The 115,343-nt window shown below is 42.9% G+C and carries 89 protein-coding genes (1 of these 89 running past the window's edge); 50 read left to right on the top strand and 39 right to left on the bottom strand.

Translation table 11 applies throughout. From position 1 onward, the window contains the following. Both DK188_RS03815 and DK188_RS03810 read right to left on the bottom strand, forming a co-directional pair. On the bottom strand, window positions 1–715 hold the 5' portion of the coding sequence (locus DK188_RS03815; protein ID WP_111669478.1) for an acylase. The gene continues 1,436 nt to the left of window position 1, outside the view; 715 of the gene's 2,151 nt are visible here — the first part of the coding sequence; the start codon lies at window positions 713–715; the stop codon falls past the left edge of the window. A gap of 63 nt (window positions 716–778) precedes the next feature. Beyond that, complete coding sequence (locus DK188_RS03810; RefSeq protein ID WP_111669477.1) at window positions 779–1,666, bottom strand: aldo/keto reductase; 888 nt, start codon at window positions 1,664–1,666, stop codon at window positions 779–781. Between the two features lie 151 nt (window positions 1,667–1,817). Between DK188_RS03810 and pfkA the strand changes: the two genes are divergently transcribed. Next, on the top strand, window positions 1,818–2,792 hold the full coding sequence (pfkA, locus tag DK188_RS03805; RefSeq protein ID WP_111669476.1) for a 6-phosphofructokinase: 975 nt from the start codon (window positions 1,818–1,820) through the stop codon (window positions 2,790–2,792). Between the two features lies 1 nt (window position 2,793). Next, on the top strand, window positions 2,794–3,129 hold the full coding sequence (locus tag DK188_RS03800) for a hypothetical protein (RefSeq protein WP_111669475.1): 336 nt from the start codon (window positions 2,794–2,796) through the stop codon (window positions 3,127–3,129). Here the strand turns inward: DK188_RS03800 and miaA are convergent. Continuing rightward, the gene (miaA, locus tag DK188_RS03795; protein ID WP_111669474.1) at window positions 3,117–4,025 is read right to left on the bottom strand and encodes a tRNA (adenosine(37)-N6)-dimethylallyltransferase MiaA; all 909 of its coding nucleotides are present in this window, start codon (window positions 4,023–4,025) and stop codon (window positions 3,117–3,119) included. The genes DK188_RS03800 and miaA overlap by 13 nt on opposite strands. A 132-nt stretch (window positions 4,026–4,157) precedes the next feature. On the opposite strand from miaA, the gene DK188_RS03790 reads away from it, so the two are divergent. From DK188_RS03790 to DK188_RS03770, 5 genes are read left to right on the top strand one after another with little or no spacing between them, the layout of a single operon-like run. Continuing rightward, on the top strand, window positions 4,158–4,907 hold the full coding sequence (locus DK188_RS03790; protein ID WP_111669473.1) for a response regulator: 750 nt from the start codon (window positions 4,158–4,160) through the stop codon (window positions 4,905–4,907). After that, a complete protein-coding gene (locus DK188_RS03785) occupies window positions 4,904–5,281 on the top strand; it encodes a response regulator (protein WP_111669472.1) in 378 nt (125 codons plus the stop codon). The genes DK188_RS03790 and DK188_RS03785 overlap by 4 nt, the downstream gene beginning before the upstream one ends. After that, window positions 5,281–5,559: a hypothetical protein gene (locus DK188_RS03780; RefSeq protein WP_111669471.1), complete on the top strand. Its 279-nt coding sequence runs from the start codon at window positions 5,281–5,283 to the stop codon at window positions 5,557–5,559. The genes DK188_RS03785 and DK188_RS03780 overlap by 1 nt, the downstream gene beginning before the upstream one ends. After that, complete coding sequence (locus DK188_RS03775) at window positions 5,556–6,320, top strand: MBL fold metallo-hydrolase (RefSeq protein WP_111669470.1); 765 nt, start codon at window positions 5,556–5,558, stop codon at window positions 6,318–6,320. The genes DK188_RS03780 and DK188_RS03775 overlap by 4 nt, the downstream gene beginning before the upstream one ends. Continuing rightward, a complete protein-coding gene (locus tag DK188_RS03770) occupies window positions 6,320–7,897 on the top strand; it encodes an NFACT RNA binding domain-containing protein (protein ID WP_111669469.1) in 1,578 nt (525 codons plus the stop codon). Before DK188_RS03775 ends, DK188_RS03770 begins: the two co-directional genes overlap by 1 nt. Before the next feature lies 1 nt (window position 7,898). On the opposite strand, the gene DK188_RS03765 is transcribed toward DK188_RS03770, so the two are convergent. From DK188_RS03765 to DK188_RS03740, 6 genes are all read right to left on the bottom strand, one after another. Next, window positions 7,899–8,261: a hypothetical protein gene (locus DK188_RS03765; protein ID WP_198672962.1), complete on the bottom strand. Its 363-nt coding sequence runs from the start codon at window positions 8,259–8,261 to the stop codon at window positions 7,899–7,901. A gap of 3 nt (window positions 8,262–8,264) precedes the next feature. Continuing rightward, window positions 8,265–9,041, bottom strand: coding sequence for a LytR/AlgR family response regulator transcription factor (locus DK188_RS03760; RefSeq protein ID WP_111669468.1), 777 nt, complete (start codon window positions 9,039–9,041; stop codon window positions 8,265–8,267). Continuing rightward, the gene (locus DK188_RS03755) at window positions 8,986–10,074 is read right to left on the bottom strand and encodes a sensor histidine kinase (RefSeq protein WP_232825657.1); all 1,089 of its coding nucleotides are present in this window, start codon (window positions 10,072–10,074) and stop codon (window positions 8,986–8,988) included. Before DK188_RS03755 ends, DK188_RS03760 begins: the two co-directional genes overlap by 56 nt. Window positions 10,075–10,138: 64 nt before the next feature. Next, window positions 10,139–12,001, bottom strand: coding sequence for a fasciclin domain-containing protein (locus DK188_RS03750; protein ID WP_111669814.1), 1,863 nt, complete (start codon window positions 11,999–12,001; stop codon window positions 10,139–10,141). 144 nt (window positions 12,002–12,145) lie between these two features. Then, window positions 12,146–13,576 (bottom strand): pyruvate kinase, encoded by a 1,431-nt coding sequence (pyk, locus tag DK188_RS03745; protein WP_111669467.1) that lies wholly within the window; start codon window positions 13,574–13,576, stop codon window positions 12,146–12,148. A gap of 7 nt (window positions 13,577–13,583) precedes the next feature. After that, window positions 13,584–14,012 (bottom strand): IPExxxVDY family protein, encoded by a 429-nt coding sequence (locus DK188_RS03740; protein ID WP_111669466.1) that lies wholly within the window; start codon window positions 14,010–14,012, stop codon window positions 13,584–13,586. Window positions 14,013–14,164: 152 nt separating this feature from the next. On the opposite strand from DK188_RS03740, the gene DK188_RS03735 reads away from it, so the two are divergent. The 5 genes from DK188_RS03735 to DK188_RS03715 are packed head-to-tail and all read left to right on the top strand — an operon-like array spanning window position 14,165 to window position 19,399. Then, window positions 14,165–14,401, top strand: a complete 237-nt coding sequence (locus DK188_RS03735) for an acyl carrier protein (protein WP_026950184.1) — start codon at window positions 14,165–14,167, stop codon at window positions 14,399–14,401. Between the two features lie 19 nt (window positions 14,402–14,420). Beyond that, window positions 14,421–15,671 (top strand): beta-ketoacyl-ACP synthase II, encoded by a 1,251-nt coding sequence (fabF, locus tag DK188_RS03730; protein ID WP_111669465.1) that lies wholly within the window; start codon window positions 14,421–14,423, stop codon window positions 15,669–15,671. A 5-nt stretch (window positions 15,672–15,676) separates the two neighbouring features. Then, window positions 15,677–16,417 (top strand): ribonuclease III, encoded by a 741-nt coding sequence (gene rnc / locus DK188_RS03725; protein WP_232825656.1) that lies wholly within the window; start codon window positions 15,677–15,679, stop codon window positions 16,415–16,417. Window positions 16,418–16,447: 30 nt separating this feature from the next. Next, complete coding sequence (gene nadE / locus DK188_RS03720) at window positions 16,448–18,286, top strand: NAD(+) synthase (protein WP_111669463.1); 1,839 nt, start codon at window positions 16,448–16,450, stop codon at window positions 18,284–18,286. A gap of 9 nt (window positions 18,287–18,295) precedes the next feature. After that, window positions 18,296–19,399 carry a prolipoprotein diacylglyceryl transferase gene (locus DK188_RS03715; protein WP_111669462.1) on the top strand — a complete coding sequence of 368 codons (1,104 nt, stop codon included), beginning with the start codon at window positions 18,296–18,298 and terminating at the stop codon, window positions 19,397–19,399. Here DK188_RS03715 and yidD read toward each other — a convergent pair. Further along, window positions 19,396–19,620: a membrane protein insertion efficiency factor YidD gene (gene yidD, locus DK188_RS03710; protein ID WP_111669461.1), complete on the bottom strand. Its 225-nt coding sequence runs from the start codon at window positions 19,618–19,620 to the stop codon at window positions 19,396–19,398. The two genes, DK188_RS03715 and yidD, sit on opposite strands and share 4 nt — an antisense overlap. A gap of 49 nt (window positions 19,621–19,669) precedes the next feature. Between yidD and DK188_RS03705 the strand changes: the two genes are divergently transcribed. The 8 genes from DK188_RS03705 (at window position 19,670) to DK188_RS03670 (ending at window position 32,284) form a co-directional block, all read left to right on the top strand. Continuing rightward, entirely contained in the window at window positions 19,670–21,115 is a 1,446-nt protein-coding gene (locus tag DK188_RS03705) for a hypothetical protein (RefSeq protein ID WP_232825655.1), read from the top strand. 68 nt (window positions 21,116–21,183) lie between these two features. Beyond that, complete coding sequence (locus tag DK188_RS03700) at window positions 21,184–22,002, top strand: PorV/PorQ family protein (protein ID WP_111669460.1); 819 nt, start codon at window positions 21,184–21,186, stop codon at window positions 22,000–22,002. Further along, window positions 22,002–24,095 (top strand): ComEA family DNA-binding protein, encoded by a 2,094-nt coding sequence (locus DK188_RS03695; RefSeq protein WP_111669459.1) that lies wholly within the window; start codon window positions 22,002–22,004, stop codon window positions 24,093–24,095. Before DK188_RS03700 ends, DK188_RS03695 begins: the two co-directional genes overlap by 1 nt. 63 nt (window positions 24,096–24,158) lie before the next feature. Beyond that, a complete protein-coding gene (locus tag DK188_RS03690) occupies window positions 24,159–26,573 on the top strand; it encodes a zinc-dependent metalloprotease (RefSeq protein ID WP_111669458.1) in 2,415 nt (804 codons plus the stop codon). Between the two features lie 216 nt (window positions 26,574–26,789). After that, complete coding sequence (locus tag DK188_RS03685; RefSeq protein ID WP_111669457.1) at window positions 26,790–28,163, top strand: tetratricopeptide repeat-containing protein; 1,374 nt, start codon at window positions 26,790–26,792, stop codon at window positions 28,161–28,163. 24 nt (window positions 28,164–28,187) lie between these two features. Continuing rightward, window positions 28,188–30,218, top strand: coding sequence for a M3 family metallopeptidase (locus tag DK188_RS03680; RefSeq protein ID WP_111669456.1), 2,031 nt, complete (start codon window positions 28,188–28,190; stop codon window positions 30,216–30,218). A gap of 55 nt (window positions 30,219–30,273) precedes the next feature. Continuing rightward, window positions 30,274–31,368 carry an AI-2E family transporter gene (locus tag DK188_RS03675; protein ID WP_111669455.1) on the top strand — a complete coding sequence of 365 codons (1,095 nt, stop codon included), beginning with the start codon at window positions 30,274–30,276 and terminating at the stop codon, window positions 31,366–31,368. Then, complete coding sequence (locus DK188_RS03670; protein ID WP_111669812.1) at window positions 31,352–32,284, top strand: tetratricopeptide repeat protein; 933 nt, start codon at window positions 31,352–31,354, stop codon at window positions 32,282–32,284. Before DK188_RS03675 ends, DK188_RS03670 begins: the two co-directional genes overlap by 17 nt. On the opposite strand, the gene DK188_RS03665 is transcribed toward DK188_RS03670, so the two are convergent. The 5 genes from DK188_RS03665 to DK188_RS03645 form a co-directional block, all read right to left on the bottom strand. Continuing rightward, entirely contained in the window at window positions 32,272–35,205 is a 2,934-nt protein-coding gene (locus DK188_RS03665) for a PAS domain-containing hybrid sensor histidine kinase/response regulator (protein WP_111669454.1), read from the bottom strand. The two genes, DK188_RS03670 and DK188_RS03665, sit on opposite strands and share 13 nt — an antisense overlap. 121 nt (window positions 35,206–35,326) lie before the next feature. Further along, window positions 35,327–36,007: a DUF2490 domain-containing protein gene (locus DK188_RS03660; protein ID WP_111669453.1), complete on the bottom strand. Its 681-nt coding sequence runs from the start codon at window positions 36,005–36,007 to the stop codon at window positions 35,327–35,329. Next, a complete protein-coding gene (locus tag DK188_RS03655; RefSeq protein ID WP_111669452.1) occupies window positions 36,007–36,594 on the bottom strand; it encodes a PepSY-like domain-containing protein in 588 nt (195 codons plus the stop codon). The genes DK188_RS03660 and DK188_RS03655 overlap by 1 nt, the downstream gene beginning before the upstream one ends. Window positions 36,595–36,640: 46 nt before the next feature. Next, window positions 36,641–38,908: an aconitate hydratase gene (locus tag DK188_RS03650; protein ID WP_111669451.1), complete on the bottom strand. Its 2,268-nt coding sequence runs from the start codon at window positions 38,906–38,908 to the stop codon at window positions 36,641–36,643. Between the two features lie 136 nt (window positions 38,909–39,044). After that, window positions 39,045–40,364, bottom strand: coding sequence for a TIGR00366 family protein (locus DK188_RS03645; protein ID WP_111669450.1), 1,320 nt, complete (start codon window positions 40,362–40,364; stop codon window positions 39,045–39,047). A 65-nt stretch (window positions 40,365–40,429) separates the two neighbouring features. Between DK188_RS03645 and DK188_RS03640 the strand changes: the two genes are divergently transcribed. After that, window positions 40,430–42,202 (top strand): sensor histidine kinase, encoded by a 1,773-nt coding sequence (locus DK188_RS03640; RefSeq protein WP_111669449.1) that lies wholly within the window; start codon window positions 40,430–40,432, stop codon window positions 42,200–42,202. Here the strand turns inward: DK188_RS03640 and DK188_RS03635 are convergent. Beyond that, entirely contained in the window at window positions 42,199–43,089 is an 891-nt protein-coding gene (locus DK188_RS03635) for an acyl-CoA reductase (protein WP_317046861.1), read from the bottom strand. The genes DK188_RS03640 and DK188_RS03635 overlap by 4 nt on opposite strands. 260 nt (window positions 43,090–43,349) lie before the next feature. Between DK188_RS03635 and DK188_RS03630 the strand changes: the two genes are divergently transcribed. The 5 genes from DK188_RS03630 (at window position 43,350) to cas6 (ending at window position 47,480) form a co-directional block, all read left to right on the top strand. After that, the gene (locus tag DK188_RS03630; RefSeq protein WP_111669447.1) at window positions 43,350–43,697 is read left to right on the top strand and encodes a 4Fe-4S binding protein; all 348 of its coding nucleotides are present in this window, start codon (window positions 43,350–43,352) and stop codon (window positions 43,695–43,697) included. A gap of 180 nt (window positions 43,698–43,877) precedes the next feature. After that, the gene (locus DK188_RS03625; RefSeq protein WP_111669446.1) at window positions 43,878–44,207 is read left to right on the top strand and encodes a DUF3276 family protein; all 330 of its coding nucleotides are present in this window, start codon (window positions 43,878–43,880) and stop codon (window positions 44,205–44,207) included. A gap of 83 nt (window positions 44,208–44,290) precedes the next feature. Continuing rightward, window positions 44,291–45,385, top strand: coding sequence for an AI-2E family transporter (locus tag DK188_RS03620; protein WP_111669445.1), 1,095 nt, complete (start codon window positions 44,291–44,293; stop codon window positions 45,383–45,385). Continuing rightward, window positions 45,385–46,482, top strand: a complete 1,098-nt coding sequence (ychF, locus tag DK188_RS03615) for a redox-regulated ATPase YchF (RefSeq protein ID WP_111669444.1) — start codon at window positions 45,385–45,387, stop codon at window positions 46,480–46,482. The genes DK188_RS03620 and ychF overlap by 1 nt, the downstream gene beginning before the upstream one ends. Before the next feature lie 98 nt (window positions 46,483–46,580). Next, window positions 46,581–47,480, top strand: a complete 900-nt coding sequence (gene cas6, locus DK188_RS03610) for a CRISPR-associated endoribonuclease Cas6 (protein ID WP_111669443.1) — start codon at window positions 46,581–46,583, stop codon at window positions 47,478–47,480. A gap of 33 nt (window positions 47,481–47,513) precedes the next feature. On the opposite strand, the gene DK188_RS03605 is transcribed toward cas6, so the two are convergent. Both DK188_RS03605 and DK188_RS03600 read right to left on the bottom strand, forming a co-directional pair. After that, window positions 47,514–48,788 (bottom strand): type IX secretion system plug protein, encoded by a 1,275-nt coding sequence (locus tag DK188_RS03605; RefSeq protein WP_111669442.1) that lies wholly within the window; start codon window positions 48,786–48,788, stop codon window positions 47,514–47,516. A 39-nt stretch (window positions 48,789–48,827) separates the two neighbouring features. Beyond that, on the bottom strand, window positions 48,828–50,756 hold the full coding sequence (locus tag DK188_RS03600; protein ID WP_111669441.1) for an ABC-F family ATP-binding cassette domain-containing protein: 1,929 nt from the start codon (window positions 50,754–50,756) through the stop codon (window positions 48,828–48,830). A gap of 88 nt (window positions 50,757–50,844) precedes the next feature. Here DK188_RS03600 and DK188_RS03595 point away from each other — a divergent pair, with 88 nt between their 5' ends. Then, complete coding sequence (locus DK188_RS03595) at window positions 50,845–52,032, top strand: PQQ-dependent sugar dehydrogenase (RefSeq protein ID WP_111669440.1); 1,188 nt, start codon at window positions 50,845–50,847, stop codon at window positions 52,030–52,032. A 345-nt stretch (window positions 52,033–52,377) separates the two neighbouring features. Here the strand turns inward: DK188_RS03595 and DK188_RS03590 are convergent, their stop codons facing one another. The 4 genes from DK188_RS03590 to DK188_RS03575 all read right to left on the bottom strand — a co-directional run bounded on the left by DK188_RS03590 (window position 52,378) and on the right by DK188_RS03575 (window position 56,917). Further along, window positions 52,378–53,697 carry an ABC1 kinase family protein gene (locus DK188_RS03590; protein ID WP_111669439.1) on the bottom strand — a complete coding sequence of 440 codons (1,320 nt, stop codon included), beginning with the start codon at window positions 53,695–53,697 and terminating at the stop codon, window positions 52,378–52,380. A 2-nt stretch (window positions 53,698–53,699) separates the two neighbouring features. Next, window positions 53,700–54,365, bottom strand: a complete 666-nt coding sequence (locus DK188_RS03585) for a TetR family transcriptional regulator C-terminal domain-containing protein (protein WP_111669438.1) — start codon at window positions 54,363–54,365, stop codon at window positions 53,700–53,702. A gap of 102 nt (window positions 54,366–54,467) precedes the next feature. Next, on the bottom strand, window positions 54,468–55,010 hold the full coding sequence (hslV, locus tag DK188_RS03580; RefSeq protein ID WP_111669437.1) for an ATP-dependent protease subunit HslV: 543 nt from the start codon (window positions 55,008–55,010) through the stop codon (window positions 54,468–54,470). Between the two features lie 248 nt (window positions 55,011–55,258). Further along, window positions 55,259–56,917, bottom strand: a complete 1,659-nt coding sequence (locus DK188_RS03575; protein ID WP_111669436.1) for a pyruvate dehydrogenase complex dihydrolipoamide acetyltransferase — start codon at window positions 56,915–56,917, stop codon at window positions 55,259–55,261. A gap of 111 nt (window positions 56,918–57,028) precedes the next feature. On the opposite strand from DK188_RS03575, the gene DK188_RS03570 reads away from it, so the two are divergent. From DK188_RS03570 to DK188_RS03545, 6 genes are all read left to right on the top strand, one after another. Beyond that, on the top strand, window positions 57,029–57,988 hold the full coding sequence (locus DK188_RS03570) for a YheT family hydrolase (RefSeq protein WP_111669435.1): 960 nt from the start codon (window positions 57,029–57,031) through the stop codon (window positions 57,986–57,988). A 31-nt stretch (window positions 57,989–58,019) separates the two neighbouring features. After that, on the top strand, window positions 58,020–58,718 hold the full coding sequence (locus DK188_RS03565) for an SOS response-associated peptidase (RefSeq protein WP_111669434.1): 699 nt from the start codon (window positions 58,020–58,022) through the stop codon (window positions 58,716–58,718). Window positions 58,719–58,819: 101 nt separating this feature from the next. Continuing rightward, window positions 58,820–59,818 (top strand): 3-oxoacyl-ACP synthase III family protein, encoded by a 999-nt coding sequence (locus DK188_RS03560; protein WP_111669433.1) that lies wholly within the window; start codon window positions 58,820–58,822, stop codon window positions 59,816–59,818. A gap of 1 nt (window position 59,819) precedes the next feature. After that, a complete protein-coding gene (locus DK188_RS03555; protein ID WP_111669432.1) occupies window positions 59,820–60,377 on the top strand; it encodes a hypothetical protein in 558 nt (185 codons plus the stop codon). A 121-nt stretch (window positions 60,378–60,498) separates the two neighbouring features. After that, window positions 60,499–62,046, top strand: a complete 1,548-nt coding sequence (locus DK188_RS03550; protein ID WP_111669431.1) for a toxin-antitoxin system YwqK family antitoxin — start codon at window positions 60,499–60,501, stop codon at window positions 62,044–62,046. A 63-nt stretch (window positions 62,047–62,109) separates the two neighbouring features. Beyond that, window positions 62,110–62,271, top strand: coding sequence for a Lacal_2735 family protein (locus tag DK188_RS03545; RefSeq protein WP_111669430.1), 162 nt, complete (start codon window positions 62,110–62,112; stop codon window positions 62,269–62,271). A gap of 203 nt (window positions 62,272–62,474) precedes the next feature. Here DK188_RS03545 and DK188_RS03540 read toward each other — a convergent pair whose 3' ends face one another. Next, the gene (locus DK188_RS03540; RefSeq protein WP_111669429.1) at window positions 62,475–62,996 is read right to left on the bottom strand and encodes a cupin domain-containing protein; all 522 of its coding nucleotides are present in this window, start codon (window positions 62,994–62,996) and stop codon (window positions 62,475–62,477) included. 206 nt (window positions 62,997–63,202) lie between these two features. Between DK188_RS03540 and DK188_RS03535 the strand changes: the two genes are divergently transcribed. Genes DK188_RS03535 through DK188_RS03520 form a run of 4 tightly spaced genes read left to right on the top strand, consistent with a single transcriptional unit; the run spans window position 63,203 to window position 70,510 of the window. Next, entirely contained in the window at window positions 63,203–64,450 is a 1,248-nt protein-coding gene (locus DK188_RS03535; protein ID WP_111669428.1) for an ROK family protein, read from the top strand. A 17-nt stretch (window positions 64,451–64,467) separates the two neighbouring features. Next, window positions 64,468–67,752, top strand: coding sequence for a VCBS repeat-containing protein (locus DK188_RS03530; protein ID WP_111669427.1), 3,285 nt, complete (start codon window positions 64,468–64,470; stop codon window positions 67,750–67,752). After that, window positions 67,749–69,065: a vanadium-dependent haloperoxidase gene (locus tag DK188_RS03525; protein ID WP_111669426.1), complete on the top strand. Its 1,317-nt coding sequence runs from the start codon at window positions 67,749–67,751 to the stop codon at window positions 69,063–69,065. Before DK188_RS03530 ends, DK188_RS03525 begins: the two co-directional genes overlap by 4 nt. A 23-nt stretch (window positions 69,066–69,088) precedes the next feature. Next, window positions 69,089–70,510: a sulfatase family protein gene (locus tag DK188_RS03520; protein ID WP_111669425.1), complete on the top strand. Its 1,422-nt coding sequence runs from the start codon at window positions 69,089–69,091 to the stop codon at window positions 70,508–70,510. 73 nt (window positions 70,511–70,583) lie between these two features. On the opposite strand, the gene DK188_RS03515 is transcribed toward DK188_RS03520, so the two are convergent. The 6 genes from DK188_RS03515 to DK188_RS03490 all read right to left on the bottom strand — a co-directional run bounded on the left by DK188_RS03515 (window position 70,584) and on the right by DK188_RS03490 (window position 81,979). Further along, window positions 70,584–72,434, bottom strand: coding sequence for an FAD-dependent oxidoreductase (locus DK188_RS03515; RefSeq protein ID WP_111669424.1), 1,851 nt, complete (start codon window positions 72,432–72,434; stop codon window positions 70,584–70,586). Next, a complete protein-coding gene (locus DK188_RS03510) occupies window positions 72,434–73,303 on the bottom strand; it encodes an ROK family protein (protein ID WP_111669423.1) in 870 nt (289 codons plus the stop codon). Before DK188_RS03510 ends, DK188_RS03515 begins: the two co-directional genes overlap by 1 nt. A 3-nt stretch (window positions 73,304–73,306) precedes the next feature. Further along, entirely contained in the window at window positions 73,307–74,443 is a 1,137-nt protein-coding gene (locus tag DK188_RS03505) for a glycoside hydrolase family 18 protein (RefSeq protein ID WP_111669422.1), read from the bottom strand. 92 nt (window positions 74,444–74,535) lie between these two features. Continuing rightward, entirely contained in the window at window positions 74,536–76,107 is a 1,572-nt protein-coding gene (locus DK188_RS03500; protein WP_111669811.1) for a SusD/RagB family nutrient-binding outer membrane lipoprotein, read from the bottom strand. Between the two features lie 30 nt (window positions 76,108–76,137). Beyond that, on the bottom strand, window positions 76,138–79,263 hold the full coding sequence (locus tag DK188_RS03495; RefSeq protein WP_111669421.1) for a SusC/RagA family TonB-linked outer membrane protein: 3,126 nt from the start codon (window positions 79,261–79,263) through the stop codon (window positions 76,138–76,140). A 553-nt stretch (window positions 79,264–79,816) separates the two neighbouring features. Continuing rightward, window positions 79,817–81,979, bottom strand: a complete 2,163-nt coding sequence (locus DK188_RS03490; RefSeq protein WP_111669420.1) for a glutamine synthetase III family protein — start codon at window positions 81,977–81,979, stop codon at window positions 79,817–79,819. Window positions 81,980–82,212: 233 nt separating this feature from the next. On the opposite strand from DK188_RS03490, the gene mtaB reads away from it, so the two are divergent. From mtaB to DK188_RS03445, 8 genes are all read left to right on the top strand, one after another. Then, on the top strand, window positions 82,213–83,532 hold the full coding sequence (gene mtaB, locus DK188_RS03485; protein WP_111669419.1) for a tRNA (N(6)-L-threonylcarbamoyladenosine(37)-C(2))-methylthiotransferase MtaB: 1,320 nt from the start codon (window positions 82,213–82,215) through the stop codon (window positions 83,530–83,532). Between the two features lie 50 nt (window positions 83,533–83,582). Further along, window positions 83,583–83,813 (top strand): hypothetical protein, encoded by a 231-nt coding sequence (locus tag DK188_RS03480; RefSeq protein ID WP_111669418.1) that lies wholly within the window; start codon window positions 83,583–83,585, stop codon window positions 83,811–83,813. Between the two features lie 230 nt (window positions 83,814–84,043). Then, window positions 84,044–84,325, top strand: coding sequence for a GIY-YIG nuclease family protein (locus tag DK188_RS03475; RefSeq protein WP_111669417.1), 282 nt, complete (start codon window positions 84,044–84,046; stop codon window positions 84,323–84,325). A 446-nt stretch (window positions 84,326–84,771) separates the two neighbouring features. Continuing rightward, the gene (locus DK188_RS03470) at window positions 84,772–86,787 is read left to right on the top strand and encodes an alpha amylase C-terminal domain-containing protein (protein WP_111669416.1); all 2,016 of its coding nucleotides are present in this window, start codon (window positions 84,772–84,774) and stop codon (window positions 86,785–86,787) included. A 109-nt stretch (window positions 86,788–86,896) separates the two neighbouring features. Continuing rightward, window positions 86,897–87,652: a hypothetical protein gene (locus DK188_RS03465; protein ID WP_111669415.1), complete on the top strand. Its 756-nt coding sequence runs from the start codon at window positions 86,897–86,899 to the stop codon at window positions 87,650–87,652. Between the two features lie 172 nt (window positions 87,653–87,824). Further along, the gene (locus DK188_RS03460) at window positions 87,825–88,430 is read left to right on the top strand and encodes a hypothetical protein (protein ID WP_157963157.1); all 606 of its coding nucleotides are present in this window, start codon (window positions 87,825–87,827) and stop codon (window positions 88,428–88,430) included. 56 nt (window positions 88,431–88,486) lie between these two features. After that, window positions 88,487–89,407, top strand: a complete 921-nt coding sequence (locus tag DK188_RS03455) for a carboxypeptidase-like regulatory domain-containing protein (protein ID WP_111669413.1) — start codon at window positions 88,487–88,489, stop codon at window positions 89,405–89,407. Between the two features lie 631 nt (window positions 89,408–90,038). After that, a complete protein-coding gene (locus DK188_RS03445; protein WP_111669411.1) occupies window positions 90,039–90,557 on the top strand; it encodes a hypothetical protein in 519 nt (172 codons plus the stop codon). Window positions 90,558–90,727: 170 nt separating this feature from the next. On the opposite strand, the gene DK188_RS03440 is transcribed toward DK188_RS03445, so the two are convergent. From DK188_RS03440 to DK188_RS03430, 3 genes are all read right to left on the bottom strand, one after another. After that, complete coding sequence (locus DK188_RS03440; RefSeq protein WP_111669410.1) at window positions 90,728–91,576, bottom strand: carboxypeptidase-like regulatory domain-containing protein; 849 nt, start codon at window positions 91,574–91,576, stop codon at window positions 90,728–90,730. Between the two features lie 82 nt (window positions 91,577–91,658). Beyond that, the gene (locus DK188_RS03435; protein ID WP_111669409.1) at window positions 91,659–92,321 is read right to left on the bottom strand and encodes a hypothetical protein; all 663 of its coding nucleotides are present in this window, start codon (window positions 92,319–92,321) and stop codon (window positions 91,659–91,661) included. A gap of 134 nt (window positions 92,322–92,455) precedes the next feature. Further along, complete coding sequence (locus DK188_RS03430) at window positions 92,456–93,322, bottom strand: LytR/AlgR family response regulator transcription factor (protein WP_157963156.1); 867 nt, start codon at window positions 93,320–93,322, stop codon at window positions 92,456–92,458. A gap of 184 nt (window positions 93,323–93,506) precedes the next feature. Between DK188_RS03430 and DK188_RS03425 the strand changes: the two genes are divergently transcribed. The 4 genes from DK188_RS03425 to DK188_RS03410 all read left to right on the top strand — a co-directional run bounded on the left by DK188_RS03425 (window position 93,507) and on the right by DK188_RS03410 (window position 99,661). Further along, entirely contained in the window at window positions 93,507–94,121 is a 615-nt protein-coding gene (locus tag DK188_RS03425) for a hypothetical protein (RefSeq protein WP_111669407.1), read from the top strand. A 277-nt stretch (window positions 94,122–94,398) separates the two neighbouring features. Then, complete coding sequence (locus tag DK188_RS03420; RefSeq protein ID WP_157963155.1) at window positions 94,399–95,181, top strand: DUF6090 family protein; 783 nt, start codon at window positions 94,399–94,401, stop codon at window positions 95,179–95,181. 242 nt (window positions 95,182–95,423) lie between these two features. Continuing rightward, a complete protein-coding gene (gene eutB / locus DK188_RS03415; protein WP_232825654.1) occupies window positions 95,424–97,757 on the top strand; it encodes an ethanolamine ammonia-lyase subunit EutB in 2,334 nt (777 codons plus the stop codon). A gap of 431 nt (window positions 97,758–98,188) precedes the next feature. Further along, window positions 98,189–99,661: an alpha-amylase gene (locus tag DK188_RS03410; RefSeq protein ID WP_111669405.1), complete on the top strand. Its 1,473-nt coding sequence runs from the start codon at window positions 98,189–98,191 to the stop codon at window positions 99,659–99,661. 632 nt (window positions 99,662–100,293) lie between these two features. Here DK188_RS03410 and katG read toward each other — a convergent pair. From katG to DK188_RS03390, 4 genes are all read right to left on the bottom strand, one after another. After that, window positions 100,294–102,510 (bottom strand): catalase/peroxidase HPI, encoded by a 2,217-nt coding sequence (gene katG, locus DK188_RS03405; protein ID WP_111669404.1) that lies wholly within the window; start codon window positions 102,508–102,510, stop codon window positions 100,294–100,296. Window positions 102,511–102,736: 226 nt separating this feature from the next. Next, the gene (locus DK188_RS03400) at window positions 102,737–103,810 is read right to left on the bottom strand and encodes an acyl-CoA dehydrogenase (protein WP_232825653.1); all 1,074 of its coding nucleotides are present in this window, start codon (window positions 103,808–103,810) and stop codon (window positions 102,737–102,739) included. A gap of 596 nt (window positions 103,811–104,406) precedes the next feature. After that, window positions 104,407–105,699: a prolyl oligopeptidase family serine peptidase gene (locus DK188_RS03395; protein ID WP_111669808.1), complete on the bottom strand. Its 1,293-nt coding sequence runs from the start codon at window positions 105,697–105,699 to the stop codon at window positions 104,407–104,409. A gap of 136 nt (window positions 105,700–105,835) precedes the next feature. Beyond that, window positions 105,836–108,598, bottom strand: a complete 2,763-nt coding sequence (locus DK188_RS03390) for a carboxypeptidase-like regulatory domain-containing protein (RefSeq protein ID WP_111669403.1) — start codon at window positions 108,596–108,598, stop codon at window positions 105,836–105,838. Window positions 108,599–108,872: 274 nt separating this feature from the next. Between DK188_RS03390 and DK188_RS03385 the strand changes: the two genes are divergently transcribed. Beyond that, window positions 108,873–109,064, top strand: coding sequence for a hypothetical protein (locus DK188_RS03385; protein ID WP_111669402.1), 192 nt, complete (start codon window positions 108,873–108,875; stop codon window positions 109,062–109,064). A 51-nt stretch (window positions 109,065–109,115) separates the two neighbouring features. Here DK188_RS03385 and DK188_RS03380 read toward each other — a convergent pair whose 3' ends face one another. The 3 genes from DK188_RS03380 to DK188_RS03370 all read right to left on the bottom strand — a co-directional run bounded on the left by DK188_RS03380 (window position 109,116) and on the right by DK188_RS03370 (window position 115,090). Next, window positions 109,116–110,684 (bottom strand): S8 family peptidase, encoded by a 1,569-nt coding sequence (locus DK188_RS03380; protein ID WP_111669401.1) that lies wholly within the window; start codon window positions 110,682–110,684, stop codon window positions 109,116–109,118. Window positions 110,685–111,402: 718 nt separating this feature from the next. Continuing rightward, window positions 111,403–112,998: an NAD(P)/FAD-dependent oxidoreductase gene (locus DK188_RS03375; protein ID WP_111669400.1), complete on the bottom strand. Its 1,596-nt coding sequence runs from the start codon at window positions 112,996–112,998 to the stop codon at window positions 111,403–111,405. Window positions 112,999–113,179: 181 nt separating this feature from the next. Continuing rightward, window positions 113,180–115,090, bottom strand: a complete 1,911-nt coding sequence (locus DK188_RS03370) for a polysaccharide biosynthesis protein (RefSeq protein WP_111669399.1) — start codon at window positions 115,088–115,090, stop codon at window positions 113,180–113,182. Window positions 115,091–115,343 lie beyond the last annotated feature (253 nt).

Here is a 115,343-nt window from a genome sequence, read left to right as displayed (position 1 = left end):
CATAGACATTTAGACCTTCCTCACTGACTACATGCACTTCCGGACGGAAATAAAAGGAGGTATGCGGATTGATCAGTAGCATGGCGTTACCTGATTCGCTGAGCTCAGGTGAGATGGCTATTCCATTGGAGCCTTGGGGCTCGACTAGCAAGTCCTCTTCGACAAAGGCTACCGCTTCATTGGCCTCGTAAAAAGCTTCAATTCCTCGGGTAGAAATGCTCTCGATATCCCCACCGATGGAGCCCTCGAAGAAAAACATTGGCATCCAAGGTTCGTAATGGGTAATCACTTGAGGATTCGCCTCTGGATGGGTATGCAGGTAGTAGTTGACTCCATCAGCAAAAGCCACACAAAGCTCCTTGAGCCAATCCGGAGCGGTCTCATAAGCTGCTTTAGCCTCTGCTTCGGTCATGTAGAGATTGGCTCTCAGATCAGAGTAAATAGCCTCCTCCCCTTCCAATTCGGCCAGTCGACCGATTGCCCAGACATAGTTTCGTTCCACCCGACGGAAATCATCCTCGCACTGCGCATAGAGCAAACCGAAAACAGCATCTGCATCTGACTCGCCATAAATATGAGGCACGCCAAAATCATCACGGACAATCTCCACTCGCTCAGCCTGCGCTTCCCAGCGGCTGAGTTCGGGGTGTTGGGTTGGACTTTGACAGGAAAAAAGAGCGATCAGGCCGATCAAGCCAATAAATCTCCGAAGCATAGCATTTGGGTGAAAGTGTGATTTCGAAAGTAAGCGATTTGAGATAGCTTCGCAAAAGCTTTGTTACCGATGGTCTTGATATAGATTGGGGGTAAATTTGCTTTTCAAATCTTGGATCAAGCGCTCCGGAACGGACTTACTTTCCGCATATCCCTTGGTGATTTTTTCAATTTGCTCTGCAGTACTCGCTCCAATGATCAGGGAGGAGACAGCTTTCTCCATCAACCCAAAGCGGATCAAAACAGCCTCTGGAGCATATCCTGTGCTTTGAATTGATTTTCTAAGCTGTTCGACTTTCTCCTTCGGAAAATCCAGGAATTGCGCCGAAGGTTTGTCTATCAAGATTCCTTTGGCAAAAGCTCCTCTGACCAGCACACGGGTGGTTGAATTTTCTAGAAGAGGAAAAACTGTTTCCTCAGGTCTCCGGTCCACAGGACTGTATTGCATCATTATCGTGGCCGGTGGGTTCATTTCCATCACCTTCCGGATGACGTTGGGTCTGATCGAAGAAATCCCAAAGCTTTTGATCTTTCCCTGATCTTTCAACAGTTCAAAAGCCTCCAGCGTCTCTTCCCAAGGATCCTCGATTGTACCCCCATGAAGTTGGTAGAGATCGATGTAATCGGTTCGCAATCGGCGAAGACTTTCCTCAACTGCTTTTAAAATATAGGCCTTTGTCGGATTCCAAGACCAGGAAGTTCCCTCTGGGTTCCATTCATTTCCAACTTTGGTAGCTAAAATCAAATCAGCTCTTTTGGACTGAATTGCTCTGCCGATATGAGATTCATTTTGACCTTTTTGATATAGGTCTGCCGTATCCAGAAAAGAAATTCCGGAATCAATGGCCGCGTGAATGATTTTCTCAGCTTCGAAGTAGCTATCAGGCAGAGACATACAACCCAGACCTAATTCTGGCAAAGGAAAAATGGGCGTTTTGGCGTTTTCGGACATTTTTAAAAGGTTAAGTTTTTCGTTGTCATTACCTCAATAACTTAATGCCGATTTCCCAACCCTGCTTTTAAATTTGGGTTTGAATAATTGAGACATCTGAGGGTATTGCTGCTTAAATATCTATTTTTGCCCGGCCAAAAACCTATAAATGATGAAGAAAATAGCCGTCTTTACTTCCGGTGGAGATTCCCCTGGAATGAATGCATGCATTCGAGCAGTAGTACGAACTGGAATCTACCGTGGACTTGAAGTCTATGGAATTCAGCGAGGCTACGAAGGAATGATAGAGGGTGACATCAAGCGCATGCATTCTCACTCGGTCAGCAATATTATCCAGCGAGGGGGAACCATTCTCAAATCTGCCCGATCCATGGAGTTTAAAACTCCTGAGGGGAGAAAAAAAGCCTTTGAAAACCTCTCCAAGCTTGGAATAGAAGGACTCGTGGCCATCGGTGGAGACGGGACTTTTACCGGTGCCAAGGTTTTTTTTGAAGAATATGGAATCCCTACCGTTGGCTGTCCGGGTACGATAGACAACGATATCTATGGCACAGATTTCACCATCGGATTTGATACCGCAGTGAATACTGCTCTGGAAGCGATCGACAAAATCAGAGACACGGCTGCAGCCCATGATCGAATTTTCTTTGTGGAAGTGATGGGACGCGATGCGGGGTTCATTGCAGTAGAGTGTGGAATCGGTGGCGGAGCCGAATTTGTGATGGTGCCTGAGACTCAGACAGACTTGGATAGCGTAGTGAAATCTCTTAAAAACCTTCGAAAGTCCAAATCATCCAGCATCATCGTAGTTGCTGAAGGAGATGATCTTGGAAATGCCGAGCATATCATGAAAGTGGTCAAGGAAAAAATCAAAGATCCGAGCAAAGAGTTTAAAGTCACTACCCTAGGTCATATTCAGCGTGGTGGAAACCCAACGGCGCGTGATCGTGTTTTAGGAAGCAGATGCGGTATGGCTGCTGTTGACGGGCTGATCGCAGGTAAGACCAACTGCATGGCCGGTGTCATGGACCAAAACATCGTGTATACCTCATTTGGCGACTGTATCGGCAAACCCAAACCACTGCACCCAGATCATCTGGCATTAATCGACATTTTAAGTATTTGATATGGGCTTTATTCCTTTGTTTTTGACGGTAAGTGGAGCATGTCTGCTTTTTTTCCTGACGGTGAAAAATACCATGCAGCAAAAGCTCAATTTCCAGCGGGAATTGTTCTCTAAATTAGGCTTGGCTCATCCCGAAATCGGATTGATTTTGGGAGAAATCGCGGATCCCGAGATCGTTTTGGAAAACCTGAAAAAGCAATTACCGCAGGAAAAACTATCCAAAAAAAGCCTTGAGATCATTCGCCAGCTCAAAATAAACAAGTATCAATACAACAAGCTGATCAAAAAAGCGCCTTACAATTGGATCGCCAAGATTGCAGGGTTTCAGCCCATCTGATTGGCGATCCAGTCCAGAATCTCCTGCCCTTGATCCGGGTGAAACCAACGAATCTCTTCATCCCGACGAAACCAAGTCAATTGTCGCTTGGCATATCGTCGGGAATTTCTTTTTAGAAGCCGGATTGCTTCCTCGCGGTCATATTTTCCCTCCATAAATTCAAAAATCTCAGAATACCCCACTGTCTGTAGGGCATTGAGGTGGTGTTTTCCAAAAAGTGCATCTGCCTCATCAAATAGTCCAGCGGCAATCATCTGGTCCATCCGCATATCGATCCGCTGGTAAAGTTCTTCTCTCGGCCGATCCAAACCTATTTTGATGACTTCAAACGACCGAGACACTTTCTTTTTGATACGAAAAGAACTGAATTTCTGTCCGGTGCCCCTACAAACTTCCAGCGCACGAATTAAGCGCTGCGGATTCTGCCGATCTACTTCGCTGAAATAGTCAGGGTCGACTTTTGCCAACTCCTCCTGGAGCCATTCCAGGCCTTTTTCCTCGTAAGCTTGGATCAGCTGCTGTCGGATTTGAGGATCTACTCCAGGAATCTCATCCAGCCCGGCAGTGACCACATCTGCAAAAAGCCCCGATCCACCGGTCATGATCGCAACAGGTGTCTTTTGGAAAATCTGATGCAATACCTGCAGGGCATCTTTCTCGAATTTGCGGACATCGTACTCTTCTTCAATGGAAAGTGAGTTGATCAGATGATGTCTCACCTCGCGAAGCTCCTCAGAAGAGGGCTTGGCAGTACCGAGATTCATTTCCCTGTAAAATTGACGACTGTCACAAGAAACAATCTCTGTCTTAAATTTTTTGGCTAGCTTTAGACAAAGGTCAGTTTTGCCTACTGCTGTTGGACCAACGACCAGAATTAGAAATTTTTTATCGGACAAAACACTGAATTTTTGATTCAGACAAAAGTCTTAAGGAATGGTATGAAATCGAGCTTAATTCAAGAGTTTCTTACCGGGATAACAAACTTCTATGCGAGATTCCATGCGGCCGCTAATTAAAATTATAATCACATGAAAAGCAAAACCGTATTAATCGTAGAAGACAATGACCTGAATCGGAAACTCTTCGAAAATCTTATCGGTCAAATCTTTTCCTTCCAATCTGCAAAAAACGGACTTGAGGCAGTGTCAATGACGGCTGAAAAAGCCTACGACCTGATCTTGATGGATATTCAAATGCCGCAGATGGATGGCATCTCCGCAATGAAAAAAATTCGTCAGGGTAATTCAACCTGCCCAATTTTGGCTGTTACAGCCTTTGCAGAGGAGTCAGACAGATCGATTTTCCTCGATCATGGTTTTGACGATTTCATCACCAAGCCGATTCGTCCCAAAGAATTCATCCAACTCATCCGGCAGCACCTCAGCGGGGCAAAAAAAACTCCAGATTCTACCCAATCCTCAGCTTCCTCAGCCGAAATTTTGAATACCGAAATTATTACTCAACTCCTCAAATACAATTCAAAATCCTTGATTCGACAGATATTGGAGGATTTTTTACAGGAATGCAAGGAAACAGAACAATTGATAGCCCAGGGGTATCCAGAAGCTGAATTCGAGCATCTCTTGGAAAAAATCCATATCATCAAGGGGAATTCTGGAACATTGGGCGCGATGAGAATTTATGAAGCTGCCTTGCGTGCCGAAGATCTGGGAAGAAACAAGAAAACAGCCGAATTTCACGAGGCTATCAAAATTATACAAAATGAAATCACTCAATTCCGTGAATTTTTAAAACAAGAAACTATTTTTGAACCATGAGTATACCCAAAAAAATCCTTGTTGGTGAGGACAGTTCGATTATCATCAACCTGACCAAAAATGTCCTGGCATTTGAAAATTATCAGATGAAAGCAGCCCGAAATGGCAAACAAGTGCTTGATCTGCTGGAAAAGGAAGATTTCGATCTAGTCTTGATGGACATCAGCATGCCCGTGATGGATGGCGTAGACTGTCTGCAGCAGATCCGCAAGCTTCAGGATCCGCTAAAAAGCAAAATCCCAGTGATCGCAATCAGTGGCAACATCAGAAACTATACCCCTGAAGAATTTCGCAAATTGGGGTTTGATGATTTCATTCAAAAACCGCTGGACTACGACAAAGTGTTGGCAACAGTCAAAAAATTTCTGAGCTGATGGTCATCAAGTACACCAAGCATTTTTTGGATAAATTGGAAAACCTCTTCGCTGCCTCTGAATACATTCTCCGGTATGAAAAAGGGAACTTCAAGTCTGGCTATTGTGTACTGAAAGATACCAAAATAGTCATCATCAACAAGTACTTTCCGATTGATGGAAAAATAAATGCGCTGATTGAAATCATCAATGAATTAAATCTAGACCCCAAGGATTTCAAAGAGAAAGCAAATCAGGATTTTCTGAACGAACTCCGACAAACTACCCTAAAATTTTGAAAGTTACTTTTCTAGGCACCGGCACATCCCAGGGAGTTCCTGTCATCGGATGTGAATGCCAAGTCTGCAAATCATTGGATTTTAGAGACAAAAGATTTCGATCATCCATTCATTTGGAAGCGGATGGCGTATCCTTGGTGGTAGATACAGGACCGGATTTCAGAATGCAAATGTTGCGGGCTGGCATCAAAAAACTGGATGCCGTGATCTTCACCCATGAGCACAAAGATCACACCGCGGGTTTGGACGACATCAGGCCCTATAATTTTTCCCAGCAAATTGACATGCCGATTTTTGGCAGAAGGCAGGTTTTGGATCAGATCCAGCGCGAATATTCCTACATTTTCAGTGTAAAAAAATATCCCGGAGTCCCACAGGTGGATCCGATCGAAATCACCGAAAATCAATTTCAGGTAAATGGACTTTCGGTCACTCCCATTCCTGTGCTACACTACAAGCTGCCCGTTTTGGGTTTTAGATTTGGGGACTTTAGCTACATCACCGATGCCAATTTCATCCCAGATGAATCTTTGAAACTTCTGGAAGGTACTGAGATATTGGTGCTAAATGCACTGCAAAAAGAATCGCACATTTCGCATTTTACTCTGGATCAGGCTGTGGAGATGGCGCAGAAAATCGGAGCAAGGCAGACCTATTTCACACACATCTCGCATCGCCTTGGACTCCATGAGCGGATTGACCGAGAGCTTCCTGAGGGGATTGCTTTGGGCTATGACGGCTTGGAGTTAACTTTGGCTTGATGCATCTCAATTACCATTTTCTGAAGTACCTAGCGCCTGCTTTGCACGAAGCATTCGTAGGAAATATCATTAGATCCTGTTTTTCCCAAAGCAAAGATGAACTGATCATTGAAACAGATGGTCCCGCTGGCTATCGGTACATTAGGGCTCATTTATTACCTCCGCAAATTTACCTAAGCTTCCCTGAGCAATTTCATAGGGCCAAGCGAAACAGCATCAATCTGTTTCAAGAACTTCTGGATGATCAACTGGTGAAATGCGGGGTATTCAGTTTTGAGCGGGCTTTTTATTTTGATTTAGCCTCAGGCAAAAAGCTCGTCATCAAGCTCCATGGCAACCGAAGCAATGTACTTCTTTACCAAAATGAAGGGAGAACTCCGTCCCTACTTTTCAGAAACGAAATCAAAGAAGACAAAGACTTGGCGTGGGAAAGTCTGAATCGTCACCTCGATTTAAGACTTGATCGATTTAAAGAGCTGGACGGGAACGCCTCCCAATTCTTGCCAACTTTGGGAAATATTCCCAGGGCTTGGCTCAAAGAACGTGGCTACCCAGAGGCTGCAATCGGTCAAAAATGGATGTTGATGCAAGACCTACTGGACATTATGGACAGTCCACTTTTCACCTTGGTAGAAAAGGACGGAGTTCAGTTGAGTCTTTTGCCAGAGGAGCATCCCTTGAAAACTTTTTCAGATCCAGTGGAAGCTGTCAATGAATTGTTTCACTTGGCTTTGGTAAAAGGGAATTTCGAAAAAGAAAAAAACACCCTGCTCAAGAATTACCAAGATCAGCTCAAGCGAACTACTTCCTACATCGAAAAATCGACTTCAAAGCTGGAGGAGTTGAAGGACGCAGCTCCTCCCAGTCAGCTAGCGGATGTGATCATGGCCAATCTTCATGAATTCAAAGACGGGAAAAATGAGGGCGAATTGATGGATTTTTATTCCGGTAAAATGGTAAAAGTCAAGCTCAAACCTAACCAAAAACCCCAACAACTTGCCGAATCGCTCTATCGCAAATCCAAAAACCGACAAATCGAACTTGACCAAATCGCAAAAACAATCGACTCCAAAATCTTCCTAAAATCTGAACTGGAGCAAAAAATAGCTTCCATAGAAGAAATCACTGGTCACAAAGGCCTCAAAACCTATCAAAAAGCAAATAAGGAGGATAAAGCAATAACCAAGGAAGCCTCGGGCTTACCTTTCAAGATTTTTGAATTTGAAGGATTCACGATCTGGGTAGGCAAATCTGCCAAAGACAATGACGAGATGCTGAGAGGATACATCCACAAGGACGACCTGTGGCTTCATGCCCGACAAGTACCCGGCTCCCATGTGGTCATTCGGATGAAGGGGATGAATGCTCTACCGAATACTGTGCTGGAACGTGCAGCTGGTTTAGCGGCTTTCTATTCTAAATATAAAACCGAATCTCTTGCTCCAGTGATCTATACTGAAGCCAAATTTGTAAGAAAAGTTAAAGGATCCGCCCCGGGATCTGTGATGGTTGATCGGGAAAAAGTAATCATGGTACCTCCTGTGGGACCGGATGAGGCCACTTCTTCGAAAAAATAAACTATTGAGACCTTGGAACCGGTGGAGCCAGACTTATTTTTTTGAAGCCTTTGAACAAGACCACTGTGCCAACAATCCCCGTGGCTCCTCCTACGTACAGAAGGGTCTCACCAAGCTCAGGCTTTGTTCCTAAAAGTTGCCCTCCAATGATAGTGACAGTATAGCCGAGCGTAGCCACTAGAATTCCAGTCTGGAGCTGCTTTTGGGATTTATGGAGGTTCAGCTGGACTTGGTATAGCTCCTGATCCAGCTGGATCATTGCTTTTTTCAGCGAATCATAAGAGACCTGATCCATGGTTTGGGCTAGGAGATCAGAGGAAATTAAAGCCGAAAAAAGGATAAGAAAAAAAACGTTTTTGAGCATAGATTACTGATTGATCCAAGATTTGAACTCGTTGACCCGCTCTCGGGCCACCACGATTGTTTCATCGCTTTTCGCCTTCAAAGATAGGGCTAAGCGACCATTGTGATACGGTTTCATCTCAATCAAATTGTCCAAATTGATTATAAATGATCTATTGATTCTATAAAATTTATTTGGGTCTAGCAGGTCATTTTCCAGTTCATTCAGACTGTGATCCACGATGAACTTATTGGATGTACCAGACTCCACCAAGAAGGTAATTCCTCCATCAGCATAGAAAAAAGCAATATCCTCAACGGCTGTAAATGAAAGCTTACTTCCCGACTTGGTCAGAAATCGTTTTTTGAAAAACTTTTGAGAATAGTTCTGAAGAAAAGAGGATACAAACTCAGGGGAAAGACTTGGTTGTTTTGCTGGGTGATGCAATTTTTCAACTTTTTCAAATGCCTGAACTAGGCGGTCCTCCTGAATAGGCTTTAGCACATAGTCGATACAATTGTGATCGAATGACTGCAATGCATAGGCATCATAGGCAGTAATAAAAATGACCGGAACATGGACCTTGGCCTTCTGAAATGCTTTGAAACTCAGTCCATCTGCCAGATGGATATCACAAAGGATGAGATCAAAGGTGTGTTGGTTTTGAAGGGATTGTTCCAGCTCACTAATGCTTTGGGCAGTCTCTTCAATCACCCAATCCGGACGATATTTGCGGATAATATCTCTAATCCGTGTCAGCGCCAACGGCTCGTCTTCGACTACTAGTAAGTGTTTGATCATCGATTAGTGGCAGTTCAACCAGAAAATGATCCGTTTCATTTTCTATACGAATCTTATTGTTTAAAAACCTATATCTCTCGGATATGTTTTGAAGACCTACGCCGGATGAATATTCTACTACCTCTTTTGGCTGCTTTTTATTATAAATTCTGAGAGAGACATCATCGGAAGTGATCACAATTTCCAGTGGTTTTTTTCGAGTGAAATAGTTGTGTTTCACTACGTTTTCCACAAGTAGTTGAAGTACCGCAGGAGGGATCAATTTCGAGAGACTGATTGGAGCAATCGAAAGTGAAAAATTCAAGGATTCCTGAAATCTGATGGTCAATAAGTCCAAATATTTTTTCAAAAAATCAACCTCTTCTGCCAGAGGTATCAATTCGTTGTTTTTGTTCTTTAGAATGTAGCGATAGATTTCGCTGAGTTTTTGCAAATATTGATCGGCCGCTTGGGCATCCTGGTAGATAAGTGCTGATAGGGTGCTGAGATTGTTGAAGAAAAAGTGGGGATTCAGCTGGGAATTGACAGATTCCAATCGTGCCTCTGAGGTCAGCGTTTTAAATTTTTCAGCTTCAATGGCCTTTTCTTTAAATCGTTCACTAAAGAAATAAATGGCGTTAATGCAATTCAAAAACAAATTGATTCGGGAAACAAATGCTGCGGTAAGCAGAAAATTTTGAAATGAAAAACCAAATGGCCCTCCAAGGATTAATCCTGTAATCTGAGCAGATAAAAAGGCCAAAACCAAAACAGCGAGCGTGCTGATACCAAACTGCAAAATCAACGGATGAATAGCTGTCTGTTTTTTGGCAATGAAGCTCTCGATGAATCTATTGCCATACCAGACCAAAAATGTCAAAGAAAATATCAGGATAAACAGCGGTAAAGCCTCTACTGCAACGGCAAAAAGTCTATCACCATCAAGGAAGAAAATATTCAGAAATGAATAGACTCCAAGAAGTCCGGCAAACCAATGACTAAATCTGTGACTAAACATATCTCGCTCCCTTTCTACTGGTTTAATCTTCGACATTTTTTCTCAAAGGAAAAAGGAGGAGCAGAAAATCCACTCCTCCTTTTTTACATTTTCATCAGGATTAGAGTGTCGGCAAGAGTACCCCGTCAATTACATGAACCACACCATTTTCGATAGCCACATCAGCAGCAATCACATTGAAAGTGTTGCCGGCTTTATCAGTGACTGTGACGGTATTTCCAGTTCGGGTTACAGTGAGCATCTCACCTGCCAAGGTTGGAACCATCTGAGCTCCTTCGGCCAAATCAAATGAGAAGGCAGTAGCAGGAACTACATGGAATCCGAGAACTTTTGTAACAGCTTCAGCCCCGAGTGTATTGATCAGTTCAGTCAAAGATCCCAAGTTCAAGGCTTCCAATAGATCAGCGAAAGCTTGGTTTGTAGGAGCAAAAACAGTCATCGCTTCCTGACCAAGTAAAGTACCTCCCAAACCAGCGGCAGTTACCGCATCCAAAAGAATGGTAAGGTTAGCCGCTTGAGCAGCTTCTACCACATTGGGAAGTGTTAGTTCAGGAAGCAAAACTCTGTCTATCACATGAACTACACCGTTTTCGATAGCCACATCACCAGCGACCACATTTGCAGTGTTCCCAAGAGCATCAGTCACAGTGACTCCAGATGCACTCGCAGCTACCGTCAATTCCTGACCCGCAAGAGTGGTAAATGTATTGCTTGCATTGAGATCGGTAGAAAAAGCTACCGCTGGCACAACATGGAATCCTAGCACAGTTTGAAGATTTTCAATCCCTCCTATTCTGGCCACAAGCTGGTTCAGATTTGCTGCATCATACGCTTCTAAAGCATTGACAAAAGCAGCGTTGGTTGGTGCGAAAACGGTGATCGCATCAGCATTCAATAATGCACTGCCCAAACCGGCAGCAGTTACCGCATCGAGCAGTACAGTCAATTCAGCTGCCTGAGCTGCCTCTACAATTGTAGGCAACATCAAATCGGGAAGCATGACGCCATTGATGACATGGACTACACCATTTGCGATAGCGACATCCGCTGCAACTACTTGGGCTACCCTACCCAATTGGTCTCTCACCGAAACGGTGGATCCTGATTTCTCTACCACAATTTCCTGACCTGACAAGGTGGTAAAAGTGTTAGTAGCTGCTAAATCACCAGAGAAAGCAACAGCAGGGACGACATGGAATCCCAGTACTTTTTCCAAATTGGCCGCACCACCGATTTTGACAACTAGTTCGTTGAGATCAGCTGCGCCGAAAACTTCCAAAGCTGCTGCAAAAGCTTCATCGGTCGGAGCAAAAACTGTGATTGCCGGTGCAGAAAGCAAGGCAGAAGGAAGGCCTTCTACCGCGGTGACAGCAGTCAAAAGTGTCGTTAGGCCCGCCTCAGTGGCAGCTTCTACCAAAGTAGGCTTTGGCAATTCTATAGATGGTATCAATACACGGTCGATCACATGGACCACCCCATTTTCGATCTGCACATCAGCCTGTACGACTTCGGCTACATTGCCGGCTGCGTCGGTTACGGTTACTACTCTAGAGTTTACGTTCACTCGCAACTGTTGCCCGGACAGCGTAGTAAATACATTATCCGGATTGAGATTTCTGGATAAAGCTACAGCTGGCACTACATGGAATCCCAAGACAGTTTCCAAATTAGCAGCTCCTCCAAGTTTAGCCACTAAGTCATTCAAATCCGTCGCACCAAAATCACGAAGTGCATTTGCAAATGCCTCATTGGTGGGTGCAAAAACAGTAATTGCAGGTTGACTTTGAAGCGTAGCTTCTAGTCCGGGAATGGCCCGGACACCCGCTACCAAAGTGGTCAGTCCAGCCTCATTGGCAGCTTCGATCAGCGTAGGATACGGAAGTGGTCCCTGATAATCTTCACTGCAGGACAGGATCGAAAAAAACAGCGATCCCATGAGCAAGTATTTGAATAGTTTTGTCATAGTTTGATTTGGTTTATGTTGATTTTTAAACCAAATCATTCCGAAGTAGTCTTGGCAGTTCTTTCTAACTGTATAAAAAAAAGGATGAACCGTATGATTCATCCTTTGAATTGATATGCTAAAGGGGTCAAAATCAATAGCCCACTACTCTACAAGATGGATTTTTAGCATGTTGGTTTTTCCTTTTTCTTTAAGTGGCATGCTAGCGGTATTGATGATGACATCACCTTGCTTTACGTGTCCATCTTTTTTCAGAGTATTTTCGATATCTGTGAAAGTAGCATCAGTAGAAACCTGACTTTCATAATAATAGGCTCTCACACCCCAGACCAAAGACATCTGAGTAAGTAGCTTTCTATTTCTGGTAAAGACAAAGATGTTGGCAGATGGTCTATGCGAGGCGAGTCTTAGGCCTGTGAATCCTGATGATGTAATCCCGACAATTGCCTTTGCTTTCACGTTTCTAGAAAGTCTCGAGGCCATCAAGATCAGGTTGTTGCTATGGAAGGTGAGATCATCTTCCGGGATTTTATAGAGATTGTGGTAGATATCTGCATTTTCTTCCAGGTAGCTGATAATGCTGGTCATCGCTTTGACCGCATTGACAGGATATTTGCCTGAAGCAGTTTCGGCAGATAGCATTACCGCATCTGCACCATCCAAAACAGCATTGGCCACGTCATTGGTCTCGGCTCGCGTAGGACGAGGATTCTGAATCATGCTTTCCATCATTTGAGTAGCGATGATCACAGGCTTACAGGCCAATTTGCATTTTTCGACCATTTTCTTCTGCCAAAGCGGAACAATTTCCATCGGAACTTCAACACCCAAGTCACCTCTTGCAACCATAATTGCATCAGTGGCTTCGATGATTGAATCGATATTTTCCAAAGCCTCCGGCTTTTCGATCTTTGCTACAATTTTACACTCCTTTCCTGCTGCTTTGATTCTATTTCGAAGGTCAATAATATCATCTGCAGATCTAACAAACGAAAGTGCGATCCAATCCACATCTTGAGAAAGACCAAATTGCAAATCCTCGATGTCTTTTTCAGTCAGGGAAGGTGCAGATACCTTGGTATTTGGAAGGTTGATGCCTTTTCGGGACTTGAGGATACCCCCGTGGATTACCGTGGTATTGACATTTTTGCCATCTGTACTATTCACTACCACCTCAAGATTTCCATCATCGATAAGTATTCTATCACCAGGGACTACATCTTGGGGTAGATTTTGATATACTGTACTGACTAGCGAGGCAGACCCGATTACAGGATCATTGGTGATGGTGATTTTGTCTCCAGGTTTGATCTCTACGCCGTTGTTTTCCACTTCACCGACACGGATTTTAGGACCCTGAAGATCCTGAAGGATTCCCAAATGGCAATTGAGTTCTTTGTTGACTCTTCGAATGATTTCGATGACTTCCTGATGGATTTCATGAGTCCCATGAGAAAAATTCAATCTGAAAACGTTCGCACCGGCGGCCGCCAGGCTTTTGATCATTTCGTAATTGTTGGAGGCTGGGCCAATTGTAGCCAGAATTTTTGTTTTCTTGAAGGGGAGGTGGCTCATCGGGTTTTTAATAGGTTAATAGATTTTCTTTCGATTTTATTTTTGAAATATCCAGTCGCACCACACTTTGGATAAACGGGTTTTTTGCGAGGTGCTCCACAAATGTAGTGATACTGGTTTGATGTGTTTGGTCTTGTACCAAGAGGAAGTAATCCAAATTTCGCAATTCTGGAATCAAATATGCCAATTGCTGGGAAGTATTGAGTGCTTTATTTTTTAAAAGTTGGATAAAACCATGGGGTAAAGAAAGCAAATATTGTGATATTTCTAGCTGAGGAGCTGAGAGAAATTCGATTTGGATATCTTCTGATTTGACCAAATTCAGGTCCAACTCACGATTGATCAGCCAAGCCATTTTATAGTCTTTAACTGGCGAAACAAGCCCCAAAAGCTCAAAATCAAAAGTAGGTTCAACAAATAATTTGGTCTTCTTCATGGAGGAAGAATGGTGATCGAAACAAAGGTAGAAATTAAATTTGACCAGTACGAACTGTCCTTTTGCCTAAAAATTAACTTCGATCTTTTCTTTGTCAATTAGGTATTAAATATATTTCTTTGCGGAGTGTTATTAACTAAACTGATCACAAAATGTCTGAAATTGCACAAAAAGTAAAAGCCATCATTGTTGACAAACTTGGCGTAGAAGAGTCTGAAGTGACTATGGAAGCAAGCTTCACCAACGATCTTGGTGCTGACTCTCTGGATACTGTGGAATTGATCATGGAATTCGAAAAAGAGTTCAATATCTCTATCCCTGACGATCAAGCCGAACAAATCGGCACTGTAGGTCAGGCTATTACCTACCTTGAGGCAAACGTAAAATAAGTACTGCTAAATTCATTATATGAATTTAAAAAGAGTTGTTGTAACGGGTCTAGGCGCACTCACACCCATCGGAAACACCCCAGAAGAATTCTGGCAGGGATTGGTGAATGGTGTGAGTGGCGCTGCGCCTATCACTCGCTTCGACGCTTCACTTTTCAAGACTCAATTCGCCTGCGAAGTCAAAAATCTGGATCTCGATCAGTTTATGGATCGTAAAGAGGCCAGAAAAATGGACGCCTTCACCCAATATGCCATGATTACTGCCGATCAGGCGATCTTAGATTCCGGACTCGATCTGGAAGCGATCGATCGATCCAGAGCGGGTGTGATATGGGGTTCGGGTATCGGTGGACTGCGGACTTTCCAAGAAGAAGTAACCGATTTTGCCAGAGGCGACGGAACTCCAAGATTCAATCCATTCTTTATCCCAAAGATGATCGCTGACATTTCTGCCGGCTTCATTTCTATAAAGTATGGTTTCAGAGGTCCAAACTTCGTCACAGTATCAGCTTGTGCTTCAGCCACCAACGCTCTAATTGATGCATTCAATTACATCAGATTAGGCAAAGCAGATTTATTTATCAGCGGAGGTTCTGAAGCAGCTGTATCTGAGGCAGGTATCGGTGGTTTCAACGCCATGAAGGCGCTTTCTCAGCGAAATGATTCTCCTACTACAGCTTCCAGACCTTTTGACAAAGACCGAGATGGGTTTGTCTTAGGTGAAGGTGCAGGAGCATTGATACTTGAAGAGTTGGAACATGCAAAAGCCCGAGGAGCCAAAATCTATGCAGAACTAGTTGGCGGCGGGATGACTGCAGATGCTTACCACATTACCGCTCCGCATCCGGAAGGTTTGGGTGCAAGCAGTGTCATGAAAATCGCGCTTGAGGATGCAGGGCTCAAGCCGGAGGATATTGACTACATCAATGTCCATGGTACCTCTACTCCACTTGGAGATGTAGGTGAAACAAAAGCTATCCAGAAAATATTTGGAGAGCATGCGTACAAACTGAATATCAGCAGTACCAAATCGATGACCGGACATTTACTAGGTGCCGCAGGAGCTGTGGAAGCCATCGCCTCCATTTTTGCAATCAACCATGGTATCGTCCCTCCTACGATCAACCACTTCACAGATGATGAAGCATTTGATCCAGGATTGAATTTGACGTTCAATACAGCGCAAAAACGAGAAGTCAATTATGCGTTGAGCAATACCTTTGGATTTGGTGGACACAATTGTTCCGTCATTTTCAAAAAATACAATTGAGCAGAGTGAAAATTTTCCAAAGACTCGGAATCCACACTCTTTTCTTTAATACCCAAGACAAAAGGCTTGCCTCCTCGATCAAAATGATCATTGGACGCAAGCCTTTGAATTTATCACTCTACCGACTTGCCCTCACTCCATCAAGCCTCGGAGAGGAAACTTCCCAGGGATTCAAAATCTCAAACGAACGTCTGGAATTCCTAGGTGATGCTGTACTAGGCTCCGTAATTGCCGAGCATCTCTTCAAAAAATTCCCCTACCGCGATGAGGGATTTCTCACCGAAACCCGCTCAAAATTGGTTAATCGGGAGAAATTGAACGAAATAGGAATAAAAATCGGATTAAAAAAAACCCTTGAACAAGTCGTGAGCAAGCGACAGTTTACCGGCAACAAATCCTTGTTTGGCGATATTCTCGAGGCATTTTTAGGCGCAGTCTACTTGGATAGAGGTTACAGATTTACACAGCGACTGATCCTTCAGCGAATTCTTATCCATATGGATTTGGATGAAATGATTTCTACTGTAACTAACTATAAAAGCAAAATTATTGAATGGTCACAGAAAGAATCCAAAAATATTGAATACAAAGTTTTGAGTGTGCACGGTAACCAACGCTTCAAAGAATTTGTTGTAGAGCTGAATGTAAATGGCGAATCTGTCGCGGAGGGTAAAGGAAGCACCAAGAAAAAAGCTGAACAAGAAGCTTCAAAAAATGCCTGCGAAATCCTTCAGATTGCCTTCTAGAATTTAACTTTTCTATTCTCAAACCTCCCTATGTCCGCCATCAAACTAGCAGGTGCTACTGTCAATCAAACTCCCCTCGACTGGAGTGGAAATCTGAATAGAATCCTGCTTGCCATCCAGGAAGCCAAGGCCCAAAATGTAGAAATTCTCTGTTTCCCTGAATTGGCAATTACCGGATACGGGTCGGAAGATCTTTTTTTAAGCTATTGGTATCCCCAAAAAGCATTGGTCCAGCTTGGTAAATTAATTCCTCATTGCAAGGGAATAACCGTAGCAGTAGGTGTTCCTGTCCGGATTCAGGAAAAAGTCTACAACACTGTGGCCGTAATAGCGAATGGAATTTTAGAAGGATTTGTTGCCAAGCAATTTTTGGCTATCGATGGAGTCCATTACGAATTTAGATGGTTTACACCTTGGACTGCTGGAGAAGTTATTGATTTTGAATTTGAAGGGCAGTTGGTTCCTTTAGGTGATTTGACATTTCGTCACAAGAATATTCAGTATGGTTTTGAAATCTGTGAGGACGCATGGAGAGGCAATTCTCGCCCGGGATACCGCCTTTGTGAACGCCAAGTTGACCTCATTTTCAATCCAAGTGCCTCTCACTTTGCCATGGGCAAAACGCTGGAGCGAAAAGAATTGATCGAAAACAGCTCCAAGATATTCAATTGCTACTACGTCTATGTCAATCTGCTGGGCAATGAGGCTGGCCGGATGATTTTTGACGGGGAAATTTTACTGGCAAAATCAGGGCAATTGTTGGCAAGAAACCAATTGCTTTCATTTAAAGATTACCAGGTATTCACCGTTGAGGTGGAAGAAAAAAGTCAAAAAATAGCGCCATTACTTCCGAAAGAATGGGAATTTGTTCAGGCTTCGGCCTTGGGACTTTTTGATTACCTGCGCAAAAGTAGAAGCAAAGGTTTCGTATTGTCGCTCTCAGGAGGCGCTGATTCCTCCACGATTGCGGTACTGGTTGCAGAATTGGTCCGTCGTGGACTGGGAGAATTGGGCTTGGAGAAATTTCTTCAAAAACTCGGAATTGATTTTACCCCAAAAACTGAAAATCCCGAAAAAGAGATTGTAGGCCAGCTTTTGACCACTGCCTACCAAGGCACAGCGAATTCCTCACCTGAGACGCTACAATCAGCAGAAGCACTGGCTGAAAGCTTAGGCGCTAAGTTCTATTCCTGGACAATAGATGCAGAGGTAAAATCCTATACGGAAAAAATCGAGGCTGCAATCGGACGAAAATTGACTTGGGATCAAGATGATATTACACTCCAGAATATTCAGGCCCGAAGTCGTTCGCCGATCATCTGGATGCTTGCCAATATCAATCATTCACTTCTCCTCTCTACCTCCAATCGTAGTGAAGGGGATGTAGGATATGCCACAATGGATGGAGACACAAGCGGAAGTATTTCGCCGATTGCTGCTGTAGACAAGTATTTTATCCTGCATTGGCTCAATTGGGCAGAGAAGAATCTCGACCGCCCTGGTCTCTCCTTAGTGAATTCACTGACCCCAACCGCAGAACTTCGGCCACTGGAAAGAGTCCAAACGGATGAAAAAGACCTTATGCCCTATTCGGTTATTGTAGAAATTGAAAGACTGGCAATTCGGGACAAGCGGTCTCCCATGGATATTTTCCTTCTTTTAAAAGATGAACTTGAGTTAGAGGATTCCGTTTTGAAAGATTATATCAAAAAATTTTTCCGACTTTGGTCCCGAAATCAATGGAAAAGGGAGCGATTGGCTCCTTCATTTCATCTGGATGAATTTAACGTTGACCCTAAAACATGGTATCGCTTCCCAATTTTATCTGGAGGCTTTGCCGAAGAACTTGACCAATTAGACCAAATCTAATCCACCATTATGCTTCACTCCTTTCTGAACTACGTAGTATGGGATCCCAATCAGGCTGTTTTCTCAGGTTTTGATCGATTGAGATGGTACAGTTTACTTTTTGCCTTGGGCTTTATTATTTCCCAACAGTTTATGGTTTACTTTTTTAGAAAAGAAGGTCAGAATGAGGCACTCGTTGATAAACTGACCATTTACATGGTGCTGGCCACCATCATCGGTGCAAGACTAGGGCATGTGCTTTTTTACGAACCTGAGAAATACCTGAGCAATCCGATAGATATCCTCAAAGTTTGGGAGGGTGGATTGGCCAGTCATGGTGCTGCTATTGCCATTCTTTTTGCACTTTGGCTATACGCCAAGCGGACTCCTGGGCAAAGTTACCTTTGGGTGGTAGATCGGATCGTGATTGTCACAGCGATGACCGGTGCCTTGATTCGTTTTGGAAATTTAATGAACTCAGAAATCGGCGGTAAGGACACAGGCACAGATATGGGCTTTGTCTTTGCGAGGGATGCGGAAGAAATATTGGAAACCTTGAAGGTTCCTTTTGAATCCATAGAGGCTTACAAGCCTGAAGATCGTGCAGGCGAACTCCAAGGCAATGGAATTGTTCCTTTAAATTTTGAAATAAAAATCAACAAGGGAAATTTCTCTAAAGAAGACTTAGGCGCTATTCTCCAGCGCGATATTAAATATGCATTGACCCAATTCAAGTCCTCCAAAGAATACCTTGCTGAACCGCTAGAAAGCCCTCTGAACTTCGAGATTGCAGAACAACCGGATGGTTATCTGGTGACGGTCAAGACGTTTGGAAAAACTAAATATCCAACTCAAATCTACGAGTCCCTATCCTATTTTGTCATTTTCTTGATTCTATTGGCACTTTGGGCTAAATACAAATCAAGATTGCCTGAAGGACTATTGTTGGGATTATTCTTGATTTCTGTCTTTGGAATGCGATTTGTCTGGGAATTCTTGAAGGAAGTCCAGGTAGATTTTGAGCAATCGATGCAGTTCAATATGGGCCAACTTCTCAGTATTCCACTCGTGATTATTGGTTTTATCCTGATCGGAAGAGCTTTAAAAAACGGATTTAAACCCGCGGGAAATTAAGGAACTGGATCGTGCCCATGTCCTCCCCAAGGATGACATCTGCTTATCCGCTTGATTCCCAAAATGCCACCTTTGATCACTCCGTGTTTTAAAACGGCTTCTTTCATGTACTGACTGCAGGTCGGAGTATAGCGACAGCTTGCAGGAAAAAGTGGAGAAATCACATATTGGTAAACCAAAACAGGAAATATAGCTATCTTTCGGAGGTAGGTTTTAAGCATTGATTTTCCTTTATTAGAGCCGAACCGAAAATTACACAAATAGATTCCTTTGATTCGCGATTTGAGAAATATCGTATTGCTTTCTATATTTTTTTGGGCTTTGAGCCTCGGAGAAAGCTACGCACAAGATACCACCCTAGAACCTGTGAATCCCCCTACTCCGGACAGTGTCAAGGTGAACAATATCTTCATCATCGGGAATGTGAAAACCCAAAAAAGTATCATCCTGAGAGAACTGGATTTCACTACAGATTACTATTACGAATGGGAGTCATTTATGGAAATCCTCAATGCGGATCAGCAAAAAATCTACAACCTCAGATTGTTTACCGAGGTGGAGGTGACACCACTTTTTACAGGCGAGGATGAAGTGGAAATCCTGATTTCTGTCAAAGAACGCTGGTATGTACTTCCATCGGTTATTTTTCAATTGGCAGACAGAAATTTTTCAGAATGGTGGACCAACCAAGGAAGAGATTTTTCCAGAGTGAATTATGGTCTAAAAATCAACCATAGCAATTTAGGTGGCAGAAATGAAAAGCTCAGATTCTCAGGCCAGCTCGGATTTACCAAAGGATTAGACTTGGTCTATACTAAACCATACATAGACAAAAAGCAAAAACAAGGTCTCGCGATCCAACTGACCTATGCAGACCAAAAAACTTTAGCCATCAAGTCTGAGAATAATAAACAGGTCTTCTATACCAATGAAAATGAAGATGTACTGCGAAAGGTATTCTCTACTTCACTGAGATATACGTATAGAAGGACTTTTTATAATTTTCATTTTTTAACTCTGGGCTACAATAGTACCTGGATTAATCCAGAAGTATTAAGGGAAAACCCAAATTACATTCAAGGAGAAGACAATAACCTGAAGTACATCTTTCTTCAGTACTCTTTTCGCCACGATAGAAGGGATAATGTCTCCTATGCCACCAAAGGGGAACTACTCCAGTTCACTGCAACCAAATATGGAATCATCAATACTGAAGATCTGGATGAAGTAGAAGTGAATATTGTCGCTAATAAATACTTTGAAATCAATGATCGATTTCACTTTGCTACAGGATTGACAGGCGTATGGTTCCTTAGTCCTCAGCAGCCCTATACATTGGTGAGGGGAATTGGTTACTCACCTAATTTTATCCGTGGATATGAGCTGAATGTCATCGAAGGTCAGCAACTGTATGTGCACAAAAACAGCCTCCGGTATAAATTTCTCGACCTTTCCTTTGACATTTCCAGGTATATGCCGCTGGATCAGTTTAGTACAATTCCATTTAAATTCTACCTCAGTGGCAACTTTGATCACGGTACCGTGACAGACCGGAATAATATTCCAGAAAACGCCCGGTTGTCCAATAAGTACCTTTATGGATATGGTCTAGGGATTGACTTGGTAATGGTGTATGATTCTGTGCTGAGATTTGAATATTCTCTAAATAATCAGGGAGAGGGCAATCTTTTCTTTAATTTCAAAGCTCCATTCTGATTTTCAGTTGATTACTTTCGCTGAATTGTTTTTTTAACTAAATTCGGTTCACATTTTTTCTGAACCAGATGAAGCGAATCCTTTTTTTATGCTTCTGGATTTGGAGGGCCACTGATGGGATAGCCCAGACAGATCCACTCACTCAGGCGCATGGAGCCCGAAGTCAAGCCATGGGCAATTCAAAAGTATTTTTGCCTGATTCATGGACTTATTTCAACAATATTGGTGCGCTAGACCGGATCGAAAAATCACAAATTTCAGCGGGATTTGATTCCCGTTTTGGAATTGCCGACTTGAGCTCAGTAGATCTGAGTATAGGTTGGAAAAGTGACTTGGGAACATTTGGCTTTGGAGTCTCCCGATTTGGAGGAAAGCTTTTCAGCCAGCAGTTAGTCGGTTTTGGATTTTCTAATACACTGGGAATTGTAAGTCTTGGAGCAAAAGTAGATTGGCATCAAACTCAAATCGAAGGCTTCGGAACAGGTAACGCTTTTCTCTTTTCACTTGGAGGTGTGGCAGAGCTCGGCCCCAGATTCTTCTTGGGCGCCAATTTTTCCAATTTAAACCGGGCAAAAGTTAGCCAAAATAACGAGCAAAGACTCCCCACCCTGATGCAAATTGGGATAACTTATCTAGCGGGAGAAACAGTCAGAATCAGCGCAGAAGCGGAAAAGGACATCGAGCTAGCGCCAATATTTCGGGCAGGCATTGAATACCAATTTAAAGAATGGCTTTTTCTGCGAACTGGAATCAGCAGTAATCCGGCCCGACTAAGTTTTGGATTGGGTTTGAGAAAGGATCGCTTTGGGTTTGACTATGCCTATGGCCAAAACACCGCTTTGGGAAGAACCCACCATCTGAGCTTGGTATATAATCTTGAGAACTGATGAAATCCAGGTGGATCTTTTTCCTCTTTTATGCTCTTCCTATTTCGGTCTTTTCACAAGCCCAAGAGAACAATCCCGTCGATTTGGAATCCTTCATTGAACGACTATTTCCGATCCAAGAAGAGGACATTGACTATGAGTCGATTTACGAAGTTCTTTTGCAACTCTATCTTAATCCATTGGATATCAACAAGGCAGATGCAGAGGTATTACAGGCTACCTATCTGCTCAATCCCTCACAGATAGGCAGCCTGATCAATTATCGAAATACATATGGCCCTCTTCTTTCGCCTTATGAACTTCAAGCAGTACCGGAGTTTGATCTCGTGACGATCGAAAACTTACTTCCTTTTATCACTTTAGGAACTTCAGGGTTGAAAAGCAAAAAATTCTGGGATCGCGTGCGAGATGAGGAGCAAGCCTATGTTCTCTTTCGTCATCAACGAACTTGGGAAAAAAGGAGAGGATTCAGTCCGGCAGACACCAGTAGCAACGGAACGCTATCGAGCAGATACTTAGGTGACCCCAATACAGTTTACCTCCGATTTCGGATCCAGCATGCTCGGGATTTCAGTATGGGAGTGACTTTGGACAAGGATGCCGGGGAGCAATTCACTTGGGATGGCAAAACAGGCCGCTTTGGATTCAACTTCTTCTCTTTTCATTTCACACGGTACTATGTCGGCAAATGGAAAACCATCGCTTTGGGAGATTTTCAGGCATCTTTCGGACAGGGCTTGATTTTCGGGGCAGGATATACCTTGGGTAAAGGCGCTGAAACGGTCCCAACTGTCAGAAGAAGCAGTATAGGAATACTGCCCTACACCGCAGCATTGGAATTTGGCTATTTCCGAGGAATCGGTCTAACCAGACAATTCAAAAATTGGCAGGCTTCATTCATCGCTTCGCATGTTGCCAGAGACGGAAGAATTTCAATCGCCCGAGACAGCCTTGATTCCGACAATGAGACCATCAGTTCCTTTAGCCAATCAGGCCTTCACCGCACCCAAAGTGAGCTTTCTACCAAAAACCAGTTTCAGGAAACCAGTCTGGGAGGGAATACCCAATATGCTCACCCTTCTGGAAAATTTCAAGTCGGAGCAAATGCACTCTTTACGCGATTTAGCAGACCTTGGCTCCGTACGCCTCAGATTTATAATCGATTTGAATTTGCCGGGCAAAGCAACTTGGTATCGAGTCTTTATTTCAATTACAACTGGAAAAATTTCTTTCTTTTTGGAGAATCCGCCCTTTCACAAAGTGGCGGATCTGGAACTGTCTTAGGTTTTGTAAGCAGCCTGAGCAAACAAGTGGATTTTTCACTTTTGTGGAGAAATTATGACAAAGATTTTCACAGCTTCTATTCTTCGGGATTTTCAGAGAATACCCGACCAATCAATGAACGTGGGGTGTATATGGGAATTCAGATTAAACCCGAAAAGCGCTGGAAAATCAACGCCTACTATGATTTTTTCAATTTCCCTTGGCTAAGATATCGGGTCTATGCGCCATCCAAGGGCTACGAATGGCTGGCACGAATCAGCTATCAGCCTTCTAGAAATTTAATCGCCTTCATTCAAATCAGAGAGGAACAAAAAGACCGCAATCTCTCAGACTCTGGAGAACCAGCCCTGCCCTATCTGGTAAAGCCTGTCAATAAAATCAACGGACTGCTCAGTCTGGAGACTCACGTGACGAAAGACTTTTTCCTCAGATCAAGAATCCTGATGAGTCGTGTGAAAATCGAAGATAAAATCTCCCATGGGCTGATGATCTTGCAGGATGTGCAGTATGGCCAAAAGAACTGGCGCCTGACAGGTAGAATCGCACTTTTTGATGCTGAGACCTACGACAATCGCCTCTATGCTTTTGAAAACAATGTCTTATGGACCTTTTCTATACCGGCTTTTTCGGGACAGGGCATGCGGTATTATTTGCTGGGCCAGTACCAATTCACCCCGAAACTCACCGCTTATTTGAGATTTGCTCGAACAAGCTATACCGATCGAGAGGTCATCAGCAGCGGACTGCAGACTATTGAAGGTCCGAATCAAACGGATACAGCGCTGATGATCCGATATTTTCTTCGGTGATTTTCCATTAATGGTGCTGGAGTCCCATCCCTTTTTGATAATTTGGGACAAAGCTATATACCTATGCAAAAACCACTATACCTTCTGAGTTTTTTGATGCTTTTGTCTTTTTCAGCCTTCTCACAAAGCCTGGATTTGAGCAAAATGACAAAAAAAGACGGATTTATCCCATTTTACTTAGACGAGGAAAAAGGTAAAATTTACCTTGAGATCTCCAGTTTGGACAAAGAATTTCTCTACGTCAATGCATTGACCGCAGGAGTCGGCTCCAATGACATCGGGCTTGACAGAGGTCAGCTTGGTGACGATCGGGTGGTAGAGTTTCGTCGGACTGGAAATAAGATTCTTTTGGTCCATAAAAACTATGGATTCAGAGCTTATACGGACAACCCCTATGAGGCAAAATCTATTCAGGATGCCTTTGCTGAATCTGTACTTTGGGGATTTGAGATCGCCCAGAAAGACGGTGACAAGTTGATTGTGGATGCGACCAATTTCTACATGCAAGATGCTCACGGCGTATCCGAAACATTGACTCGATCCCGCCAGGGTACCTACCGAGTGGATGCCAGCCGTTCCGGCCTGTACTTTCCTATGACTAAAAACTTTCCCCAAAATACAGAGGTAGAAGCTACTATTACCTTGACTGGAACGGGTGCTGGAGGGTATTTGCGGTCAGTAACTCCCACTCCAGAGGCTGTAACAGTGCGGATGAGACATTCCTTTATCGAGCTTCCTGAATTATATGCTATGCGGGAGTTCGATCCAAGAGGCGGATTTTTCTTCATCAGCTATCAAGATTACACCACTCCGATCGATGAGCCTTTGGTAAAACGTTTCATTTCCCGCCATAGGTTGGAGAAAAAAGACCCAAGTGCGGCGGTGTCAGAAGTGGTCGAACCCATCGTCTACTACCTCGATCGCGGTACACCAGAGCCAGTTGCTTCTGCACTGATCGAAGGTGGAAACTGGTGGGCCCAGGCTTTTGAGGCAGCTGGTTTTAAAAATGCATTTCGGGTAGAACTAGCTCCCGAAGGTCTCGATCTTTTGGATGTTCGCTACAATGTCATTCAGTGGGTACACCGATCCACCAGAGGCTGGTCATACGGATCAAGCGTACGTGATCCCCGCACAGGAGAGATTTTAAAAGGTCACGTGTCATTAGGTTCATTGCGAGTAAGGCAGGATTACTTGATTGCTCAGGGTTTGCTGCAGCCTTTCGAAGAGGGAAAACCAGTCGATCCACGGATGATGCAGATGGCTTTAGATCGATTGAAGCAGCTTTCTGCACATGAGATCGGTCACACAATCGGTATAGCGCACAGCTATGCTACCTCACCTAGCAATCGTTCTTCGGTGATGGATTATCCGCACCCTTTTATTACAGAAAGTGCAAATGGAGAATTAGATTTCAGTCAGGCTTATGATTTGAAAATCGGCGAATGGGACAAATGGGCCATCAAATATGGCTATGGAACCCCAGCACCGGGTCAAAGTGAAGAGGAGTTTTTGGAAAAAACACTGACAGACACCTATGCTGCAGGTTTTGAATTTATCACAGATTCGGACTCTAGAAATCCAAGTGGGGTACATCCGCGCTCCCATCTGTGGGACAATGGTGCTTCTGCACCTGTTGAACTGATGCGAATGCTGAAACTTCGGGAAAACCGAATGAAAACTTTTGGATTGAATGCCATCAAAGAAGGTGAACCACAGGCAATTTTGGAGGAAGTGTTTGTGCCACTCTATCTGATGCATCGCTATCAGTTGGAAGCGACAAGTAAACTTATCGGTGGGCTGGATTACACCTACAAAATCAAGGGAGACAATCAGTCCAGCCAAAAGTGGATTTCTGCAAAAGAACAAAACGAAGCGATCAGTGCGTTGCTTACCACCATTTCTGCCAATCAGCTCGAAGTGCCCTCGCACGTACTTGCTTTAATTCCACCAAGACCTTTCGGCTATGGAAGAAACAGAGAAACTTTCCCCTCCAGAACAGGGCCTACTTTTGATCCCATTGCTCCGGCTGAAAACATCGTAGATGCTACGTTTAGCTTTCTTTTTGAAAGTGGAAGAATCAATCGGGTGTATTTACAAAATCTTCAGGATGCTTCACTACCGGGGTTTGAGAACTTACTCGATCAGGTTACTGCTCAGGTCTTCTCTAGCACAATGCCTGGAGGTTTGAAAAACGAGATTAAACTAATGACTGAGGCAAAGTTTGTTGACCACTTGGTAATGCTTGCTAAAAATCCAAACGCCTCCCAGACGGTGAGAGCAATTTCCAGAATGCAGTTGGAAAAAATTGCGGAAATGGAATCCTCCAATGGCGTCCTGAAAGCGCATAGAGCCTATCTGGAAGATAAAATTGAAGCATTTCTAGAATTACCGGAAGAGTTCACCGCTCAGCAAACATTGAGCGTTCCTGACGGTGCTCCTATCGGAATGGAGGAAATGAGCTGCGATTTCGACTTTTAATCGCAATAATCTTTTCTATTGAAACACCTCGGGCAGAACGCTCGAGGTGTTTTATTAACTAGCAGTTCCGGACGGTCCTTTTCAAATAGCAAATCCTGTAGACTTCAGGCTATGGAAATTTCATTGCTTTTGGATGGGCAACTTTGTTTCTTTTAAAAGCTTACCTTTCAGAATCTTTACTAAATTCATCCACCACCAATTCTAATTTTTTAACCAATGAGCGAAACCAAAAAAAGATGCTTTGTAGTCATGGGCTTCGGGATCAAAACCGACTACATCAATGGTCGAAAACTAGATCTCAATAAGTCCTACCGACTTTTGATCAAACCGGTAGTCGAGTCCAAAGGAGTCGAATGTGTCCGTGCGGATGAAATCACCCATTCTGGATCAATCGATGTGCAGATGTACAAGGAATTGCTGCAGGCCGACATGGTGATTGCGGATTTGTCAACCTTAAATGCCAATGCGCTCTATGAATTGGGCGTAAGACATGCCTTGAGGCCATTCACTACCATCGTGATCTCGGAAGACAAATTGATGTATCCTTTCGATCTCAATCATGTGGTCATTCATAGCTACCAGCACTTGGGTGATGCGATAGATTACGAAGAAGTGGAGCGATTTAGAGCGGCTTTGGGCAACGTGATCCAAACAGTATTGGATAAAAAAGAAGCCGACAGCCCAGTATATACTTACCTTCACTCCTTGATCCCACCCAAACTGCAGGCTGAAATAGAGAAAGCAGTAAATGATTCGGAAAAGACACAACCTGCCCCAGAAGTCGGCAAAGCACTTTCGTTGATCATTCAGGAGGCTGAAGACGCCATCGATGTGATGGAATTTGCAAAAGCGAGAGACCTATTCAAAACCGCAATTTTACTTTCAGGGGGAAATAGTGGCCAAAAAGACCCCTACCTTATTCATAGGCTTTCTTTTACTACCTACAAGGCAGCTGAGCCAGACTTGGTAACCGCACTTTATGAGTCGCTCAGTTTATTACAATCCATCAATTTGGCTCACTCCAATGACCCGGAGACCGTATCATCAGCAGGTGCTGTGAAAAAAAAGCTCTACGAATGTGGTGAGGGTGAAGAACATCTGGAGGATTCGATCCTGTATTTTCAGCGAAGCTATTACCTCCTCAATAACCGATACAATGGAATCAATCTTGCCATGACACTTGTCTACCATGCGACCTCCAACTTGGTTAATTCAGATCAGGAGCGAATAGCGGACCTGATTTTTGCGCAGCGCACCTGGAAGAGAGTGCTTTTTCTTTGTGAGCGGGATTGGAAATTGATTCATCAAAAAGAAAAAAATGATCAAAATCTGATTATTGGAGGAACAAAAGAAGGCCAGGAACTTCAGGAGTACTACAATTCTCAAAAATATTGGATCTTGGTCAACAGGGCCGAAGCTTACTTTGGGCTTGGAGAATTTGAGTCCTATCGCCAAAGTTTAAACGATTCCAATAATGTTCCTTTTCATCCCTGGCAACTCAGGAGCTTTACTGAACAAATTGGTAAATTAGCAGCAGAAATGAAAAAAGTAGGGCATCTCCTCGAACCCAAATGGAATGCACCGCTATAACTTCCCAAACGATTAGCTTAAACCATGACAAACCCACTTTTGGCTGATTTTACCAGCCCTTTTGAAACTGCACCATTTCATCTAATCACCAATGACCATTTCCTCCCTGCTGTCAAAGAAGCCATTTCTTTGGCAAAAGGAGATATTGAAAAAATCAAATCCGAAGCACTGCCCACTTTCGAAATTACTATCGAAGCGCTGGATCGTGCCGGAAAAAAACTCAATTCTATTTCAGCGATTTTTTTCAATCTCAATTCCGCTGAGACAAATGATGAAATTCAGAAACTAGCACGCGAAATCTCCCCATTGCTGACAGCATATTCCAATGATATTTTGCTTGATCCAGTACTTTTCCAGCGAGTCGCGCAGGTATTTTCGGAGAAAGAAAACCTACATCTCAGTCCTGAGCAAGCTACCCTTCTGGAAAAGACCTATAAATCATTTGTCAGAAATGGGGCAAACCTCAACGGGGAAGAAGCTTCCAAACTCCGTGAAATAGACCAAGAATTAGCACAACTCAGCCTAAAATTTGGTGAAAACGTGTTGGCAGAAACAAACAAATACGTCTATTTTATCGAAAATGAAGAAGATTTGGAGGGGATTCCTGAGGGGATTAAAGAAGCAGCTTCACAGATCGCCACCGAAAAAGGCCAGCCTGGCAAATGGGCATTCACGCTGGACTACCCCAGCTATGTTCCGGCGCTTACCTACGCCAAAAACCGTGAGCTCCGCAAGACCCTCTTCATGGCATACAATACAAAATCTGCCAAAGGTGATGCACTTGACAATCAGACAACAATAAAGCAAATACTGAATCTTCGACATCAGCGAGCCAACCTACTGGGTTATGCATCCCATGCAGATTTTGTCTTGGAAGAGCGGATGGCTAAAAGTCCAAAGGCGGTACTCGACTTTCTGGAATCACTCCTAGAAAAAGCAAAGCCCAAAGCTGAAAAAGAAGTCCAGGAAGTCGCCGATTTCGCAAAGAAACTTGACGGATTGGGTGATTTGAACCGTTGGGATTTTGGGTATTATTCCGAACTCCTCAAAAAAGAAAAATATGCGCTGGATGATGAGTTGCTCCGCCCCTATTTCAAGTTGGAAAATGCGATCGAAGGGGTATTTCTTACGGCAGGGAAACTATTTGGACTCACTTTTCATCCCAATCCGGAAATCCCTGTCTATCATCCAGAAGTCACAGCTTACGAAGTCAAAGACAGAAAAGGAAATCATCTGGCGGTGTTCTATGCAGATTTTTTCCCAAGAGCAGGCAAAAGAAATGGCGCATGGATGACATCCTATCGCGGTCAAAAAACTATTGAGGGACATGATCTTCGTCCCCACATTTCCATTGTGTGCAACTTCACCAAACCGACCAAATCCAGACCCAGCTTGCTCACATTTAATGAAGTCACCACACTCTTTCATGAGTTTGGCCATGCACTTCATGGAATGCTGGCAAGAGGGACTTATGAATCACTTACTGGAACAAGTGTTTTTTGGGATTTTGTTGAGCTTCCCTCCCAGATTTTTGAAAACTGGTGCTATGAAAAAGAGTGTCTTGATCTCTTTGCCAAGCACTACGAAACAGGGGAAAAAATTCCTGAAGAACTAATTGAGAAAATTAAAAACGCGGCTAATTATCAGCAGGGATACCTGACGATGAGACAGATCAGCTTCGGATTACTGGATATGGCCTATCATAGTCAGGATCCTAGTTCAATTGAAAGCATTGGAGATTTTGAAGAGCAGGTAATGCGAAAAACCGATCTGCTGCCCAAAGTTCCCGGCACTATGGCTAGCACAAGCTTTTCTCATATCTTCCAAGGAGGGTATTCCTCAGGCTATTACAGCTACAAGTGGGCAGAGGTTTTGGATGCTGACGCCTTTGAAATGTTTTTGGAAAATGGAGTTTTCGACACCCAAACTGCGCTCTCTTTTGAGAAAAATATACTTTCAGCTGGAGGCACAGAACACCCTTCTCTATTGTATAAAAGATTCAGAGGTAGAGATCCAAAGCCTGAATCACTCCTGAAACGATCTGGACTCATTTAGACCCAATTGTAAAATCGACAGAATTCTCCTATCTTTTTTGATCAACCACTGACTTATGAAACTTCAAGGAATCCAAATGCAGGCCTATCTCAAGGCCCTTACTGTAATGACCTTCATTATTGTTTTGGTGTTTTTTTTAATTGTGGGGAGAAGTTTATTGATCCCTCTTTTCATGGGAGGTTTTTTTGCGATTCTATTTACTCCCCTGAGTATGTTTTTGGAGAAATACAAAGTCCCTCGTACGCTGTCTAGCATCATTTCGCTGCTAGTGATGACGGCTCTGGTGGCAGGTTTAATCAGTTTTATTATTGGAAATGTGGTGAGTTTTACCAGAGATTTCAACAATGTTTCCGATAGACTAATATCGGTGGCAAAGGAAGTAGACACCTGGACTTATGAAAATTTTGGGATCAACGAAAACCTAGAAGAAAAAGCGGAATCAAAGTACTTGATAAATCTGCTTGATGAAAACAGCTCAAGTATTTCATCTTTCGCACTGAATGCGATCGGATCACTTTCGGGCTTGATTTTGATCCCAGTATTTATGTTTTTCTTCCTATTATATCGTGACCATCTCACCAAACTGATGGTCATGATTTATCATGACAAAGACCCGACTCTGGTCAAGTTGAGAATTTCAAACCTTAGAAAAGTGATTCAAAATTACATCGCAGGCGTGGGTAAGGTGATGATTATTTTGGCCATTTTGAACATAACTGGGTATTCTATTTTGGGAATTAAGCATGCGATATTCTTTGGAATTATCGGTGCGATTTTGAATATCATCCCTTATGTTGGTCCTTTCTTTGGTGTACTTCTTCCAGTAGTTTATTCTTTCCTCACGATGGACAGCTTATTTTATCCGATTGCTGTATTTGGAATCTATCAAGTGATCCAAATTTTGGAGGGCAACTTTCTCACCCCGAAGATTGTTGGAGGAAATGTAAACCTCAATGCATTTATAACCTTCTTAGGCTTATTGATCGGAGGATCTATCTGGGGCGTGGCAGGAATGGTTTTGGTTATTCCTACCATGGCAATTCTCAGAGAGATTTTTGACCTAAGCGAGAGCACCAAACCTTTTGCAATGCTTTTGGGTGAAGAAAAAAATGATGACAAGTACCTGGCAGAAAATGAAACTATTGAATAGGTTAATATTCGGTTTAGTATTCACCCTATCCATCGGATGTGATTCCGATGAAACAAAAAAAGGCCGATTTCTCCTAAAAGGAAATGAAAAGCTGGCCGAAAATGATCCAAAGTCTGCCATTTCATTTTATAATGAAGCCTTAAATTTGGACTCTGCCTACGCAGATGCTTACTTCAATAAAGCTATGGCACATCGCCAACTTAATGAATTGGCGGAGACCATCACTGATTTAAATCTTGCCATTACTTACAAGCCAGATTACTACGAGGCGATCTTTCAGCGCGGAATGGCTTATTTGGACAATGGAGAATTTTATAAAGCCCGAGAAGATGCTGATCGTCTATTAAAACTTGATCCTGAAAACTGGAAGTCATATTTCATTGCAGGATTGAGTCAGGAGAAACTGAAAAATTACCCTGCGGCTTTGGAAGGCTTCGAGAAAGCAGCTACCCTTCAACCCGAAAATTCTGATCTGTTGGTCAATCAGGCCACAATTCTATTCTACCAAAAGAACTATCAATCAGCAAAAGAACTTTTAGTCAAAGCTGAAGAGCTAAATCCAACGGAGCCTAATCTGCACAACCTGCGATCTATGATTCTATTTGAGGAAGGCCAAGTGAATGAAGCATTGACCTCGGTCGAAAAAGCGATCACCCTCGACAATAGACAGGCTTATTTCTACAATAATAAAGGTCTGTATCTTTTGTTTTTGGATCGGCCTGAAGAAGCACTCGAACTCATCAACCAAAGTATCCAAATGGACGCAAAAAATCCATTTGCATTTCGAAACAAGGGAATTTACTATGTCATGAAAGGGGACAAAACGTCTGCCTTGCAGTATCTCTCCGAATTGGCAGCAGATTATCCAGAAATGGAGTTGGTACAGGAGTATTACTCCAAAGCTCAGGATTTATAGCTTTTCTCGACTATTACCTCCTTGATTTTTTTCAAAAGTTCAGCTGCATCGATAGGTTTGGCGACAAATCCCTCAAATCCACAGGCATCTATTTGTTCCATGATTTCCAGTTTGGCGGCAGCAGTCAAAGCGATAACTGGAATCTCGGAAAACTTTTTGATTTCATTGGTTGCTTCAAATCCATCCATGACCGGCATCTGAATATCCATCAGGATACAATCAAAGTCGCGGTTTTTTACGGCCTCTACGGCTTCTTTTCCGTTGTGAGCGCGATCAAAAGTGAACCCCCATTTTTTGATAATCTTTCCCAGAACTAAGGCATTGACTTCGTTATCTTCTGCCATCAAGAGGTGAAGATTTGTAAATGAAAGGCTTTGGTTCTCTTTGATTGGAATTGATCCAATGGCTTCTTCGGCTTTTTCGAATTCCAACTCAAAAAAGAATCTACTTCCGGAGCCAACCTTAGAGTCCAGACCGATCTTCCCCCCCATTAGGTTCAATAATTTTCGGGTAATCGACAAACCTAGGCCAGTTCCTCCATATTTTGAATTAAAAGTTGGCTTGACTTGATCAAAATCATTGAAGATTTTTTCCTGATGCTCCGGCGCAATACCTATCCCAGTATCCTTCACCTCAAAATAGACTTTCACTCGGTTTCTGACTTGACCTAGCAGTTCTATTTTCACATCGACATCACCTTCGTTGGTAAATTTGAGTGCATTGGTGATCAGATTGTTCATGACCTGTGATAGCCTGGTCTTATCTCCTTTCACAGCGATATCGAGCCCTTCAGAAAGATGAAGCTGCAGGTTATTTTTGCTATCCTTGGCATGGAATGAAAGTCCTTTGATAACTTGATTCAGGATGTCTTTCAAGTTAAATGGCACTTGCTCGATAGTGAGTTTTCCTGCTTCAATTTTCTGAAAATCAAGAAGATCATTAATCATAATGATCAAATTATCCACTGCAAAATTGATTGTATTCAGGGCAGATTTCTGGGTCAATGTAGGTTCGTCATGGAACAGAGAATATACCGAACCTGAGATGGCATTAAGCGGTGTCCTCAGTTCATGGCTGATCATGGAGAGGAAATCCGATTTAATCTGATTGGCTTTTTCAGCAGCCAATCTTGCCTCATCGAGTTTGGATTCGAACTCTTTCTGCTTTGAAATATCAGTTAAATAACCATACCAGACCATATCCCCATTTTCCAGAGCTTGTGGCCTTGCAGCTCCCAATACCCAGCGATATTCAGCAGAGTTTGCGGCTGATTTGACTCTAAACTGGCACTGCCAAGGTTCCAATTTACGAGCCGAAGCTACCGAAGTCATGATCACCTGTGGCAAATCTTGAGGGTGCACTTTGGAAATTGCAGAAGAGATGTCCGAGAACTCCTGAATCTCTTGGGAGGAAATTCCCAAAACGGTGTTGATTCCTTTTGAAAGGAAAGAGAAATTCATTTCTCCTTCTGAATTTAATACCATTTGGTACAGACCTCCGGGAACCTGGTCTGTTAAATTCATCAGGAAGTCGCTGCTTGCTTCGACTTTCTTTTCAAGATTGATTTTTTCAGAAATGTTATTGAAAGAAAGTGTGATGTAATCTTCTTGATCAAATTGCATCCTGCTTGAAGCCAATTCCAGAGTCAATTGCTTTCCTTTTTCATTGATAAGCAAGGTAGAAAACCTAGAAATGGTCCTATCCCCAGAAGGAAAACTAACCCACTCCGTCCAATTATATGCCTCCTCAAAAAAGACACTCAAATCCTTTAAATGGGAAATTTTTGTTTTTCCTTCGTAACCAAAAAGCTTGATTACCTCCTGATTGGCCAAGACCACCTCTCCATTTGGCCGAACTAGCATCATGGCTTCTGGGCATTGCATCCAGGCTTTTTGGTAAAAATCCAACTCATGCTGAATCTTTTTGCTCCGGCTTTCGTCCCAAAAAATCCCCCAGACTAGAGATCGGTTTTGGTTTGGAAAAAATGATTTGAATCCGACTTTTTTATCCTCTGAAATCAAAAATTCAGCTAAAGCCTTCTCGCCTTCTGGATCTGTAGATTCAATCGAAGTTTTGATTTGATTCAATAGCTTTTCCTGAATTGATTTCATGTCGAAACCAATTCCCAGAAGTTCTTGAATTATTTTCTCTGCTGATGCATCTAAAACTAAATTTCCAGATTCCAGATTTGCTTTCCACTTCCCTATGGTCGCATTCTCCGGGGCCTTTTCTATAAGACTCTCCAGTTTCCGTTCACTTTCGACCTGAGCATATCGATGCGAAACATCGCGAGCAATCAAAAAAAAGGTCTCCGGGTTAAACTGTACAGAACATTCCAGATGCCGGTAAATGCCGTCTTTGCCCAAAAATCTAAACTCACAAAAAGTGACTTCAGGATCCTTTTGACTGGCCTTCCAGATTTTCTGGATTTTGGCTAGATCAGCTTCATGAATGAAAGGACATAAATTGGTATTCAATAATTCCTCCACATCATAGCCCAGCACAGAAGTCACGGAAGGGTTGAGGTAGGTCAAATGATCATATTTGCCTATGGCAATCAGATCAAGTCGAGAAGTGAAAAATTGATACGCTTCTTTTTTACCAGGAAGTCCATGCGTTTTGATTTCTTTCCCTTTGTAGAAAAGAAAGTAATTGGCTCCATTATCCTCGGGAAGTTCAAGCTTGAATGAATAATCCTTTTTTCCGTGGGTCAGGATCAATTCCTCTTTAAACAAATAGGCATTGATATCCAGACCTAATCCAGCTAAAGTTCTGTCTTTAAGAGATTCACCAATTTCAAGTTCAAAAGATTCATTGCCATAAAATATGGCATAGGGATAGGAATCGTCAGCAAGGAAGACCATTTCTGAGGACTCATAGATGATCTTTTTAAACGTACTGTTTATTCCTTTATCCTGCATTGAAAATTTATTGCTGTTTTTGGGTGATTCAAAAGAGTTTCTACTCTTTCAAATTTTCGTAAACATACAGCAATTTGTATTTCATAGCAAATTTTTCACTTTTCAAATACTTAAATTTGCTTTAAAAATTGTAGTAATAGCTAATTTTTGCCCAAAGTCGAGTTCTAAATCCTTCCTGCACAAACCCATCCGTTCGGTAGTCTACTGCCCACTCCAATTTTTGCTGCTTATTGATCAATTTTCCAAGGGAAAGGACGAGCCGATTCTCAATTTCAAATTCTCCAGCCTGACTACTGAATATCGGCTCATCAGAGATTACAACATACAATTCTCCCGGATCTACCTCTGCTCCTTCCAGGGGAATCTCCAGTGAAAACCGATACCTAAACCGGAACTCTAGAGCTTCATTCCTGGTGAAAGTTTGGTCTGTTCTAAACCTGTGATTGATTCTGAGATTTCGCATTCGCTGCAAGACGGCAAGCTGCTGAATGATGCGATTGGCATCTTCATCCTCCTGAAACCTGTGAAAAACACCCAATGCAACACTCATCCCAGGTCGAACATTCCTGTCAAAAAACAGCATTAAATCAGTCCGGTAATGGGTAAATTGAAGATTTTCACCTTCTCTATTGTCAAAAATCACTTCCTGATTTTCAACTTTAAAATTAATCTTGTGGAGTGTATTGATCCTTTTTGTGAGGGATAGTTCCGGAAAAATACCTGTAAAAAAAACTGGCTTTTCCTGTGCTTTCAATTCCCCCAGACCACCAAGAAACACGAAGGCAAAAAGAAATTTCTTCATCAAAAAATAAGGTTATCATTGGCTCGAATTTGAACTTTCAATCTTGACAATAAGATTCCTTGAGCATCAAATAACCCTTCCCAAAGTTCCCAAATATCATTTTTACCCTGAAATACCAGTTCGTACCGAATGACAATCCCCTCTCTTTCATCTTCATCAAAATAATCTTCCAGAGCTGAGGCCGATCCTGATAATTGGCGCTGGATCTTCTCCACCTTCACCTGCTCATAGGTTGAATCAAAATACGACTGAATTGCACTCCAAACCTCAGGAGAAACTTCTGCCTGCTCTAGTTCGATTTCGACATCTTGGATATTCCCCAAGGAATCAAATTCCACACTATAATAATGGTCTTGAAACTGAAATTTCGCTTCATAGGACCTTCCAAGTTGAGAGATTTCTAGATACCATTTCGGCTTCTTTAGATTTTCAAAAGCATCCTCTAACCATTCTTTAGCTGGTGCTGGAACCTGGCTGGCCTTAATTCCAGATTCTTTCTCAATTTTTTCCTGGGCCAGCGAGGCATAAAAAATCCCAATACTAAAGAATAGAATTGGGATGATTTTTTTGATTGGGTAATGTACCATAGGTCAAAAATAACAAAGCCGCGGCGATATGGCCGCGGCTTTAAACTTATTTGCCAATAGCGGCTTTAATCAGGTTCAGTGCAGATCCAGCTTTGAACCACTCGATCTGACCTTCATTGTAAGTATGATTGACAGTGATCGTGTCGCTAGTTCCGTCTTTATGATTCAGCACAACTTGCAGTGCTTTGCCAGGAGCAAATGAGTTCAGGCTCAGGATATCAATTGAGTCGTCCTCCTGAATCAAATCATAATCCGCTGTATCCGCAAAAGTCAGGGCTAACATTCCTTGTTTTTTCAAGTTGGTCTCATGGATTCTGGCGAAGGATTTTACCAAAATCGCTCTCACTCCTAAGAATCTCGGCTCCATCGCTGCGTGCTCTCGTGACGATCCCTCTCCATAGTTTTCATCCCCAACCACAATCGAACCGATTCCTTCAGCTTTGTAGTGACGCTGGGTAGCAGGCACTTCGCCATAAGCACCGGTAAGTTGGTTTTTCACGCTGTTGGTCGAATCATTGAAATAGTTGACCGCTCCGATCAGCATGTTGTTGGAGATATTATCCAAGTGACCTCTGAATTTCAGCCATGGACCAGCCATCGAAATATGATCGGTTGTGCATTTTCCTTTTGCTTTGATCAAAAGCTTCAAACCTTTAAGGTCTGTCCCTTCCCATGGGGTGAATGAATCCAATAATTGCAAGCGATCAGATTTTGGATCGACTATTACACTGACTTTGGACCCATCTTCCGCAGGAGCCTGATATCCTGCATCTTCTACAGCAAAACCTTTTGTTGGAAGTTCTAATCCAGTCGGCTCATCTAGTTTCACAGCATTACCATCGGAATTAACCAAGGAATCAGTCAGTGGATTGAATGTCAAATCTCCGGCTATAGCCAAAGCAGTCACAATTTCAGGTGATGCGACGAAGGCATGCGTATTCGGATTTCCGTCAGCTCGCTTCGCAAAGTTTCTGTTGAAAGACGTGATGATGGAGTTTTTCTCCTGCTTTTCGGCACCATGTCGAGCCCATTGACCGATACATGGCCCACAAGCATTTGCAAGGACTACCCCTCCCATTTTACCAAACGTGTCCAAGAACCCGTCGCGCTCCACGGTAAAGCGAACCTGCTCAGAACCCGGAGTGATGGTGTATTCAGATTTTGCTGTCAATTTTTTATCAACGGCCTGTTGAGCCAGTGATGCTGCCCGAGAAATATCTTCGTAAGAAGAGTTGGTACAAGAACCGATCAATCCTACATCCAATTTAGCAGGCCATCCATTTTCTTTAACAGCAGCAGCAAATTTAGAAATCGGCCAAGCCAAATCAGGGGTGAAAGGACCATTGACATGCGGTTCCAATTCAGAAAGGTTAATTTCTATCACCTGATCAAAATAAGCCTCAGGGTTTGCATAGACCTCTTCGTCCCCAGTCAAATGCTCTGCGATAGAATCTGCAAGAGCGGCTACGTCAGCACGGCCAGTACCTTTGAAATAAGCGGCAGATTTTTGATCATAACCAAAAATAGAAGTCGTAGCACCGATTTCTGCACCCATGTTACAGATTGTGCCTTTACCAGTAGCAGATAATGAACGGGCACCTTCACCGAAATATTCTACAATCGCACCTGTTCCACCTTTTACAGTTAAAATCCCAGCTACTTTCAAAATCACGTCTTTAGCTGATGTCCAGCCAGACATTTTGCCGGTAAGTTTTACTCCGATAAGTTTTGGGAATTTAAGCTCCCAAGCTAAACCAGCCATCACATCGCAGGCATCTGCTCCTCCCACTCCGATCGCTACCATCCCAAGGCCACCTGCATTTGGGGTATGTGAATCTGTACCGATCATCATTCCACCCGGAAATGCATAGTTTTCCAAAACTACCTGGTGGATAATCCCTGCTCCTGGTTTCCAGAATCCAATACCATATTTATTGGACACTGAGGCCAAAAAATCATAAACTTCTCTGTTTTTGTCCTTGGCTTTTGTCAGATCTTGATCTGCCCCTACTTCAGCTTGGATAAGGTGATCACAATGAACTGTAGATGGAACTGCCACCTGATCTCTTCCCGCCTGCATGAATTGAAGCAATGCCATCTGTGCAGTCGCATCCTGCATGGCAACACGGTCTGGTTGGAAGTCTACATAAGACGCTCCTCTTTTATATGCTTGGCTAGCAGGACCTTCGCTTAAGTGTGCGTAAAGAATTTTTTCTGTCAAAGTCAATGGTTTCCCCACAGCTTTTCGTGCTGCTGCGATTCGCTCCGGAAACCGGGCATACACCGCTTTGATCATATCGATATCAAAAGCCATTATTTTGGATATTTAAGTGGATAAAAGGTTCGATTTTTCAAGTGCGAATATAAGGAATTGCCCTCAGAAAAGGTAATGAAGTCCAAACAGGTTAAGCGTGTTGCTGAGAGTTTTTCAATCATTTTTCACTGAAAAATCAAAAAAAGAAAACAATAGACAGACACAACCAAATCAACCCCGCCAAGAAAAACACAAGCGTATAAGGAAATATTTTCCTCACCGAAACACCTGTAATAGCCAAAAGCGGCAAAGCCCAGAAAGGTTGTAAAAGATTGCTGATCTGGTCTCCATACGCAAATACCATGATCATTTTTTCCAACTCCAAGCCAAAAACACTCGCTGTTTCGAGAATGAGAGGGCCCTGGATGGCCCACTGCCCCCCTCCGGATGGTACAAATAAATTAACCAAGGCAGCACTTAGAAACGATAAAATGGGGAACCATTCTAGACTACTAAACTCCACGACAAAATTGGACGCAGTCACCAAAATCCCAGAGTCGGTAATGAGACCGAGTATCCCGGCATAGAAAGGAAATTGAATAAAAATATCAGCTGAACTTTTCAATCCTTTGGACACCGCAAGCGAAAAATTGCCCGAACTGCGGTAGACAAATAGGGTCAGGGAAAAAAGGAGAAAATTCACCCAGTTGAGCGTGATAAATCCTAGTCCTTTCTCATTAGTGAGACTTAATCCTGCCAGCAATACTACTATCATGAACAAACCTGCGAATCGAGCGAGGGAATTTTCATTGCCAGATGGTATGGGATCGATAGGAATTGAATCGGTTGAATCATGATTTTTGCTGCTTTTGAAAGCCAAAAACCAAGCTGTTGCCAAGAAAACACAGCATAAGCCTCCCGTAGTGATCAGATTGAAATTAGAAAACAGGGTGAGCTCTGCTGGAACTACACCGACTATTTCCTCTAGAAAATTCCCACTTTCCGCCATACTCAAGGGAGCAGACCCCGAAAGTCCTCCGTGCCAAACTCCCATGCCCAAATAGCCGGAAGCAGCCAAGAGAGCTGGATTTGATCTTATATTTTTGGCCACTAACCCCTCATGCATAAATCTGGCAAGCACAGCACCTACGATCAATCCAAAACCCCAATTAAGCAGTCCTGAACACATGGTGATGCCTGCAGTAAGCAAAACCGATTTCAGCAACGAGTCTGGCCAGTTTGAGACCCAGCGCAAGAGCCGATTGATTGGCTTGAAAATGGCCAGTGAATACCCAAAAACTAAAATCATCATCATCTGAAGGGTAAATCCAAGAAGCCCAAAAAAACCATTTTGCCAAAAGCTCAGCATTTGGTGTAGACTCTCTGACCATGGCAAACCCTCTCCTATGCCTTTGGAAAAGACTAGGAAAAAGGAAAAAATGGTAAGCACGATCACCAGTCCAAAAGGTGAGAGTACAGATTCGAACAGGTTTTTTCTTAGGGTTTTTCCTAACACTTTTTTAGTTTAATTTAATATTTTACTTTAGCGGTGAATAACACCCAAATTCAACCCTACAGTACGTGGAGTTAGTCCTTAATCCATACGCTTTAACTTTAATTTTATCAAGTCTTGTTGTCGCCGGGCTATCTCTATATATCGGCCTCAAATTAGAAGATTCTGTGAAATGGATAGCCTACACAATGCTTTCCTTTTCAATTTGGGGTTTTTTCTATGGAATCGAACTCACTTCCCAGACTATCGAACACATGCTTATTTGGAGCAAATTTGAATACCTCGGGTTGGTATTGGCTCCGTCATGTTGGGTAGTATTTTCTCTGAAATATACAGATTACGACACCAGGAATAAGCCTTGGATCTATCCAGCTGTTTTTTTCTTGCCTTTGCTTACTTATGTGATTGTCCTGACCAATGGATGGCATCAGCTCCACTATAAAAGCAACTGGTTGATTACAGATGGACCTTTTCCTTTGTTGGGAATAGAAAAAGGAGTCTGGTATCCGGTGCAGGTTACCTATTCCTACTTTTACTATTTTCTGGGAACTGCCATCCTTTGGAAGCGATTTCGCTTTGCCAATATCCATTTCAAACTTCAAACAAGACTTCTTATCATTGGGGGATTTTTTCCCCTGATAATCAATATTTTATATCAGGTATCTTGGATCAAACCTTTCGATGGACTTGATCTCACACCCTATGCATTTTTATTTACTTATTTTTTCATCGCTGTATCCATTGTTCGATTTAACTTACTCAATCTCAAACCTGTAGCCAAAGAAAAAATCTTCGAGTTAATGAACCGGGGAGTTTTGATTTTTGACCATAGAGAAAAATTGGTAGACTTTAATTCCAAATCAAAATCCTTTAGTTCAAATCCCAGCAAAATACAAATCGGCCAATCAGCCTCAGTGGTATTTGAAGAGAATCCTGAGATCCTTCAACTAATCCGCCAGAAAACAAACCAACAACTGGAAAGTCAATTAATAAAAGGGAACAATGAGTTGGTTTATCAGGTAGAAGTCATCCCCATCACTGATGATAAAACCCTTGTCATGGGTATTTTATTACTCTTTGATGATATAACTCTGGAAAACAAAACCAATGAACAACTTCGAAATCAAGCTTCAGAACTACGGCAGCTCAATGATTTGAAAGATAAATTCTTTAGTATCATTTCTCATGATCTCAAAGGGCCCGTTTTTGGTGTCAAAGAACTCATTCATTTGACCCAAAAAGGATTAGTGACCGAAGAGGAATTTTTAGAAATGTTGCCAGAAATCTCCAAAAACATGGAGAATGTGGCTTTACTCTTAGAAAATCTGCTTGCCTGGACAAGTTCACAACTCAGAGGCGAACACATTCAGACTCAACAAATTGACCTTAACCGATTGATTTTGGGTCAAAAAAACCTTTTGAGCAGAATTGCCATTGAAAAATCAATTGAAATTGAAGTCAAAAACAGTGAGGAGACGTGGGTTTTGGCAGATAAAAACATGCTGGAATTGATCATAAGAAACTTGATGTCCAATGCGATTAAATTTTCAAATACTGGCTCCAAAATCATTGTCTCTTGCTCTACCGCGGTCAACGAAATAAAAATCTGTGTAGAAGATTTTGGAGTGGGAATTTCTGAGGAAAACCTTCAGAAATTGAATGAAGGGATTTCCTTTACGACGCGAGGCCAATCCAAAGAAACCGGAACAGGTCTTGGCTTACTTCTGGTGCGTGAATACATTTCCAAAAATGGAGGTGCCTTATCAGTCGAATCGAAACTAAATCAGGGAAGTAAATTCTGCATTACTTTGCCCAAAAGTAATAATCCGGAAAAGGCTTAATCTACTAATCCCAGTAAGAACTGCATCGTGTCCACCTTGTCCGCATAATCCCAAGGTTGAGGAAATTGGGCTTCTCCGAATTTTGTAGCTCCAGGTATCTCTTTTGGATCTCCCACTATACATTGGATTTTTGATTCTTGAGAGTCCAAAAGGGCGAGTAAATCATCCCTATTGTCATAGGTTTCGTAGAAAAGTACACCAATGGGAGATACGAGTTCCTTACTTTCTCTTAAAATCAAAAAGCCATTATCCAGGTGAGGCTCACTGTTAACAAGATAGATTGACTTGATGTACTCGTAATTATTTAAGTATTTGTGATTTAAGGCTACATGGTTAAACTTCTCTATGATATCCAAAAAATGCTGAAGATGCTGTTCATTTTTGACGAAAATTTTTGACACGTTTCTACATCCTAGACCAAAATAGAGAAAAATATCCTTCCCTAACTCATTCAAATCTGCTTCATTCTCCTCCCCTGTCAAAACAGCCACCGAGGTTCTGTTTGAACGAATGATGCTCGGATACTTTCCAAAATAATAGTTAAAATATCTCGCCGAATTGTCGCTGCCTGTGGCAATGTATGCATCCATCCCTTTTAGCATCTCTGCAGTTTGAATGTACTCCTCAAATCTTGGTTCTATCTCAATGAGTTTGCGAATCAGCCAAGACGAAAAATAGGAATCAGCGGAACTCAGTTTAGCCACTGCCAAGTGGCCAGAAATCAACACACACATCAAATCATGAAATCCGACCCCAGGAATATTGCCCGCCATGAGGATACCTATTTTTTTGGGTATCCCGATTTCAGGAATGTGATAGCCAGAAATCCACTTTTTCAGCTTTCCTTCTTCCAATAAACAAGATAAACCCTGCAAGGCAGCTTCCATGGAATTTTCAGTAAACCAGCTATTTTGATTATTTGCTCGTCGAAAAAGATCCATTCTCTCCTCTTCCTCCAAAGAAGACAAATGCATTCCAAGCGCACTAAAAGCTCCTATTCTATCCGATAAAGGTAATCTCTCATTCATCTGACAAAGGTACCAAAACCTTCAAAGCTTGGAATAAATTTAAATTAATTAGTATGACAACTTTTTTATTGCCTTGGAGCTGTTGAGATTGTACTTTTGAGAACTTAATTGATTGAACCATGGCAATAATGATTACAGACGAATGCATCAATTGTGGTGCATGCGAACCTGAATGTCCGAATACAGCAATTTATGAAGGCGGCGTTGAATGGACTTGGGGCGGAGGTACTTCGCTGAAACAAGTCACTTTGGAAGATGGTACTGTCGTAGATGGTACTGCTAAGCAAGAGCCAGTCTCAGATGAGTTTTATTACATTGTGACGGCAAAATGCACCGAATGTAACGGCTTCCATGAGGAACCGCAATGTGCTGCAGTATGCCCAGTGGATTGCTGCGTGGATGATCCTGATCATCGCGAAACTGAAGAAGAATTACTAGCCAAAAAGGCATTTATGCATGGAGAATAAGAGTGGTTTCGTACCACTCTTTTTTTTCATCAATTCGTAATTCATTTCGTTTTTTTTTCACTTGATACACTAAATAGAATTTTTCATTAAAAAAAATCAAGAGTCATTTTTGAATTCTACAGGGGTTTTGATTTACTTTATCTCATTATTTAGTACAACCCAACCCTAAAAGAAAGCACTGTGGAAGATCATCGAGGATACGACAGAGAGGAAATTTTCTCCAAAAAAGTTAAAGCTGGTAAAAGAACTTATTTTTTCGATATTAAGTCAACACGGGCTAATGACTATTACATCACGATCACTGAAAGTAAGCGCAGAATGAACGGAGATGGCTTTTCTTATGAAAAGCATAAAATTTTCCTTTATAAGGAAGATTTCTTCAAGTTTGTCAATGCACTCAATGAAACAGTGGACCACTTGAAAGACGAGCTGATGCCTGAGGTAGATTTTACCCAGTTTGAACAAGAAGATTCAGAAAGTGAGATCAATGATGAGTTGAAATGGGAATAAGGCAGTCCATGGTCTTGTTTTGCAAAACAAATCTTGATTAAAGTATATTTGAGGAGGCTAGCGCCTCCTTTTCTTTTGAAGTTATGCAGCGATTTTTCATTTATTTGATTTTGTTCATTGCAGCATTCTTGTTGTTTGGCTGGTATTTTTCCAATGTCACCCTGTACTTGATTATCTCCCTGATTTTGGCCGCCTTACTTCGGCCATTGACGAATCGGATCAATGACTTTCATCTAGTCAGACAGCACATTCCCAGATGGCTGGCGATTCTGATATCCTATTCAGCGATTATACTTTTGATCTTCCTTTTGAGTCTGATGTTTCTTCCTCTGATCAATAACCAATTGATCATCCTATCGGAGATGGATCTGGAAGGAATTTACCTTCAGGTCCAGGAACCAATAGGACAAATGGAACGCGTCCTGCTTCGCTACCAATTACTTGAAAACAAACCAGGATCACTTTTTGAAGAACTCAAAACGACCCTGATCCAATTCATTAAGACCTTTGATTTCGGAGGATTCATCAGCGGTTTGATCAATGTTACGAGCAGTTTATTGATCGGGATCATGGCTGTGGGCTTTATTACTTTTTTTCTGTTATTGGAAAATGGACTTTTGCGCAGGAACCTTCTAAACCTGATTCCGAATGCCTACTTTGAATTATCCGTGGCTACGTTTACCAAAGTGGAAAAACTCCTGTCAAATTACCTCTTTGGTCTATTGATTCAGATGTTATTCATATTCTCATTGGCTAGCCTAGGGTTGACACTTGCAGGTGTAGAGTATGCGCTTACGATTGCATTATTTGCTGCAGTTGCCAATCTAATTCCCTACGCGGGACCGATTTTGGGCTCTGTTTTCGGGATTATAGTCGGCATATCCACGGGTACATTTAGTAGTGACGCAGAATATACCTACTTCCTTTTCAAGATTTTGTCTGTATTTGCATTTGTCCAACTGACTGACAATGTGGTCCTACAGCCGATGATTTTCTCCAAAACTGTAAAGGCACATCCGCTTGAGATATTTGTTATTATCTTTGTCGGGGCAAAAATCGCAGGAATCCTTGGGATGATCTTTGCAATCCCGGTTTATACCATTTTCAGGGTCTCTGTATTGGAGTTCTTCAGAGGGTACAAATCCTATCGAATATTTAAAATTAAATCAACGAATTAATGGCATTACAATGTGGCATTGTTGGACTTCCAAATGTTGGAAAATCCACCTTGTTTAACGCGCTATCTAGCGCCAAAGCAGAAGCAGCAAACTTTCCTTTCTGTACTATAGAGCCTAATGTAGGCGTCGTATCTGTACCTGATAAGCGACTTCAAATCCTAGAGGATCTGGTCAATCCACAACGCGTAGTCCCTACAATCATTGAATTTGTTGACATTGCAGGACTGGTCAAAGGTGCTTCCAAAGGTGAAGGGCTGGGCAATAAGTTCCTGGCAAATATTCGGGAGGTGGATGCGATCATTCATGTGATCCGTTGTTTTGAAGATGAAAACATCGTCCATGTCGCCGGCGGTGTTGATCCTATTTTTGACAAGGAAGTGATCGATACAGAACTCCAGTTAAAAGATCTTGAATCTGTAGAAAAGAAAATCCAAAAGGTAGAAAAAATCGCCAAAGCGGGAGATGCAAAAGCAAGAGTTGAACTTGAAATCCTAAACAGATTCAAGGATGGCCTCACATCCGGACTCAATGCCCGTGCAGTAGAAGCCGATAAAGAGGAACTCGAAGCGGTGAGAGATCTTCATCTACTCACCATCAAACCTGTTCTCTATGTGGCCAATGTGGATGAAAGCAGCATTCTGACTGGAAATAAATTTGTAGAAATTCTCAAAGACAAGGTAAAAGAGGAAAATGCTGAGGTAATACTACTTTGTGCAGCCATCGAATCCCAAATTGCAGAATTTGAAGATTTGGAAGAGAAAGCCATGTTTCTTTCCGAATATGGACTGGAAGAAAGTGGCCTAAATAAATTAATATCAGGGGCTTACTCGCTGTTAGATCTCATTACTTATTTCACCGCAGGTGTTCAGGAAGTACGAGCTTGGACAATTAAAAAAGGTTGGAAAGCACCTCAGGCGGCTGGCGTGATCCATACAGATTTTGAGCGTGGATTTATTAAGGCGGAAGTAATCAAACTCGCTGATTACCAACAATTCAAAAATGAGGCTGGCTGCCGCGAAAATGGCAAAATCTCAATTGAAGGAAAAGAATACGTGGTAAAAGACGGTGATATTATGCATTTTAGGTTCAACGTTTGACTTTTTTTGAATTTTATTTGTACTTTTGTCACCTGCTTATACACCCAAACACGTAAGTATTTTAATTCATATTTGTCTCATTTTATTTTTAAATCATCGTGAGAGTTAGACTAATATTTTCACTAAAAAACAAAGGCTCCTATTTGCCTTTTCATCATCAGTACATCCTGGCACAATTCCTAAAGGGGTTGATTGTGAAAGGAGGAAGAGAGGAATTCTTCAACTATAACTTCTTCAACTTTTCTGGCTTGAAAGGCCAGACCAAAGTAAGTAGAAGTGGGTTGCACTATTACTCCAGTCTGGTTACGCTCGTCCTTTCTTCACAAAGCGAGGACTTTATGGACTATTTGCTTGAGCAGGTTTTTGCTACGCCAAAAATCGAACTGGGCAATCTGATCTTATCGCCGGAATACACCGAATTGGAAACAGAGCCGACGCTCGAAACCAATAACAAATTCGTCTGTATTTCTCCGCTTGTATTGATCACTCCGGCTTTCAATGAGGAAGCTGGTAAGCGATTTATCAATCCGGACAGCGATGAGTTTTCGGATCTCCTCTACGAATCTACTTTGACTAGGATGGAAAAATCCGGCTGGTACACTCCAGAGCAGATGGAATCTTTCTTCAAATTTCAAGTGGTTCCTGACATGGTTTATGTCAACAAATTGAAGGAACAGCAAAAGAAGTTTGCAAGAATCTATGCCGTCTATGACATGGATGTGAAGTACGAAGTGAGAGGATATACCCTGCCGTTCACGTTGTATGCTGCTCCTGAGGTTCAGGATTTCGTGTTCAAATGTGGACTGGGTGCATTTACCCACAAAGGCTTTGGAATGTTGGATCTAGCCAACCATCCTGCAGGCACCAATAGGACGACAAGCTACAAATTCAAACGTGAGGGATTTGTTCCTTACAAGCCAACCGATAGAGTAAGGCAAAATGTCGCCCCTACTTCTGAAGACGCTGAATCTGATACTGATATCTCTGAAGAACTATAAAAACAAAATCCTCTCCTTACAGAGAGGATTTTTTTATATCCTTCTCCTGTTAGGTTGTAAGTATACATAGCCGACAAGTTGATCATATCTTGATCCCAAAGCTCTGTAATAGACCAAAACCTCATATTCGTTTTCGGTCTCAAAATGGCTTCCCTCGATCGGATCAGAATCATAGCCATCAGGACCTGAGAATGCAAACTGATAATCATACCAACCCTGCTTTAGCAGAATAGAAGTGCTATAGATACCTGACTTGGGATCATAGGACAATTTGGCTTCAGGACTCTTACCCCAGTTGGTCAAGGAACCGAGCATCACTACCTCCCGACCTGGATCTGCCTGAAAATTGAAGGTGGTATAAATATATTCACTCTCTACCTCAGGGTCTCCTCCCGGTCGATCATTGGTAAAGATGATATACTGCCCATTCAAATCGAGATATTGTGAATAAGCTCCTCCTGGTCTTGCTTTATCAAGTAGGGTATTCGCAAAAATCACTGATTCCTCTACTTTCACATCAGCAATATTCACTCCTGTGGCACGGATAAACCGAAGGTCTACAAATCGGAATTCATTGCCTGCCATGAACGTGCTCGATCCATCAAATGGCTCATATCGGATGGTCTTGGCACTTTGATTTAGAAAAGTGGGCTTGCTGAGAAATTTGGCATTATCCCAACGCTGGTTTTGGCGAATAATCACCTTAACCTGAGTGGTGGGGTCCACCAAATCCACCTTGGAGTAATTGACTGCCACGTTTATTTGCTGTAGAGCCCTCCTGTCTTCAGTCTGCGTGGGAGGAACTATAGATGCTCCTATTGCAAAAAGCTCCTCATAAACCATAAACCTACGGGTAAGAATGACCTCGTTTTCGTTACGGTTTTTATAGACTTTCAGAACATAATTTCCGGATTTTGTGACTCTCGGAACGGTGAAAGCATAGTGAACGTAAGGGATCCGGGTATTGACTGAATAGCTGTAATCCTGAATATTATACTCATTGAAATTGACAGAAAAGTCATTGTTGCGAAGTGAGGACTGCTTCCAATCCGCATCGCAATGGATTAATTTTGCCGAATACTGTTCAGGATCATAGGAGATGTCATCAAATAATAAAACCAATGGTCTGGAGTCCGATAGCGATATGACCGGTGCATCTAGCTGACTATCTTGCTGTATTCCCTGCGGAAACAACCTAACCGAATGAACATGCTCCGAATACACTTTATCCTCTAAAACTTGAGAAAAAGAGCTCTCGGTCACAATTAAGAAAATCGATAGAAAACCTAGAAGGAATTTGCTTGACATAGCTTGAAAATAAAGAATTTAGCCCAAAAGCAAAGGCTATTATCCTGCCAATTCCTGCAATGAAGAAATCTGATCAACCAGATTTTCCCATTTTGCATTCAATTCATAAAGACTACTTTGAATACTCTGGTAACTATCCTGAAGTTTCTGTGCTTTTACCTCATCTACATAAATTTCAGGATCAGCCATTTTTTCCTCAGTTTCAGATTTCAGGAGTTCCAGAGACTCAATTTCTTTTTCGATTTTTGAGAGCTGTTCCTCTAGTTTTTTTATATCCTTCTTCGCTTGCACTGCCTCAGGGCTTGATTTTGGAGCGATTGGCTGAGGTTTCTTTTCGATTTTTTCAGTAGGATTCGGTACCGTTTTTACTTCCAACTGTTGACTTTTCCAAAACTCATACTCGTCATACGTTCCCGGATATTCTTTGATCTCTTTATCCTCGATGTACCAGATCTTATTGGCCACCCCTTTGATAAAATGTCGATCGTGGGAAACGGTAATGAATGTGCCTTCATATTGCTGAAGTGCCTGAATGAGAATATTGACCGACTGGAAATCCAGGTGGTTGGTCGGTTCATCTAGCAGAAGAAAATTCGCCTCTGAAATCAAAGTTTTCGCCAGAGCCACACGAGATTTCTCGCCTCCAGAAAGTACTTTGATTTTCTTGTACACTTCTTCATTAGAAAAAAGGAAACAACCCAAAACCCCACGCAATTCCATTTCGGTTTTTTTACTTCCGGCTTGGGCCATTTCTTGGATGATTTCATTATCCAAGGTCAGGGCTTCCAGCTGGTGCTGCGCAAAAAAGGCTTTGATCACATTATGTCCTTCGCTTCGATCCCCTTCTATCTTCTCCGTGCCATCAATGACCCTAAGAAGGGTGGATTTTCCCTTTCCATTTGCTCCGATCAGGGCTATTTTGTCTCCCCTTTCGATTCGGGCAGTTGTATTTTTCAAAATAACCAAGTCCCCATATGCTTTGGACACATGATCCAAAACCACCACATCCCTACCTGACTTCTGAGAAAACTTGAATTTGAAATTCACGAAAGCTTCGTCATTTACCACCTCGCTTACACGATCCAGACGGTCCAAAGCTTTGATGCGGGATTGGACTTGATTTGACTTAGTCGCTTTGGCACGGAAGCGCTCAATGAAGCGCTCCGTCTGCTTGATCATTTGCTGCTGATTCTCATAGGCATTGTTCTGCAGTTCCATTCGAATCTTCTTTTCCTCCTTATAAAACGAGTAATTCCCCGGATACAAGGTCAAGGACTGATTGGCAACCTCCACCGTGGAACTGATGCAATTATCCAGAAATGTCTGATCGTGGGAAACCACAATCACTGCCCCTTCATAGTTTTTCAGGTAATTTTCAACCCATTGAATGGAAGGTAAGTCCAGGTGGTTGGTTGGTTCATCGAGCATCAGAAGTGATGGCTTTTCCAAGAGAAGTTTGGCCAGCATCACGCGCATTCTCCAGCCTCCCGAAAAAGTCCGCAAAGGCTTGTCCAGATCCGAAGTTTGAAACCCAATACCTTCCAAGACTTCCTCAGCTTTTGCTTTGATCGTGTAGCCTTCATTCGATTCAAATCGATCCTGAAGAAAGGCCAGCCGATTGATGATTTCCTCCGAATAGTCAGTTTCCATTTTTTTCAAAATGGCATCAATCTCATCCTGAAGCTGTAGCGTTTCTTTGAATGCAGCCAAAGCCACATTGAGGATACTTTCATCTGACTGAAATGAGAGCAAATCCTGATTCAAAAAACCGATTGTACAGTCCTTTGCCTTTTGTACTTCTCCTGTGGTAGGCTGGTAATCTCCAATGATGATTTTAAGCAAAGTCGACTTACCGGTCCCATTTTGACCAACGAGTCCGATTTTGTCTTTTGGCTTGATGTGAAGATTGGCGTTTTCGTAGAGCGGTCGCCCGCCGATGAAATAGGATAGGTTACTGATTGAAAGCATGGCGCAAAAATAACCATTAACCCGTTTATACACCTTCACTGGGAAAACATTCTCAGATTGTTTAGCTTAATTTTCCAAATCACAACTTATGAAAAACTCCAAAAACCTAGTTTTCGGCCTTTTTATTGGCTTGGTATCCATTCAAGCCAGCTGTCAAGGTAAAAATCCGAAATCTCAGATTATTGACGGAAACAATAAGCAGGCCATCAACAATGCAAAAGCAGATGTCCAACTCGACCGAATTAAGCTTCCGCAAGGCTTCAAAATAGAAGTTTGGGCAGCGGATGTTCCCAATGCCCGATCGATGGCGATTTCAGACAATGGGATTGTATTTGTGGGTAACCGCCAAGAAAAAAACGTCTATGCGCTCGTGGATGAAAATGGAGATGGAAAAGCGGAGACAAAATACATCCTTGCCGAAGGACTAAAAATGCCAAACGGCGTGGCTTACAAGGATGGGGATCTCTATGTCGCAGAGGTGAGCCGTATTCTCCGGTTCAGGGACATCCAGAATACCTTGGGAAACCCGAAGTATGAAGTAGTGTATGATCAATACCCCACAGAAACCCACCATGGTTGGAAATTTATTGCATTTGGTCCGGATGGAAAGCTGTATGTGCCAGTCGGCGCGCCATGCAATATCTGTGAATCGGAAGAGGAAATTTTTGCAAGCATCACCCGCTTGGATGTAAACAAAGCCGGCTCCAAACCAGAAATCGTAGCTCATGGCGTTCGAAATACTGTGGGATTTGATTGGCATCCAAAGACCAAGGAAATGTGGTTTACTGACAATGGGCGCGACATGCTAGGGGATGACACACCGGACTGCGAACTCAATCGAGTCACCAAAGATGGCCAACATTTTGGTTATCCCTACTGGCATGCAGGTACAGTAAAGGACCCGGAGTTTGGATCAAAAGGCAAAGAAGCTTCAGCATATGTTGCACCTGCTGCGAAACTGGGCGCACATGTGGCGCCACTCGGTATGCGCTTTTACGAAGGTGAAATGTTTCCCGAATCCTATCACAATCAAGCGATCATCGCAAAACATGGCAGCTGGAATAGAAGTAAAAAATCAGGCTATGAGGTGGTGATGGCTAAGATTGATGATTCAGGAAAAGTAACAAGTCAGGAAGTCTTCGCCAAAGGCTGGCTAGACGAAGCCTCTCAGGAAGTCTGGGGAAGACCTGTCGATGTGCAGGAACTGCCGGATGGAAGTTTGCTGATTTCAGATGACATGGCAAACTGTATTTATCGGGTCGCATATTCAAAATAAATAGAAAAAGGAGGTCAAAATCTCCTTGTTTGAACCATTCAGAGTATTTAGGACATTTAGTTTTCTCATCCTGAACCGATGATGGGATATTCTTAATTTCTAAATTTCCTTAATGGTTAAAAATCAATTTAGATTAATACCGCTAAATTATAAGTAGCAAAACTTCTAATTGTGTGACAAAAAAAGAGGTTGTCTCAAAAGGCCTGATTGTGTCAGCCTGAGCACCTGACCAACGTGAGTTGGGCAGTACGAAGGCCATTTGCATTGAATACAGCCGCATTTCGACTACGCTCAATGTGACAAACAGCAGTTATGAGACAACCTCTTGTATTTCTAAAGCTTTTCTTATTTCAGCCAATCCGGCTTAGTGGTTATCACCTCAGCCTGAAGCTGATTCAGTAAATTATATAATCCAAAATAAGTTCTGTTGATGTATAAACCATGTCTGGAACCTCTTGCTTGTCTGGACTTTCGGAACATTTTGTCATTAGAGATCCGATCACCTAACTGGAAGATTTGTTCGAAGAAACTGTCATCCGCAAAGTCAAACTTTTCGACATGAAATGGCTTTCCCAAAAGTGAAATCATTTCCCTGAAAACACCCTTAAAATAGGCCTGCTCGGTCTCATTATCTTTGTCTGAAATGAATTCCAGATCGAAGAAAATTTGATCCAATTCCTCTTGATTGATCAACAATTCCTTTTTGATCAAGGCAAAATAACCTTGATAGAAATCCTCAGGGATAACCTTGACACAGCCAAAATCAATAATTCCCAACTGATCGCCTTCCTGAATAATGAAATTACCTGGGTGCGGATCCGCATGGACCTGCTTCAGGTTATGAACTTGGTGGTGATAAAAATCCCACAAAGCTTGACCGATCTGATTTTTGGATTCTTGAGAAGGATTGGTATCCATCCATTCCTTGATATGCTTACCGGCAATCCAATCCATTGTTATGATTCGATCCGAACTCAAGTCATCATAGTAGGTTGGGAATTTCAAGTTTGGAATATGTCCACAGGCCTGAGAAATCTCTCGGGATCGCTCTACCTCCAAAACATAGTCCGTCTCTTCTACCAGCCGCTCTTCTACTTCTTCCATATAGTGGTCCAACTCTTTCTCATTCATATTGAGCAAGCGAAGGGCAAAAGGTCTGACTAATTTCAAATCAGAACTCACAGAATCAGCCACACCCGGATATTGGATCTTTACTGCTAACTTTTTCCCGTTTTGAGTGGCTTGATGCACTTGACCAATCGAAGCTGCATTTACAGCTGATCTAGTAAATGTGTCAAACATCTGCTCAGGAGTTTTGCCAAAATACTTCTGGAATGTCTTTACCACTAAAGGATAGGACAAAGGAGGAGCAGAATATTGAGCCATAGTAAACTTATCCTGGTAGGCTCTTGGCAGCAAGTTTTTGTCCATTGACATCATTTGGGCCACTTTCAGCGCAGAGCCTTTCAGTTCACTCAACGATTTATAGATGTCGGTTGCATTATTCAGGTGAAGCTCTTCCTTATCCATCGATGGATTGACCATCTTTTTGGCATAATGCTTCACATAGTTTCCCCCGACTTTAGCTCCTGTAGAGATAAATTTAGCCGCACGCTGCACTTTGGAAACCGGGATAGTTTCCTGTTCTGATACTTTAATGGCCATGATTATTTATTTTGATAAAGGAACTTTGCAAAGTCTAAAAAGCTGTCCAAAGCACTTTTCCCCATCAGATCAAAAGATAAGTTGACGGATTTTTCAATAGCGGCATCTGTTTTCTCGAATCTTGGAGAGCGATCATCCAGCCAATACCTGAAGATAAATGCCACCTGCAGCCAAAGCGCTTCATCGTATTGATCAGAAATGATCGGGCGATTGGCAATTTCCTGCGTTTCCTTACCTTCCAGAATAATCTCGCCGGCGAAATCTTTGAACTTCTCCTTGAATTCTTTCGCATCCAGAGGAAGAGATTTCATGGATTGGGACTTGTCCTGGTACAAGCTGAGAAGGTAGGATCTGTTCTTTTTCAGTTCTTCGATCCAAGTAAAAAGAAAGCTCAGAAACTTCTCTCTGACACTATATTCTTTGAATACTTCTTGGGATTCGATCTGCTCCAAGGTGCTGTCGAAGATCGACACCCAAATGGCAGATTTAATAGATTCGAAGGAAGTGAAATAAGTATAAAACTCTTCCTCTTTCATCTTCAGATCCTTTGCAAATTTGAAAACTGACTTGGGTGTGCTGCCATGTTCTAAAACATGCTCGACAAATCCTTCCAAGATCACTTTTCTATAATCTTTCTTTGCAGTCTTTTTTGTTGTTGTAGTTTCCATCTTAAGAAATCAATTCAAGGACATAACATCAATTACTCGGTGGGGGTTTGGAAAAGGCACAAAAAAACCGAAGTATTTAGCTTCGGTTGGTTTGTGATCGATTTACGGATTCACCTTTTCGATGACGAGGTTGTGATTGGTATAGATGCAGACATCAGCTGCGATGTGCAGGCTTTCCCTGACCATCTCCTCTGCACTCATATGCGGCGCAAATTGCTTCATGGCACGAGCGGCAGATTGGGCAAACATACTCCCCGATCCAATAGTCGCAATTTCCATATCAGGTTCTATGACATCCCCAGTCCCGGAAATAATCAGAATATCGTCTTTGTCGGCTACGATCATCATCGCTTCCAATCGACTCAGCATCCGGTCCATCCGCCATTCTTTAGCCAACTCCACTGCTGCACGCTTCATATTGTTGCCGAAAGCCCCGAGTTTCTCCTCGAATTTTTCCAAGAGGGTAAAAGCATCTGCAGTTGAACCTGCAAAGCCGGTCACGATTTTTCCTCCCTGAAGTACCCGAAGTTTTTTTACAGTGCTTTTTGCTACAGTATTTCCCAATGTCGCCTGACCATCGGCTCCGATGACTACTTGCCCATTGTGGCGAATCGCGACTACGGTTGTTGATTTGATTTTTTCCACGGTGAAAAATGATTGGTTATAAGTAAATGAGTTGTTGGTTATTGGTAATTAAGTTATAGGTTGGCTAAAGTTGGCGTCTAGATGAGATAGAAGTTATTGGTTTTTGAGTAATTGGGATCAACAATTTCTAAATCACGAAATAGGCCTGTGGCACTAATCTCTTATTCCCGATAACTGAATAACTCCTTCTCCAATAACCATACAAAAGCAAAAAGTCCTGCGGAAACAGGACTTTTTGGCAGATTATTTTAAATAAGAATCCTGACGGGATCTTCGAGGAGGCTTTTCAATGTAAGCAAGAAGGCTGAACCTACTGCTCCATCTACCACGCGGTGATCGCAGGATAGTGTGACTTTCATGATGTTACCTATCTTCATTTGGCCATCCTTCACGATGACAGTTTCTTTGATACCCCCAACTGCCAGGATACAGGCATCAGGCGGATTGATGATCGCTGTAAATTCATCGATCCCAAACATTCCTAGATTGGAGATAGTAAATGTATTTCCCTCCCAATCTTTTGGCTGCAATTCCTTGTTTTTGGCTTTGCCTCCCAAAGTTTTTGCCTGATTGGAGATCTGCGAAAGCGAAAGCTGATCCGCAAATCGAATTACTGGTACCAGCAATCCTTCCTCTACTGCCACCGCCATTCCTATGTGAATGTGGTCATTGTAGCGAATTTTATCTCCCAACCAGCTGGAATTCACTTTTGGATGTTGTCTCAAAGCCGCTGCCGACGCTTTGATCACCATATCGTTGAAAGAGATTTTTACAGGCGAGATCTCATTCATGCTCTTCCTTGCCTCGATGGCTTTGTCCATGTTGATTTCCATGGTGAGGTAGAAGTGTGGCGCTCCAAACTTGCTCTCAGCAAGACGTTTCGCGATCACTTTTCTCATTTGAGATACTTTCTCCTCACGGAAGCTTTCCTGACCCAACGCTGTAGTAGGTGCCCCAGGGGCAGAAGCCACAGCTGCTGCAGGAGCAACAGCAGGCACAAAATTCTCTACATCACGCTTGACGATTCTTCCTCCTTCACCAGATCCGGATACGGCTCTGATATCCACTCCTTTTTCTTCAGCGATTTTCTTAGCCAAAGGCGAAGCCTTTACGCGTTCTCCATCAGTGGTAGCGGATCCGCTAGCTGCAGTGGATGGTTTAGAGGTAGCGGAAGATTCAGAGGATTTCTCAGCTTTTGGTTCCTCCTTCGGCTCTTCTTTGTCCTTTGTTGGAGCTGGGGCTGATTCTTTATTTCCCCCTTGATTTGCTTTCAGCAAAGTCTCATAATCAGCGCCTTTTTCACCGATTACAGCTATGACACCATCCACAGCTACACTTTCGCCTGCTTCAACACCTATGTAGAGGAGTACCCCATCTTCATAGGACTCCAGTTCCATTGTCGCTTTGTCGGTTTCCACTTCAGCGATGATTTCACCCGACTTCACGGTATCACCTACTTTCTTCAACCAAGCTGCAATGGTACCTTCCTGCATCGTGTCACTCATTTTTGGCATTGAGATGACCCTTGCATTAATTGATGAGGTGTCTATTTTTTCTGCAGGAGCTTCGGATTTTGTTGGTTCTGATTCTTTAGCCTCAGGTTTTGCTTCTTCACTTTTGGCTTCAGGCTTAGGTGAAGATCCATTGAGTAGATGTTCGTAATCCTCCCCTTTTTCACCAATGATGGCTATCACTCCATTGACTGGTACTGAGTCTTTCTCTTGCACGCCAATATATAGAAGAACACCTTCATCGTAGGACTCAAGCTCCATAGTAGCTTTATCAGTCTCCACTTCGGCAAGGATGTCTCCAGGCTTAACAGTATCTCCTACTTTTTTCAGCCAAGAAGCGATCACCCCCTCCTCCATCGTGTCACTCATTTTTGGCATTCTGATTATTTCGGCCATAGGTAATTTCGAGCTTTATCGTTTTTTAAAGTGTCCAAAAATAGTTTTTAAAAACGCTTTATTCAAATTTATATCCTGTATTTTCCAAGCTGAATTAGGCCGCTTCGATTCATGCCCCTCACTTCCGAAAGCTTTTATCAGAGACCCAAATGGCTATTTAGTGGACATTTGGAGACAATTTACCCGGCACTTTTCCGCAAAGTTGAATTGCAAAATCCTGAAAGAGAAAGAATAACAACGCTAGATGGTGACTTCCTGGATTTGGATTGGTATAAGAAAGGAAACAAGCGATTGGTGATCCTCAGCCATGGTTTGGAGGGAAATAGTACCAGACCTTATATGCTGGGAATGGCCCGTGAATTTCTGTACAAAGACTTTGATGTACTTACTTGGAACTTCCGGGGATGCAGTGAGGAGCTCAATTCCAAGGTGATTTTCTACCACAGTGGCGCCACTTATGATCTGGAGACAGTGGTAAATCATGCGGGCAAAAACTATCAGGAAATCTTTTTGGTAGGATTCAGTCTGGGTGGAAATCTCACGCTAAAATTTCTCGGAGAAAAGAAATCCAGCCTTTCCAAAATAAAAAAAGCGGTTGCAATCTCGGTTCCGCTCGACCTTGCATCATCCTGCAATAAAATCTCATCCGGAGAAAACATTATTTATTCAAAGCGATTCCTGAATACCCTAAAGGAAAAAGTGGTCAAAAAATCCTTGGCATTCCCAGGAGAATTGCCTGTTGGACTTTTGCGCAAAATTAAAACCCTGAGAGATTTTGATGAGCATTTCACTGGACCCTTGCATGGGTTTTCGGATGCAGCAGAATATTACCGCATCAATTCCTCCCTCCAGTTTTTAGATCAGATCACTGTTCCTACGCTGGTGCTGAATGCTCAAAATGATCCATTCCTGAGCGAAACATGTTTTCCTGTCAGGCTGGCTAAAAGTTTGGACCAGGTGCATTTTGAATTTCCTAAACATGGGGGGCACGTCGGGTTTTCCGGACCCTCAGGACAAAAAAGCTATTACTCAGAGCTTCGGGCAGTTGAATTTATAACCCGCGATCTCTAACTTCAACCCAAATCTATTTAATACCCTGAATATGTGCGGAAGATACTCCCTCAGCAAAAGTAAGATTGAATTGGAAGAGCGGTTTCAGGCTGAGATGGTCCCTGAATTCAAGCCAAGGTATAATATTGCTCCAACACAACTTCTGCCTGTCATCACTTCTGATAGCCCAAAAGGCTTTTCGTTCTTTTATTGGGGAATTACCCCGGATTTTGGTCATAATAAACCTGTGTCACAAAAACTGATCAACGCCAAATCTGAAACTGTTCACGAAAAGATTTCTTTCAAGACATCCTTCCAAAAAAGACGTTGTCTCGTACCTGCAGATGGATTTTTTGAGTGGAAGAAGCTCGGAAAGAAAACTAAAATTCCCTATCGCTTTACCCTGAGGGATGAAGACACATTTGCCTTTGCTGGCATCTGGGAGGAGTATGAAACTGTCTCTGGAGAATCTCATCACACTTTTCTCATACTGACCACGACGCCAAATGAAGTCGTCAATGAAGTCCATGATCGGATGCCGGTAATCATAAGACGAGATCAGGAAAAAAAATGGCTGGATAAGTACACGTCAGAATCGGAGCTTTTGGCCATGCTTCAACCCTATCCTGGAGAGCTAATGCTAAGTTATACCGTGTCACCCTTGGTCAATTCTGTGCAAAATGATTCCCCAGGAATAATCCGCAGAACCTCCCCTATGGACCAATTTGGCAACTATACACTATTCGGTTGATTTACCTTTTCCTTCGAATAGATTAGGTTTCTTTTGAAGAATGCACCGATGTTCCGATATTGGGCGTCCTTTTATTTTTATTTCGATAGACCCAAATACTGATGAAAAAATCTCGAATCCTTGGAGCAGGACATTATGTACCTGAGCGAATCGTAACCAACGAGGAACTCTCTAAAATGATGAATACTACGGATGAATGGATCGTGGAGCGTACTGGAATCCACGAACGGCGTTGGTTTACTCCGGGAGTAGATACTGTGACTAATATGTCTGCTAAAGCAAGCCGGCTGGCAATGGAAAGAGCCGGAGTAGAAGCAAAAGACATCGAATTTATCGTTTTTGCTACCATCACCTCAGATTATTTTCTGCCAGGAAATGGTGTCCTTTTGCAGCGGGAATTGGGATTGAGTGGCATCGGTGCCATAGATATTAAAAATGCCTGCTCAGGATTTATCTACGCGCTATCTGTGGCCGATCAATTCATCAGGTCAGGGATGTACAAGAAAATCTTGGTCGTAGGTGCGGAGATTCAATCTTCAGCTTTGGATAAAAGTGATGAAGGACGATCCTCCGCTGTCATATTTGCAGATGGAGCTGGGGCAGTGATTTTGGGAGCTGTAGATCAAGAGCAACATGGCATCCTAAGTACCCACCTGCATGCAGATGGTTCATTTGCGGAAGAACTGTATTGTATCGCACCAAGCAGTAGTGGGAAAGTGCGGATTTCCCAGGAAATGATCGACCGCGGAGATTTTTTCCTGAAGATGAACGGGAATGCTGTTTTCAAACATGCCATTGTACGATTCATGGAAGTGATTCAAGAAGCCTTGGACCACAACGGATTCACCAAAGATGACCTTGACTTGCTGGTTCCTCACCAGGCTAATCTCCGAATCAGTCAATACATTCAGCAGAAATTACAACTTGCTGATGAAAAGGTCTTCAACAACATCATGTACCTCGGCAATACTACAGCAGGAACCATACCCATCGCACTCTCACAGGCTTGGGAGCAAGGGAGATTGAAAGAAGGTGATTTGGTATGCTTGGCTGCTTTCGGGTCAGGATTTGCCTGGGCATCGGCACTTTTGCGTTGGTAAAATGGATCCTTCTCAAAAATCAATTGACCTTCATCTCTGGTTAAATAAAGCGTTGATCCAACAGCAAAATCAGCTCAAAAATCAATTTCAATTAATTTTTGAAGCCATTGGAAATTCTTTTTCTTTAGCAGAATTCCAGAAAATCTCTCCCAAATCCAGGGGTGTCAAACTTACCAAAGGAAACGACCTCTTGGGATTCCCCTATCAAGTGCTTGATCTCATCCGCGATTTCGATCCAAATCATGGTGCTAATGTCCGAATTCTTAACTGGTATGGAAATGGACTGTTTATCACTGTTCGCCTTGGGAAAAACAGAGAGAATCCCATCTCAGCATTAGTATCCAAAGGATTCTCTTTTGGTCTGAGTGAAAATCAATGGGATTATCCCGATCTGATCCTGAACAAAAACACAACTCAGTCAGCATCGAAAATCAAAGCGTGGAAGTATGGGTTTTATCATTGGATCAAGGAATTTGAAGCAAAAACAAACCCCGATGAATTGAAAGAAAATCTTGAATTGGAGCTAAAAAAAATCATTGGTATTCTGGATCTTTCCTAAGAACTCAACTGGAATTAATTTAATTTTAAACAGGAATCCGATTCGCACGTAAAATTATTTCGAATCAGTTAATTTGATCGTTGTACTTAGATTTTACGACCCTTACCGAAACCCACGGAACATGAGATATTTGCTTTTAGCAGTTTTTACTTTCTTTCATTTTTTATCCTTCGCCCAGGAACCACAAGTGATACAGCAGTTCAATGCTGACTCTACGTTGATGGCAACTGGTGTTGTTTCAAACAAGCTTCGTGAAGGACTCTGGAAATTTTACAACCCAAAAACCAACACACTTCTTGCAGAAGGCACCTTCGCAAAAGGTATTAGAGAAGGGGCTTGGACCAAGTATTATTCCAATGGCAAACGAGCCGAGACAGCTGAATACCGAAATGGTAAATTATTCGGTCCTGCCCAATTTTTTGATGTTGAAGGAGCACTGAAGAAGCAGATGATTTTTCAAGACAGTGTCATGGTAGGCAAATACACTGAATACTTTGGCAAAGCCGGAAATCCCGACTATATCGATCCGACTCAAGTCATGATCGAAGGCCAATATGAAAACGGCCTAAAAAATGGGCAATGGGTGACCTATTATGATTTTGGCGAATTAGCGATCCGTGAATTCTATGTTAAAGGACTTCGCGAAGGACCCTACCTAGAATACGGCCCGGAAGGTAATGTCATCACGGAAGCCACCTATTCTAAAGGTCAACTAGACGGAAGCTTCAAAAGATTCGCATATCCTAATTTGCCAATGGAACTAGGCACCTATAATAATGGGGAAAAGGTTGGAGAATGGAAAAGATATTTCCCAGGCACGAAAGTGATAGAAGCAGAGGAGTATTACGACCAAAACGGAAACAAAAACGGGGATTGGAAATACTACTACGAATCCGGCCGCTTGGCAAGAATCGAGAAATACAAAAATGATATTGGCATTGGCGTATGGGAGGAATATTTTCCAAACAAAGCCCTGTCCAAACGGAAAACCTATGAATTAGGCGTGCCAGTAGGTGAATATGTTGAATACCATAGCTCAGGGCAGGTTTCAGTGCAGGGACAGTATCAGAGTGGTGCCAAAACCGGCATTTGGAAAAGCTACTTTCCGGATGGCGAAATCTATTCTATTGGTGAATACCGCAATGATCTCAAAACAGGACTTTGGAAATACTTCAACAAAATCGGAATTCTTGTGGCTGAAGGAGAATACAGCCTCGGAATGGAAGTAGGTCAATGGTTCTATTACTATGACGGCGGCCAATTAAAGTCAGTGGGGTCTTACAAACTAGGCTTTGAAGATGGTATTTGGGGCCTATTCTATGACAACAAGCAACTCACTCAAGAGGAGTATTGGGAAAATGGGCGATTAAAAAATGTCGGTGATTATTTCAGCTATGATGGTCTCAGCAAACTGGATAAAGGCACCCTGAAGGATGGAGATGGGACTCGAATCACCTATTATGTCAATGGCCAAAAGGAGTCTGAGGGTACTTTCAAATCAGGTAAGGCGGAAGGTACTTGGAGTTTCTACCATGAAAATGGACGAAAGGCCTCAGAAGGAAGTATGGTAGATGGCAAAAAAGAAGGACCTTGGAGATATTACAATTCTGCTGGAAGACTGGAGGACTTGATTACCTACAAAAACGATGAAATTGTTCAGCAGAGATAAATCTTGAATTCATTTTTTAAACATTGAGTTTGCTGGTGGGTTCACTGAATAAACGAAAAAACCATGTTTGGACTATTCAAGAAAAAATCAGAGAAAGAGAAGCTTCAGGAAACCTACGCCAAGATGATGTCAGATGCCCATAAACTCTCTCACTCAAATCGTACTGCTGCCGACAAACTGATGGCAGAAGCCGAAGAAGTTGCAAAAAAGATCGAAAAATTATAAAAAGCCTCACCATCCATTTCATCACATAATTCGCAATTTTCGTATGCAACTATTTGGATTTTAAATAATTATTTCTAAATTCAATGACTTCTTTGGACTTGTCCGCAGTCGTTTTTTTAGAAATTGATTGATTATTTTAAGGGTGATTGAGCTACGGACCAAATTCTAAACTTTTAAAGCTCGGGGAAAAACCCCGAGCTTTTTTATTTTCGGGCATAATCATCCTGTAATCTGACGATATCATCCTCGTCTGATGGATTTTCAGGATCTGTATGCATCCAAATCTCTGCTACTACCCCCCAACTAGTGGTACCAATAAGTCGGTGTCGTTCGCCCTTGGAAAGTGAAACCACCTCACCTAGGTTCATCTCGCTTACTGGTCCCTGTTCATCTGAGGAGCTTCTTGCAATGGAAGAGCTTCCTGCGATCAGTTTCCAAAGTTCAGCCCTCCTGAAATGGTACTGCCAAGAGAGCCTCGCACCCGGAGCAACAAGCAAGAATTTTGGGCTAAGTTTTTGGGCCATTTGCTCTTCCGAAAGATGTATTTCTGGAAAAAACACAGATTTGAATTTCAAAAGCTGAGATTCATCCAACACAAAAAATCCACCCCAAGGCCTTTCCATATCCTTTGAATGGATTTTAAGTCCCAACTCGGACAGGAATTTTTCTACGATTTCAAAAACTTCAGCTTTGCTCAGGTGAGCTTCAATGGGTAGTCTGTTCATGTTTTAAAAATTTAAAAAACAAACATAACAAAACTCCAAAACCCGGAAAATGATTAGCTGAAATTTTCAAATCTTTTTCAAAAACCACCGATTCTTTGAAAATAAATTGTCTTTCTTTTGACGAATTCCAGCTCATTAGATGATTTTTTTCAGGAAGTCTTTTTTGAAATCTAAAATTTACCTTAATTCAGGGATTCCAATAAGCCATGAACCTAATAAATCCTCAAGAAAGCATCTCCAAGATGGATGGTGTGGTAGAAATCAAAAGCTACCTCAACAAAATAAAAATCATTAAGAACCTCTACCTCAAAGGCGCCAATACCGCCAGCGAAATATGCAATGAAGTAGGAATCTCCCTTCCTACGGTAAATGCCCTTTTAGGAGACCTAATGACCAGTGGTGAAGTCATCAAGCAAGGCCGAGCGGAGTCTCAGGGCGGACGCAAGCCCGATTTGTACCGACTAGCCGAAAATGCCTTTTATGTGCTGTCTGTGGACCTTTCCAAATTCACTATGAATCTGGCATTGTATAGCTGCAATCACGAGTTGGCTTTTGAAAAAGAAGAACACAAAATCACGCTCAACAACGAAAAGGAGACCTTTGATCACTTATGTGGATTGATTGATCAGTATTTGACAAAAACAAAAATCCCTACCGAGAAGGTAATAGCGATAGGATTTTCAATGCCTGGTTTAGTAGATTCTGTTGGTGGGGTAAATTATACCTATCTCCGATTTGGCAAAAAAACCTTACTCGAAAATCTGGAAAGTCATTTCCAAAAGAAAATCTTTCTGGAAAATGATGCCCGAGCCATGACTTTGGCAGAGTATAAATTTGGACCAGAACATACCTATAAAAATGTCCTTGGACTATTCATTGGATGGGGTATCGGTCTGGGTATAATCATTGACGGAAAAATCTATCAGGGCGCATCTGGATTCGCGGGTGAATTTTCACATTCCCCCATATTTGAATCAAGAGATATTACCTGTACTTGCGGCAAAAAAGGCTGTCTGGAAGCTGTGGCCTCCGGCACGGCAATCGTGAGAATGGCTGAGGATGCGATCAAGTTGGATAAGGATAGCATCTTAGCCAGAATGGTTAGAGACCATAAAGGAGAACTTGAGCCAGACTTAGTCGTCGAGGCCGCTCTCGCAGGAGATCAGCGTGCCATCACCATCCTTTCTGAGGCAGGATTGGATCTGGGCCGCGGTATTTCCATGTTAATTCAGATTCTCAATCCCGAACTGATCATCATAGGGGGATCAGTTGCGGAAGCCAATCAATACCTTATTACACCTATCCAGCAGGCATTGAACATCTACAGCATGGCCAAATCCCGTGAAAAATCAAAGTTGGCACTTTATCAATTGGGAAAAGATGTCGGCTTGATGGGTGGAGTTGCTGTTGTCAACGAAAAACTGTTTGAAGATGTCATCAACAGACTGGGTTAATCCGAGTATTTAAAATCATGTATACTGAGTTTCGATTCCTGAGTTTTTTGTTTATCTGCTTAGGATGGGTTTGTGTCCATCCCTCACCAGTAAAAGCACAACAGATTCAGGCGAAATTTGAGAAACTTTCTCCCAAAAAGACTGGCGTAAATTTCAAAAATCAGCTCCGGGAAGACGCCCAGAACAATATTCTCCGCTACGAATATTTCTATAATGGTGGCGGAGTGGCAGTAGGTGATCTAAACAATGACGGCTTGGACGATCTATTTTTTACCGGCAACATGACCGGAAATAAATTATACCGAAATCTAGGCAATCTCAAATTTGAAGACATCACCAAATCCGCCGGAGTGGCCGGTAAAGAGGTTTGGACTACAGGAGTCAGTATGGCAGATGTCAATGGGGATGGACTCCTCGATATTTACGTCTGCTATTCGGGAAAAGGAGCACCAGAAACCAGAAAAAACGAACTCTGGATCAATCGAGGCAATTTTAAATTTGAGGAAAAAGCAGCGGAGTTTGGAATCAATGATCCATCCAACAGTACCCAAGGTCTGTTCTTTGATTTTGATCAAGATGGGGATTTGGATCTTTTTCTACTCAATCACCACATTCAGGTAATCAATGAAATGGAGTTTGATGTGGCTAGAGGAGCCCGTCATCCCTACGCCGGTGATAAACTTTACCGCAATGACCAGGGAAAATTCACAGACATCAGCGAGCAGGCAGGGATTAAGGGCTCAGCCTTAGGTTTTGGATTGGCTGTCATTTCTTCTGATATCAATCAGGACGGATGGCCAGACCTTCTGGTAACGAATGACTACATCGAGCCAGACTATCTTTACCTCAATAATGGTGATGGAACATTTTCAGATCAAATGACCGATCACTTTCAGCACATTTCCCATTTCTCCATGGGAGCTGATATTGCTGACATTAACAATGACGGATTGGCAGACATCTTTACCCTGGATATGCTTCCGGAAGATAACGAGCGCCAAAAACTCCTCTATGGTCCGGAAAATTACGAGCAATACGCACTCATGATCAAGCGAGGATTCCATCATCAAAACATGCGAAACATGCTTCATTTAAATCAGGGGGAAAGTGTATTTTCGGAAATTGGACAACTGGCAGGTATATCAAATACAGATTGGAGCTGGTCTGCATTATTTTTTGATGCGGACAATGATGGGAATAAGGATCTGTTTGTGACCAATGGGTATTATAGGGATTATACCAATCGGGACTTTTTGAAGTATAAGGGAGATTACTATTTCAAGCAGGCTGTTGCAAAAGAAAAAGCCGACACCTTGCACCTGGTCACTTCGATGACCTCTACCCCGGTTCACGATTATTTCTTTCAAAACACCGGAAATCTCCAATTCCAAAACACTTCAATAACGGCTGGGTTTGGTGCAAAAAACTTCTCCAGTGGGGCAGCATATTCCGATTTGGACAACGATGGCGACTTGGATTTGGTCGTCAGTCATCTCAATGAAACTGCGGGGATCTTTGAGAACAAAAGCCAATCCGGAAATTGGATTCAGATCAATTTGGTTGGAAAGCCAGGCAATCAGTTTGGGATAGGATCCAAAGTTCAAGCTTACACAAATGGTGAGCTCAGTTTTTTGGAACAGAACCCTGTGCGGGGATTCCAATCCTCGGGCACGCATCGGCTTCAACTTGGACTTGGAAAAACTTCAGAAGTGGACAGTCTGATAGTCATTTGGCCAGATCAAAGCAGAAGCAAACTGGAAGGAGTGCAAGCCAATCAACAAGTGACAATTGAGCAAAGTACCAGTTTGAGCCGTCCAAAAAGTCCTAAAAAAGCCTCCCCTCTTTTCACTAGGGTTAGCGCTCCGGACTTTACCTCCACCTTCTCTACTGTAAATGACTTCAAACGTCAGCCTCTCATGCTGACAATGCCAAGCCATATCGGTCCATCCATGGCCCAGGCTGACCTGAATGGCGATGGATATCCAGAGGTTTTCATAGGCGGAACCAAAGGAACTCCAGCTAGAATTTACTCCTTTAAAGATGGAAGCTGGGAAATCTTCCGAGGCTTCCGGTCCTCCTCTGACTTTACCGATGCTTTGGCAATTTTCGAGGATTTCAACGGGGATGGAAGTCTTGACTTATTTGTCGGAAGCGGAGGATATCATGACTACTTGGCCTCAGATGAATCACTCCGTGATCGCCTGTATCTTAACGATGGCAAGGGAGTTCTGATTGCGAAATCAGATTTTCCAAGCTATACCATCAGTACCGGTACCGCAGTGGTTTTGGATGCCAATGGAGATGGATTCCCCGATCTGTTTGTAGGAGGTAAAGTCATTCCGGGAAGATATCCTGAGACACCCGAAAGCAAACTTTTAATCAATGATGGTAGCGGGACATTTTCCGATCAATCTTCCACATTCTTACCCAATAAAGGCAAATTTGGCATGCTCACAGGAGCAGTAAAGCAAGACCTCAACGGAGACCAAACAGAAGATCTGATTTTGGTGGGAGAATTTATGGCGCCCACGGCATTGATCAATAAAAATGGGAGTTCCTTTGAAGATCAATCTGCTCAATATTTCCCCAAAAACCTTTCTGGCTGGTGGTCATCTCTCCTGCAGGCAGACATGGATGGTGACGGCGATTTCGATTTGATCGCGGGTAATTTTGGACTCAATTCGCAACTTGTGGCCAATGCTGAGAAATCAATCCAGCTCTATGCGGCAGATTTTGATCAAAATGGAAGTATTGACCCCATTTTGGAATGCTATATTGGAGACGATCGCTACCCCTATCCAAGCCGTGACGAACTGCTGGATCAAATGGTGAGCATGCGAAGCAAATTCACGGATTATGCTACCTACTCCAAGGCAAAAATGACTGACCTTTTTTCTAAACAAGAGCTGGAAAAGGCGTTACTATTGGAAATTCAGACTTTGGAATCCATGTATTTTGAAAATACGGTGAACGGATTTGTTCCTCATACACTTCCCCGATTGGCGCAGGTTTCACCGGTATATTCTATTCTTGCTACAGACATCAACCTGGATGGAAATCCCGACATCGTCCTAGGCGGAAATCAGAATCAAACCCGCATCCGAATCGGAAAAATCGATGCAGGTTTGGGCTTGGTATTACTCGGAAATGGAAAAGGCGAATTTTCTCCTCTTTCCCCTGCGGAGTCTGGATTGGGAATCAAAGGGGATATCAAATCTATTCTCCAACTGGAAACATCAGCTGGTAAATTCCTTGTTTTCGGAATAAATCAACAAAATCCAGAAGTATATAAAGTTCAATGAAAAAGGCATTTTCCCTCTTAGTTCTATGTTTTTTTCTTCCCTTGGGAAGTATCCTTCTGCTAGCGCAAAAGCAACATCAAGATTGGGCAAGGATCTATGCAGCGGAACTCTTTCACATCACAGAAGTGATGGTGACCGATGTAGCCAGTCCTCCGGTAGCAGCCAGAATCTATGCCTACACGAATTTGGCAGCCTATCAGGTCATTTCTCAATCAGGCGGAAAATTCCTCAAAGGGGAAATCCCAACCCTTTCTCTTGGAGAAAATCAACTCAAGCAATCTCTCCCATCACCCGAATTTGCCGCGGTCTATGCCATGTTTTTGGTTGGGGAAAAGGTGATGCCCTCCGGATATTTATTACAGGAGAAGCAGGCTGCCTGGGAAAAGTGGGGCTTGAAAAACAAATTGGTTTCCAAAAAGAACCTTGCCGAACACCTAACTTTTGCAAAAACAGTAGCCGATCAGGTTTTGACCTTGGCCAAAAGTGACGGTTACATCCAATTGACTGCTCTAAATCGCTATACTCCCAGGGAAGGTGAAGGATTTTGGTACCCTACTCCACCTGCTTATATGGCTGCAGTGGAACCAGAATGGAGGACTGTCAAGCCTTTTTTCCTGAAAAATCTGGAAGAATTCGATCCTAAACCCATGGCTCCATTCGACCTCAATGCAGGCAGTTCTTTTGCTAAACAATTGGACGAGGTCTATCAATATGGGTTGAAACTGAACGAAGAAGAAAAATTGATCGCCAACTTTTGGGATTGCAACCCATTCAAAGTCGAATTTTCAGGTCACATGGCAATCGGTGTAAAAAAAATCTCTCCAGGCGGACATTGGATAGGAATCACTGGAATCGCTGCGCAAAAACAAAACTTATCTTTTTCGGAAACGGTCTATATCCATACGTTGGTTGGCCTGACCTTGCACGATGCGTTTATTTCCTGTTGGAAAGCTAAATATGAAACCAACCGCATCCGACCCGAAACTGTGATCAACGAAAAGCTGGATCCCAAGTGGAAACCCTTACTTCAGACACCTCCATTTCCAGAATACACCTCAGGACACTCGGTCATCAGTACAGCCTCCGCTGAAATTTTGACCAGCTATTTTGGAGATAATTTTAAGTTTGTGGACAGCTCAGAGGTCTATTTTGGTCTTCCAGAGCGCGAATTCAACTCCTTCAATCAGGCTGCCGCAGAGGCTGCGATTTCCAGGCTTTATGGAGGAATTCACTTCCGGGATGCAATTGACAACGGTGTGGATCAGGGAAGAGCCATCGGTAAATTCATCTGGTCAAAGATTGAAAAATTGTAACCTCTCAAAATTGATAATTCGATATGGCCATTCACTTTTTCTTACCACTTACAGCGCTTCTGATTTTTTTGAATGGATCAAAGGAAACAGAAAGACAAGCTGACAGACCCAATATTATCCTGATTTTCGCGGATGACATGGCCTATGGTGATTTGGGAAGCTATGGTGCCGAAGGTTGGGAGACACCGAATCTAGACCAACTTGCTGCGGAGGGGACCCGATTCACCCAGTTCTACGTACCTCATGCAGTCTGTACCGCTTCACGTGCAGCATTGCTTACCGGCGCATATGCCAATCGGCTCGAACTCTTTGGAGCACTAGATCACACTGCAAATCATGGTCTGAATCCAGCGGAAACCACCATTGCAGAAATGCTGAAATCGAATGGGTACCAAACCGGAATGGTAGGCAAATGGCATTTGGGTCATCACCCGCAGTTTTTGCCGACTCGACAGGGATTTGACAGCTATTTTGGCCTTCCCTACTCCAATGATATGTGGCCCAATCATCCGGAATCAAAGGATTATTACCCTCCACTCCCCCTTATCGAGGACGAAAAGACCATCGCTTACCTTGAAGATCAACGGGAATTGACCTCTTGGTACACCTATAAATCGCTCGAGTTTATCGATAAAAATCAGAAGAAACCATTTTTCCTGTACTTAGCGCATAGCATGCCTCATGTACCCCTCTTTGTGTCTGATAAGTTTGATGGCAAATCAAAACAGGGAGCATACGGAGATGTGATGATGGAGATTGACTGGTCAGTTGGTGAAATCAGGAATAAGCTGGAACAATTGGGTCTGGCTGATAATACACTCATCATCTTCACCTCCGACAACGGACCTTGGCTATCGTACGGAGGCCATGCGGGATTGCAAGGTGGATTAAAAGAGGGAAAAGGAACCTCTTGGGAAGGCGGAATCCGAGTCCCTGCCATCTTTACCTGGCCGGGAAAAATTCCGGCGGGAACTGTTCAGGATCAGGCAGCGATGACCATTGATATCCTGCCTACTTTGGCCAAACTAACCGAATCCAAGCTACCGGAACTGAAAATCGACGGCTCGGATATCTGGGAGTTGATCCAGGGAAAAAGCTCGGAATCGAAACCCTATTTTGCGTATTACAACAAAAATGAGCTTCAGGCTGTCATTTTTGGCAAATGGAAAATGGTATTTCCTCACACCTACAGGACAATTCCCGCCGAAACAGCAATGCGAAATGACGGCATTCCGGTAAAGTATTCGCAGATCAAGCTAGAACATCCGCAGCTATTCGATTTGTCAAAGGATAAAGGCGAAACGACAGACCTTACTTCCCAAAATCCCGAAATCGTCAGGTTACTCAATGGATTTGCAGATCAGGCCCGAGCAGATATGGGTGATGCGCTTACTGGAAAAGAAGGAACTGGGAATCGGAAGGCTGGAAGGATTTCTCAGAATTGAAATCTGAAATCAGGCTTATTCTCTTAATTGTTGGCTTTTTTCCCACCTCTCGCGATGCAATACGTTAAACTATTTACTTCCTAAAATCGCCTTTCCAATCCACTTCCTTCTCAAAGAAATTCAGCAATTCATCCAAAAGAACCGAGACTTCTCTACGGTTTAATTTTTTCTCCATAGAAAAATCACTCTCCAAATTTCCAGTTTTCCAGGCGCTAAGCAGGTCCTCTTCTTTTAATTCGGGTTTGATCATTTTTAGAAAGACCCAAAGCCTGGCCGCTGTCAAGTAATCTCCAGAAGCTCCCCAAAACTCGCTCAGTTCCGAATACATCGGTCTCAGTCCATCCACAAGTTCAAATTCTGAAACCAGTCTTTCTGGATAAAACCACGTTTGATTCGCCCAGAGATAGGGTACACCCTCGCCTTTGACAATTCCAGCTGCTCCTGCCTTTTGCATAGCTTGAAAATGTGGTTCACTTGGATTCATGTCCAAAAAAGGCATGAGGTAGGCTTTTTGATCCAAAAGCAATTGCTGAACCCGGCGAATCGAAACTTCAGAGAGGGGTTTATTTTCTTGCAAAGCTGCAGCTGCCAAAACTCCAGCAGCATGACCTATTCCCAATACCACAGGCTGAAGCCGGGAAGCTCCATTGACAATATTGGAAACAGAGATGCTCTTCTCCGCCAAAATTAAAGCTGGATGATTTGCCGGAATCAAAGCGCCAAGCGGGACATTGTAGGAAGGAACCCTGATTTTGATAAAGTCAATGGCGGGTGCTTCCAAATTCTTCTTGTGGTGGTGATCGATCGTATAGTCTCCAACTGCCACTCCTGTACGATACATCGGACTAGGGGCAGAATAAGGCGTCCTGACGAAGGGTAAAGTAAAATCCACCAGTCCATGATACCTTCTGGATTCTCTGTGGTAGGGAATCATCGGAAGCTTATCTTGAGTTGGATATTCTCCCTCAGCCAGTCCAAGGTGCTTGAAACCAAGTTCGTGCTGAATGTAATATACAAATCTCAGGGTAGTCTGTTTGGCCTTTTCAATTTCTAACTTCCGCTCCGCAGGGCTCATTTCCACTAGATTCACATAGTGATCATTGCCGCAGTTTGGCCAATTGATCATGTATTTCCCATTTGGGAGTTTACCATAGTCCAGCATTTTGCCACAATCCAAAGTTGGGGCATCGTCAGTTGTCGGATCGGCATGCGCACAGGCGCAGGCAAACTCGGCCGGATCGTAGTTGGCAGGTCTGGGAATCGTCATGTCAGCACGAGGTCCAAAATCCTGCAAAGTCGCCACATAAGTTAGATCTTGAATGATATCATTCGCTGCATCTGGAGCAAACTCCTCTCCTATTTCCGCTCGAGCATCCATACCCAGTCGGTAAGGCAAACCCTGTGCTGCAGCCACGTCACCCAATTCTGTAGCGTCGATTAGAAGTTTTGAAGTGACAGTTTCTTCCTTTCCGTTTTTAGTAAAAACAAGCGTCCAGAGTCCATCCTCATAATATGCCTTTTCCCAGGTGCTCTCATATGAAATGCTTAGAGGCTCGACATTGGATGCCATTTTCTTTAATATTTCATTTCCGACCTTGGGTTCAAAGAGCGTATTGCTTACCCAGCCGGTTGCCAGCTTTTCTGGCCCTCCATAATAGGCCTCCAGCTCAGCCTTAAATTCCCCCCAAATCCCTGAGGGCAGCCGATGATTCCCATCAATCGCTGATACCCCGGCAGAAGTCAGCATTCCTCCCAACCAAGTTGTCTGCTCGATAATGAGAGTTTTGGCACCAAGCCTTCCAGCAGCAATCCCGGCGGCTGTGCCACTGGCTCCTCCACCTACAATGATCAAATCATAGAATTGCTGAGCAAAACTCAATTGGTGAAAAAGCAAAAGGAGGCAAAAAAGGGAAAATCGTTTCATTAACTTTTCATTTGGGATTCACTCAAAAATGGATGACAGGCGCCAACAAGGGTCGCTTTCTCTTCCATTTCAGAAACTTTGATTTCAAAAGGATAGTGTAAAGGCGCTAAATAGGCCTGGGTGTAGGGTATAAATCGTTCGCTGGCCCGGGCAATTTTCCCTCCCAAAACCACGCCCTGACAGTGGAGGCGAATGATGTATTGCTCGAGAAACTCGCCGAGTGTCCTTCCAAACTCAGCAAAAATCGAGTCCGAAACTTGTGAATCAAACTCTTTGGCGAGCAGTTCTTTCACCCCGGCTATTTCCAAACCAAACTTTTGGAAGGATTGGGTCTTAAACCAAGAAGTCCCTAAATAATCTTCTGCAATTCCATCTCGAAAAGGGGCAGTCCAAAGCTTGGCATCTTTGACTACATCTTCGATTTTGATCGCTGAACCTAATCCTGTTCCCAGAGTCAGACCGATGGCATTTTTAAAGCTACGTCCCGCTCCTGCCAGACTTTCGCCAAGGAGGAATGCCTCTGCATCATTGGTAAAGACAATGGCTTTTGGATCGATAGCCAAACTTTCGGCGAGAAGATTTCTCACAGATAATCCTAATAGAGATTTCATTTTCCCCTGATCCTTGATCAAGGAAACACCATTTTCATAGTCATAAGGGCCCGGCATTGCAATTCCCACTTTCATGTCGGCTGCACCTCCATTCGCTTGCCTTATTACTCGAGACCATTCCCTAATAATCTCATTGACCTCTCCAAAGGTATCCACATCTGCTTCGACAAAGTTGGAGATGCTCACATCATCTCCGCTAAGACAGATTTGAGCAGCAGCTATATGGGAGCCGCCGATGTCTACTCCGATCCAAGTCATATTTTAGTTTATCGAATCTTTCTTTGGCTGCAATTCGGAGTGCAATGCCTCCAGAAGTGTCCCGGTATTGTCCTCAGACAATTCCCAAAACATCACCCCTGCAAGTCCTTTTTCTTTGATAAACTTCACTTTCAAACCCAAAGATTCTTCATCCTCAAAAGTGATCCATGTGGAGTCCTTGACAGAGAAAAGGTAAGGTGCACCGGCATTCGTATCCCAAAATCTGGAATAGGCTGAGTTTTTGGAGAAGGCATAAACCTGATGGTAAGGAAGCCCCATTTTGAATTTACCATGTTGGAAAAGACCATTTTCATTCATTTCAACGCCTACCCACATCCGTCCATAGAAAGGTACGCCAAGGACAAGCTTTTCGGCAGGTATGCCAAATTCAATATGCTCTTCCACGGTAGTTTGTGCAGATCTACCTTTTGACCCACTTGGAAAAAGATTCGCATGATGCCCCGTCACATCATCTCCTGCGGTATAAAAATCATAAGCCATGATATTGATGAAATCGAGGTATTTCTGCGCCTCTGCCATATTATTGACTTCGAGATAACCTCTGAATCCTCCAGATGCAATGGTACTGAGGTATTTTTTCCCATTTAAATTTCCTACCGAATCCAATGCCTCTCGGAAGCTCTTGAGCATGGCGACGAAATTCTCCTTATCCTCAGGCCGATAGGGATTATTGTCTCCTGGATAGCCTGGATATTCCCAGTCAAAATCCAATCCATCAAGATTGTATTTCAAGAGGAAGTCTATCCCTGAATCAGTCAGTTTCTTTCTTCCTTCCTCGGTCAAAACCGCATCAGAGAATCCTTTGGAATGGGTCCATCCGCCGATGGAAACGAGAATCTTTAAGTCAGGATTTCTGGCTTTAAGCTGCTGTAGCATCAAAAAATTAGTGCTGTCTTTGGCAGTTCTGCCTTCAATATGTGTCACCACACCATCTTCAACATTCGCAAAGGCGTAGTTGATATGGGTGAGTTTTTCGGCAGGAATTTTCTTTGGATTTACTGTTTTCCATCCTGCGACATAGCCGACGATGAAATAAGATCTCTGTTCAGTTTCTTCGATTTGGTTTTTTTCGGTGCAGGATAAGATCAAACACAAACTCGCAATTAACCAGTATTTCATTTTTTGAGTAGTTATTTTCTTGGGTAAAAATAAAAAAACAGCCGCTTTGACCTAGATCAAAACGGCTGTTAAGGTATCAAATTAACGAAAGATTAATTTCCTCCGTCCCACCACATTTTAGTAGCGAATAGATCACCACCCATTCGTGCAGTTGCGGCCTGATAATTTTCAGGGTTTGAGCCGATTTCATTTTCCCAATATCTCAATCTTCTTGGGATGAAATTGCCTTCAAAAGCATTCGGATCCTGAGTAGGAGTCAAAGCAGGATAGCCTGTTCTTCTCCAGTTTGCCCAAGACTCAATGTCATTGAGGTAAGTGGCTGCCCAGTATTCCTCACCGATCAGACGAAGTTTATCTTCAGTAGATGCCGCTCCAAAACCTCTTCCGGCGATATAAGCCTGAACTTGCTCTGGGGTTCTTGCAAATGAAGCATCAAATAATGTCCATGAGTTAATTGCAGCAGCTACACCTTTGTTGAAGTGCTCAGTAGCATCAGAGGAGATCCAGCCTTTCAACGCTGCCTCAGCCTTCATCAACTCCACTTCAGCGTAAGAAATCAGGTAGTACGGATCTTCCCAATCCAAATATTTCAGATTGAGCATGGAGTAGATTCTATTTCCGTTCGCATTGTATGCCGCTAAGTCCTCTGGAGACAATAGTGGTCTCAATGTGGTAGAAGTGTAGCCATTTGGCATTCCTCTCAGTGCATCGACATCAGAAACCCAAGTGCTTGGATCTTCCGGATTGCCAATTGGTCCAGCTACAATGGTAAGTCTTGGATCATTGTTGGTCTTCATCCACTGGAAGAAGGTATCTGAAATTTTGCAGTCTCTGGAGTATTTGTTGTTACCCCAGTATCCGTCATTCAGACCGTTTCTGTTGATTCCCTGTGGTCCGGTGGCAAAAATAATAGTAGCCATATCATCGATAGATTCAAAGGCACCATTGCTACTTGCTTCCGCAAAGACAGCTCTCGCTTTAGCTTCGTCCACATTGCTCATTCTCATGGCGATTCTCATCAAAAGGGAGTTGGTGAATTTTCTCCATTTTGAGATGTCTCCTTCGTAGATGAAATCCTGCGCACCAAAACCTCTTGCAGACTCAGAAAACAAACTTCTAGCCTGAAGCAAGTCCGCGATCATGGCATTGTAAACCTCCTCTTGTGAATCGTATTTTGGAAACCAATATTCCGGTCCATCCAGACCTTTGCCTGCTTCAGAGTAAGGAATATCACCATAGATATCGGTCATTCTGTGAAGGTCAAATACCTTAAGAACCATAGAAGCTGCCCTAAAATTATCCATAGTCGGGTCTTCCTGCGTTCTTGTGATCACGTGCTGAAACAATCGTACCACACCGGTATAGTGGCTTTCCATGTAGGCACCGCTATACTGTGCATTGTACAGATACTTATCTCCACTGAAATAGCCAGCAGTGGAAGCAGTATGCTGAATCATCGTTGCTGCATAGAGCATTGGAACACGGGTATTTTCATATTCTCCGGCAATTCTCAAAGTGCCCAAAGAAAATAAATAGGCCATGTCTATATCTGTAGCAGCATTTTGGTCTACGTTGAGATCCAGCAAGGCGCTTTCATCACAAGAGGTGAAAAGCCCAAGCGAACCTGCTAGAAGAAGCGCTGCCAGTTTATTTGTAAATTTCATATTTCGCATGTTTTTGGTTTTTCCAATAGATTAGAAAGTAGCCGATAGGTTAAAGCCGAAACTTCTGTTGGTAGGCATACCAAAGAATTCCAAACCTTGAGAGTTTCCATCCACTGCATAAGCAGACTCAGGATCCACATTTGGAACATTCGACCACAATAGCGCCAAGTTTCTTCCTACAAAGGAAAGTGTAAGTGTCTGAATTGGAGTTTTGCTCAATAGGCTGTTAGAGAATGTATATCCAAGGTTTAATTCTCTCAACTTCCCGAAAGAGGCATCATATACCACATTCTCAGTAACTCTAGCGTAAGCAGCATAATACTGATCCAAGGTATAATTAGCCTGATTAGTCGGATCAGCACCGATAGTCCAGGTATTTGCCTCACCGTTTACGTCAACACCAGATACTGTAATTCCACCATTTCTGCCTACCAAAGTCTCTTGGTGCAAACCGTTGGTATAACCAAAGTAGTTGGTACCAGACATCATGCTACCGCCCTGTCTGAAATCGATCAAAGTGTACAATCTGAATCCTTTGTAGCTGAAGGTATTGCTGATACCACCTGAAATTGGGTGACGGCCTTCTGCGATAGTTTCAAGTCCAGCTGTAGTTACCGGGAATCCATTAGCATCGTATACTTTCTGACCATCGATCATCAAGTGCTTAAATCCAGCGATCATACCAAGTGGCTGACCCACGATATGTCTGATAGATTCACGCATCAATCGGCTATTTCCCAAGTTGATGAAATCAATAGGATCTCCGAAAGCATCCACACCTAGGCTAAGTACCTCAGAGATGTTATTTGCAAAATTGAAAGACACATCCCATCTGAAATCTCTGGAGATTGGAGTGACATTCACCAAAAGTTCAATACCCTTATTTCTCAACTCACCGATATTGACCGTAGTAGATCCAAAACCTGAAGTACTAGAAATACCTGTGTTCAAGATATCGTCATTGGTCAATCTGTTGTAGTAAGCCACATCGATTCCCAATCTGTTTTTGAAGAATCTCAAATCTGCACCGAATTCATATTCAGTAGAAGTATATGGTTTCAGTGTTGAGTTTGGAATAGCACCGTTGTTGATTTGACCGAGGTTACCGCCCAAGTGGCCATTTCCTACCAGTCCGTAAGTCAGGTTAAGCGCATAAGGATTTGGTGCTCCACCACCTGCTTGACCCCAAGAGCCACGCAATTTGGCAAACGTGATCAGCTCTGGAAGAGTAATCATATCGCTGATCACTGCACCCAAACTCACCGAAGGATAGAACAACTTGAAGTTTTCAGGAGAAAGTGTAGAAAACTGATCTTCTCTGGCAGTCATGTTCAAGAAAATCATGTTTTTGTACGCCAAGTTTGCAGAAGCGAAATACGAATTGATTCCATATTCGGAGAATCCGTAATCAATCGTAGGTGCAGCCACATTTCTTACACTATGGAAGAATGGAATAACCAAATCATTTCCTCCACCTCTTAGGCTTTCGGCAGTTCTTCTCATTCTGTTTCCACCCACAAATCCGTCCACTGCGAAATCGCCGAAGGTTTTGTTGAAGCCAATGAACAAGTCAGCATTATCTTCTCTGATTGTTCTTTCGGTTACGTTGTAATCACCTCTTGGCTTGTAAGCAGTTCCATAGGCTTCTGAACTGTCATCCACACGCGCCTGGAAATCCAGACCGATTCTACCTCGGACATACAACCAATCTGTGATGTCATATTGCAAGGATACATTACCCAAGATTCTGTTTGTCTCATCTTGTCTGAAAAACTGATATGCAGCCCAGTATGGATTGGTAGAGAAGGTATTTTGCTGATAGCGAAGTTCTGTCCCGTCAGGAAGTGCGCCTGGCTTGTTTGGATCACCTTTCATCACATCCAAAGGAATATGACCTGGTTTTACCAGCATAGAGAAGTTGGCATTACCTGGAGAGTCAGAGAGTCTAGGTCTGTTTTTTGCCATTTGGAAAGTGTATTGGCCGCTTACTCCTAGCGTGAACTTACCCAACTTGCTGTTTACATTGATATTAGCCACTCTTCTGTTAAACTCAGCATTTGGCATGATATCGTTGTTGGTCAGATCAGAAAATGAAAAACGATAGTTAGTGCTTTCGTTTCCTCCATCAAATGCGATCGAGTTTGTCAGCGTGTAAGCCGTCTCATAGAAATCAGAGAGTCCTTCTCCGGTGAAAGAATAAGGTCTGGCGACATTGTCAAACTGAACCACTGGAGATCCGTCATACATTGCACCCCAACCGTTGGTTGCATCTTCCATCGCTTCTGAAGAAGAGGAAGACACTCGGCCATCACGACCCGGGCCATAGGTTCTTTGCCAGTCAGTCTGATCCCAAACATTGTCAAACAGGATGCTTGAGTTGAATGAAACCCCTACACCTTTTCTGGATTTACCGCTTTTGGTGGTAATGAGAATAACGCCATTGGCTGCTCTAGCACCATAAAGTGCAGCAGCTGCGTTACCTTTCAAGACAGACATACTTTCAATATCATCCGGAGAGATTGAGGCAAGACCGTCACCTGAGTCATTTCCACCCCACATCCCTGCATTTCCTAGGTTTCCTGATTCGATAGGAATACCGTTGACTACATAGAGTGGTTGGTCATTACCTGTCAGTGAAGATCCACCGCGGATTACCACACGGGTGGACCCGGCAGCACCTGTGGCAGGCGGAGTGACGTTCACACCGGCTACTTTTCCGGAAAGCGCATTACCTGCGTTGATCGCACGAGCCTCTGTAAATCTGTCTCCACCCAGTTGGGTAACAGAATAACCCAAGGCCTTCTTTTCTCTTTCCAAACCAAAAGCTGTCACGACAACTTCTGATAGGTCACTAGCAGATTCATCCAAAACCACATTCAGTTCGGATTGATTGCCCACAGTGAATTCCTGGCTGGTAAAGCCAATGAATGAAAATACCAAAACTGATTGATCTGAAACGGAGATCGAATACATCCCATCCACATCCGTGGTGGTACCGGTTTGATTACTCTTGTCCAGGATTGTAACTCCTGGCATAGGAAGACCATCTGACGAAGCAGTGACCTTTCCTTTCAACACTCTCTGTTGACTTTGAGCTGCGGAATTGAATCCGAAAAGCAAAGCCAGAGAGAAAGCAATTGATAGAAACTTTCTCATAGGTGGCAATTAGTAGGTTAATATTAAATTGAGTGGGGTACCTGGACTACCAGGTGATTTTCTGGGATTTGAGTCATGTAATTGTTTTATCATAGATTTTTGGATTATGTGTTAAACAGCCGAAAACAACCAATCAGAAAGGCATAATTCATTGAATGAAAGCCAATTGAACATTTTACCCTAAGATTATTTCGATAAATCTAGAAAATTCAAAAGCATTTAAAAAATAATTATTAAAATTTTTTAACCAAAAGGTAATGCATTAAATGATTTTTTTTAAAAAGTAATTTATTTGTTGAACTATTTTTCAGTCCTCTCAAACACTTCCTTTACATTTTCCAAGGATCACTTGGAATAAGACAAAATATCTTTCTAAAATCAAATACTTCATTCATTAATATTTACTAAACTCCTAAAAAATCCAATTTGGCATTTGAGCTCAAATGCCAAATTGGATTTCCTCCAAGGACAGTGAACACATTTTAAAACTGAGAGTCCAAAACGAAAAAAGCCGACCAAATGGGTCGGCTTTCTATTACATTAGATTTAATACTTAGCGGATAAACAGCATCTCACGATACTTCACCAACGGCCAGCTTTCGTCATCTACCAAGAGTTCAAGCTTATCGACTGCATATCGGATTTTGTCGAAATAAGCTTCTTTCACTTCTTTCTGATATCCTTTAGCACGTTTCACCACGTTTTCCTCCTTGTTCAATCGCTTTCTAGCTTCGACCATAGCAGTCACATTAGATTTCACAGATTCGATATGCTTTGACACTTCTTTGATCGTCTCCACGGCTGCAGAATGATCCAAACCAAGACCTTTCAACCCGTTTGCATTTTCGATCAATTTATTCTGATAAAGGATCGCAGTAGGGATGATATGGTTCAGGGCAAGATCACCCATCACACGGCTTTCAATTTGTACTTTTTTGATAAAGTCCTCGAGCATAATCTCATGACGGGCATGTACTTCCACGTGGTTGAGGACATTATGACGCTCAAAAAGCTCTTTGGTCGCCTTCTTCTCATAGACATCCAAGGCCTCAGGAGTAGACTTGAGGTTTGAAAGCCCTCTCTTCTCAGCTTCTTTTGCCCACTCTTCAGAGTAGCCATCACCTTCGAATCGTACTTTCTTGGAATCCTTGATGTATTTTCTCAATACATTGACAATGGCAATTTTCTTCTCTTTGCCCGCATTCATTTCCTTCTCGATATCCTTTAGCATTTGCTTCAAGACATCAGCCACGATCACGTTCAATGTAGTCATCGGACCACCAACGTTAGCCTGAGAACCTACTGCACGGAATTCAAATTTGTTACCGGTGAAGGCGAAAGGTGAAGTTCTGTTTCGGTCGGTGTTGTCTAGGATGATTTCAGGAATCTTAGAGATGCCCAATTTCATATACATGTTGTCACCTTTCTCGATTTTAACGTTTCCGTTTTTCTCCAACTCATCCAACAACTCAGAAAGCGTAGCTCCCAAGAATACAGAGATGATCGCAGGAGGAGCTTCATTTGCTCCCAAACGGAAATCGTTACCTGCTGAAGCGATACTTGCACGAAGCAGGTCAGCATTGTCATAGACAGCCTTAACAGTGGCAACCAAGAAGGTCAGGAACTGTAGGTTTTCTCTAGCTGAATTGCTTGGCTGGAAAAGGTTCACTCCAGTATCGGTGATCAAAGACCAGTTGTTATGCTTTCCAGAACCATTGACTCCTGCAAATGGCTTCTCATGGAAAAGAACCTTGAGAGAGTGCTTGTCCGCCACTTTGTCCATCACATCCATCAAGAGCTGATTGTGATCTGTAGCTTTGTTGATTTCTTCGAAAATCGGCGCTACTTCAAACTGACCTGGAGCCACTTCGTTGTGACGGGTCATGACAGGAATTCCCAATTTCAAGGCTTCAATCTCAAATTCCATCATGAAGTCCTTTACACGGGTAGGAATAGATCCAAAATAATGATCCTCCAACTGCTGACCTCTGGCTGGGATATGTCCAAAGACGGATCTGCCGGCCATTACCAAGTCAGGACGTGCTGCAAACAGCGCCTTGTCGATTACAAAATATTCTTGCTCTACACCCAATGAAGGAGATACTTTTCTCACATTTCGGTCAAAAAGCTGGCAAATCGCCACAGAAGCCTCATTGATAGCTTCCATAGATTTTAATAATGGAGTCTTGTAATCCAACGCCTCTCCTGTGTAAGACACGAAGATGGTAGGGATGCAAAGCGTTTTTTCTAGAATGAAAATCGGAGAAGAAGGATCCCAAGCTGTATAGCCTCTGGCTTCAAACGTAGATCGGATGCCACCATTTGGAAAGGAAGAAGCATCAGGTTCCTGCTGAACCAGCGCAGAGCCTTTGAATTTCTCCATGCCAGCATACATATCAAAGAAGGAGTCATGCTTCTCAGCTGTAGAACCAGTCAATGGCTGAAACCAGTGTGTATAATGTGTGACACCTTTAGATATCGCCCATGTCTTGACAGCAGATGCGATTTCTTCGGCAGTGGCCGGATCGATTTTGGATCCTTTGTCTATTGCCTCCATTACTTTTTTGAAAATAGATGGGGCCAAAGACTGCTTCATTTGGCTGGTACCAAAAACATTGGTGCCGAAGAAGTCTGAAATTTTGGAAGCAGGCGGGATAACAGGGACGCGCTGTCTGGACTGCACCATCGCCAAGGCTTGTTGTCTGAGTGTTGCCATTTCTACAATATGTGGTTTAAGATTACACCCACAAAAATAGAAAAATACTAACGTGAAAAAGCTTTTGGCTAATTTTTGGAGTCATTTTCTGAAAAATTTCCACTTTTTTCAATAAAACATGGTGAATTAAGAGCCAAATGCTCAAAAAAAGTGTGTTTTATGTCCAAAAATTGGAGAATTGAAAAAAGATCGGGAATACTTACCTTTGCAGCTGATCAAAAAATTGGAATAAAGTGAAAAAAGTCGCCTTTTATACCCTGGGTTGTAAGCTCAACTTCTCCGAAACGTCTACAATAGGCAGACAATTCGAGGAAAAGGGCTATTTGAAAGTCGACTTTCAGGAAAATCCCGACATTTTCATCATCAACACTTGCTCGGTCACCGAGAATGCAGACAAGAAGTGTAAAAAGATCGTCAAAGAGGCCAAAAAGATATCTCCCGATTCCTATGTAGCCATTATCGGCTGCTATGCCCAACTTAAACCAACCGAAATCTCAGAAATCGAAGGCGTAGATGCCGTGTTGGGTGCAGCGGAGAAGTTTCGCTTGATTGAGCTCTTGGATGGCTTCGCCAAAGTGCAGGAAACCAAAGTCCTAGCTTCTGAAATCACCGAAGCAACAATCTTTAATAATGCCTTTTCTATAAATGACCGAACACGAACTTTTCTGAAAGTTCAGGATGGTTGCAATTACGGCTGTGCATTTTGCACCATTCCATTAGCTCGGGGAAAAAGCCGAAGCAATACCATAGCGTCGGTTTTGGCTTCAGCCAGAGAAATCGCCGCCACAGATGTCAAAGAAGTCGTCCTTACGGGAGTCAATATCGGCGATTTTGGGATCGTGGAAGGCAAGCGAAATGAGCGTTTTGCGGATTTGGTCTATGCATTGGACGAAGTAGAAGGAATCGACCGATTCCGGATCTCCTCCATCGAACCCAACCTCTTGACCAATGAAATCATTGAGTTTGCGTCAGGCTCCAAGCGTTTTGTACCCCATTTTCACATCCCGCTTCAGTCTGGTTCAAATACCATCCTGAGAAAAATGGGTCGCCGCTACCTCCGCGAACTCTATGTAGATCGGGTGAGCAAAATAAAAACGCTCATGCCTCAAGCCTGCATCGGCGTGGATGTGATTGTTGGCTTTCCCGGAGAAACGGACGAGCTATTTCTGGAAACCTACAACTTCCTCAACGAGCTGGACATCTCCTACCTCCATGTCTTCACTTACTCTGAGCGCGCAAATACCCGCGCTGTAGAAATGGAGGGTGTCGTGCCAATGAAGAAGCGTAATGAGCGCTCCAAGATGCTTCGCATTCTTTCGGAGAAAAAGCGGAGAAAGTTTTATACCGAAAATTTGGGTAAGACATTCACCGTACTTTTTGAAGAGGATGTAGAAGATGGCAAAATCCACGGGTTCACGGAGAACTACATCCGAGTTGCTGCCAAATACGATCCCATGCTAGTCAACGAACTCAAACTTGTGACCTTGGATCAAATCAATGCTGCTGGAAATGTCGAGGTGAGGGAACCGGAGCTGGTGTATGAGAGGCATTGACTATGAACATTTTATGATTATTTTAGTAAACTCATCCTAGTTTCAAAAATATGAAAGACACTGTTAAGAATCCATTTACAAACCTTCAATTAGAATTATTGAAGATTTTTTCTCATGACCTTTCTGAAAAAGAACTAAAAGAAATAAAAGCTCTTTTGCAGGATTATTTTTCTAAAAAGGCTATCAAAGAAGCGGATGAGGTTTGGGAAAAGGAAAGTTGGAGTAAAGAAAAAATTGAATCTATTCTAAATGATTCAGAAAGAACTCCATATGGCAAATGAAGATTTTAATTGACACAAATGTTTTACTGGTCAGTATATCCAGCTGATATTCCACCTCGACTTCGCTCGGTGTCCGGTTTTTTTGAGGTTTAGGAAATGAGAAGAGAGCGGCTTCGCCGCTCTCTTCTCATTTCCTCCCAAAAGCCCAATTCATCGGTGGCCAAGCGAAGTCGAGGCCATTATTTAACAGTTTAGATTTTAAAAAATCATAGAACGACTATTTTTAAAACATGGAAGCATTCATGTATATCCTTCGATGTGGAAATGGTCTCTATTATGTAGGTAGCACAACTAACCTGGAAAAAAGATTAGAACAGCATCAATTGGGTGAAGGAGCAAATTTCACTAAAAAGCACTTACCCGTGTCACTCGTGTATTTCGAGAGTTTTGATAGAATTGATGAGGCTTTTGAGAGAGAAAAACAGGTTCAGAATTGGTCAAGAGCTAAAAAAGAGGCTTTGATTAGCAGAAACTTTAAAGCTTTAAAAGAATTGAGTAAAGGTAAAACCTAGGTTCTACTCACCTCGACTTGGTTCGACCAGCTCACAAACCGTCTTTAGGTGACAGCCACATTTTTAATCAGTTTGAGGAGGGGAAAGAAAGCGGCTGCGCCGCTTTCTTTCCCCTCCTCAAACACTCAACCAAAGTCACGGTGGCCGAGCGGAGTCGAGGCCATAATCGTCCTTGGGGAATAAGTTTAAATCATTTCCCCTAATTAAATTTTTGAAAAGACGTCTAGCCCCTTCCTTTCCACCCAAATTTTTCTAATTTCATACGACTGTAAATTATTGTTCAAGGCAGTATGGAATCTCGCAAAACTTTTATCCTTTCTAAAGTTGACTTTGAGTCACGCTTGATTTCATCCTAGGCATAACTTACTTTTTTTGAAATCGAACATGAAGTATCCGTTACACATTGGGACTGGCTATCTGGCGATTTAAAAAACGAATAAGAACGGATGAAAGAATTAAAAAAATTACCTCTGGTAGCTGACGAACCCTGGCTGGAACCCTTTGAGTCCAAGATCGAAAAGCGATTCCAAAACTACCAAAACGCCATCCGGGCGATCAACGACTTCTCCGGAAGCATTTTGGAGTTTGCCAGGATGCATGAATTTTACGGTGTGCACTTCGACAAACTCCGAAACGGTTGGGTTTATCGGGAATGGGCTCCCGCTGCAAAAGCACTTTTTCTGATGGGCGACTTCAACTGGTGGGACCGCAATTCCCATCCTTTGCGCAGCAGCTCGAGAGGCAACTGGGAGATTTTTCTGCCCTATGAAGAATACAAGCACACCTTTACTCATCAAAGCAAGATCAAAGTGCGGGTCATCGGTGCCAATGACATTTCCCTCGACCGTATTCCCGCTTACATCCGACGGGTAGTGCAGGACGAGGAAACGCATGACTTCTCTGGTCAACTCTGGTTTGAATCGGAGCCTTATGAATGGACCGACCAGAACTTTTCCCTCGAGGAATCCACCAAGATGCCCCTGATCTATGAAGCTCACGTGGGGATGGCTTTGGAAGAAGCCAAAGTCGGTACTTATAAGGAGTTTGAAGACCAAATTCTCCCTCGCATCAAAGCTGGAGGATACAATGCCATCCAACTCATGGCGGTGATGGAGCATCCGTATTACGGTTCCTTTGGATACCACGTCTCCAATTTCTTTGCGGCATCCTCACGATTTGGAACACCGGAAGATCTCAAGTCGCTGATCAACACCGCGCATGGCATGGGTATCGCCGTGGTCATGGACATCGTGCATTCCCACGCCGTCAAAAATGTGAATGAAGGCCTCAACGAGTTTGATGGTACAGACCATCAATACTTCCACCCAGGTCCAAAAGGCTATCACGAGGGCTGGGATTCCAAACTTTTCGATTATGGCAAGTGGGAAGTGCAGCAGTTTCTCCTGTCCAATATCCGCTACTGGATGGAGGAGTTTCACTTCGACGGATTCCGATTTGATGGGGCGACTTCGATTATTTATGCCCACCATGGACTGGTTTCCTTTGATTCGGTGGACAAATACTTCGACGAAGGAGTGGACGAGGAGGCTTTATTGTATCTACAGCTTGCCAATACGCTGATCCATTCGCTTAATCCCAAGGCGATCTCCATTGCTGAGGAAGTGAGTGGAATGCCGGGACTTTGTCGAAAGCTAGAAGATGGAGGCATAGGCTTCGACTTCCGACTGGCAATGGGGATTCCGGACTATTGGATCAAAACGCTGAAGCACAAGCTGGACGAGCAGTGGGACCTCTTCGAGCTCTGGCACGAACTCACCAACCGACCCAAACTGGAAAAATCCATCGCCTATGCCGAGAGCCACGATCAGGCGCTGGTCGGGGACAAAAGCATCGCATTCTGGCTCATGGACAAGGAAATGTACTTCTCCATGACCGTGCTGGAGCAAAATCTGGTGGTAGACCGCGGAATCGCCCTGCACAAGATGATCCGCATGATCACGCTTTCCCTGGGTGGAGAAGGCTACCTGAACTTTATCGGCAATGAATTCGGGCATCCCGAGTGGGTGGACTTCCCACGAATGGGCAATGACTGGAGCTACCAATACGCTCGTCGGCAGTGGTCGCTGGTAGATGATCCCCTACTCCGCTATCAGCAACTGGATAAGTGGGACAAAGTCATGATCCAACTCGCCAAAGACTACCAACTCCTTGCCTCAGCCCCAGGAGTTCAACTTCATCTGGATCCGGATAAGAAGATTCTTGCTTACGAGCGGGGCGGATTGATTTTCGTTTTTTCCTTCCATCCTACCGAGTCCTATTTCGGTTTCCCGATCCGTGTACCGCAGGCAGGCAACTACCAAATTCTGCTCAACTCCGATGAAAAAATCTACGGCGGATTCGAGCGCTTGGACAAGACTATCACTTACCCTACCGACAAAGCCCAACAGGTACTATTGTATGTGCCAAATCGGGTGGTGATGGTGATGGAGAGGAAGAAATAAAGGACATTACTACTCAAATACTTGACCAAAACCACAATATTGAATAGTTAAAAAAGAAACAACAAACTATAAGGACTAGTTGTTAATAATATATTAATTTTTACACAAAGTGACCAAGTTTGAGGAAATACATCTATTTCAAAAATTCCAAGAAAATTATAAAAATATGCCTCTCGGCAAAGTTTTATATGATGATAAACCTGACGTAACTTTTACAACATCAAATGGAGAAATTATCGGAATTGAACTTACTGAATGTATATATGATGAAATCTTAATGAAAGAAAGTGAATACCAAATTAAGTTTAATGAAAAAGTAATCGAGAAACTTGAACCCAAAATATCTTTTAAATTTTATTTGGATATTATATTGGACACCAAAAACCCATTAAGACAAAATCAAATTGAATCAACAATTAATGATATAATTGAAGTTTGTATAGAGGAATTTGGAGACTTAAACCAATATGAATCAAAATGTTTAGCGCAACTAGATGTGGATTGGAATAAAGCTCCTCTTCACATTCAACAACAATTTCTTGAAAGAGGGTATCGAAAACTCCCAAAAAGTGTTTTAAGTATTCAAATGAGTAGATTTGATATTCTTGAAAAATCCAGACATTCAGAATCAAAGGGTGGAGTAATTCCAGATTTCACCGACTACAATCTAAGCTCCATTTTATTGAAAAAAGATAAAGCATTGAAGAATTATAAGATTTGCGATCAATACTGGCTGTTAATTGGCGAAGGTGCAGATTTTTACAGCTACATAAACCAAGTTAGGATTAAGAAAAAATTCGAAACAAAATTTGACAAAGTATTTATCTACAGAAGATGGCATTCAGAAGTGATTGTCATTAAATAATGTTAGTACGCGAAATTTTGCCAATTGACAACCCCCCACCTAAACGTAGTCTACTTCTTTTAGTCTTGAAGTTCTTTTGACGCAGGGTGTAATTTGCAATCACCCCCTACTATCCTTCCAAATTTACAATTAGATCCAATAGACACCCAATCACTTAATTTTCTTTAAAATATTGAAAAAGTTACTGTTTATTATTCTTAATTTATTTTTTTGGTCTATGCCTTCATGGGCGCAAAAAGACAATCAATTTGAGTTTAAACCAGTCGAGTTTGATAGTCTTATTCATACAAAAATTTATCGAATTCAAATAGAGGATTATCAAAGCCTTGAACTCATAGAGTTCGAAAATGGAGAATTTGATGGGCTTTTAACCAATATGATTCTGAAAGTAGAAAGGAATAAAACTCGCTCAAGATTATTGATTCAACAAATAAAAATTCCAAGTTCTACCGTAAAAAGGTTAATTATTGAATTAAAGGAAAAGGATTTTGAAAACATTCCAGATTGTGAAGAGATTTCAGATTGTATAAGAGGGTTTGATGGAACCACAATATCATTTTCAATAGATAAACGGGATTTTAAACGAGAATATTCCTATTGGGAACCAGAATCGGAATATTATTATAAAGACAAGCTCATTCCTGAGATTGTAAAGGTTAGGGAAATACTGGATGCAGTGAATAGGGAATTTGATCTTTGGGAAACCTTTAAGAATTTTCGAGGAAGATTACCAATTGGAAAATACACCTATGGTATGATAGTAATGGAAGTTAAGTAAATAAGCGTTTGAAATTCACTCCTTTCGAATTTGTAATTCGATCCTTAAAATGCCTCATGAATAGAAAACTACTCTTTCTTTTTTTCTTTTTCTCTGCATCCTATTGTCAAGCACAATTCAGGGTAAAGGGGAAAATTATAGATCAATTTGATAAACAGGGGGTTCCAGGGGCAAAGATTCTAGAACATGGAACTGAAAATGGAACAATAGCTGATTTGGATGGCAATTTCCAATTATCTGTTAGCCATCCAAATGCTATTCTGGAAGTTTCATTTGTCGGCTATAGCATAAAGAAGGTTTCTATAAAAAGCGAAGATTTCCTTACGATTACTTTGAAGTCGGACTGCAATAGAGATTTCTTTGACGCCCAGAGTATTGGAGTATATGCCTTAAGTGGAGTCCTGAATAATCCAATCGGCGGACAAATTGACTTTGCATTTCCCACTTTTAGCAAGGGAACTCTTACTGCTGGATTTTCTCTTCAATCTGATCTTCGGGACAACAATTTTTTTACTGCGAAAGCTGAATACAAACATTTTATTTTTAACTGTGATTTTGACCTTGATCTAAACTTCTACCATGGCAGAATTAATTATACCGAATTCAGATCAGTTATCAGTTCTTTGGAAACCAATTTTAACTATGGGAATCTCAGATTGATTGGAGGCTATAGCAGAATGAATTTTGATGAAAGAAATTCAATGGCTGGTCAGACTTTCTCAGCGCCGGTTGTAGGGATTGGAACTTGGATAAACACGCCGAAGATTCGAACTTTAGTTACTGGAAAAGTGGCTCTGTTCAAAAATAGACCAGAAATAAATACCCGCGCCACATTTATCACCAAGTATGCTGATCTCTTTCTAAACTATTACGATTTGGGCACTTTTTCAGAATTTACTATCGGAATTGGGAAACAATTTGGATACCGATTAAAATCACAAAAGAAAAATCAAGTTGCTTCAGTAGGCAAGATTTGATAGGATTAAAATCGGAAAGAAGCTTTAATACATTACGAGGATTATTTTATGATCAAAACTTCAAATAATTTTTTCATTTTCTTGATGATAAGCCTGAACTTCTTGCTGGCTCTATCTCAGCTTACGGTTTACTTGACCAACTATCCAAACGAATTTATTCATCCAAAATCCCATCAACTTTTTTACTTATCAAATTCCAAAGAATTCACTCCAGAACTTTCGCTAGGATTTGGAGGATCCTTCCTACTTATAACAGTCATTTTTTTAGTAATAAAGTCAGAAGGAACCAAAGACATTGTATCAAAAAAGTATCAGATCGCGTTTTTACATATATTAATGGGTGGATTGATGGCCTATATTAACTACTTCCCGATTGCAACTTTCTTTTTACTACTCTTGACAATCCTATTTTGCCTATTTGTAAAACCTGAAGAACATAAATAGAAAAAAACCTGACGCTGGGTGTAATTCGCAAGTACACCCTCTTATCCTTTTGAATTTGTAATTCGGTTCATTTTCAATGGGAAACCCTTATCCATAAAAATTTTTAAAGTTTTTTTTAGTTCCTTTTGAAAACTAATTCAGATTTTTAAATACTTTAGCTGCGTAACCTATAAACAAATTTTAAAAAATGAAAAAATTTAGTTTAGTATTATTGCTTTTAGTTAATTGTTTCAGTTTGTATGCCAAAGATATTTTGGTATTGAAAGACGGAACCAAAGTCAAAGGCGAACTTATCAGCGTCAGCCAAGGAGAACTCGTATTCCAGAAAACAAAAGGTATTCAAAGTGAAATTAAGCTATCTCCTGAGGAAGTCGAATTTGTCAAGGTAGCAAATGTGGAGAAGCTAAAAGAACTCCAAGAATCGATGTACCTACAGGGCATCGCTGACGCTCAAATACACCACAAGAGGTTTGGAGGAAACTTTTGTGCTGGATTTTTCGGAGGTGCGATCGGATTCATTATCGTAGCGGTAACTGATGCGAAAGAACCAAACCTCGCCATTGTGGGAGAAGAAAAATACAAGAACCTAGAGTATAGAGAAGGGTACAACAAAAAAGCAAAGGGTAAAAACCTCGGAGCAGCAGGTGCTGGCTGGGCAGCTGGCTTTGTCCTCCTATTGATTCTCATAGGTGCTTCCAATAGCTAATTGACTATATACTAAACAGGCTGTCAGCATATGTTGACAGCCTTTTCTTTCAATCTCAAAAACTATTTTTTGCTGTTATCGAGTAATGCTCAATTTTTACACCCTCTCCGCGAAGTTTCATCTCACCCTGAGCGTAGTGGAAGGGTCATGATCCAACCTCATATGTAAGCCTAATCCTCCCTCTCCACAACCAGCACCATCGAGGACGACATATTGGGAAAGACTTTCCAGGTATTTTGCGCTCCATATTTGTAATAGTGGGTTTGAAATACTGCCGGCATGGAAATATTCAGCCCAAAGGCATTCCCACGATTGCTGGCCCCTACCCACTCGATACTGGCCACGATGCTGCCGCTAAGCACCAGATTTTCATCTTCCAAGTCAAACGTCACCCAGCCACTTTTATGGCCCACCACTTCTCTCAGAATCGGTTTTGGGTTTAGCACTTTGGAAGGTTTGCCGGATTCGAGTTCGTAGAAATTCACCCGGATCATCAGCGAATCAAAATTGTTGAATGCCACAAAAAATTTTAGACTTGAGACATAGTTTGGCCCATCGCCCAATCGGAACTTTCGGCCGATTTCCGCACCCAGATTCATTCCGGGCTGGGAACTGATCGCCAAATTGGTCTTCATGGCAGTTTTTTCATCCTCGTTTCCGTACGTTTTGGTCTGTAAGGCGCCTGATTTAACCACCGCCTCCTGCAGTTGAATGAGGTTTTCCTTCAGTTGGAAATGCAGGGGTTCCTCAAAACTTTCCTCGGTAAGCTTTACCTCCATAGGCTCAAAACCCATACAGGAAATTCGCAGCGGAATGCTCTGATCCGGCATTTCGCTCAGGTAAAGTGCAAACTCACCCTCCACCGTCGACACCGTACCTATAGAAGTCCCTACGAAGCCGACATTCACAAATGGAATCGGGCGATCCTGTTCGTCAGTTACCTTGCCACGGATCAGGTATTCTGCCTGAACGAGGAATGGTAGTAAAATTAAGCAGCAGGTAGGAAGGAATTTTTGCATGATTGCGGGATTTTGGTTGCTGAAAAGCTAGAGCTAAAATTGGCTAAAAGCTTTGCTGATGAATTCAGCGGATGGAAGCGACTTAGGAATGGATTTTCAGTTTCTTCTTCCAGTCTCTGGAGGCTTTGGCAATCAGAAATGAACCTACCAAAGTCGGCGCAAGCCATACCACCCAACCCGGATTGATGGTCACATTCGTCACCAAAAAGGCGGTCAAGGTAGCGATATACGCTCCTCCGATCATCCCGATGTGCTTGATCAGCCAAGTCTTGTCATTGGGTTGAAATATCCGGCTATGCAAGATCTTGCTCAGGTCCCGAAGCGCAGAGATCAACAGAATAAGTCCAAAAACTCCCATCACGGAGACATAGAAAGTCCCAGTCTCCAGCATGGTGTAAATGGGCTGAATCACCATTCCTGCAGACACGATCAAGGCAATGCTGATCGGCAAGAGATCTTTCCAACCTGTAGCATAGGCTTCTTTGAGCCGAAAGTAAAAGATCGAGCGCTGACCGGTATAGGTCAGATAGAGCGTAAAAACACCAACGGTGAAAAGGAAAGGATTGGGTTTGAGTCCGGTCATCAGGATCGCAGAAAGCCCGACGACATACATCAGGTACACGTACCACTTTCCTGATTTTAGATGATTCTTTTGGCCTTTGGCAGCGCTCATGGCCATCGCTCCAGTGAGTAATGCCAAAAAGCCCGAGATGATGTGAAGGATAAGTAAGGATTGGTAAAGCATAAGTCTTGTCGTTTTTTTGTCAAACTTATGCGCCCTCTCAATCAGTTAAAAATAGCTGGGATACATGGAAAGGTTTTGGGATAAATAGCTCGAATTGGGCTAAAATGCACGATTTCTGGGCTAAGGAACACGATTTATTCCAGCAGATTTTTGATTTTGGCCACCATATTCCGCGAAACGGGGATCTCATTTTGACTATGTTTCAGCCTAAGTTGCAGGCCTTGGGCATTGCCACGGAAGCTTTCCAAATAATCCAAATTGACCAAAAACGCCCGATGGCAACGGATCAGCCTAGGATAGCCTTCCAGGTCATTTTCCAGTCTTCCAAGAGTACTTCTCACCAGCGATTTTTGGAGTTTGCCTTCGAGCAAATGATAGACGGCCACATAATTATCGGCAGTCTCCGCATACACCAAATCCGCTGCGTAGATCTCCAAGTCATCTTTTTTGAGTTCAGAATGGATTTGGATTTTAGCATCTGAGGGTGGATTTGTGATTTCCTTTGCTTTGGAAATACTACCTGAAAGATCGCTTGCGGATCGGGTATTTGCCCGAAGCAAATGGGTGTATTTGAGCATCATGAAAAAGATGATGGGAAAAAACCCGACGCCCAAGGTATACAATTGGAAGTAAAGGAATCCCCTGAGCGTAAGCCCGATGGAAAACATGTAATCGGAATAGAGTGTGTTGAATACGCCGATGAGGAAAAAGTTAAACAGCGTAATGAGGAGTTCCCTTCCAAAGACCCAGTGATTCTCCTGAAAATATCCCGGGAAAAGTTTGCGCATAGAAACTGTCCCCAAAGCAATCGTAGCGAAAGTGATCAGTCCATACGAAGCCGTCACTTTCAACAGGCCGTCCAGCGACTCAGCTCCTAGCCCGAAAGGCTGGAAAAAAGACAAAAACAGGAAGACAAAAACTGCTACCAAGGCCCCAAACCAAGTCATCTTTCGGATCGAATTTAAAGGATAGGGTTCTTTGAGCAATTGGATCACCCACATAGAAAAAACGTCATTTAGTACGTTCGAAATATACCCAAAAGAGTGGAATGAGAACTTCCAAATCTGAACCAAGTGAAAGTGACCTTGCATTTTTACCTTTAAGAAAAAAACCAACCGTTTTTCAAGTCTTTGTCATTCAAAATTCGAAAACGGGAATTACCTTGAGTGATTTAAATCCATCCTGTTGAATCGACTCCTTTCCCTTTTTCATCAACCGATCCGAAACTACCGAAAATGGGACTTTCTGATCTTTACCTGCATCACGGCAGCCTCGATTGTCCAAGGTCAGAGCACCGTTTTCTACATTCTGTATTTCTTTTGGTGGAATGAGCTCATTCGGATCCTCGTGGACCGAATTGCTGTAAAGTTTAATCCCAATGCACAAGTGACTGAAAACGGGGGAATAGGCTCCTCGCTTTTCCTGATGGGAATTTATTGGGTTTTTCTCGTGGTGTTTTTTGCACTGATAGCCACTTGGGACGATCAGGAGCTATCTTTTGTCAATCTGGAGATTCTGACGTTCCAGAACTGGTTTTTCAATGCCAACCTGATCTTTGTTCTGCTGGAGCGGATCTACCTGCATCAGCGGCAAGCCCCACTTTCGGTCAGTTTTGGGGGATTTACGCTGAATATGATTGTGATTCATATTTCCATTATCCTGGGAGGCATTTTGATGTTTTTTGTGGTGAAAAACTATCCCGGCATTTTCACTCCTGAAAATCGCTGGGGGTCCTTGCTGATTATTTCTCCTTTTCTGGCGATCCGGATGGGAGTAGATTGGTTTTCAAGTTCGAAGTAAAGCCGATTAATTTTTCTTTTCGGGGTCTTTTGGCGTCATTCGTATTGGATCAACTGAAATCATCCCTTGCATCTTTCTTTCCAAAAGCAATTGCTGTTTTTACCAGCTAAAAATTGAACTGAAGTTTGCTTGGAGCCAAAATAAGGATCCAGAAATGACTTGAGCCAGCTAAAGATGATTCAGATAGCATATTTCCATTTAAGTTTGATTCACAAAAACCAAGTCCTTTGCAATAAAGTGGTGTAAATCATGGATATTGAGCTATTCGATCTCAGGCATGATACCTTACCTTCAAAAAATAAGACGAAAACTTCTGGCAGAAAATAGGGTCAGCAAATACTTGGTCTATGCGACCGGAGAGATCATTTTGGTCGTCATAGGTATCCTGATCGCTGTGGCGGTAAATAATTATTCCGAAAGAAACAAAGCTGTCAATCAGTCCAGCTTGTTTTTGCGGGACATGCTCGACGATCTGGCCTCTGACACTGCCTATCTGTCCAAAATGCTCCTACAGATCGATAACCAGTTGGCTTTGGAAGACTGGATGTTGAAAAAGCAGGAGTTTGAACCACACGATCTGGACTCGATCCGACTGGCTGTTGCTAAAGGAAACTGGACCTTCACCATCAACGACAGGTCCTTCCAAAACATCCAAAATTCAAGCTATTCCAAGCTGATTGGCTATGAGGAGCTCTACGCCGAGGTGTCCAAATACTACATGACGACTAAAGCACGTGTGGATCTCAACAATCAGACGGAGCTTTTGGCAGCGACAAAGAAAAGCGAGTTTGATGAAGTGTTAGAGAAAAATCTCCTGATCAGCACTCGGGAATTTCTGGATTATTCAGGAGTAAAAATCAGCATGGATTTTCCCGGTTCACAAAAGTCCGGAGATGCACAGGCTATATTTGAAAGTCTGGCTGAAATCAGCACCAAAAACACACTTTTTGAGAAAAACGCTAGGCATAACTTCATCTACACCGCCCTTATCCTTTGCAATTATGAAGCGAAAGCCTTGGTGAAAAGAATTACTGCAGCCTTGGAAAATAACGAAGATTAGCTACTTGTTTCATTTTCCCTAATCACTAAGACACTTTACCAGGATCAGAAACCCAATTTTTCAGCTAATTCATCAAACAGGAAAAAAACAAGCCGATTTCTTCATCTTAGCTCGTCTAAGTTTACCAAAGCGTTAATTTTTCAACCTAGAAACTGATAAACGGAAGTTTTTTTCTAATTTGAGGATAGGGGGATTTACGAAACCCGTCCAAACCCACATGACCTCCACGCAACTCGAACATCATGCAACAGAAGATCAGCCGAAATCAGTTTTTGGTACAATTGGGGCTCATGGGTACATCCGCACTACTTTTCAATTCCTGTGATTTTTCGTCCTCCATCACTGGAGCCGAAGCTCCTGAGATTGGATTGCCGATTGAGAAAGAAGGCATTTTTGAATATATCCTCCGGGAAAATGGCAAGTTGAATCAGACCCTCTACCGACAGATCATCGGCGCTGCCAATGCCTTCAAAGAAGGTGATCTCACACTCGGAATTGCGGCAAAATCCGAGACTTCCCGCCAAAATGCGCGAACACTTTTGGCTAATACCAAGGTGGGCGACTTAAAACAGCAGTCCCTCTTCACCGACGAACTCTACCAATTGATCCAAAGCACGACAAAAGAAAATGAGGCCTTGGATTCTTGGACCATGGCTGAGTTGAAAGAATTCCTGCTCAGCAAGACCGAGTCTGAGATCAAAGAAATCATGCCCGCCTTGAGCAGTGATATCATTGCCTGTGTGGTCAAATTGATGACGAATGAAGAGTTGATCCAGGTGGGACAAAAGGTCTTTAACCCTATTCCCGGTACACAGATCGGTAGCAAAGGATACCTCAGTGCCCGGGTCCAACCCAACTCCCCTACCGACAACCCGACGGACATTATCTGGCAAGTGTTTGATGCCTGGGCTTATGGTGTCGGTGACCTCGTCCTTGGAACCAATCCTGTATCCAGCGACCCAAAATCGGTAGCAGAAATCGAGAAAACCCTCTACGATGTGATTACCACTTTTGGCCTGGAAAAGACCATTTCCAACTGTGTCCTGTCCCACATCGATGTGCAAGCGGAAGCCGAAAAAATCTATCCCGGCACCACAGGAATTTGGTTTCAGAGTCTAGCAGGCACTGTGAATGCGAATAAGACCTTTGATGTCAGCATTGAGAAAATGAATCGCCATATGGAATCCCGGAGAGGGCAATTTGGACTCTACGCTGAGACGGGTCAAGGCGCCGATTTTACCAATGGCCATGGTGAGGGTTTTGACATGGTGGTACACGAGTCCCGAAAATATGGTTTTGTGCGCGCGCTTCAAGCCAAGCTTTCGGAAGGAAAAAGTCCTGAGGAATCACCCTGGGTTCACATGAATGACGTGGCAGGCTTTATAGGTCCGGAAGTTTTCAAGACCAAGGAACAGCTCGTCCGCTGCTGCCTGGAGGATACAGTGATGGGCAAACTCCATGGACTGACGATCGGCTTGGATGTGTGTTCGACCCTTCACATGGATGTTTCCCTGGATGATTTAGACTGGTGTATTACTCAGATCATGCCTGCAAATCCTGCATATCTGATGGCTTTGCCTACCAAAAATGACCCGATGCTGAGCTACCTGACGACCGGTTTTTACAACCATGTCAAAATCAGGGAAGAGTTTGGCTATAAGATCAATGACGCCATGTGGGATTTTTTCAAAAAAATAGAAATCATCGGCGAAGACAATCGGCCAATGGCGCATTTTGGTGACCCGACTTGGGTTTACTATAAATACCGACAGGCGAAAAGTGACCTCCGAACACGGGAGGAAATCATGGCAGAAGGACGGCAACTCATCGCAGAAATTGAAGATCGGGGTGTTCCGATTGCGCAGGGATTTGGAGAAAATGTCTGGGATCTTCATCCCGATCTGGATGCGAAAATACACGCTTTGTATGAAGATGCGAAAGTGAGTATTTGGGCAGAAATGCCCCAGACTTTTATCGAAAGCATTCCAAACTCCATCGCCTTGATCACCCAGTCCAAAGATCGAAAAGACTACGTCTATCATCCCGAGACCGGAGAAAAACTCAGCAAAACCTCACAGGAAAGCCTGAAATCCATTCGCTCCAACTGGGGAAAGGAAATCCCTGACGTACAATTCATCATTTCGGATGGACTGAATGCAAGAGCAATCACCGATGAGGCGCATCTTTTTCCATTTTTGGAAAATCTTAGTTACTCCTTAAAAGCAAAAGGATTGAGGGTCAGCGATCAAAATCTCGTTTTCACTCACGGACGAGTCCGTGCCGGATATGCGGCTGGAGAAGTACTTTTTGGAGAGACCTCCTCCTCAAATATTCGCAAAGGAATTATCCACATCATCGGGGAAAGACCGGGCTCAGGCCATCATAATTTCTCCGCATACATCACATCGGCCAATGCCTCAGAATGGGGAAAGTCAGGGACAGTTGACCACAATATTACACGTGTAGTTTCGGGAATTTCGGACACGTCCTTGGAACCGAAGAAGGCTGCTAAAGAAGTTGCGCAGTTGTTTGAAGCCCTTTTTCACCAGCAAAGCGAAGGAAAGCCGATAGGTTGAAGTCCATGAAAAACATACCTCTGTGGTCAATTTTCAGAAAAACAGAGGGATTCTTCTTTGTCAGACTTAGAAATCAATAGATCCATACACTTCTAGTCTGGAAATCCGACTTTCAAATTCAAGGGAATTGGGGTGTAGCTAGGCAATTTTAGCAAACAACTTAAGCGTTTAGAAAAATGATCCGGATTATCTGGCTGGTTTTTTGAAAACAAAGTAGTTCGAAACTCTTAATTAAACACAAATCATAGGGGATAAATCGGAAGGGATAACAGCTTTTTCAAGCCATAAATAACTTGGGACCACTTTTCGTTTCAATGGACCAAAAGCCGGTTTGATCCATTAAACTACTGTTGTAAAACTTGAATAATAGCTTCCATTTGCTGGTAAAGGCAATGACTTTTTCTCATAAAACCAAAACTATAGAACATCAGATGTCGGAACAAAACGGAGTAATGATGCAGTTTTTTCATTGGTATACGACCAATGATGGCAGCCATTGGAATCAGCTGGCGGAGGAGGCTCAGTCTCTGGCAGAAGCTGGAATCAGCAGCCTGTGGTTACCTCCCGCTTACAAGGGTGCTAATGGTGAAAATGACACCGGATACGGCACTTATGACTTGTTTGACCTGGGTGAGTTTGACCAAAAAGGCTCCAAACGAACCAAATACGGAACCAAGGAAGAATACCTCCGAGCGATCAAAACTGCTCAATCGCATGGAATTCAGGTCTATGCTGACATTGTACTCAACCATAAAATGGGAGCAGATCATGAGGAAAAGCTGATGGCCACCCCATTTGATCCGAATGACCACAACAATCAGATCGGCGAGCATCAAGAGATCGTAGCTTGGACACATTTTTCTTTCCCAGGGAGAAAAGGCAAATATTCAGAGCTGCAGTGGCACTGGTGGCACTTTTCAGCGACCGATCTGAATACGTTGGATCATGACATGAAAGCTGTTTTTCTTTTTGAAGGCAAGTCATTTGGTGAAGAGGATCCTGAGGTAGGCAAGGTGGACTACCTCATGGGCTGCAATATTGATTTTCAAAATCCAGATGTGCGTCATGAGCTTTTCTATTGGGGCGAATGGTATCTCGAAACCACTGGTATCGATGGGTTTAGAATTGATGCGTTGAAACACCTGGATTTTGAGTTTATCACCGAATGGATAAACCACCTGAGAGCCAAGGCCGGTAAAAATCTCTTTGCCGTGGGTGAAAATTGGGCAGAACATACGACCGGAGTGGAGAAATTTTTCTCCGAAACAGATGGAGGCATGATGCTATTTGATGTTGATCTGCACTCCAATCTCTCCAGAGCGAGTAAAAATGCGGATAGCTTCGACATAAGCACAGTTTTCGAGAACACTTTGGTTCAAAATCATCCTGAGTTAGCGGTGACATTTGTGAGTAATCACGACACTCAGCCTCTTCAAAAGATGGAAACCGTAGTGGAAGCTTGGTTTAAGCCACTCGCCTACGCACTCATCCTTCTGAGGAAATCAGGCTATCCCTGCATTTTTGCGGCGGATTATTACGGAGCACATTACACCGACAAAGGTAAAGACGGTCAGGACTATGAAATCTGGATGGATCGGCATCATGATTTGTTGAATGGCTTTTTGTATGCGAGAAAGACCTTTTGCTACGGTCCTCAATACGATTATTTCGATCATCCAACCTGTATTGGATGGACCCGAGCCAGCAATGAGCGAAATCAAAAAGGCATGGCCGTCATTCTCAGCACGGGCGATTCCGGATCGAAGCATATGGAAACGGGATCTCCAAACACGACCTACTATGATCTGACGGGCCATATCCAGGAGGAAATTCAAACTGACGAGTCGGGATGGGCCGAATTCCGCTGTGAAGCCGGATCCGTATCGGTCTGGCTGCCTAGGTAGCCATTCCTTTATACCATTGTGTCCAAACGATATCAAGCTCCTATGCCCCAATTGGAAACCTGAGTTATCGAAGAAAATATTTTAACTGAGATTTCAGAATAAAACCCAAACAATCAACACTAAACAACTTTCAAGATGAATAATATTTTCAAAGGTTTGATCGCCGGATATGGTGCCAAAAAACTTGGAGGCGGCTGTATCAGCACTATTATAGTTTTCGCAATTATTTGGTTTCTGCTTGGCCAATGCAGTTAATTTCAAAGTAAAACTCCTATTGAAATTGTGACGGCAAAAAGCGATTTAGCGCAAGATGATTTTCGCAATCTTGCCAGTGGCCAAATTTCAATAAGTTTCACCTCGACTTGGTATGACCTGCTCACCAACCGTCCTTAAATGACCGTTTGTTTTTGTTTTCTCCTTCTCCTTATTAATACCCTCAAATCCGGTGGCCAAGCCCTGTCAATGAGCATGCCTGCACTGAGCTAGTCGACGTGTCGAGTCAATTTTGATCTACTGGCAGAGAAGGGGATAATCAGGTAGCGTAAAATCTCAAATCCCCAGAAGGAAATCCTGAGAATAAAAAAAGCGATCCGTTTCCAGATCGCTTTCTTTAAATATATTGACTTCTACGGTTAGGCTAAATCAAAGCGGTCAAGATTCATGACCTTGTGCCAAGCTGCAATGAAGTCTTTGACAAACTTCTCTCTGCCATCTTCGCAACCGTAAACTTCCGATACTGCTCTCAACTCAGAGTTTGAAGCAAAAATCAGGTCCACACGGGTGGCAGTCCATTTCGGTTCGCCTGTCTTGCGATCGCTGCCTACGAATACGGTTTGAGAATCAGAAGTAGCTCTCCAGGTCGTTCCCATATCCAATAGATTTAGGAAGTAATCGTTGGTGAGCACTTCAGGAGTATGCGTAAATACGCCATGCTTTGATTTGTCAAAGTTTGCATTCAACACACGCATACCGCCTACCAAGACGGTCATCTCAGGAGCCGTAAGGTTAAGAAGTTGTGCTTTGTCTACTAGCATTTCTTCTGCAGATGCCAAGTTTTTCGCATTGAAGTAGTTTCTGAAACCATCCGCTTTTGGCTCCAAGAATGCGAAAGAATCTACTTCGGTATCTTCCTGAGCAGCATCCATTCTACCTGGAGTAAATGGTACACTTACTTCAAAACCAGCTGCTTTAGCTGCTTTCTCCACACCTGCACATCCTGCCAAAACGATCAAATCCGCCAATGACACTTTTTTATTTCCTCCAGCTGTGCTGTTGAATTCTTCCTGAATACTTTCGAGTGTACCCAATACTTTGGACAACTGAGCTGGATTATTCGCCTCCCAGTTTTTCATTGGAGTCAGACGGATTCTTGCTCCGTTGGCTCCACCACGCTTATCAGATCCTCTAAAAGTGGAAGCAGAAGCCCAAGCGGTAGAAACCAACTCAGAGACTGTCAGACCTGAAGCCAAGATGTTAGCTTTCAGGTTTGCAATATCATTTGCATCAACCAACTCATGGTTTACTGCAGGAATAGGATCTTGCCAGATCAGATCTTCAGCAGGAACCTCTGGACCCAAGTAACGGGTTTTTGGTCCCATGTCACGGTGAGTGAGTTTAAACCAAGCTTTTGCGAAAGCATCTGCAAATTCCTCTGGATTTTCGTAGAAGTGTCTGGATACTTTTTCATACGCTGGGTCTACACGTAGCGCAAGGTCGGTAGTCAGCATGAAAGGTTTGTGGAATTTACCGGGAATGTGCGCATCAGGAATGATGGCATCGGCATCTTTGGCCTGCCACTGATGAGCTCCTGCCGGGCTTTTCACCAATTCCCACTCATGCTCAAAGAGGAATTTGAAGTAATCATGGCCCCACTTGGCTGGTGTAGAAGTCCAGGCTCCTTCCAATCCTGAGGTGATGGTATCTGCACCTACACCTGTACCGTAGGTGTTTTTCCAACCCATGCCCATCTCTTCGATGCTTGCACCTTCAGGCTCGGGGCCAACATATTTTCCAGGATCTGCAGCACCGTGAGTTTTACCGAACGTATGACCCCCTGCGATCAAAGCCACAGTTTCGTAATCATTCATCGCCATTCGGCCAAAAGTCTCTCTAATGTCATGGGCCGCTCCCTGAGGATCTGGTTGACCTTGTGGTCCTTCCGGATTCACATAGATTAGTCCCATGTGTGATGCGCCAAGTGGCTGCTCCAATTCACGATTGCCGGTATAGCGCTTGTCGTCGCCCATCCACTGACCTTCAGAACCCCAGTACACATCTTCAGCTGGCTCCCATACATCAGCACGTCCACCTGCAAAACCGAAGGTTTTAAAACCCATAGTTTCCAGCGCGACATTACCTGTGAGGATCATCAAATCCGCCCAAGAAAGTTTCTTGCCATATTTCTTTTTGATAGGCCAAAGCAGAAAACGGGCTTTGTCTAGGTTGGCATTATCAGGCCAGCTATTCAAAGGAGCGAATCGCTGCGTACCAAATCCTCCACCGCCACGTCCATCCTGAACACGGTACGTACCCGCACTGTGCCAAGCCATACGGATCATGAAAGGTCCATAATGACCATAATCTGCAGGCCACCAGTCTTGAGATGTCTGAAGTACATCTGCAATGTCTTTTTTAACAGCCGAAAGGTCCAATGTTTTGAATTCCTCAGCATAGTTAAAGTCTTTTTCCATTGGGTTGGAAAGCGCGGAGTGCTGACGCAAAATATTCAGCTTCAACTGGTTTGGCCACCAGTCACGGTTCCTAGGTCCTGCTCCTGCAGCTTGGGAGAGTTGACCATTGTGAAAGGGACATTTGCTGATGTCACCGTCATTCATGTTGTATGAACTCATAGTATAAAAGGTTTATGTAATTTCAAGAGTACGAATTTACCAAAAAGAATCAATATGTAATTGGTTTTTCGATTGATAAAAACTATGACTATTATCATTCAAAAATGAAACTTAATCGATCCTTTGGTAAGGATAAAGGGATCCAAAAGCTAAGCGAATGAATTAAACCAACTTAGCTTAAACGGATTTTTCAATGGAATTTTTATCGCTTGCGTTAAGATAAAACTCAAAAAGGGAAAGTCAATAACGCATGCTGACTTACCGTATTGAAATCTCTCCATACGCGATTGAGTTCAGTGTGAGTTTTTGCGGCTTCCAATCCCGCAAATGGATGCATTCTGGCATTGATTTCCCGGCAAATGCCTGTGAGTTTGCGGCTGGATCTACTGACGGATTTGAGAGTTGTGGCAGTTATTTTTCCCTTGGTTTCCAATTCATCCCAAGACTTCGCTATTGCTTGATAAAATTGCCCCCTACCCGTCTGCAGCTTGTTTTCACAGGAACTTGCCAGTTTCCGGAAGTAGTCCAACTGCTTTGGATCGTAGGTTCTGAATTCGTGTCGCTTCCAAAAAGTCGCCGAAATCAAATTTTGGAGATGCTGAGTAATTCCCAAAATATTCACTGCCAAGGTGGCCTCGGCAAACTGAAGAAATGGATAGCGGTAGAGGGGTTCATCTCTGCTGACTTTTTCAGGAATTATCTCGAAAGCCCGATCCAAAGGAACCATTAGATTTTCTGCTTTGAAAGCATGACTTCCGGTGGCTATCATGCCCATGTAACTCCAGCCATCGAGGATTTCGACTTCTTCTTTATGGAGTATAAATGCTTTGACCAAGGGTTTTCCCTGTAAGTCCAAGACCTGCTTTCCTTCTTCCAAAAGCTCACAATTCGCCGTAAAATACGTGGCGTGCAAAGCGCCAGAGGCATAAGTCCAAGAGCCGGAAATCTCATAGTGATCCCCTACCCGATTGGCTTTTCCCCCAACAAATCCACTTCCTGCCAAGCAAACTTTGGGATCTGCGAAAATCTCCTGACTGAGCTTTTCATCCAAAAATCCCACAAACCAAGCTGCTCCAGCGCAAAGGGTCACGGTCCAGCCCATACTAGCATCTAGTTCTGCAAGCCTTTCTTCCACTTCCAAAGCCTCTGGCAAAGTCAATCCAAGTCCATCAAGTTCTTTGGGAACAAAAAGTTTGAATGAATTTTCCCGATAAATAAAGTCGAGCATTTCGGGAGTAAGACAGCCCTGCTTTTCGGCTTGAGGTGCCCAATGGGAGTTGACCAAGTCTGATGTAATCATTAGACAAGTTTACGAAGAAAGACGGAAGAGCTTTAGGTTTTTGGAAAGAAGGCAGGTTCTAAAATAAAAAATGATTATCCGCAAATACACCACTTGGCAAATTTAATTAGAAGATATGAAGGTCAATGTTTGGTAGCCCAAGACCCGAAGGATCGTAACAATTCATACCTGTCCGCCGAGGCGGAACCCCCGGTGTAGCCGGGGGGAAAGTCAAGATATTAGAAAAGGAGCCCTGAAAGGGTGATGCGTTGAAGTTTCACCCTTTCAGCGCTCAAAGGAAGGAAATTATCAATGACTGCCCTGCACTCCGTACAGGGTTATGAATGGTTTAGCTCCTTCGGAGCCGCTTCGGAGGTGGATTGAAATTTGGTAGAAGAATAAATGCTACAAATTTTATTATCCTTTCAACTTTGCACTGGTATGTAGCAGATAATCAACAAAAAAATGCTGCTTTCGGTAAAGCAGCATAACTGAAATTTCTCGCTAAAAAGAAAAGCCGCAAAAGTGGCCAAAAACCTTGGCGCCTTTTGCGGCTTTTCGAGAAGGAAGCAGACTTTTGCCGTGGTGGGTGTTTCCCCAAACCACAACATGCTCAGCTACTTTTTCTTTTTCTGAGCAGCCATCCACTCCATGATGGTCACCGGACGGCCATTGAGCAAAACTGGAGAACCGTCGAAGTCAGTTCGGGCTACATTGGCATGAGAGTAAATCCAAGACCAATGCCCGTTGTATCGGAAGTCATCGCCCCCATAAAATCCGGTAATATCGGTGACATTGTCATGGTAGCTAAAGAAGACATTTTTGGCTCCAGCTTGCTTGAGTCTGTGATAAAGGGGAACCACAGTTTCATCAGGCTTGGTCGTATTGTCATCTTTGGCATGCACAAACCACATCGGAACATTCTTTATTTTCTGGATTTGAGCATCGCTGATAAATTCATTGTTGTAGGCTAAGGCACTGATATAGCCTGCTGCAAAATAGTCCGGGTGCTCCAAAATCAACTTGAGCGAGATATAGCCTCCATTGGAGCAGCCTCCGACATAGATTCGGGTAGGATCAATCTGGGGATTTTTGGCTACATAATCCTGAATCAACGCAAACACAGCCCCATTGTAAATATCATTGACTTGGCCACGGGTCATCCCTTCACCACTGTCCATCCAGAAGGTTGGAGTCTGTGGGATCAACACAAAAGCTCCATCAAAAAGCACTTGAATCTCAGGCGAAGCATAGTTGTAGGCCTTATTCCCCATCATGGCAATAGTGGGATCCGTTCCTCCCTCTCCTCCTCCATGAAGCCAAATGATCAGGGGCGCTTTTTCTTTGATTGACTTAGGGGCAAATGCAGCATAGGTCAGCGAGGTGTTGTCATGAGTGAAAGTTCCTGTCAGGTCAAATTCATCCACGATGGGTCGGATACGACCGGATTCTTTATTCCAGATTTGCCCGGATTTGGCGTGAAGTACCGTCAGAGAATAATCGATCCATACATTGGAAGCCCGATTGCCCATTCGCAGATACTGAATCGGCGAACCGATAGGCTGAACTGGGCTTACCGCCAAAACCAAAGTCATGTGCTTTCCCTCTTCCATTCGGTTTCCATTTTCGTCGGAAGGATAACCATACACGATGGAACGCTTTCCTGAAGTTAGTGCTGCTGGAATTTCGCCTAAGCTTGAGCTTCGGCTGACAAAAATCTCAAAGTCAGCGGGGTTGAGTTCTTTGGGATTTTGGCTTACCGGCAAAATTACTTTGCTGACGGCTGGCCCCCAATCAAAGCCTTCAATTACCAGCTTGTAAGCTGCTGGTTCGGGAGCAGTTGATTCTGCAGAAAATCCCAAAATTGGGATACATAGCAGAAATAAAATGAGTTTGAGTGTTTTGATCATAACAGGTTTAGGTTTTGGGTTTGAATGAAATCGAATTGAAATTTCACAAAAGGAAGGAATCAATTCAAGTAAATTATACAATCGGCGAAAATGAATTGCGTTTTCCTAGATACTGTCGTAGAATGTCAGCGAAAACTTACTTGAGGTCTATCGGAAGGGTTCGGGAAAAGGCCTCCCCGTCTGGAGTCCTGCCTTCCACTTTTATGGCAAGACGTTCCAAACCATAAGGAACTTTGATTTTCACTTTGAGTGTACCATTCTCAGTCGTACCGAGTGGTTCCCAATAGAGAGTTGGTTTTCGCTTCAAATAGCTGTCTGATGGAGGATTATTCGGGAACGCGGGAAAATCGGAAAAGCCAACTACTGGAAAGATCTGAAAACCTTCAGAATTGAATTTTTTATCGGAGTTGGGACCGGTTCGGAAACCATTTTTCGTTTCGATCATGATGACCCCAGAGTACCCAGCCATTCCAAAAATGGATTTACTTATGTTATCAGAATATACTTTTATGGATTTAAGCTGGGAAGGTTCGAAGGAATCCAGCATTTCTGAATATTCGATATCACTCAGGAAGGGAAACGATTGACCGTCTACGATGATCAAAGGCGCTCCTACTGATTCCCCATAATTGTAATTACCAAATTTCTTTCCTTTCAATCGCAATTTTCCAAAGATTTCGGCCATCGTTAATTTTTCCAAATCCTCAGGGCCCACTTCCTGTGTTGGCTCACCATATCCATAGTTGCGGTCAGCCATAGTCTCTTTTACTTGATCTTCTTCTTTGACAAATTCTTCCAGTAAAATGTAATCATTGGATCGATCGACAAAAGATTCTGACTCCACCGGAAGGGAAATAAGGGTGTATTTGGTACTTGGAAAAGATCCTTTAAAAATCGGACGGGTAAATTCTACCAAGCTGACACTGCCTGTTGATTTCAACTTCTCATCCAGTGCAGCGATAGCAATCTGAGCGGTGTCCTTGTAATAAAAGCCAGAGGCCCAAAATCTTCCTGAAGAATCGGAGTTAACTACTCCAAAATCTTCCAAATCGCCTAACACCAAAGTAATGGGAAGGGCTAATTCTCCCCTCTTTTTAGAAGAAAAGTACTTCCCTTCCACAGAAATTCCATATTCTACCGGATGGGCAAGTTCGGAGTCAAAAGTCTCGGGAAGGCTCACATCCAACCAATCCAATTCATTTTCGAGCTGATATTTCGAATCGGGATCTGCTGCTGCTTTTGCATCCAATGCTGAAAGGAGAAATTCCGCGTCCACAGGATTTTCGAATTCGTCCCGGAATTTTAATTCCAAGTCCAGCAGTCTAAACGTGAGTGAATCCTGAACAGAATACTTAGGCAAAATCTCCAATTCTCCGTAAAAGTCTTCCGCCTCCTTGCTTTTCACCTCTACCAATTCATTCGTATCCAAAATAGGAAAAGGGAATTCAAAAATATCCCGTTCGCCAAAGTTCAAGCTCCAACGGGTGTAGGCTCGGAGGAGATAATTTCCTTTTTCCAATGAGTCTTGGAGCACCACTCCACCGGAAATTCTCCCCCTTTCAATGGGAAAAGTACCTTGGAATACGGTTTTCAATTTGTCATTGAGTATGTCCACATAGACCACCCGGCTGAGCGAATCCTGCTGGCTGGAATTTTGGTAATTCATCATTCCTCCAAACCACAGGGTCTCACCCGGATAGTAAAAAACCTTGTTGGTAGATAGCCAAGGCTTTTCCCGAAGGCGGTTCAACTTCAAATATCTTCCTTGAAACTCCTGAAAATCCTCAATAAAGCCATCAAAGCCTTCCTTTGGCATAAAGTCCAAAGGGAGCGCACGAGCCATCCGCTGTCGCCCCATATACCCGGAGAGCACCAATTGGGTGGGATGGAGAAGTATTCCACTTCGGTCCACATCGAAATACCCCGAGGGAGCTAAAATCCAGGAAATAGCATGATAGATATTTGTGTAATAGTCACTGGGCCAAGTCTTGGTCAGGTGATGAACTTCGATCCGATCCGGAAGAAAAATCCGATAGGTTCCATTTCCAAGCGGCTTGGTATAGATGGTCTCCGGCATGACGGGAATGATCGATTTCTTTAGCTCATAGTAAAAATCATTGGTCCGATCCTCTTTGGGTACACCGGGATTTGCCTGATATAGCTCATAACCCTGGGAACCGAAATTTTTCAAGAGTAGGGAAAGTGCCAAATGCCTGACCGAATTGCGGTAATTTAGCTCCTTTTCCAACTTCCATACTTCAGATGAAAGGGAATCAGCAGCAGGTATTTCCCTGTAAAAAGCCTGACCAAAAAAGCGGGAAGCATTTCTGAGCATTCGAAAATCCTGCAGGTAATAATCAATCTCGTAGCCAAGCGCTTTATTGCTCAGCTTCAGAGGAAGGTCCGCACTGGCCTTGATGTAATTATATCCCTTTTCCGGTTTGACCCGTTCGAAATCCAAGACCCAGGGATTTAAGATCTCAATGTCACGACCATAGGGATCGTCGGGAACAGCCAAAAAGACCTCCTTAAACATTTTTAGGTTTCGTTCCCAGGATTTGTCCCGCTTGGCTTTGAGTTCTACTTCCGAGAGATTCGATTCGTTGAACGCGAGTTGGAAATCAATTTTCAATACTGCTTTTTCCTTCACAGAAACTGTCTTGACTTCCGTGATATAGCCTACAAAGGAGGCTACCAACTCTATATTTGATGAGAATTCTCCGCTTATTCTAAACCTGCCCTCTGAATCAGTTGCGGCACCGATGGTAGTATTGTTAACAAAAACGTTGGCAAAAGGAAGTGGCAAACCTGAGTCTTTGTCTACCACGGTACCCGTGATGGTTTGGGAAAAACTAAATCCAGAGGCGAGTAAAAAACAAATAAAAAGGATTTTTCGCATTGGAAATCAGCAAGTAGTATTCTGGGTCTATAAATAATTTTTAAAATAACCTTTAATTCCCAAATGATTTCTTTAGACCAAAAGTTTTTTAGGAATGGTTTATAATTTTCGGTAGTTCAATTTTTCAGGGAGTCAAAATCGTGTTTATGCTGTCCGCGGACAACTGTTCGGTATCGAAGCAGTGCAAATTCTAAAAAGAGCCTCTGGGATCTTTGAAGGTCCATTTCTGCGATTGGAATGTAATTTGAGTTATTTGCAAACAAACCACACAAGCATGCTGACCTTTATCCTTTGGCTCATTCTTTTTATTATTTGCTGGCCTATCGCTATTGCGGCCCTGATCTTATATCCATTTGTTTGGCTTCTGTTGCTGCCCTTTCGCTTGTTGGGATTTGCTGTGGAGTTGAGTTTTGATTTGGTGCGGAATATTTTCATGCTGCCATTCAGACTTGTTGGAATTAAATAAAAAAAGCCCATTTCTCTGAGGAAATGGGCTTGAAAATCAGTTTTAAAACAATCAGTTTACTCCAACTGCTGCGGCTGCGTTGAGGTTACCATAGCCATATTGGGAATTTCGAGTAGGGAAAAGGGCTGAGGTACCTCTCAACTGAGCCAAAACCTGATCTCTTGTCCAACCTGGATTTTTTGCCCAAACTAAAGCTGCAATTCCGGATGCTGTAGCTGTAGCCACAGATGAACCTCCAACTGTTGCAGGATTATTTCCAGAGTTGGGTACAGTCAGCGGTTTGGTATTGGTGCCTGCCCGCTCCATCACTACGGTGAATTCCACCTTGCTACCCGAATGACAGGTATCGCAACGCTGGTAGCCGCTTCCTTCCTTCACTCCTGTCACAGCAATTGTCTCAGCCATTGTAGCAGGAAAAATAACTCCAAACCAATTGGTAAATGAGGTGGAAGTGCCCGCTGCCGCAAAAATCAATTTACCACGATTGTAAGCATAGCGGACAGCATCTGCTACTTTGGAATTGGAAAACACATCCCCAATGGACATGCTGATGATTTTGACATCGGATCGATTTCCCAATAAAACCAGTGCTTCAGCCACACCATTTTTCTCGTCCGAAGTATTGACAATCACATCGCTCGTTCCTCTGACAGTGATCAAATTGGAATTGTAAGCAACGCCGACTGCATTTCCAATAGAATTCCTTGGGGCAGCCACCACACCCGCCATAGCTGTGCCGTGACCACATTGATCATTGGGTCCATCGTAGGATTTCCAAAGCCAAAATCCAGTCTTGTACGTGCCAAACTTCAGAACTGACCTCCCGGAAGATTCTCCGGAATTAAAAGAAGAGCCCATCAATGGCTGGTTGGGAGATATTCCCGTGTCGATGACACCTACTGTGATTCCTGCACCTGTACTTTGGCTCCAGGCCTGCGTAATTCCCATTTGTGGATAGTTCCAAGAAGCTTTTGCATTGGGTGTGATTACAGAAAAATCATTTGTGGAGAGATTACCTTGGGAGTCGTTGGAGCAACCAGAATCGCTGGTAATTCGTGCGTAAGGATTCTCCGAATTGAGTAGCTCATAATTGAACTGGTACCCAACTGGTTCGAAATACCTCACCTCAGGCATTTTCCGCAGGTTTTGCAGGACTTCAAAATCTGTGATTTTCACCTCCAGATAGGGCAATGCCTCATGGATTTCAATCTCCTGATTTCTGACTCTGTAGGCTGGACTTCCATTTTTTTCCAGAGTTTCAGAGATCATCCCAATAATTTTGGAAGCAGAAGATTGCCAAGCGGGACTTTTCAGCTCGTCCAATCCGATTCTGGAGTTGGGTTGACTCATTTCTGCAGGCTTATATCCTATGGTCAGGATCGAATCTCCCTGCATCAAAGCACTGAAGAGGAGTCTGTCGGATTGATCCATCCAGATGAAATCGCCAGTTTCCTGTAAGGACTTCAGGATTAGCTGATCAATTTCAGATTGGGGAATCAGGTCAGTCTGGGTTTCATTCTGCTCCACTAGGGAGACCGATGGCTTTTCTTCCTGGGTACAGGAAGCTACTAGAAGCGCCCCAAAAACAAGGGCAAGGTTGATTTTGGTTTTTAAAAACATAGTAAAAAAGAGTTAGATGAATTGACTATCAGTAATTTAAATCAAAAAAAATTAGGATTGAAGTCACTTAGGCAAATATGAAAATCAAAGGTGAAAAGAGCACCCCAAAAGGAGTTTACTGGGGCCTTTTGCAAGAAAAAATAATATGATTATCCGCAAAGATGCCACTAGGCAAATTTAATTAGGAGATATAAAGGTCAATGTTTGGTAGCCTAAGATCCGAAGGATCGTAACAATTCATACCTGTCCGCCGAGGCGGAACCCCCGGTGTAGCCGGGGGCAAAGTCAAGATATTAGAAAAGGAGCCCTGAAAGGGTGACACGTTGAAGTTTCACCCTTTCAGGGCTCAAAGGAAAGAAATTATCAATGACTACCCTGCACTCCGTACAGGGTTCCACCATGGTGGACAGGCATGAATGGTTTGGCTCCTTCGGAGCTAATTAAGAAGGCTATTTGAGATTTTGTAAAAATTTCGACTTCATAAATCTTATTCTGCTTTCACTTTAGTGCTGGTGCAATTGCGGATATACATGAAAATTAATTTGATAATCTGTAATCTTGCCAGTAGCCAAATTTCTTTAGCTTCATCTCGACTTGGTTCGACACGTCGACGCGCGCAGTGCAGGCTTGCTCAGTGAAGGTAAGCTCACCAAGCGTCTTTTGATGACCGTTTGTTTTGGTTTTTGGGAAGGAGGGGAAAATATCCTATTGAATAAAATTATCCTGTGTACGGTCCTGAATTCACATAAGCTGAAATTAATTTTTCGGCACAGCGCTCCCCATCCATTGCTGCGGAGACAATCCCGCCTGCATATCCTGCTCCCTCTCCGCAGGGATAGAGTCGTTTGATTTGGGGATGTTCAAAGGTTTCCTTATCCCGGGGAATTCTGACTGGTGAGGAAGTGCGGCTTTCTACTCCGATCAGTTGGGCTTCATTGGTGAAATACCCCTTCATCTTTTGTCCAAAAGCTTTGAAAGCCATGGCCATTCGGGCTGAAATAAAGTCTGGCAACACTTCCCTCATTTCTGCGGATTCCAAACCTGGCTGATAGGACGTATCCAAGAGAGATCCACTTACCTTTTTGTTCACAAAGTCAACCATGCGCTGGGCAGGTGCTACTTGGGTTTTACCTCCTACTTCCCATGCCTTTTTTTCAATATCGGCCTGGAAATACATCGCTGCCAGGGAACCGTATTTCTGATATTGGGGCAGATCTTCCAATTCCACAGAAACGACCATGCCGGAATTGGCAAACTTGCTATCTCTACGACTCGGACTCATTCCATTGACCACTAACTCCCCGGGAGCTGTGGCTGCCGGGACTATAAAACCTCCAGGACACATGCAAAAGCTAAAAACTCCCCGTTGCTTTCCTTTGTATTCTGTTTGCTGGACCAAGGAATACGATGAAGCAGGCAAGTAGGGTCCACGATCAAGTTCACAATGGTACTGTATGCGATCGATTAGATTTTGGCTATGCTCTATTCTGACACCTAGGGCAAAGGGTTTTGCCTCGATAAGTACTTTCCGAGTATCCAAAAGTTGGAAAATATCACGGGCTGAATGCCCTGTCGCCAGGATTACACCCAGACCTTTGATCTTGTCTCCCTGATGGGTTACAACACCTTTAATCTCATTTCCTTCCAAAATGAGATCTTCCACCCGGGTTTCAAAGTAAATTTCTCCACCAGATTCCAGAATGCTTTCCCGTAGCTTGGCAACCAAAACCGGGAGTTTATTTGTACCAATGTGGGGATGAGCGTCAACCAGGATTTCTTCAGTCGCGCCATGTGCCACTAGGATTTCCATGATTCGGCGGATGTCTCCCCGCTTTTTGGATCGGGTGTAAAGTTTCCCATCAGAATAGGTCCCTGCCCCACCTTCTCCAAAGCAATAATTCGAGTCAGGATTTACGACACCTTCCTTATTAATTGCAGCCAAATCACGTCTTCTTGCCCGGACGTCCTTGCCCCGCTCGATTACAATAGGCTTTACGCCCAACTCGATGGCTCTCAGCGCTGCAAAAAGCCCAGCGGGACCTGCTCCTACTATGACAATTGGTTCGGCATTTTGAACCTGGCCATATTCTGGAAAGTGATCCAAAAGCGATCCTGGAGATTCGTTGATAAACAATTCAGCCTCGACATTGACGAGGACCTTGCGTCCACGCGCATCGATTGATCTGCGGGTTTGTCTGACAAAAGCTTGTTCCTGTTGGACAGAAATTCCGGATTTCTTTAGAACGATTTGTTTAAAAAATTCAGGATCATAGGCCTCAGCAGGGCTGAGTTGAAGTGCGAAGTTCTTTTTCATTTGGGTAAGGTATTTATCCTTAAATCGCCCCAAAAGTACAAAGAAGAACCCAGAATCCAGATGGGTTATTTTGCTCAAAGACGATAGAACTAAAGATCCTTTTCAGGCTATAGTTTTACAGACGATGAAATATGGGGAAATGGAAAAACTACCTTCTCAAAAAATCAATTCCTAATTCTTCTCAATTCATCCGATCTAAAACTTCGAATCGGGAAGAGTTTGAGATGTATTCCGGCACTAGCGCTTTCAAATGTCTTACGACATCTGTTTCATTATTTTTACCGATTAACTCGTGGAAAAATTCAATCTGCCCGTCGATTTTATGGTATGAGGAAGGGAGTACCTGTGCAATCTTGATCTTTGGATGATGGGTGATCTTTACAGTCTCAAAATCATTGAGCAGTTCTTCGTAAAGCTTTTCTCCCTCCCGGAGTCCGGTGAATTGAATTTTTATATCCGTATCCACTTTCTTGCCTGAGAGTTGAATCATTTTCTTAGCCAGATCAAGAATCTTGATGGGTTCGCCCATATCGAAAACGAAAATCTCTCCGCCTTCGCCCATTACTCCAGCTTCCAAAACCAGTTGGCAAGCTTCCGGAATGGTCATAAAATACCGGGTGATTTCAGGGTGAGTCACTGAAATCGGTCCACCATTTAGGATTTGCTTTTTGAAAAGTGGGATCACAGAACCATTGGAACCCAACACGTTTCCAAATCTGGTCGTGATGAATCGGGTATGATATTTCTTGTGATTTAATTCAAGGTATTCGTTCAAGGCCTGCACATACATCTCAGCAGCGCGTTTGCTTGCCCCCATAACATTGGTAGGATTCACTGCCTTGTCCGTTGAGACAAAAACGAATTTTTCAACTTGGGCCAAAACTGCGAGATCGGCAAGGATCTTAGTCCCTAAAACATTGGCATGAATGGCCTCCTCTGGATAGTTCTCCATCATCGGCACATGCTTATAGGCTGCAGCATGAAAAACAACCTGGGGTTTGAACTCCTTGAAGACTTCTTTCATCTTCTTTTTGTTCCGCACATCTCCTAGGATGATTTTTATCGCACATCCTGGATGGTGTTCTTTGAATTCCTGCTCGACATCATACAAAGGTGATTCTGCTATATCCAGCATGACAATCAATTTGGGATGATAGTAGGAAATCTGACGGCAAAGTTCTGATCCAATTGATCCTGCAGCTCCCGATACCAAAACTGTTTTGCCTCTCAAATCCTCCTCAATCCTAGGATTATCCAAAATGATCTGCTCTCGGCTCAGTAAATCTTCGATTTTGATTTCGCGAATGGCCCCTGCTGTCAATCCCCCATTAATCCACTGATCTACCGGTGGCACCATGGAGACAGAAACATTCAGTCTTAGACATTCGTCGATAATTTCATTTTTGCGGTGCACAGATAAATCCCGAACTGCAATGATCAATTCGGTGATGGCATATTGCTTCACCAGTTTTTCAAGATCATCCAGACCGCGGTATATGCGCTTTCCGTCAATATTTTTGCCTTCTTTTTTTGGATCATCGTCCAAGAAAGCAACAATATTCATCTGGCTTTTGCTGTCATTCTTGATCGCTTCCTGCGCAATAATCCCCGCCTCTCCTGCCCCAAAAATGACTCCGTGGCGTAAATCTTTCTCAGCAAATCCATTTTTAAGATAGACAAACAGTTCTTTTACCAATAAGCGATAAAAGATCAACATGAATATCGAAGAGAGACTGGCAATGATCAGAACTGATGTAGGAAGAAGAAAGCGGTCGTTCAGAAAATTCCCGTGGAAGAAATTCAGGAAAAGGAATAAAACAAATGTGATCAGGACTGTCTTAAAAATATTAGAACCGTCACGAAGTCCTGTATGACGAACAATTCCTTCGTAGCTTCGGGTGTTCTGCATGACCAAAAGGCCACCAACCATAAAGGTAAAACTACCTGCAAAAGCATCGTTCTGCTCGATTAATTCAAGTTCAAAATTGAACCTTACCAGATATCCAAAAAGGGCACAAGTAAAAAGAATCAGGGAATCCAATGAAGCAATAATCCATCTTGGAAGGATTTTAAGCTTTGTTAAAAAATTCATAGTAGAGATATTTTCAAATAGTCAAAATCAACAATTCACACTATTTATTCACAATACGTGCGCAAAGTACGCAGATTTTTCCAAATTCTACATTTTCACTTTTTTTTTCGAAAAAATGGAACACATGAAAAATCAAGCACTCGACAATTCCTGTTTAATTCAGAATCTGAAATTTAATTCCATTTACGACCTCGTTGGGACAAATGGATTTAGAAGGATGAATTTTAAAAAATATGATTATCCGCAAAGATGC

The sequence above is a fragment of the Algoriphagus litoralis genome (assembly GCF_003259255.1).
GTDB classification, from domain to species: Bacteria; Bacteroidota; Bacteroidia; order Cytophagales; family Cyclobacteriaceae; genus Algoriphagus; species Algoriphagus litoralis.
This window is presented reverse-complemented; position numbering and strand designations above follow the sequence as displayed.

Coding starts and splice junctions, on each gene's coding strand:
- DK188_RS03620 (WP_111669445.1), top strand. CDS start 44,291: ATGCAGCGATTTTTCATTTATTTGATTTTGTTCATTGCAGCATTCTTG.
- DK188_RS03440 (WP_111669410.1), bottom strand. CDS start 91,576: ATGCAAAAATTCCTTCCTACCTGCTGCTTAATTTTACTACCATTCCTC.
- DK188_RS03740 (WP_111669466.1), bottom strand. CDS start 14,012: ATGAAGAAGACCAAATTATTTGTTGAACCTACTTTTGATTTTGAGCTT.
- DK188_RS03525 (WP_111669426.1), top strand. CDS start 67,749: ATGAAAAAGGCATTTTCCCTCTTAGTTCTATGTTTTTTTCTTCCCTTG.
- DK188_RS03495 (WP_111669421.1), bottom strand. CDS start 79,263: ATGAGAAAGTTTCTATCAATTGCTTTCTCTCTGGCTTTGCTTTTCGGA.
- DK188_RS03475 (WP_111669417.1), top strand. CDS start 84,044: ATGGAAGCATTCATGTATATCCTTCGATGTGGAAATGGTCTCTATTAT.
- DK188_RS03600 (WP_111669441.1), bottom strand. CDS start 50,756: ATGCTTTCAATCAGTAACCTATCCTATTTCATCGGCGGGCGACCGCTC.
- DK188_RS03375 (WP_111669400.1), bottom strand. CDS start 112,998: ATGAAAAAGAACTTCGCACTTCAACTCAGCCCTGCTGAGGCCTATGAT.
- fabF (WP_111669465.1), top strand. CDS start 14,421: ATGAATTTAAAAAGAGTTGTTGTAACGGGTCTAGGCGCACTCACACCC.
- DK188_RS03635 (WP_317046861.1), bottom strand. CDS start 43,089: ATGGAAGCTGCCTTGCAGGGTTTATCTTGTTTATTGGAAGAAGGAAAG.
- DK188_RS03410 (WP_111669405.1), top strand. CDS start 98,189: ATGTCGGAACAAAACGGAGTAATGATGCAGTTTTTTCATTGGTATACG.
- DK188_RS03630 (WP_111669447.1), top strand. CDS start 43,350: ATGGCAATAATGATTACAGACGAATGCATCAATTGTGGTGCATGCGAA.
- DK188_RS03385 (WP_111669402.1), top strand. CDS start 108,873: ATGCTGACCTTTATCCTTTGGCTCATTCTTTTTATTATTTGCTGGCCT.
- DK188_RS03505 (WP_111669422.1), bottom strand. CDS start 74,443: ATGAAATACTGGTTAATTGCGAGTTTGTGTTTGATCTTATCCTGCACC.
- DK188_RS03785 (WP_111669472.1), top strand. CDS start 4,904: ATGAGTATACCCAAAAAAATCCTTGTTGGTGAGGACAGTTCGATTATC.
- pfkA (WP_111669476.1), top strand. CDS start 1,818: ATGAAGAAAATAGCCGTCTTTACTTCCGGTGGAGATTCCCCTGGAATG.
- DK188_RS03395 (WP_111669808.1), bottom strand. CDS start 105,699: ATGATCAAAACACTCAAACTCATTTTATTTCTGCTATGTATCCCAATT.
- DK188_RS03565 (WP_111669434.1), top strand. CDS start 58,020: ATGTGCGGAAGATACTCCCTCAGCAAAAGTAAGATTGAATTGGAAGAG.
- DK188_RS03650 (WP_111669451.1), bottom strand. CDS start 38,908: ATGGCTTTTGATATCGATATGATCAAAGCGGTGTATGCCCGGTTTCCG.
- DK188_RS03585 (WP_111669438.1), bottom strand. CDS start 54,365: ATGGAAACTACAACAACAAAAAAGACTGCAAAGAAAGATTATAGAAAA.
- nadE (WP_111669463.1), top strand. CDS start 16,448: ATGTCCGCCATCAAACTAGCAGGTGCTACTGTCAATCAAACTCCCCTC.
- DK188_RS03510 (WP_111669423.1), bottom strand. CDS start 73,303: ATGACTTGGATCGGAGTAGACATCGGCGGCTCCCATATAGCTGCTGCT.
- DK188_RS03455 (WP_111669413.1), top strand. CDS start 88,487: ATGAATAGAAAACTACTCTTTCTTTTTTTCTTTTTCTCTGCATCCTAT.
- DK188_RS03715 (WP_111669462.1), top strand. CDS start 18,296: ATGCTTCACTCCTTTCTGAACTACGTAGTATGGGATCCCAATCAGGCT.
- DK188_RS03690 (WP_111669458.1), top strand. CDS start 24,159: ATGCAAAAACCACTATACCTTCTGAGTTTTTTGATGCTTTTGTCTTTT.
- DK188_RS03430 (WP_157963156.1), bottom strand. CDS start 93,322: ATGTGGGTGATCCAATTGCTCAAAGAACCCTATCCTTTAAATTCGATC.
- DK188_RS03655 (WP_111669452.1), bottom strand. CDS start 36,594: ATGGTACATTACCCAATCAAAAAAATCATCCCAATTCTATTCTTTAGT.
- DK188_RS03445 (WP_111669411.1), top strand. CDS start 90,039: ATGAAAAAATTTAGTTTAGTATTATTGCTTTTAGTTAATTGTTTCAGT.
- DK188_RS03685 (WP_111669457.1), top strand. CDS start 26,790: ATGAGCGAAACCAAAAAAAGATGCTTTGTAGTCATGGGCTTCGGGATC.
- DK188_RS03675 (WP_111669455.1), top strand. CDS start 30,274: ATGAAACTTCAAGGAATCCAAATGCAGGCCTATCTCAAGGCCCTTACT.
- DK188_RS03605 (WP_111669442.1), bottom strand. CDS start 48,788: ATGTCAAGCAAATTCCTTCTAGGTTTTCTATCGATTTTCTTAATTGTG.
- DK188_RS03780 (WP_111669471.1), top strand. CDS start 5,281: ATGGTCATCAAGTACACCAAGCATTTTTTGGATAAATTGGAAAACCTC.
- pyk (WP_111669467.1), bottom strand. CDS start 13,576: ATGAGCCACCTCCCCTTCAAGAAAACAAAAATTCTGGCTACAATTGGC.
- DK188_RS03560 (WP_111669433.1), top strand. CDS start 58,820: ATGAAAAAATCTCGAATCCTTGGAGCAGGACATTATGTACCTGAGCGA.
- DK188_RS03520 (WP_111669425.1), top strand. CDS start 69,089: ATGGCCATTCACTTTTTCTTACCACTTACAGCGCTTCTGATTTTTTTG.
- DK188_RS03595 (WP_111669440.1), top strand. CDS start 50,845: ATGAAAAACTCCAAAAACCTAGTTTTCGGCCTTTTTATTGGCTTGGTA.
- DK188_RS03370 (WP_111669399.1), bottom strand. CDS start 115,090: ATGAATTTTTTAACAAAGCTTAAAATCCTTCCAAGATGGATTATTGCT.
- DK188_RS03400 (WP_232825653.1), bottom strand. CDS start 103,810: ATGATTACATCAGACTTGGTCAACTCCCATTGGGCACCTCAAGCCGAA.
- DK188_RS03770 (WP_111669469.1), top strand. CDS start 6,320: ATGCATCTCAATTACCATTTTCTGAAGTACCTAGCGCCTGCTTTGCAC.
- DK188_RS03660 (WP_111669453.1), bottom strand. CDS start 36,007: ATGAAGAAATTTCTTTTTGCCTTCGTGTTTCTTGGTGGTCTGGGGGAA.
- DK188_RS03480 (WP_111669418.1), top strand. CDS start 83,583: ATGAAAGACACTGTTAAGAATCCATTTACAAACCTTCAATTAGAATTA.
- DK188_RS03760 (WP_111669468.1), bottom strand. CDS start 9,041: ATGATCAAACACTTACTAGTAGTCGAAGACGAGCCGTTGGCGCTGACA.
- DK188_RS03790 (WP_111669473.1), top strand. CDS start 4,158: ATGAAAAGCAAAACCGTATTAATCGTAGAAGACAATGACCTGAATCGG.
- DK188_RS03590 (WP_111669439.1), bottom strand. CDS start 53,697: ATGGCCATTAAAGTATCAGAACAGGAAACTATCCCGGTTTCCAAAGTG.
- DK188_RS03755 (WP_232825657.1), bottom strand. CDS start 10,074: ATGTCGAAGATTAAACCAGTAGAAAGGGAGCGAGATATGTTTAGTCAC.
- DK188_RS03435 (WP_111669409.1), bottom strand. CDS start 92,321: ATGCTTTACCAATCCTTACTTATCCTTCACATCATCTCGGGCTTTTTG.
- DK188_RS03390 (WP_111669403.1), bottom strand. CDS start 108,598: ATGCGAAAAATCCTTTTTATTTGTTTTTTACTCGCCTCTGGATTTAGT.
- eutB (WP_232825654.1), top strand. CDS start 95,424: ATGCAACAGAAGATCAGCCGAAATCAGTTTTTGGTACAATTGGGGCTC.
- DK188_RS03420 (WP_157963155.1), top strand. CDS start 94,399: ATGATACCTTACCTTCAAAAAATAAGACGAAAACTTCTGGCAGAAAAT.
- DK188_RS03490 (WP_111669420.1), bottom strand. CDS start 81,979: ATGGCAACACTCAGACAACAAGCCTTGGCGATGGTGCAGTCCAGACAG.
- DK188_RS03555 (WP_111669432.1), top strand. CDS start 59,820: ATGGATCCTTCTCAAAAATCAATTGACCTTCATCTCTGGTTAAATAAA.
- yidD (WP_111669461.1), bottom strand. CDS start 19,620: ATGCTTAAAACCTACCTCCGAAAGATAGCTATATTTCCTGTTTTGGTT.
- DK188_RS03670 (WP_111669812.1), top strand. CDS start 31,352: ATGAAACTATTGAATAGGTTAATATTCGGTTTAGTATTCACCCTATCC.
- katG (WP_111669404.1), bottom strand. CDS start 102,510: ATGAGTTCATACAACATGAATGACGGTGACATCAGCAAATGTCCCTTT.
- DK188_RS03570 (WP_111669435.1), top strand. CDS start 57,029: ATGCCCCTCACTTCCGAAAGCTTTTATCAGAGACCCAAATGGCTATTT.
- DK188_RS03750 (WP_111669814.1), bottom strand. CDS start 12,001: ATGACAAAACTATTCAAATACTTGCTCATGGGATCGCTGTTTTTTTCG.
- DK188_RS03810 (WP_111669477.1), bottom strand. CDS start 1,666: ATGTCCGAAAACGCCAAAACGCCCATTTTTCCTTTGCCAGAATTAGGT.
- DK188_RS03470 (WP_111669416.1), top strand. CDS start 84,772: ATGAAAGAATTAAAAAAATTACCTCTGGTAGCTGACGAACCCTGGCTG.
- DK188_RS03695 (WP_111669459.1), top strand. CDS start 22,002: ATGAAATCCAGGTGGATCTTTTTCCTCTTTTATGCTCTTCCTATTTCG.
- DK188_RS03765 (WP_198672962.1), bottom strand. CDS start 8,261: ATGCTCAAAAACGTTTTTTTTCTTATCCTTTTTTCGGCTTTAATTTCC.
- DK188_RS03535 (WP_111669428.1), top strand. CDS start 63,203: ATGAACCTAATAAATCCTCAAGAAAGCATCTCCAAGATGGATGGTGTG.
- DK188_RS03575 (WP_111669436.1), bottom strand. CDS start 56,917: ATGGCCGAAATAATCAGAATGCCAAAAATGAGTGACACGATGGAGGAG.
- DK188_RS03680 (WP_111669456.1), top strand. CDS start 28,188: ATGACAAACCCACTTTTGGCTGATTTTACCAGCCCTTTTGAAACTGCA.
- DK188_RS03545 (WP_111669430.1), top strand. CDS start 62,110: ATGTTTGGACTATTCAAGAAAAAATCAGAGAAAGAGAAGCTTCAGGAA.
- DK188_RS03665 (WP_111669454.1), bottom strand. CDS start 35,205: ATGCAGGATAAAGGAATAAACAGTACGTTTAAAAAGATCATCTATGAG.
- DK188_RS03540 (WP_111669429.1), bottom strand. CDS start 62,996: ATGAACAGACTACCCATTGAAGCTCACCTGAGCAAAGCTGAAGTTTTT.
- DK188_RS03515 (WP_111669424.1), bottom strand. CDS start 72,434: ATGAAACGATTTTCCCTTTTTTGCCTCCTTTTGCTTTTTCACCAATTG.
- DK188_RS03500 (WP_111669811.1), bottom strand. CDS start 76,107: ATGAAATTTACAAATAAACTGGCAGCGCTTCTTCTAGCAGGTTCGCTT.
- DK188_RS03550 (WP_111669431.1), top strand. CDS start 60,499: ATGAGATATTTGCTTTTAGCAGTTTTTACTTTCTTTCATTTTTTATCC.
- DK188_RS03735 (WP_026950184.1), top strand. CDS start 14,165: ATGTCTGAAATTGCACAAAAAGTAAAAGCCATCATTGTTGACAAACTT.
- DK188_RS03530 (WP_111669427.1), top strand. CDS start 64,468: ATGTATACTGAGTTTCGATTCCTGAGTTTTTTGTTTATCTGCTTAGGA.
- ychF (WP_111669444.1), top strand. CDS start 45,385: ATGGCATTACAATGTGGCATTGTTGGACTTCCAAATGTTGGAAAATCC.
- DK188_RS03800 (WP_111669475.1), top strand. CDS start 2,794: ATGGGCTTTATTCCTTTGTTTTTGACGGTAAGTGGAGCATGTCTGCTT.
- DK188_RS03700 (WP_111669460.1), top strand. CDS start 21,184: ATGAAGCGAATCCTTTTTTTATGCTTCTGGATTTGGAGGGCCACTGAT.
- DK188_RS03380 (WP_111669401.1), bottom strand. CDS start 110,684: ATGTTTTTAAAAACCAAAATCAACCTTGCCCTTGTTTTTGGGGCGCTT.